The sequence below is a fragment of the Acinetobacter sp. DL27 genome (assembly GCF_055810995.1).
Window position 1 is genome coordinate 2,076,174 of record NZ_CM147947.1, and the last position, 115,343, is coordinate 2,191,516.

The 115,343-nt window shown below is 41.1% G+C and carries 108 protein-coding genes, 1 tRNA gene and 2 pseudogenes (2 of these 111 cut by a window edge); 49 read left to right on the forward strand and 62 right to left on the reverse strand.

Going from position 1 to position 115,343, the window contains the following annotated elements:
• The 7 genes from AC0KVP_RS10100 to efp form a co-directional block, all read right to left on the reverse strand.
• Window positions 1-1,861, reverse strand: partial view of a transglutaminase TgpA family protein gene (locus AC0KVP_RS10100; protein ID WP_473336434.1) — the 5' portion only. 131 nt of this gene lie to the left of the window's left edge; only the first 1,861 of its 1,992 coding nucleotides appear in the window; the start codon lies at window positions 1,859-1,861; the stop codon falls past the left edge of the window.
• A gap of 10 nt (window positions 1,862-1,871) precedes the next feature.
• On the reverse strand, window positions 1,872-2,771 hold the full coding sequence (locus tag AC0KVP_RS10105; protein WP_473336436.1) for a DUF58 domain-containing protein: 900 nt from the start codon (window positions 2,769-2,771) through the stop codon (window positions 1,872-1,874).
• A 15-nt stretch (window positions 2,772-2,786) separates the two neighbouring features.
• Window positions 2,787-3,698 carry an AAA family ATPase gene (locus AC0KVP_RS10110; protein WP_109439255.1) on the reverse strand — a complete coding sequence of 304 codons (912 nt, stop codon included), beginning with the start codon at window positions 3,696-3,698 and terminating at the stop codon, window positions 2,787-2,789.
• Window positions 3,699-3,863: 165 nt separating this feature from the next.
• Window positions 3,864-4,883 (reverse strand): 2-dehydropantoate 2-reductase, encoded by a 1,020-nt coding sequence (locus tag AC0KVP_RS10115; protein ID WP_473336438.1) that lies wholly within the window; start codon window positions 4,881-4,883, stop codon window positions 3,864-3,866.
• A 243-nt stretch (window positions 4,884-5,126) separates the two neighbouring features.
• Window positions 5,127-5,429, reverse strand: coding sequence for a YbdD/YjiX family protein (locus tag AC0KVP_RS10120; RefSeq protein ID WP_004693572.1), 303 nt, complete (start codon window positions 5,427-5,429; stop codon window positions 5,127-5,129).
• A gap of 10 nt (window positions 5,430-5,439) precedes the next feature.
• Window positions 5,440-7,542 carry a carbon starvation CstA family protein gene (locus tag AC0KVP_RS10125; protein ID WP_473336440.1) on the reverse strand — a complete coding sequence of 701 codons (2,103 nt, stop codon included), beginning with the start codon at window positions 7,540-7,542 and terminating at the stop codon, window positions 5,440-5,442.
• Window positions 7,543-7,710: 168 nt separating this feature from the next.
• The gene (gene efp / locus AC0KVP_RS10130; protein WP_004693574.1) at window positions 7,711-8,280 is read right to left on the reverse strand and encodes an elongation factor P; all 570 of its coding nucleotides are present in this window, start codon (window positions 8,278-8,280) and stop codon (window positions 7,711-7,713) included.
• Between the two features lie 310 nt (window positions 8,281-8,590).
• Between efp and epmB the strand changes: the two genes are divergently transcribed.
• Genes epmB through AC0KVP_RS10145 form a run of 3 tightly spaced genes read left to right on the forward strand, consistent with a single transcriptional unit; the run spans window position 8,591 to window position 13,478 of the window.
• Window positions 8,591-9,607, forward strand: a complete 1,017-nt coding sequence (epmB, locus tag AC0KVP_RS10135; RefSeq protein ID WP_473336442.1) for an EF-P beta-lysylation protein EpmB — start codon at window positions 8,591-8,593, stop codon at window positions 9,605-9,607.
• A 17-nt stretch (window positions 9,608-9,624) separates the two neighbouring features.
• Window positions 9,625-11,370 carry a GTPase gene (locus AC0KVP_RS10140; protein WP_473340488.1) on the forward strand — a complete coding sequence of 582 codons (1,746 nt, stop codon included), beginning with the start codon at window positions 9,625-9,627 and terminating at the stop codon, window positions 11,368-11,370.
• A complete protein-coding gene (locus tag AC0KVP_RS10145; RefSeq protein ID WP_473336444.1) occupies window positions 11,352-13,478 on the forward strand; it encodes a sensor domain-containing phosphodiesterase in 2,127 nt (708 codons plus the stop codon). Before AC0KVP_RS10140 ends, AC0KVP_RS10145 begins: the two co-directional genes overlap by 19 nt.
• Window positions 13,479-13,623: 145 nt before the next feature.
• Here AC0KVP_RS10145 and rpmE read toward each other — a convergent pair whose 3' ends face one another.
• From rpmE to AC0KVP_RS10170, 5 genes are all read right to left on the reverse strand, one after another.
• Window positions 13,624-13,851, reverse strand: coding sequence for a 50S ribosomal protein L31 (rpmE, locus tag AC0KVP_RS10150; protein ID WP_004693579.1), 228 nt, complete (start codon window positions 13,849-13,851; stop codon window positions 13,624-13,626).
• 418 nt (window positions 13,852-14,269) lie between these two features.
• The gene (locus AC0KVP_RS10155; RefSeq protein WP_473336447.1) at window positions 14,270-14,554 is read right to left on the reverse strand and encodes a hypothetical protein; all 285 of its coding nucleotides are present in this window, start codon (window positions 14,552-14,554) and stop codon (window positions 14,270-14,272) included.
• 97 nt (window positions 14,555-14,651) lie between these two features.
• Window positions 14,652-15,623 carry a bile acid:sodium symporter family protein gene (locus AC0KVP_RS10160; RefSeq protein ID WP_473336449.1) on the reverse strand — a complete coding sequence of 324 codons (972 nt, stop codon included), beginning with the start codon at window positions 15,621-15,623 and terminating at the stop codon, window positions 14,652-14,654.
• A 167-nt stretch (window positions 15,624-15,790) separates the two neighbouring features.
• Window positions 15,791-16,192: a lactoylglutathione lyase gene (gloA, locus tag AC0KVP_RS10165; protein ID WP_473336451.1), complete on the reverse strand. Its 402-nt coding sequence runs from the start codon at window positions 16,190-16,192 to the stop codon at window positions 15,791-15,793.
• Between the two features lie 124 nt (window positions 16,193-16,316).
• Entirely contained in the window at window positions 16,317-18,458 is a 2,142-nt protein-coding gene (locus AC0KVP_RS10170; RefSeq protein ID WP_473336453.1) for an AmpG family muropeptide MFS transporter, read from the reverse strand.
• A gap of 181 nt (window positions 18,459-18,639) precedes the next feature.
• Here AC0KVP_RS10170 and AC0KVP_RS10175 point away from each other — a divergent pair, with 181 nt between their 5' ends.
• The gene (locus AC0KVP_RS10175) at window positions 18,640-21,273 is read left to right on the forward strand and encodes a Lon protease family protein (protein WP_473336455.1); all 2,634 of its coding nucleotides are present in this window, start codon (window positions 18,640-18,642) and stop codon (window positions 21,271-21,273) included.
• Between the two features lie 55 nt (window positions 21,274-21,328).
• On the opposite strand, the gene grxD is transcribed toward AC0KVP_RS10175, so the two are convergent.
• Window positions 21,329-21,670 (reverse strand): Grx4 family monothiol glutaredoxin, encoded by a 342-nt coding sequence (grxD, locus tag AC0KVP_RS10180; protein WP_004693588.1) that lies wholly within the window; start codon window positions 21,668-21,670, stop codon window positions 21,329-21,331.
• A 162-nt stretch (window positions 21,671-21,832) separates the two neighbouring features.
• Here grxD and AC0KVP_RS10185 point away from each other — a divergent pair, with 162 nt between their 5' ends.
• Window positions 21,833-23,044, forward strand: a complete 1,212-nt coding sequence (locus AC0KVP_RS10185; RefSeq protein ID WP_473336458.1) for an acetylornithine/succinylornithine family transaminase — start codon at window positions 21,833-21,835, stop codon at window positions 23,042-23,044.
• A gap of 79 nt (window positions 23,045-23,123) precedes the next feature.
• Here the strand turns inward: AC0KVP_RS10185 and sohB are convergent, their stop codons facing one another.
• From sohB to AC0KVP_RS10210, 5 genes are all read right to left on the reverse strand, one after another.
• A complete protein-coding gene (gene sohB, locus AC0KVP_RS10190) occupies window positions 23,124-24,086 on the reverse strand; it encodes a protease SohB (RefSeq protein ID WP_005399665.1) in 963 nt (320 codons plus the stop codon).
• 289 nt (window positions 24,087-24,375) lie between these two features.
• On the reverse strand, window positions 24,376-25,290 hold the full coding sequence (gene pstB, locus AC0KVP_RS10195) for a phosphate ABC transporter ATP-binding protein PstB (protein ID WP_004693593.1): 915 nt from the start codon (window positions 25,288-25,290) through the stop codon (window positions 24,376-24,378).
• A 13-nt stretch (window positions 25,291-25,303) separates the two neighbouring features.
• Window positions 25,304-26,692 carry a phosphate ABC transporter permease PstA gene (gene pstA / locus AC0KVP_RS10200; protein ID WP_259234255.1) on the reverse strand — a complete coding sequence of 463 codons (1,389 nt, stop codon included), beginning with the start codon at window positions 26,690-26,692 and terminating at the stop codon, window positions 25,304-25,306.
• On the reverse strand, window positions 26,692-28,071 hold the full coding sequence (pstC, locus tag AC0KVP_RS10205) for a phosphate ABC transporter permease subunit PstC (protein ID WP_005399667.1): 1,380 nt from the start codon (window positions 28,069-28,071) through the stop codon (window positions 26,692-26,694). The genes pstA and pstC overlap by 1 nt, the downstream gene beginning before the upstream one ends.
• Before the next feature lie 104 nt (window positions 28,072-28,175).
• On the reverse strand, window positions 28,176-29,201 hold the full coding sequence (locus AC0KVP_RS10210; protein WP_004693599.1) for a substrate-binding domain-containing protein: 1,026 nt from the start codon (window positions 29,199-29,201) through the stop codon (window positions 28,176-28,178).
• A 523-nt stretch (window positions 29,202-29,724) separates the two neighbouring features.
• Here AC0KVP_RS10210 and AC0KVP_RS10215 point away from each other — a divergent pair.
• On the forward strand, window positions 29,725-30,624 hold the full coding sequence (locus AC0KVP_RS10215) for a SphA family protein (RefSeq protein WP_473336461.1): 900 nt from the start codon (window positions 29,725-29,727) through the stop codon (window positions 30,622-30,624).
• A gap of 670 nt (window positions 30,625-31,294) precedes the next feature.
• Here AC0KVP_RS10215 and AC0KVP_RS10220 read toward each other — a convergent pair.
• Both AC0KVP_RS10220 and AC0KVP_RS10225 read right to left on the reverse strand, forming a co-directional pair.
• Window positions 31,295-32,827 carry a pyridoxal phosphate-dependent decarboxylase family protein gene (locus AC0KVP_RS10220; protein WP_473336463.1) on the reverse strand — a complete coding sequence of 511 codons (1,533 nt, stop codon included), beginning with the start codon at window positions 32,825-32,827 and terminating at the stop codon, window positions 31,295-31,297.
• A gap of 2 nt (window positions 32,828-32,829) precedes the next feature.
• Window positions 32,830-34,203, reverse strand: coding sequence for a diaminobutyrate--2-oxoglutarate transaminase (locus tag AC0KVP_RS10225; RefSeq protein WP_004693606.1), 1,374 nt, complete (start codon window positions 34,201-34,203; stop codon window positions 32,830-32,832).
• A 471-nt stretch (window positions 34,204-34,674) separates the two neighbouring features.
• Here AC0KVP_RS10225 and AC0KVP_RS10230 point away from each other — a divergent pair, with 471 nt between their 5' ends.
• From AC0KVP_RS10230 to AC0KVP_RS10240, 3 genes and pseudogenes are all read left to right on the forward strand, one after another.
• Window positions 34,675-35,376: an SIMPL domain-containing protein gene (locus AC0KVP_RS10230; RefSeq protein ID WP_004693610.1), complete on the forward strand. Its 702-nt coding sequence runs from the start codon at window positions 34,675-34,677 to the stop codon at window positions 35,374-35,376.
• A 192-nt stretch (window positions 35,377-35,568) separates the two neighbouring features.
• A pseudogene (locus AC0KVP_RS10235) lies at window positions 35,569-37,789 on the forward strand (TonB-dependent receptor family protein).
• A gap of 128 nt (window positions 37,790-37,917) precedes the next feature.
• Entirely contained in the window at window positions 37,918-38,514 is a 597-nt protein-coding gene (locus tag AC0KVP_RS10240; RefSeq protein ID WP_473336469.1) for a phosphatase PAP2 family protein, read from the forward strand.
• A gap of 57 nt (window positions 38,515-38,571) precedes the next feature.
• Here the strand turns inward: AC0KVP_RS10240 and proB are convergent, their stop codons facing one another.
• The 3 genes from proB to AC0KVP_RS10255 form a co-directional block, all read right to left on the reverse strand.
• Window positions 38,572-39,705: a glutamate 5-kinase gene (gene proB / locus AC0KVP_RS10245; protein WP_348923797.1), complete on the reverse strand. Its 1,134-nt coding sequence runs from the start codon at window positions 39,703-39,705 to the stop codon at window positions 38,572-38,574.
• A 26-nt stretch (window positions 39,706-39,731) separates the two neighbouring features.
• Window positions 39,732-40,943: an Obg family GTPase CgtA gene (cgtA, locus tag AC0KVP_RS10250; RefSeq protein WP_473336472.1), complete on the reverse strand. Its 1,212-nt coding sequence runs from the start codon at window positions 40,941-40,943 to the stop codon at window positions 39,732-39,734.
• Window positions 40,944-41,345: 402 nt separating this feature from the next.
• Window positions 41,346-41,726, reverse strand: a complete 381-nt coding sequence (locus AC0KVP_RS10255; protein ID WP_473340490.1) for a winged helix-turn-helix transcriptional regulator — start codon at window positions 41,724-41,726, stop codon at window positions 41,346-41,348.
• 112 nt (window positions 41,727-41,838) lie between these two features.
• On the opposite strand from AC0KVP_RS10255, the gene AC0KVP_RS10260 reads away from it, so the two are divergent.
• Complete coding sequence (locus AC0KVP_RS10260) at window positions 41,839-42,690, forward strand: SDR family oxidoreductase (protein ID WP_473336474.1); 852 nt, start codon at window positions 41,839-41,841, stop codon at window positions 42,688-42,690.
• 52 nt (window positions 42,691-42,742) lie between these two features.
• On the opposite strand, the pseudogene AC0KVP_RS10265 reads toward AC0KVP_RS10260, so the two are convergent.
• From AC0KVP_RS10265 to uvrB, 6 genes and pseudogenes are all read right to left on the reverse strand, one after another.
• Window positions 42,743-43,422, reverse strand: a pseudogene (locus tag AC0KVP_RS10265) (hypothetical protein).
• Window positions 43,423-43,430: 8 nt separating this feature from the next.
• Window positions 43,431-44,147 (reverse strand): MFS transporter, encoded by a 717-nt coding sequence (locus tag AC0KVP_RS10270; RefSeq protein WP_473336476.1) that lies wholly within the window; start codon window positions 44,145-44,147, stop codon window positions 43,431-43,433.
• Window positions 44,148-44,435: 288 nt separating this feature from the next.
• Entirely contained in the window at window positions 44,436-45,893 is a 1,458-nt protein-coding gene (locus AC0KVP_RS10275) for a glyceraldehyde-3-phosphate dehydrogenase (protein WP_004980374.1), read from the reverse strand.
• 323 nt (window positions 45,894-46,216) lie between these two features.
• The gene (rarD, locus tag AC0KVP_RS10280) at window positions 46,217-47,152 is read right to left on the reverse strand and encodes an EamA family transporter RarD (RefSeq protein ID WP_473336478.1); all 936 of its coding nucleotides are present in this window, start codon (window positions 47,150-47,152) and stop codon (window positions 46,217-46,219) included.
• A gap of 149 nt (window positions 47,153-47,301) precedes the next feature.
• Window positions 47,302-47,886, reverse strand: coding sequence for a lipocalin family protein (locus tag AC0KVP_RS10285; RefSeq protein ID WP_332477026.1), 585 nt, complete (start codon window positions 47,884-47,886; stop codon window positions 47,302-47,304).
• 103 nt (window positions 47,887-47,989) lie between these two features.
• A complete protein-coding gene (gene uvrB / locus AC0KVP_RS10290; RefSeq protein WP_087011130.1) occupies window positions 47,990-50,011 on the reverse strand; it encodes an excinuclease ABC subunit UvrB in 2,022 nt (673 codons plus the stop codon).
• Window positions 50,012-50,186: 175 nt separating this feature from the next.
• Here uvrB and AC0KVP_RS10295 point away from each other — a divergent pair, with 175 nt between their 5' ends.
• The 4 genes from AC0KVP_RS10295 (at window position 50,187) to AC0KVP_RS10310 (ending at window position 55,025) form a co-directional block, all read left to right on the forward strand.
• A complete protein-coding gene (locus AC0KVP_RS10295; RefSeq protein ID WP_178895987.1) occupies window positions 50,187-50,978 on the forward strand; it encodes an A1S_2505 family phage non-structural protein in 792 nt (263 codons plus the stop codon).
• Window positions 50,979-51,419: 441 nt separating this feature from the next.
• Entirely contained in the window at window positions 51,420-51,953 is a 534-nt protein-coding gene (locus AC0KVP_RS10300) for a hypothetical protein (protein ID WP_473336481.1), read from the forward strand.
• Window positions 51,954-52,160: 207 nt separating this feature from the next.
• The gene (locus AC0KVP_RS10305; protein WP_473336483.1) at window positions 52,161-53,627 is read left to right on the forward strand and encodes a sensor domain-containing diguanylate cyclase; all 1,467 of its coding nucleotides are present in this window, start codon (window positions 52,161-52,163) and stop codon (window positions 53,625-53,627) included.
• A gap of 93 nt (window positions 53,628-53,720) precedes the next feature.
• A complete protein-coding gene (locus AC0KVP_RS10310; RefSeq protein WP_032048861.1) occupies window positions 53,721-55,025 on the forward strand; it encodes an IS4 family transposase in 1,305 nt (434 codons plus the stop codon).
• Between the two features lie 48 nt (window positions 55,026-55,073).
• Here AC0KVP_RS10310 and AC0KVP_RS10315 read toward each other — a convergent pair whose 3' ends face one another.
• The gene (locus tag AC0KVP_RS10315) at window positions 55,074-55,253 is read right to left on the reverse strand and encodes a hypothetical protein (RefSeq protein ID WP_004693646.1); all 180 of its coding nucleotides are present in this window, start codon (window positions 55,251-55,253) and stop codon (window positions 55,074-55,076) included.
• Between the two features lie 218 nt (window positions 55,254-55,471).
• Here AC0KVP_RS10315 and AC0KVP_RS10320 point away from each other — a divergent pair, with 218 nt between their 5' ends.
• Entirely contained in the window at window positions 55,472-56,698 is a 1,227-nt protein-coding gene (locus AC0KVP_RS10320) for a pyridoxal phosphate-dependent aminotransferase (protein ID WP_005399684.1), read from the forward strand.
• A gap of 58 nt (window positions 56,699-56,756) precedes the next feature.
• Here the strand turns inward: AC0KVP_RS10320 and AC0KVP_RS10325 are convergent, their stop codons facing one another.
• The 3 genes from AC0KVP_RS10325 to AC0KVP_RS10335 form a co-directional block, all read right to left on the reverse strand.
• A complete protein-coding gene (locus AC0KVP_RS10325; RefSeq protein ID WP_473336486.1) occupies window positions 56,757-57,449 on the reverse strand; it encodes a DUF2711 family protein in 693 nt (230 codons plus the stop codon).
• Window positions 57,450-57,461: 12 nt separating this feature from the next.
• Window positions 57,462-58,313: a DMT family transporter gene (locus AC0KVP_RS10330; RefSeq protein WP_473336488.1), complete on the reverse strand. Its 852-nt coding sequence runs from the start codon at window positions 58,311-58,313 to the stop codon at window positions 57,462-57,464.
• Window positions 58,314-58,441: 128 nt separating this feature from the next.
• A complete protein-coding gene (locus AC0KVP_RS10335; RefSeq protein ID WP_004693653.1) occupies window positions 58,442-58,864 on the reverse strand; it encodes a GFA family protein in 423 nt (140 codons plus the stop codon).
• Window positions 58,865-59,205: 341 nt separating this feature from the next.
• Here AC0KVP_RS10335 and AC0KVP_RS10340 point away from each other — a divergent pair, with 341 nt between their 5' ends.
• Complete coding sequence (locus AC0KVP_RS10340; RefSeq protein ID WP_473336491.1) at window positions 59,206-59,640, forward strand: PaaI family thioesterase; 435 nt, start codon at window positions 59,206-59,208, stop codon at window positions 59,638-59,640.
• A gap of 69 nt (window positions 59,641-59,709) precedes the next feature.
• Here AC0KVP_RS10340 and AC0KVP_RS10345 read toward each other — a convergent pair whose 3' ends face one another.
• Entirely contained in the window at window positions 59,710-60,168 is a 459-nt protein-coding gene (locus AC0KVP_RS10345) for a hypothetical protein (protein ID WP_473336493.1), read from the reverse strand.
• Window positions 60,169-60,420: 252 nt separating this feature from the next.
• On the opposite strand from AC0KVP_RS10345, the gene AC0KVP_RS10350 reads away from it, so the two are divergent.
• A tRNA-Asn gene (locus tag AC0KVP_RS10350) sits at window positions 60,421-60,496 on the forward strand.
• An 824-nt stretch (window positions 60,497-61,320) separates the two neighbouring features.
• On the opposite strand, the gene AC0KVP_RS10355 is transcribed toward AC0KVP_RS10350, so the two are convergent.
• From AC0KVP_RS10355 to AC0KVP_RS10405, 11 genes are all read right to left on the reverse strand, one after another.
• The gene (locus AC0KVP_RS10355) at window positions 61,321-61,974 is read right to left on the reverse strand and encodes a MiaE family protein (protein ID WP_473336495.1); all 654 of its coding nucleotides are present in this window, start codon (window positions 61,972-61,974) and stop codon (window positions 61,321-61,323) included.
• 24 nt (window positions 61,975-61,998) lie between these two features.
• Window positions 61,999-62,724, reverse strand: coding sequence for a pyridoxine 5'-phosphate synthase (pdxJ, locus tag AC0KVP_RS10360; protein ID WP_004980400.1), 726 nt, complete (start codon window positions 62,722-62,724; stop codon window positions 61,999-62,001).
• 13 nt (window positions 62,725-62,737) lie between these two features.
• Window positions 62,738-63,448, reverse strand: coding sequence for a DNA repair protein RecO (gene recO / locus AC0KVP_RS10365; protein WP_473336497.1), 711 nt, complete (start codon window positions 63,446-63,448; stop codon window positions 62,738-62,740).
• Between the two features lie 10 nt (window positions 63,449-63,458).
• Window positions 63,459-63,656 carry an NF038104 family lipoprotein gene (locus AC0KVP_RS10370; protein ID WP_004693662.1) on the reverse strand — a complete coding sequence of 66 codons (198 nt, stop codon included), beginning with the start codon at window positions 63,654-63,656 and terminating at the stop codon, window positions 63,459-63,461.
• A gap of 35 nt (window positions 63,657-63,691) precedes the next feature.
• Window positions 63,692-64,720, reverse strand: coding sequence for a GTPase Era (gene era / locus AC0KVP_RS10375; RefSeq protein ID WP_062032393.1), 1,029 nt, complete (start codon window positions 64,718-64,720; stop codon window positions 63,692-63,694).
• 6 nt (window positions 64,721-64,726) lie between these two features.
• Window positions 64,727-65,419: a ribonuclease III gene (gene rnc / locus AC0KVP_RS10380; protein WP_473336500.1), complete on the reverse strand. Its 693-nt coding sequence runs from the start codon at window positions 65,417-65,419 to the stop codon at window positions 64,727-64,729.
• Window positions 65,391-65,765 carry a DUF4845 domain-containing protein gene (locus AC0KVP_RS10385; protein ID WP_004693667.1) on the reverse strand — a complete coding sequence of 125 codons (375 nt, stop codon included), beginning with the start codon at window positions 65,763-65,765 and terminating at the stop codon, window positions 65,391-65,393. Before AC0KVP_RS10385 ends, rnc begins: the two co-directional genes overlap by 29 nt.
• 21 nt (window positions 65,766-65,786) lie before the next feature.
• The gene (lepB, locus tag AC0KVP_RS10390; RefSeq protein WP_004693669.1) at window positions 65,787-66,614 is read right to left on the reverse strand and encodes a signal peptidase I; all 828 of its coding nucleotides are present in this window, start codon (window positions 66,612-66,614) and stop codon (window positions 65,787-65,789) included.
• A gap of 20 nt (window positions 66,615-66,634) precedes the next feature.
• Entirely contained in the window at window positions 66,635-68,452 is a 1,818-nt protein-coding gene (lepA, locus tag AC0KVP_RS10395; RefSeq protein WP_168159046.1) for a translation elongation factor 4, read from the reverse strand.
• 145 nt (window positions 68,453-68,597) lie between these two features.
• Entirely contained in the window at window positions 68,598-69,074 is a 477-nt protein-coding gene (locus AC0KVP_RS10400; RefSeq protein WP_010326440.1) for an acyl-CoA thioesterase, read from the reverse strand.
• A gap of 111 nt (window positions 69,075-69,185) precedes the next feature.
• Entirely contained in the window at window positions 69,186-70,565 is a 1,380-nt protein-coding gene (locus AC0KVP_RS10405; protein WP_004980546.1) for a Do family serine endopeptidase, read from the reverse strand.
• Window positions 70,566-70,794: 229 nt separating this feature from the next.
• Here AC0KVP_RS10405 and nadB point away from each other — a divergent pair, with 229 nt between their 5' ends.
• Complete coding sequence (gene nadB, locus AC0KVP_RS10410) at window positions 70,795-72,429, forward strand: L-aspartate oxidase (RefSeq protein WP_234953568.1); 1,635 nt, start codon at window positions 70,795-70,797, stop codon at window positions 72,427-72,429.
• Between the two features lie 46 nt (window positions 72,430-72,475).
• Here the strand turns inward: nadB and AC0KVP_RS10415 are convergent, their stop codons facing one another.
• The 4 genes from AC0KVP_RS10415 to pabC form a co-directional block, all read right to left on the reverse strand.
• Window positions 72,476-72,892: a PaaI family thioesterase gene (locus AC0KVP_RS10415; RefSeq protein WP_010326437.1), complete on the reverse strand. Its 417-nt coding sequence runs from the start codon at window positions 72,890-72,892 to the stop codon at window positions 72,476-72,478.
• A gap of 88 nt (window positions 72,893-72,980) precedes the next feature.
• Window positions 72,981-73,580, reverse strand: coding sequence for a dTMP kinase (gene tmk, locus AC0KVP_RS10420; RefSeq protein ID WP_201703744.1), 600 nt, complete (start codon window positions 73,578-73,580; stop codon window positions 72,981-72,983).
• Complete coding sequence (gene mltG, locus AC0KVP_RS10425; protein ID WP_473340492.1) at window positions 73,581-74,582, reverse strand: endolytic transglycosylase MltG; 1,002 nt, start codon at window positions 74,580-74,582, stop codon at window positions 73,581-73,583.
• Window positions 74,583-74,637: 55 nt separating this feature from the next.
• Window positions 74,638-75,450, reverse strand: a complete 813-nt coding sequence (pabC, locus tag AC0KVP_RS10430; protein ID WP_148826338.1) for an aminodeoxychorismate lyase — start codon at window positions 75,448-75,450, stop codon at window positions 74,638-74,640.
• Between the two features lie 164 nt (window positions 75,451-75,614).
• On the opposite strand from pabC, the gene AC0KVP_RS10435 reads away from it, so the two are divergent.
• From AC0KVP_RS10435 to AC0KVP_RS10465, 7 genes are all read left to right on the forward strand, one after another.
• Window positions 75,615-76,625, forward strand: a complete 1,011-nt coding sequence (locus AC0KVP_RS10435; RefSeq protein ID WP_168159050.1) for a sulfate ABC transporter substrate-binding protein — start codon at window positions 75,615-75,617, stop codon at window positions 76,623-76,625.
• A 37-nt stretch (window positions 76,626-76,662) separates the two neighbouring features.
• Entirely contained in the window at window positions 76,663-77,268 is a 606-nt protein-coding gene (locus tag AC0KVP_RS10440) for an RBBP9/YdeN family alpha/beta hydrolase (RefSeq protein WP_473336505.1), read from the forward strand.
• A gap of 85 nt (window positions 77,269-77,353) precedes the next feature.
• On the forward strand, window positions 77,354-78,187 hold the full coding sequence (gene cysT / locus AC0KVP_RS10445) for a sulfate ABC transporter permease subunit CysT (RefSeq protein WP_004693816.1): 834 nt from the start codon (window positions 77,354-77,356) through the stop codon (window positions 78,185-78,187).
• The gene (gene cysW / locus AC0KVP_RS10450; protein WP_004980565.1) at window positions 78,184-79,065 is read left to right on the forward strand and encodes a sulfate ABC transporter permease subunit CysW; all 882 of its coding nucleotides are present in this window, start codon (window positions 78,184-78,186) and stop codon (window positions 79,063-79,065) included. Before cysT ends, cysW begins: the two co-directional genes overlap by 4 nt.
• Before the next feature lie 12 nt (window positions 79,066-79,077).
• The gene (locus AC0KVP_RS10455) at window positions 79,078-80,139 is read left to right on the forward strand and encodes a sulfate/molybdate ABC transporter ATP-binding protein (protein ID WP_473336507.1); all 1,062 of its coding nucleotides are present in this window, start codon (window positions 79,078-79,080) and stop codon (window positions 80,137-80,139) included.
• Between the two features lie 57 nt (window positions 80,140-80,196).
• Complete coding sequence (locus tag AC0KVP_RS10460) at window positions 80,197-81,120, forward strand: CysB family HTH-type transcriptional regulator (RefSeq protein WP_114837097.1); 924 nt, start codon at window positions 80,197-80,199, stop codon at window positions 81,118-81,120.
• Window positions 81,121-81,240: 120 nt separating this feature from the next.
• Window positions 81,241-82,449, forward strand: a complete 1,209-nt coding sequence (locus AC0KVP_RS10465; protein ID WP_473336510.1) for an OmpP1/FadL family transporter — start codon at window positions 81,241-81,243, stop codon at window positions 82,447-82,449.
• A 59-nt stretch (window positions 82,450-82,508) separates the two neighbouring features.
• On the opposite strand, the gene carO is transcribed toward AC0KVP_RS10465, so the two are convergent.
• Window positions 82,509-83,255: an ornithine uptake porin CarO gene (gene carO, locus AC0KVP_RS10470; RefSeq protein ID WP_473336512.1), complete on the reverse strand. Its 747-nt coding sequence runs from the start codon at window positions 83,253-83,255 to the stop codon at window positions 82,509-82,511.
• Between the two features lie 304 nt (window positions 83,256-83,559).
• On the opposite strand from carO, the gene dapD reads away from it, so the two are divergent.
• The 6 genes from dapD to AC0KVP_RS10500 all read left to right on the forward strand — a co-directional run bounded on the left by dapD (window position 83,560) and on the right by AC0KVP_RS10500 (window position 87,556).
• Window positions 83,560-84,381: a 2,3,4,5-tetrahydropyridine-2,6-dicarboxylate N-succinyltransferase gene (gene dapD, locus AC0KVP_RS10475; RefSeq protein ID WP_004693827.1), complete on the forward strand. Its 822-nt coding sequence runs from the start codon at window positions 83,560-83,562 to the stop codon at window positions 84,379-84,381.
• Between the two features lie 95 nt (window positions 84,382-84,476).
• Window positions 84,477-85,187, forward strand: coding sequence for a 7-carboxy-7-deazaguanine synthase QueE (gene queE, locus AC0KVP_RS10480; RefSeq protein WP_473336514.1), 711 nt, complete (start codon window positions 84,477-84,479; stop codon window positions 85,185-85,187).
• Window positions 85,188-85,230: 43 nt separating this feature from the next.
• Window positions 85,231-85,899, forward strand: coding sequence for a 7-cyano-7-deazaguanine synthase QueC (queC, locus tag AC0KVP_RS10485; RefSeq protein ID WP_004693831.1), 669 nt, complete (start codon window positions 85,231-85,233; stop codon window positions 85,897-85,899).
• A gap of 16 nt (window positions 85,900-85,915) precedes the next feature.
• On the forward strand, window positions 85,916-86,323 hold the full coding sequence (locus AC0KVP_RS10490; protein WP_004980581.1) for a hypothetical protein: 408 nt from the start codon (window positions 85,916-85,918) through the stop codon (window positions 86,321-86,323).
• Between the two features lie 72 nt (window positions 86,324-86,395).
• The gene (locus AC0KVP_RS10495; RefSeq protein ID WP_473336517.1) at window positions 86,396-87,088 is read left to right on the forward strand and encodes a Dph6-related ATP pyrophosphatase; all 693 of its coding nucleotides are present in this window, start codon (window positions 86,396-86,398) and stop codon (window positions 87,086-87,088) included.
• 9 nt (window positions 87,089-87,097) lie between these two features.
• Window positions 87,098-87,556, forward strand: coding sequence for a peroxiredoxin (locus tag AC0KVP_RS10500; RefSeq protein WP_183176171.1), 459 nt, complete (start codon window positions 87,098-87,100; stop codon window positions 87,554-87,556).
• A gap of 58 nt (window positions 87,557-87,614) precedes the next feature.
• Here AC0KVP_RS10500 and AC0KVP_RS10505 read toward each other — a convergent pair whose 3' ends face one another.
• The gene (locus AC0KVP_RS10505) at window positions 87,615-88,214 is read right to left on the reverse strand and encodes a LysE/ArgO family amino acid transporter (RefSeq protein WP_224466738.1); all 600 of its coding nucleotides are present in this window, start codon (window positions 88,212-88,214) and stop codon (window positions 87,615-87,617) included.
• 118 nt (window positions 88,215-88,332) lie between these two features.
• Between AC0KVP_RS10505 and AC0KVP_RS10510 the strand changes: the two genes are divergently transcribed.
• Entirely contained in the window at window positions 88,333-89,223 is an 891-nt protein-coding gene (locus AC0KVP_RS10510) for a LysR family transcriptional regulator ArgP (RefSeq protein WP_473336520.1), read from the forward strand.
• A gap of 37 nt (window positions 89,224-89,260) precedes the next feature.
• Here AC0KVP_RS10510 and AC0KVP_RS10515 read toward each other — a convergent pair whose 3' ends face one another.
• Both AC0KVP_RS10515 and AC0KVP_RS10520 read right to left on the reverse strand, forming a co-directional pair.
• Complete coding sequence (locus AC0KVP_RS10515) at window positions 89,261-89,857, reverse strand: YceI family protein (protein ID WP_473336522.1); 597 nt, start codon at window positions 89,855-89,857, stop codon at window positions 89,261-89,263.
• A 43-nt stretch (window positions 89,858-89,900) separates the two neighbouring features.
• Entirely contained in the window at window positions 89,901-90,470 is a 570-nt protein-coding gene (locus AC0KVP_RS10520; protein WP_114837106.1) for a nicotinate-nicotinamide nucleotide adenylyltransferase, read from the reverse strand.
• A gap of 104 nt (window positions 90,471-90,574) precedes the next feature.
• Here AC0KVP_RS10520 and AC0KVP_RS10525 point away from each other — a divergent pair, with 104 nt between their 5' ends.
• Window positions 90,575-91,375, forward strand: a complete 801-nt coding sequence (locus tag AC0KVP_RS10525; protein WP_473336525.1) for an enoyl-CoA hydratase-related protein — start codon at window positions 90,575-90,577, stop codon at window positions 91,373-91,375.
• Window positions 91,376-91,479: 104 nt separating this feature from the next.
• Window positions 91,480-92,235, forward strand: a complete 756-nt coding sequence (locus AC0KVP_RS10530) for a nitroreductase family protein (protein WP_473336528.1) — start codon at window positions 91,480-91,482, stop codon at window positions 92,233-92,235.
• Window positions 92,236-92,467: 232 nt separating this feature from the next.
• Here the strand turns inward: AC0KVP_RS10530 and AC0KVP_RS10535 are convergent, their stop codons facing one another.
• From AC0KVP_RS10535 to purL, 4 genes are all read right to left on the reverse strand, one after another.
• On the reverse strand, window positions 92,468-92,782 hold the full coding sequence (locus AC0KVP_RS10535; RefSeq protein ID WP_473336530.1) for an NGG1p interacting factor NIF3: 315 nt from the start codon (window positions 92,780-92,782) through the stop codon (window positions 92,468-92,470).
• Window positions 92,775-93,479 carry a hypothetical protein gene (locus tag AC0KVP_RS10540; protein ID WP_473336532.1) on the reverse strand — a complete coding sequence of 235 codons (705 nt, stop codon included), beginning with the start codon at window positions 93,477-93,479 and terminating at the stop codon, window positions 92,775-92,777. Before AC0KVP_RS10540 ends, AC0KVP_RS10535 begins: the two co-directional genes overlap by 8 nt.
• Window positions 93,480-93,701: 222 nt before the next feature.
• The gene (locus AC0KVP_RS10545; RefSeq protein ID WP_004693854.1) at window positions 93,702-93,830 is read right to left on the reverse strand and encodes a KGW motif small protein; all 129 of its coding nucleotides are present in this window, start codon (window positions 93,828-93,830) and stop codon (window positions 93,702-93,704) included.
• A 216-nt stretch (window positions 93,831-94,046) separates the two neighbouring features.
• Window positions 94,047-97,883: a phosphoribosylformylglycinamidine synthase gene (gene purL, locus AC0KVP_RS10550; protein ID WP_473336534.1), complete on the reverse strand. Its 3,837-nt coding sequence runs from the start codon at window positions 97,881-97,883 to the stop codon at window positions 94,047-94,049.
• 436 nt (window positions 97,884-98,319) lie between these two features.
• Between purL and AC0KVP_RS10555 the strand changes: the two genes are divergently transcribed.
• The 3 genes from AC0KVP_RS10555 (at window position 98,320) to ruvB (ending at window position 101,616) form a co-directional block, all read left to right on the forward strand.
• On the forward strand, window positions 98,320-99,660 hold the full coding sequence (locus tag AC0KVP_RS10555) for a deoxyguanosinetriphosphate triphosphohydrolase (RefSeq protein WP_473336536.1): 1,341 nt from the start codon (window positions 98,320-98,322) through the stop codon (window positions 99,658-99,660).
• A gap of 126 nt (window positions 99,661-99,786) precedes the next feature.
• Window positions 99,787-100,389, forward strand: coding sequence for a Holliday junction branch migration protein RuvA (gene ruvA / locus AC0KVP_RS10560; RefSeq protein ID WP_473336538.1), 603 nt, complete (start codon window positions 99,787-99,789; stop codon window positions 100,387-100,389).
• 219 nt (window positions 100,390-100,608) lie between these two features.
• On the forward strand, window positions 100,609-101,616 hold the full coding sequence (gene ruvB, locus AC0KVP_RS10565; RefSeq protein ID WP_419324656.1) for a Holliday junction branch migration DNA helicase RuvB: 1,008 nt from the start codon (window positions 100,609-100,611) through the stop codon (window positions 101,614-101,616).
• A gap of 67 nt (window positions 101,617-101,683) precedes the next feature.
• Here ruvB and AC0KVP_RS10570 read toward each other — a convergent pair whose 3' ends face one another.
• Window positions 101,684-102,547: a hypothetical protein gene (locus tag AC0KVP_RS10570; RefSeq protein ID WP_473336540.1), complete on the reverse strand. Its 864-nt coding sequence runs from the start codon at window positions 102,545-102,547 to the stop codon at window positions 101,684-101,686.
• Between the two features lie 133 nt (window positions 102,548-102,680).
• Complete coding sequence (locus tag AC0KVP_RS10575) at window positions 102,681-103,205, reverse strand: hypothetical protein (protein WP_473336542.1); 525 nt, start codon at window positions 103,203-103,205, stop codon at window positions 102,681-102,683.
• 221 nt (window positions 103,206-103,426) lie between these two features.
• On the opposite strand from AC0KVP_RS10575, the gene ybgC reads away from it, so the two are divergent.
• From ybgC to pal, 7 genes are all read left to right on the forward strand, one after another.
• Entirely contained in the window at window positions 103,427-103,834 is a 408-nt protein-coding gene (ybgC, locus tag AC0KVP_RS10580) for a tol-pal system-associated acyl-CoA thioesterase (protein WP_183173807.1), read from the forward strand.
• A 26-nt stretch (window positions 103,835-103,860) separates the two neighbouring features.
• Entirely contained in the window at window positions 103,861-104,559 is a 699-nt protein-coding gene (tolQ, locus tag AC0KVP_RS10585) for a protein TolQ (RefSeq protein ID WP_473336544.1), read from the forward strand.
• Complete coding sequence (gene tolR, locus AC0KVP_RS10590; RefSeq protein ID WP_473336546.1) at window positions 104,559-105,011, forward strand: protein TolR; 453 nt, start codon at window positions 104,559-104,561, stop codon at window positions 105,009-105,011. The genes tolQ and tolR overlap by 1 nt, the downstream gene beginning before the upstream one ends.
• A 3-nt stretch (window positions 105,012-105,014) precedes the next feature.
• Window positions 105,015-106,295, forward strand: coding sequence for a cell envelope integrity protein TolA (gene tolA, locus AC0KVP_RS10595; protein WP_473336548.1), 1,281 nt, complete (start codon window positions 105,015-105,017; stop codon window positions 106,293-106,295).
• 58 nt (window positions 106,296-106,353) lie between these two features.
• Window positions 106,354-106,863 (forward strand): TonB C-terminal domain-containing protein, encoded by a 510-nt coding sequence (locus AC0KVP_RS10600; RefSeq protein ID WP_473336550.1) that lies wholly within the window; start codon window positions 106,354-106,356, stop codon window positions 106,861-106,863.
• A 191-nt stretch (window positions 106,864-107,054) separates the two neighbouring features.
• A complete protein-coding gene (gene tolB / locus AC0KVP_RS10605; RefSeq protein WP_473340494.1) occupies window positions 107,055-108,338 on the forward strand; it encodes a Tol-Pal system beta propeller repeat protein TolB in 1,284 nt (427 codons plus the stop codon).
• 52 nt (window positions 108,339-108,390) lie between these two features.
• Complete coding sequence (gene pal / locus AC0KVP_RS10610; RefSeq protein WP_004693879.1) at window positions 108,391-108,960, forward strand: peptidoglycan-associated lipoprotein Pal; 570 nt, start codon at window positions 108,391-108,393, stop codon at window positions 108,958-108,960.
• A gap of 59 nt (window positions 108,961-109,019) precedes the next feature.
• Here pal and AC0KVP_RS10615 read toward each other — a convergent pair whose 3' ends face one another.
• Window positions 109,020-109,220 carry an NF038105 family protein gene (locus tag AC0KVP_RS10615; RefSeq protein ID WP_004980614.1) on the reverse strand — a complete coding sequence of 67 codons (201 nt, stop codon included), beginning with the start codon at window positions 109,218-109,220 and terminating at the stop codon, window positions 109,020-109,022.
• A 181-nt stretch (window positions 109,221-109,401) separates the two neighbouring features.
• Between AC0KVP_RS10615 and AC0KVP_RS10620 the strand changes: the two genes are divergently transcribed.
• The 5 genes from AC0KVP_RS10620 (at window position 109,402) to AC0KVP_RS10640 (ending at window position 112,689) form a co-directional block, all read left to right on the forward strand.
• Window positions 109,402-110,376, forward strand: a complete 975-nt coding sequence (locus AC0KVP_RS10620; protein ID WP_473336552.1) for a class 1 fructose-bisphosphatase — start codon at window positions 109,402-109,404, stop codon at window positions 110,374-110,376.
• Window positions 110,377-110,428: 52 nt separating this feature from the next.
• Window positions 110,429-111,205 (forward strand): TrmH family RNA methyltransferase, encoded by a 777-nt coding sequence (locus AC0KVP_RS10625; protein WP_125281482.1) that lies wholly within the window; start codon window positions 110,429-110,431, stop codon window positions 111,203-111,205.
• 161 nt (window positions 111,206-111,366) lie between these two features.
• On the forward strand, window positions 111,367-111,981 hold the full coding sequence (locus AC0KVP_RS10630; RefSeq protein ID WP_473340496.1) for an RNA polymerase sigma factor: 615 nt from the start codon (window positions 111,367-111,369) through the stop codon (window positions 111,979-111,981).
• The gene (locus tag AC0KVP_RS10635) at window positions 111,978-112,295 is read left to right on the forward strand and encodes a hypothetical protein (RefSeq protein WP_004693889.1); all 318 of its coding nucleotides are present in this window, start codon (window positions 111,978-111,980) and stop codon (window positions 112,293-112,295) included. The genes AC0KVP_RS10630 and AC0KVP_RS10635 overlap by 4 nt, the downstream gene beginning before the upstream one ends.
• Window positions 112,285-112,689, forward strand: coding sequence for a DUF3106 domain-containing protein (locus AC0KVP_RS10640; RefSeq protein WP_473336554.1), 405 nt, complete (start codon window positions 112,285-112,287; stop codon window positions 112,687-112,689). The genes AC0KVP_RS10635 and AC0KVP_RS10640 overlap by 11 nt, the downstream gene beginning before the upstream one ends.
• A gap of 77 nt (window positions 112,690-112,766) precedes the next feature.
• Here AC0KVP_RS10640 and AC0KVP_RS10645 read toward each other — a convergent pair whose 3' ends face one another.
• Complete coding sequence (locus tag AC0KVP_RS10645) at window positions 112,767-115,187, reverse strand: CSLREA domain-containing protein (protein WP_473336556.1); 2,421 nt, start codon at window positions 115,185-115,187, stop codon at window positions 112,767-112,769.
• A gap of 16 nt (window positions 115,188-115,203) precedes the next feature.
• Window positions 115,204-115,343 carry the final stretch of a rhombotarget A gene (gene rbtA, locus AC0KVP_RS10650; RefSeq protein WP_473336558.1) on the reverse strand. It continues 1,666 nt past the right edge of the window, so the window shows 140 of its 1,806 coding nt (coding positions 1,667-1,806); the start codon falls outside the window, past its right edge — the gene reads right to left on this strand; its stop codon occupies window positions 115,204-115,206.

Below are 115,343 nucleotides of genomic sequence, written 5' to 3' on the forward strand. Positions count from 1 at the left end.
GCTGTTCAGGGTTAACGTCTTGAGCTAAACGCAACAACCATTTGTTTACCGTTTCGCCATCTTGTTTACGCTGCTCAGTTGTTAAGCTACGAGAAAAAGACTGAATGACAATGTCGTATTCAGAAGTTTGAGCACGTTTACGCCAAAATATAACGCACCAGTACAGTAAAACTAATCCACCGATGCTAATCATAATCAGTAATACCAATGAATAACTGGATTGGAGTCCTAGCTTCTGTAACCAACCTCGTTGAGTCTCTGCATTATAGCCAACCACCTTACTTTGCCATTGGTAGCTTGCGTAATCGCTCCAAATGCGCATTTTGTTTAATACCGAATAGCGCTGTATATTCCATCGACTACTCTCACCCCAAACACTGGCATCTTGGCTTATTAAATCTTGCATACCTTGTTCAATACGCTGTGGTGCAATCATCGCTGTTGGGTCATATCGTTTCCAGCGCCCATCCACAAAGACTTCCGTCCATGCATGCGCATCTAACTGTCGAACTTCCCAGCTTTTTGCATCTGGTGAAGGCTGACCACCTTGATACCCAACCACAATACGCGCTGGAATTCCCGCATAACGCATCAGCATCACGAAGCTAGAAGCATAATGTTCACAAAAACCTTGTTTGGATTGAAACAAAAACTCATCAATGCGATGTTGCCCCAACAAGCCCGGTTGTAAGGTATAACTAAAACCATTATTACGATACCATTGCAAAACATTTTGGATATAACGTTTCGGGTTCTCGTCACTTTGCTTAAACAGCTGCTGTGCCAATTGCTGTGCTTTTAAGTCCATTTGCTCAGGTACTTTTAAATTTATGCTTTGTTGTACCTTAGATAATTCACTTTGGGAAAATTGAACATTTCCCATCCATTGCAACGCAATAGGTTCTACACGCTGCACTTGACGATAAGCCTGAATACTCCAATCCTGACGTAGCTGATAACGTCGCTCTAAAGGTTGTGAATATTCCAATGCCATAATCCACGGAATCGCAACATCAGCGGATAAATATTGATAGTTCCAATTTTTGGATGTAGAGATTTGCGTTAATGTCTCATCCGAAATGCCTTGTTGGTTAATAAAACTACTGGTCCACTTTTGCCCATCATATTGATCTAAGACCATCGCGCGCCAATAAAGCTCTGAACGATTTGGGAGCTGAGTGACATCACCGATAATACGAAAAGCCAAATGACTGGACTGGGATAATTGCACAATATCTCCAGGTGACATAGTGTCACTCATGCCTGTCACTGCTTTATTTTCCGGAATTGGAATATGCCAAAGTGGGGGTAAACGCGGAAAAAAGATAAACAACAGCACAAAAAAAGGCAGTGCGAGACCTACAAATTTAATGACGTGTTTTGCATCTTGCTTTAATGCCGTACGATTCGAGTTTTCAGATGCAAAAGAATAGGTTTGCACTCGATACAGCCCCAACAAACAACTCAATAAACAGAGTAAAACCATCACAGCCATCATAAATGACTGACTATGTAAAAACATACTTGCCGCAACGAATAATGCAAAGTTAAACAAAATGATCACATCACGCTGCGTTTTTGTTTCTAAGGCTTTCGCAAAGAGAAAGATACTTAAAACAGCTACGCCCGCTTCCACCCCTAAAAAGCTTTGATAGCTCCAAAAAGTGACCGCTAGAGCAGCAAGGGTCAAAATGTAAATTGCCCATTTCGGGAAATGGTTTCCCATGGATTTCATGAAATACCATAGACAGCCGATACAAATGGCGAAAATGACACTCAATAGCACAGGACTAAAACTTAGTTGTGTGATCCAAATCAAACTCAGTGTCAGTACAATTGCAATACGAATAGAAGAATGCATACTGCTCTCGCTATGCCTGCGCCAAAAGTAATTTGGCTTGAAGGTAGTGTTCTCGCCCTATCCCTTTGGCTAGTTCAGTATGAGGTAAATACAGAGCATAGACGTATTGCAACTGCTCACATTGTTCAACCAAGCCCATCATTAAGCTTAATTTTTCTTCATGTGAAGGACTCGGCATATGTGCATAGTGGATGTCTAAACTGTGCTGATCCTGATGTTGTTCAAAGACTTTAATAAATAAACCTTGTCCTTGTGCCGCTTGTTTCCATGAAACCGCTTGTAAAGAGTCACCCTCTTTAAAATTTCGCAATTCTCGAAATTCATCCATGTCCGGTTCAAAACTGTGCTGTTGCTGTTTATTTTCTGCCGCTAAAGACTTAGCTTTAGGCGCGATCCACAGGGCTTTCTGAATGAAAAAATAACTCCAAGCGCGAACAAGACCAAATGGATAAGTCGAATATATTCTAATCTCTGGGAAACTGAACTGTCCGCGCTCTTTTGGAAAGAAATTTAAATCGACCGCCTGATGGGTATCTTGAATAAACAACTGTTCTATATGATCAGCATAAGTAATCCAAAGGTATCGAGGTTGTGAATGCTGTTGTTTGAAATGCATTTGTAATTGCAATGCACTCTCAACTTGCCCTATTTCAGGCAATACAAGGTCAACACTTACCCCATGTAGCTGTTTAAAGGTCAAATAAAAACTCATACACAGCACGGCACTGATTAAAAAACAAAACGCTAAAATTAAATTATTGGCATAATTCACCCCAGCAATAAAGGTAATTAAAATCAGCACCACATACACATATCCTTGCTGATAAATAAACACCAGTACATCTTTTTGGGTCAGTTGTTTTTCAGCCTTAAATTGAAAGCGTTTATTTATCCAGTTTTGCCACAGCATGCGTCAGCTTTCCTATCAGTGAACTTTGACTTGCTTCATCAGTTGCTCAGTTTCAGCTTCACCCAGTCCTATTCGATGCGCGGTCACTGCGACAAATACAGCCTGTACATCATCCGGTGTAACAAATGCACGGGCTTTAACCAAAGCATAGGCTTGTGCTGCTTTCTTCAAAGCCAGCACGCCACGTGTAGATAAACCATGTCGACCTTTACGGGTCTCAGCCGCCAAATCTAAAATATAGTCCAAGACTTCCTCAGACAAATAAATCTGTGGCACCAAAGTTTGTAAGGCCAGAATGTCTTGTTCGGAAAATACGGTCATCAACTGCTGAATTAAGTCATGACGGGATTGCTGCTGCAATAAAGCCTTTTCTGCCTGACGGGATGGATAACCCAAAGATAGCCGCATAAGAAAACGGTCGAGCTGTGACTCTGGTAGTGCATAAGTTCCACTTTGAAAAAGTGGGTTTTGCGTTGCAATCACCCAAAAAGGCTGCGGTAGCACATAACGACTTGCATCGATCGTCACCACACCCTCTTCCATCGCCTCTAAAAGTGCACTCTGCGTTTTCGGACTACAGCGGTTAATTTCATCTGCGAGTAAAATTTGAGTAAAAATTGGCCCTTGCTTAAACTCAAACAGATGTTCTTTTTGGTTAAACATATTCACCCCAATCACATCGCTTGCCAGCATGTCATTGGTAAACTGAATCCGTTTGAATTGAAGACCAGCCAAATGGGCCAAGCTACTGGCCAATGTGGTTTTGCCTAAACCGGGCAAGTCTTCAAACAAGATATGCCCACCTGCTAACAGGCTGCATAAGGCCAATTGGGTTTGTTGATTTTTATCTAAAACGATTTGATTAACTTGATTGAGAAATTCTTGGATTTTTGGATAAAAAACACTTAACTGTGATTCATCGAGCATGTCATGTTGCTGTGTTTCTACCGTTCTTTCTTTTTCCCAAAACACCTTATTCTCCCCAATCAAAATATAAATCAAGGTTTAACATACAGGTTTTTCAGACATACTCAAAGGCGATCCTTATAAATCTTCAATGATTTGCGTATGAATGACCTACGTCACCGCAAGCTACTGTTTCGCTGCAGATTTCAACTGATCTTTTAAAGTATCTGCACTCATTGAAAATGAAGGCGATGATTTCTCTGCTTGCTTAATCAATTCTATGAGTCGTGCATTGATTGGAGCCTGTCTACCGCATTGTTCTGCGAGTTTTAAAACCTCACCATTAATCCAGTCGACCTCTGTGGGGCGACCTGCAATTAAATCATCTTGCATAGACGACCGAGCCAATGGATCGATTGCCAACATTTTACGACTTAATAATTTAAATAATGGATTGGGTAAACTCAGCAATTTGGGAATCAAATGCGTCGGAACTGCAGTTAATTTTGCAGGTGTAATTTGTGCATAATCAAGAAGTGCTAAAGCTTCCTGCTGCGCCATTGCCACACATTGGCGATATTTACGAATCGACAATTGTTCCTTTAGCGTTTTTTTTGACAATGCATTGATTGAATTATTTAAATTAAGTAAAAGCTTGGCCCACTGCACAGCCAGCATATCTTTTTCAAAAACAATCTCTAAACCTGCTTTTTGAAATGCATTTTCAAGCAAATTTTGATTCGGATATTGCTTAACACTTAATGCACCAGAGGTACCTTGATGATAATGCCCAGCGTCTTGAGTAGCGACGTTAAAAGGAACCATCCCCTCTAAAATCAGCTGCCCTTTCAAAACCCTTTTTAAAATAGGGACATTACTTAAGCCATTTTGAAAGCTGATGATCAGCGGTGTTTTAGCCCCTAAATATTCTTTGAGTTCATGTGCAACTTGTTCGGTTGCTGCCGATTTCACACAAATAAAAATAACATCGGCATCCACAACCTGAGTAGGATCGGTCGTTAGTTTGAGTTGATGGGGTGCAAGTTTGATATTTTCGCCTAAATAATCAGTTAAGACTAAACCCAATTGGGAAAGCTCTGCATGAATACGTGGACGCGTGATAAAAGTAACATCATTACCTGCCGCAACCAATCTTCCGCCCAAATAACATCCAATGCTTCCAGCACCATAAATATATATTTTCATTCAATTTCCCTTTGCAAACATTCCAGTATTTTAAGAGCTATCACAATCAAAAGCTGTCAAATATACGACATGAACCTTTTATGCCTCATACTCCGTGTTGCCTTATGACCTAAGCCATAATCTAACAACTTGCTTCATGCAAAAAAGTACACTGTCGAATCTAACACGAGCAACCGCATGTGATTGAATATTTTCACAAAAAAAGACGGCACCGAAGTGCCGTCTTTCAACTGATTAATTACATTAACAAGGGCACTTTTTCATACCATTCGTTGCAGATGGATAACGCGCATCCACACAATGACGATAAAAAGTTTTAGCATCCATCGCTTCTAAATCAGGATGGTGCTTTTTCATATGCTCCAAATAATTTGGATAATCAGGCACCCCCACCATCAAGCGAAAACTTTGCTGCAAACGTTGCCACAACGTCGCAATTCGAGACCAATTTTTAGGGTTCAGAATCAAATCTTTCTGCGACATCACGGTCATTTTGATGATTTTATAAATCATCGTCTTTCCACTTTTAGCAAATTTTAGATTCATCTGACTCTCCTTAATGTCCAGCTTTTGATGGCTGGATGTCTTCAGGATCACGGTAAATTGCTTCAGCTTCATTTACAGTTGGTACAGGGCTTGCCAATGCACGACGAATCACTTTAATTGCAGCAAGCAGCATTACAATCGCCACAATCATAAAGAATCCACACAGTGCAGCATTGATCTGATTCGACATCGCAACAGTCTGCATTTCAGCAACCGTTTTTGCTGGTGCTAAAATTTCATTGTTTGCAATTGCATTGTTAAAGCGTTCAGCTTGTGCCAAGAAACCAATTTTTGGATTTTCGTGGAAAATTTTCTGCCAGCCCGCGGTCATACAGGTTACCAACAAGAATATGGTCGGGATAATCGTGACCCATACATATTTCTCTTTCTTCATTTTGAAGAGGATAACCGTACCTAAGATCAATGCCATTGCCGCAAGCATTTGGTTACCCACTCCAAACAGTGGCCATAAGCTATTGATCCCCCCGAGCGGATCGACGACACCTTGGTAAACGAAGAAGCCCCAACCCGAAACCGCAACCGCTGTACCCAACAAGTTTCCGAAGAAGTTATGTGAGTTTTTCACCGCAGGAATCACAATACCCACTGTATCTTGCACCATGAAACGACATGCACGCGTACCCGCATCAACTGCCGTTAAAATAAATAGTGCTTCAAATAAAATGGCAAAGTGATACCAAAACGCCATCATTTCACGGCTATTGAAAATTTCCGTAATGATGTGGGCCATACCAATGGCAAAAGTTGGCGCACCGCCAGTACGTGAAAGAATGGTACTTTCACCCACTTCTTGAGCCAGTAAAGTTAATGTTTCTGGAGTAACAACAAAACCTAAATTACGAACAGCTTCAGCTGCGGTGTCGACACTTGTACCCAGTAAAGCGGCTGGTGAGTTAATCGCAAAATACACACCCGGATCAAGCACTGCGGCACAGATCAGAGCCATGATTGCAACAAATGACTCCATGAGCATACCGCCATATCCGATCATTCGAATATCACGTTCATTGTTCACAAGTTTCGGCGTGGTGCCTGACGACACTAAAGCGTGGAAACCTGAAATTGCGCCACAGGCAATGGTAATAAATAAGAATGGGAACATTGAACCTGCAAACACAGGACCAGTACCATCAATAAATTGCGTGAATGCTGGCAGCTTCATTTCTGGCATTGCGAAAATAATACCGACTGCCAAACCTGCAATAACACCAATCTTTAGGAAGGTTGATAAGTAATCGCGTGGTGCAAGCAATAACCACACAGGCAGTGCCGAAGCCACGAAACCATAAATAATCAGCGCCCAAGTCAACTGAGTGCCCGACAGTGTAAAGAACGCACCCCAATATGGATGCTGTGCAATATTTTCACCGTAGACAATACCGAGCATCATCAAAACGAAACCAATAATAGATACTTCTGCAATTTTACCCGGGCGGATAAAACGCATGTAAACCCCCATAAAGAGCGCAATTGGAATCGTTGCCGCAATACTAAATACGCCCCACGGGCTGTGTGCAAGTGCTTTGACCACGACCAGTGCCAAAACTGCAAGGATAATAATCATTACCCCCAATGCACCAAGCATGACCACAATACCTGCAAAAGTTCCAAGCTCTTGCTTTGCCATTTCACCGAGTGAACGTCCATCACGACGGGTAGAAATAAACAACACCAAAAAGTCTTGTACTGCACCTGCAAGCACTACACCGACAAGTAACCAAATCGTGCCAGGTAAATAGCCCATTTGCGCTGCTAAAATAGGCCCTACTAATGGACCTGCACCTGCAATCGCTGCAAAGTGATGTCCAAATAGAACACTTTTGTTGGTTGGAACATAGTCCAGACCATCATTCAAACGATGCGCGGGAGTTAAGCGACGTTCATCAAGCTCAAAAACTTTATTTGCAATAAATAAACTATAGAAGCGATAAGCAATACTATAAATACAGCCCGCAGCAAGTACGAGCCAGATGGCATTGACATGCTCACCACGACTTAGTGCCAATATCCCAAAAGAGACTGCACCGACGATGGCTACCAGTAGCCAGATGATTTTTGAAGTCAGGGTTGACTTCGGCTGAACAGATTCCATTTCAATCCCTCATATTTGTTGCATTCAATCAGCGTCTTTAATTATTCGAGGTACTGCTGTTTTCCTTTGCGACTTTACTCTGCATCTCCTTGTTTTGATCTAATACTTTGGCATAAAAAAAGGGATGATTTTCATCATCCCTTCCGATAATAGTCTATTTTTAAACCATTATGCACGTTCTAAATAATCGCCAGTACGAGTATCTACACGAACGCTTTCTTCTTGCTGTACAAATAATGGAACACGTACTACAGCACCTGTTTCCAATTTTGCAGGTTTACCACCACCGCCAGAAGTATCACCACGTACACCCGGATCAGTTTCAACAATTTTCAAAACTACGAAGTTTGGTGGGTTTACTGTTAAAGGCACGCCATTGAACAACATAATGGTACATTTTTCATTTGAATCATCTTTTAACCATTTTGCAGCATCGCCCATTGCTGTTTTGTCAGCAGCGATCTGTTCAAATGATACAGGATCCATGAAGTTCCACATTTCGCCGTCGTTGTACAAGTATTCCATTTCTACTTCTACAATGTCAGCCGCTTCTAAAGAATCACCAGACTTAAATGTTTTTTCTAAAACTTTACCAGAACGTAAATTACGTAGTTTTACGCGGTTAAATGCTTGACCTTTACCTGGCTTTACATATTCATTTTCCATGATTGAACATGGGTTACCATCAAGCATAACCTTAAGGCCTGACTTGAAATCATTCGTAGAATAATAGGCCATGACTGGCGCACTCCAAACTAACTAACTTAAATATTTATGTCTTTATCTTAGACACCATAGCTTTGAAAAAGCAGGGCCATAATGATAGGGCATCTTTTTTGATGCCTCGTATTGTAAATGAGCAAGGTGTTATGAAGCAATGAAAATCCACTGCCTATAAGCCGAAGATCTTGATAAAATAGCCCTGTTCCACGTGTTTTTGTGTATTGAAAAAGGCTTTTTAGACCGCACACATCCGAACAACTCGTTTCGACATCACCCGATTTGATGACCTAACTTTCTTTTGACCTAGTATTTGACCCCTTATTGCATGACTCATTATTTGTACCAAGAGCAAAATTGGCAAGCCCAACTCAGTGATTTAATTACTGACCCTTTAGAATTACTTAACATTCTAGAGCTTTCTCCTGAGCAACTGCTATCAGGTGCACTGCTTGCATCAACCCAATTTAAACTCCGTGTTCCCCGTGCTTTTGTGACAAGAATGCAAAAAGGTAATCCGCTTGATCCTTTACTCCTTCAAGTCCTGCCCCATCATCTTGAGCTTGAGGAACATCCCGACTTCGTGACCGACCCCTTGGGGGAGGAACAAGCCAACCAACAACCCGGTGTTTTGCACAAATATAAAACTCGTTTCTTACTTACACTGACTGGGGCATGTGCCGTTCATTGTCGTTACTGTTTTCGTCGACATTTTCCCTATCAAGAGAACCTGCCAAAGTCAGAAGATTGGATCAATATTCAACACTATATTCAGTCCCAACCTGACATTAATGAAGTCATTTTGAGTGGCGGAGACCCCTTAACGCTGTCTAATCGTAAAATAAAATTATGGATTGAACGCTTAGAAAGTATTCCCCAACTTAATTTTTTGAGAATTCACTCACGAGTTCCCATCGTAATGCCTAACCGTGTCGATGATGAGCTAATTTCCATCTTAAAAAACAGTAGGCTGCGCATTATTCTAGTGGTACACTCAAATCATGCATCGGAATTGGATGATTTTACCTGCCGTCAATTACAGCAATTAGTCGCAGAAAAAATCACCGTTTTCAATCAGGCGGTTTTGTTGAAAGGGGTCAATGATCACGTTCAAATTTTGACAGATTTGAGCTACCGTTTATTCGATGCAGGTGTATTGCCATACTATTTACATGTTTTAGATAAAGTAAAAGGGGCTCACCATTTTGATTTAAACCCGCAAGACATTGATGGTCTATATCAAGGATTATTGGCGAATCTACCCGGCTATCTGGTTCCCAAGCTGGTCAGGGAAATTGCGGGAGAAAAGAATAAGACACCACTTTTCGGGGTTTCAACTTTTTGAGTTAAATAATAACGATGATGACGACGAGTACTTCAGATATCTTCCAAAAACCAACCGAATTAAAGTTGGATAAGCTTAGTTTTTGCCCAAGCACAGTCAAAGGCTTACAAGAATGGTTGGCAAACTTATCCATTTTACAATTGGGTGACTCTTCTCGTTCCTTATTTCAAGCATTACTTGAAGTCTCCGAGCTTCAAGTCAGTGAAACACTTCGTTTTGATTTGGTTCAAGGACTGCATCCAAATTTGGAAAATGTACTTACCAGCTTAGAGAAACATTTTTTTAATCAGGGCCTCATCACCACTGATCGCAATGACCATATTATTGAGCTTGCCTTATTAATGCGTAGCCATTTTGCAAAAGTCTATATCGACATTGCAAAACGTGTTTCTCAGCAAATCACTCAAAACAAGTTTTCTTTATTTGCTTTTAACCAAAAAAAGAACCTACAAACGGCTCGAACCGTATCGAGTTATTACGCTTTACAACAACTGTCCCTGTTGTTGTACCAACAACACTTGCTCTATAGCTCACCGATTCCGGGGCAGTGGCTAGCGGCTCATCAGCTCTTGGATTCTGCTATTCAAAATAACTTCTATTTGACCAACATTAATCAAATACAAGGCACACAGCATCAACTGAACAATATTAGCCAAGCCTATGCGCAGCTCATTCTATTAGATATTTTCAACACCCATCAAATTCGTCCAGGTGAGATTCAAGGACTGTTTTTGTGTAGTTTTGATTGGGCGAAATTGATTCAAATTTTACCTAAAGAAACCACATTATCTCGCTATATTGTCGATGCATCAAAAGACTATCCGCCGACCTATAATTCTCAAAAAAACAGTCATATTCAACCCAATATTTTTATCTCGACGCAAGCCCTGCTTGATCATCTCTCAGAAATGCAAACCAAACGCGCTGAGCCACTGTCGCGCGATGAGAAGATTTTTCTTACCCCTGCTTTGCATTTTCACATTCATAACTTATTAACCAATAATATTGAACGTAAGCATGAACGGTATGAATACTCTGCCCAATTACAAATTTGTTTTGGCCTGTCGGTCGCACATTTCTATTTGTCTAAAGGCAAGAACTTTAATGAAACTTTAGAGCTAGAAGGTAACTATAACTTTCAGAATGAAAGTCACGTGATCAACTCCATGAACAGTAATATTCCTGTGGAGACGAGTTCTGCTCGTATGATTGATCGTGAGTCGAAACAAATCTACCCTGCCGAAGTTTTAGATATTAGCGTGAATGGTTACCGCATTCGTTGGACTGGACCAACACCTGCACATTTAAAAACAGGCGAGTTTATTTTGGTCCAAGAAAATGCGCATAGCCAATGGCGCGGTGGTGTGATTCGCTGGATTAAACAATCAAGTGAAAAAAGCTTGGAACTAGGGCTAGAAATCTTAGCGCAAGATCTTTTCCCATGTGCCGTTATGGTAAAAACAGACCGAACCACTCAGAACTATCAACCTGCATTATTGGTGCAAACGTCCCAGCTAGATGAAGTACAAACCAGCCTCATTGTGCCGGGTTCGAATATGTACCGAGAAAAACAAACCATTCACTTACGCCTCGGCGATGAAGATCTTAAAATTTATTTAGTAAAAGCACATTTAATTACACAAAGTTTTATTCGTTTTGATTATGAATTGTTGAATGACCAACAAGAACCATTGGTTCAAAGTTTTATTCAAAAGCAAATGAATGCTATTAAGAATCACGATTTATGGGAAGCATTGAAGTGAGAAATCCATTATTATCTAAAAAGTTAAAACGTACGGAAACACGTTTACTCATTATTGATGATAATCAGATCCGTTATAACCAAATTCGTGACCTTTTAACTTCTAGCGATCATCAAGTTCATGCCACCTTATTGGATGACTTACAAAACTTTGAAAAACAGCTTCATCTGCCTTGGGATGTCGTGATTTTTGGTCGCGCTTATGACCTAAAGTATGAACAAGCACTGACTTTGATTCGCAACTCTAACCAAGTCAATTTACCGCTGGTTTTATTAAAGCCAGATGAATATCAATCCACCCAATACGCAAGTTTTATTCGTAAAGGTGTCTATGATATTTTGGACTTAGAAGAAGCGGATAACTTTTACTTAGGTCTATTGCGTGCGCTGTCATTAAGTCGTTTATTGCAAAGCCAACAACAACTCATGAATGAGCTTGAAACGGCTCAAAGCCAAGCACAGGCTTTAGTTGAAGAAAGCAATAAAGCCATCGCTTTAATTCAAGAAGGGATTCATGTTTCAGCCAATGCTGAATACTTACAACTATTCGGCCTAAGCTCTGAAGATGATATTATTGGTCAACCTCTGCTCGATATTCTCCAGCCTAAAGATGTAAACGATTTCAAATCACGTTTTAAGAAAATTTCACAAGGTCAGTTTGATTTAGGCGCTTTTGAAGTTGCTACTCTCAATAGCAATGCCCAAACTAAAAATCCTTTAAAAGTTGAGTTTTTAGCTGCACCTGAAGATGATGCGCTCCAACTAACGATTGAAGTCGAATCTAAACGCCCTGCTGCTCCATCAGTCAACACTGAAAAGCATGCTATACAACCTAATACGTATCAACAAATTAACCGCGCTATGACCAAACAGCCTTCTGATCAGAATGCTTTGGTTAGCTTTGCACTCAGCTCTTGTCCAGATGAAATTTTTAAAACCGACTGGGCAACCACGCGTGATTATTTTAACAATATTTACAGCTTTTTAAATGAACAGACCCATATTCCTCTATTTAAGGCGGGTGGGCAAACCATCGTTGGCTTATTCCAAGCGGAATCACAGGCCAAACTCGAATCTAAGCTGATTGCGTTAAATGCGCTCACCAAACCACAGCTCATCACGGTAGAAAACAGTAGCTATCCAGTAAATTTGCGCATTGGCTACACTTTACTGAAAGGTGAAATTTCAAATCAAGATCAGTTTGAACACTTGTTATGCTCAGCCTTTAAAACCGCTTTACCGACCAATCAAGACGATTGCGAAATTGAGCAAAAAGCAAGTATTGACATGCCTGTGATTGAGTTGATTAATCCAACAGTCAGCGATACTTTAGACACTCAAAAAACAGCAAATGAACCTACAGTACTTAAAGCCTTACATCTTGCATTAGAGCGTGGCGAGATTCATCTTAAATATCAACAGCTTTACGACAAAGAAGACACTAATTTATACACATATGAGGTTACCAGTGGCTTTATTTATGGTAATACATGGAAAGATATATCGAGCCTCAAAGAGTTAAGTGAAGACCACGAACTATCTATTAAACTTGACCGCTGGATTTTAGTTGAGTCGTGTAAACAGCTACACAATTTTATCACACAGTATCCTGAAGCAAAGTTGATTGTAAACTTAAACAAAGCCGTACTGTTGAATGACCGCTCTTTCCCTGAATTTATCGCCAAACTGATTACCATTGTACGCAGTAAGTTAAGTCACCCAATTATCCTTCAGTTCTCTGAGGATGATATCAGCCAAAACATTGCTGAAGCGCAAAAATACATTGCCCAGCTTCGCCAATATGGTGCTGAAGTTTCAATTCGTGACTTTGGTAATAGCATTTATAGTGAATCTATTCTACGTCAGCTCGATATCAACAATCTCACTTTACATGAAAACTTAACTCGCATGCTCAGTAGCGACGCTAACACGGAAGAGCTGCAAGAAAAAGTTGCGATATATCATCAATTGAAAAACATTCAAATTATGTTGCGTGATCTGAATGATATGACTTCGTTTGCCAATGCGTGGAATGTCGATGCCCGCTTTATTCAAGGCGATTATTTCCAGAAGAAACTCGACCATCTGATTGACGTGCAGGATCAGTAAAAGCTTGACCTTAGATACTAGCCTCTAAATTTCAAGGCCCCTATATGGGGTCTTGAAATTTATGATCTAGCTATCGGTCCTATGACTCTTTATCAAAACCATAGGCATAAAAAAACGGGCAAATGCCCGTTTTTTTCTTTTGCTATTAGTCGCGTTTGATAGAACGTGACATGCCAGCAAAACGTTGTTTGAACTTGTCGATACGACCGCCAGTGTCAACGTTCTTTTGCTTACCAGTATAGAATGGGTGGCAAGCTGAACATACGTCTAGGTAAACAGTTTCTTTACCAAGTGCTGAACGAGTTTCGATTACGTTACCGCAAGAACATGTAGCAACTAAAGTTTGGTATTTTGGGTGAATATCGGCGCGCATCGTCGATTACTCCATAAAAATTAAAGAAGGTTTTGCTGTCATCGCAATTGATCACTCTCAAAATTGAGGAAAGGGCCGCTTAATTAAATTAAGTTGCAGATCAACACCATAACAGACCATTCTTTTGGCCCACCGAGACGGATACCGTCAGAGCTAAGCACAACAAGTGGGCACGATTATAACTGAAATAGATGCATTAATAAATACATCATTCTTGGCTTCGAGCTTTCTTCTGAGTTGCTCTATTCATATAATCGAAGTATTGCATTTCTACCATGCGTTGAAATTCAGCCTCATCAAAATGATTGAGTCGTTTAATCAAGAAAGGACAATATTTTTCAGCATTCACTGTTCGCATGGATGAAGACATCACTTCCAGCATGTTTTGTATTTCTTGTTTGAACGTAGGATCAATCGGTTAATCCATTTCAGTCTCTTGAAAAATGCTTACGCCATTATATTTGATATCCTTTCCCACTTTTGCAGTATTCAGCAGCTTCTGCTTCACAGCTGAATAAGCTTGCTCCAGTTCAACATTCAGCTGTGGTTGTTTTTCTCTACAAAAATTTAATATGGGTTGTAGCGATATTAATGGCATTTTCTCAAAAATATCTCGATTTGTTCTCATGTTTAAATCTTCATTTGCAAGGCTGATATTGCTATAACCAAGTAAACAAAAGATTAAAGATTTTATTATTTTCATAAGGTTATTCTTTAAAATATTTAGTATAAGGAAATTAATCAATTGTGTTTAGACATTTACAAAAGCTAAGTTCCGAACTTAGCTTTTGTAAATTTTATTACTCATCCGTACTTTTTTTCGCCCAATAATTAGCAATAATCCCACACACCATTAACTGGATTTGATGGAAAATCATAATCGGTAGAACAATCATCCCCAAAGGCTGACCAATAAAGAGAATCTGTGCCATTGGAACACCACTAGCCAAAGTCTTTTTTGAACCACAGAAAAAAATGGTTTTCTGATCGGCACGGTTAAAGCCCAACCAACGTGGTAAAAACAATCCAAGCAACATAATAATCGTCAATAAGACCGAACACACAATAATCAATAGAATTAAAGTACCGACACTCACCTCTTGCCACAGACCCGCTACCACAGCACCGCTGAAAGCACCATACACCACCATTAATATCGATCCCTGATCGAATGCTTTGACGATGCTTGGCATTTTTTGCATATACGGAAATACATATGGTCGAAGTAGCTGTCCAAGGACAAAGGGAACCAACAGCAATAAGGTGATTTGAAGAATAGACGAGGTTGGATCAAAACCATGCTCTGCCTGCCCCAAAATGAAAAAGGCCACCATCACAGGGGTAATAAACATCCCGATCAAATTCGAGAATGACGCACTACATACCGCCCCAGCCACATTGCCTTGTGCGACCGAAGTAAACGCAATTGAAGATTGTACTGTCGATGGCAAAAAGCACATAAACAAAAAGCCCCAATACAACTCCTGCCCAAGTAGTGGTACCAATACAGGTTTTGCAAGCAAACCTAAAATGGGAAAAAGGATGAAGGTAAATGCAAAAACCAACGCGTGGAGTTTCCAATGCATCATGCCCTGAATCACGGCTTCACGGGATAGTTTAGCCCCATGCAAAAAGAATAATATCGCAATCGCGACCGTCGTCAGTACACCAAATACACTGGCCGCTTGACCTGAAACAGGGACAAAGCTGGCTAAGAGCACCATAACAAATAGCAATAATGTAAACCGATCGAGTGCCAATAGTTTCAACATACCAACATCCTGTCATTCCTCTAAAAATGAAAAAGCCCAGTGACTCATTTACCTTTGGGTAAATTCATCTTACTGAGCTATATAAATAAAGCTAGCATTTACAGGATATGTTCAATATTTTTTTAATTAATACTGTGCATATATGCTGCATATGACCTAATAACGGCTTAGTTATTGCGTGCATTATTATCTTGTTGAATCAGTTCAATTTTATAACCATCTGGATCTTCTACAAAGGCAATAACCGTTACACCACCCTTCATTGGTCCAGCCTCACGCACGATATTGCCACCGCGCGCTTTAATTTCCTCACAAGCTTTATATGCATCGTCTACTGCAATGGCAATATGACCATAAGCATTGCCCAATTCATAACTGTCCGTGTCCCAGTTATGCGTCAGCTCTAAAACCGTATGATTTTCCTCATCGCCATAACCCACAAATGCCAAAGTAAAACGACCTTCTTCATAATCACGCTTACGAAGTAAAGTCATACCAAGCACTTCAGTATAGAACGCCAAAGATTGTTCTAAATTGCCTACACGTAGCATGGTATGTAGCATGCGCATTGAATTTTCCTCATTATTTATTCTCAGCCACCCAATATAGGCAAAGCCGTCCTATATTTCAAACCTCCACCATAAAAAAAGCAGCCACAAGGGCTACTTTTTTAATTCGAGACAAATCGATGCTTTAACTTTGCTCAGCGGCATGCTCTCGTAGAAGTTTCGCTACCCAGACCACTAAGATTAAAATTGGGATCCCAATGAGTGTGGTCAGCAAGAAGAAATTTGGATAGCCAATATTAGACACAATTGTCCCTGAATAACCACCTAGAATTTTGGGTGTTAAAGTCATCAATGAACTAAAAATCGCATACTGAACCGCAGTAAAAGATACGCTGGTCAAACTTGATAGAAATGCAATAAATGCAGCACCAGCTAAACCTGATGCCAAGTTATCGACAATAATAGCAAAATACAGCCAGTTTGAACTATATTCTTTAATCACCTTCCCTTTAACTTCTAACTGTCCATCAACTGCTTTATTCAAATTAATCGGTTGAAGATCAACATCTAAAGTTACAGATTTTGCAGCTGCAGGATCCACCTGATAATTCAGCGCAGTGTGTTGTTGCGCACGCTCATTTTGCATCAATATGGCATTCAGCTTTTTAGAGTTTGAATCAAGAAGCAGTTGAGCAGGGATTGCTGCGCTAAACACACCTTCTTTGTCTAACTTTGCATCAAAGCTTTGACCATCTAAGCTCAATTGAATCCTTTGGTTTTCAGCCAGTGTAGCAAGGTATTGACCTCGTACCACGATACTTCCTTCAGACTCTCGTTGATCAATCACATTATCAGCCGTGATCGGAAGCAAGAGCAATGCCGTAGATGCACCCGGTTGACTAATATAAGGCAATGTGACCGAGACAGGCTGTGAAGTATCATTTTGAAAACTAGCCGTTGCAGTTAGACTTTCATTTGCCTGAAGCTGCTCGACAAGAACCTTAATTGTCCATGCACCTGTCTCATCCGCTTGCGCTTTGAAACTTTGCTCACCAACATTGATCACAACATCATTTAGAGGTTGTCCTGATTTGACCAAACCAATAAAAATAAGATTAGTTGAACTAGCTAAAATTGCACCGACAAACATCAACTTCATGATGTTCATGCGCTGTGCCAGTAGCCCTCCTAAAAAGCCACCAACCAAACTAAAAATCACCCCATAAACTTTCACTGCTTCAGCAATCTGCTCTTTGGTAAAGTTTAAGTCTTGATAAAACACATTGGAGATCACACCTGCAATAATGTCGGAAATACGATAAAACCCAATCAACAATAGCAATACCAACGCCAATTTCACGCCATAACGCTTAAAGAAGTCTGCAACAGGATTCACCCATGTTTCATAGGCCATTTGTTTGTTCACAGCACCCATTTTAACAAGGCTTGAACCTACCACAAATGCAACCGCACCAGAGCCAATAAAACGTAAAGCCTCAAAACAAAACAGTGCAAAACTATCTTTGATCGACCAGAGCTGAATCAGCATTTCAGTTAACTTGCCTGAATAAATATAGCTCAGTACAAAACTCACCACAGACACAAAGAAAACTGCCACTAAACGATAATAATCTACTCGTTTATATTCTTTACGTACCCGATCAACTTGTGGCTCACGTATACATAATGTGGTTGCAATCCCGACCAACATGACCGCCGCCATTGCCAAATACGTCCACTTCCATGCCTCATAAATATAGTTGCCCTTGGCTGTACCCAAATAAGCCGCTAAAAATAACGCGCCTGCACCCGCAACGATCATGCCGATGCGGTAGCCTGCGTTATAAGTTGAAGCCAACACTGTTTGCATTTGCGTTTCTGCAAGCTCAATACGATAGGCATCAATCACAATATCTTGTGTCGCAGCAGAAAAACCTAAAAGCACAGCACCCGCAGCCATTTGGTAAAGATAGCTCTGACCAAGAGACGGATCTGAAAAAGCCATGATAGAAATGGCACAGATAATTAAGAGTTGTGCGATCAATAACCACGCACGGCGACGACCCAATAATTTGGTCAGCACTGGTACAGGCAATTCATCGACCAAAGGAGCCCAAACAAATTTGAATGAATAACCCAGAGCTGCCCAACTAAAAAAAGTCACCGCGCTCTTATCAATACCTGCTTCCCCTAGCCATAAAGATAAGCTCGAGAAAATTAACAGGATTGGGATACCTGCTGAGAAACCCAAAAACAGCATGATCAACGCACGGCGATCTAAAAATGCAGTAAAGGCGGATTTCCATCCTGAAGATTGTGTTGTCATTACGTTTTTGTTGTCTTAAAACCAATGCTGCTATTCAAACCCTTAATACAATTTGTTTCAACCTGATTTATAAAATCAATGTTCTATTTTTGTCGACAAACACTGCTACTTTGCTTGATCTTTTTCATTAAACCTGTATACCTTTAAGTTTCTAACGCAATCTTTAGTTTCGGATTTCAAAGTGACCCAAAAACACGATCAAATGAGCTCTTCTTTATCTGTACCGCCCGCATTAAATAGTCAAGAAAATCCAGAAAACAACCTTAGTTCAGCATTTGACCAACCCGAAATTCAAACGACCTTAGCAAAGACACAACTTCAAGCAGAGCAACTGACGCACACCCCTGCTCTGGATAAGATTCCAGCCTCAACGCGTCGTATTAAACCGCTCAATAATTTTTTAGGGCAAGACCGCGCACGTGCTTCAGTTGAAGCAGGAATTTCCTTACCTTATTCTGGCTATAACATATTTGCCGTAGGGACAGCTGGCTTGGGCAAACGCACCATGGTCAAGCGTTTACTACAGCAACACGCCAAAAATATGCCGACACCGAACGATTGGGTTTACGTTTATAATTTTAAAAGCCCTCGTCAACCGATTGCTTTAGAGTTGCCTGCGGGTCAAGCAGTAAAATTTCAAACCATGTTACATCAAACATGGCAAACCACTTTAAAGCAGCTCGAGCGCCGCTTTACTGCTGAAACCTACCACAACCGTATAGAAGCCATTCGCCAACAAACGGGTGACGTTCAGCAACAAGCCTTGATTGAATTGACCCAAGAAGGCGAAGAACTCGACCTCAAACTGGTCTCTCGGAATGATGAGCACTGCTTTATCCCTGTCCAGTATGTAGACGATAAAGTATTGGAAATGACGCAGGCCGACATCAATGCTTTAAGCTCTAAAGAGCGTTCTGAAATTAATGCCAATATACGCCACATGGATAAAAAACTTGAACGTTTAGGCATGCATTTAGGCGACTTGGAAGAAGATGCCCGCGATAAAGTTCAAGTGTTGAACCGCGATATTGCCAAGCAAGTTTTATTGCCTAAAGTCGAACAGTTACTGACTAAGTTTGCTGAGGTTGAAGGCTTAAAAGACTACTTAAAATATTATGCTGAAGACATTATTAACAATGTCGAGGTGGTACTCGAACAAGAAGAAGATGACTTTACCCCAGGCCTGTTTAGTCGTATCCCTTCGCGCTACCAAGCCAATGTGATTGTGTCGCATAAACCCAATGCTGGTGCACCGGTTATTTTTGAAGACTTCCCCACTCACTACAATTTACTTGGCCATGTAGAGCAACTGACTCAACATGGCACTATCACTACAGATTTTACCTTAATCCGCCCGGGGACATTGCATAAAGCCAATGGTGGTTTTTTAATGTTAGAAGCAGAACAACTGCTTGAACAGCCTTATGCATGGCAAGGTCTAAAACGTGCTTTAAAATCAGGCCAGTTAAAACTTTCTTCACTTGAGCATATGTTGACACTGACAGGAAGTATCTCAATTGAACCTGAAGCAATCCCACTGAATTTGAAAGTGGTTTTACTGGCTGAACCTGAAATTTATTATGAAATACTTGAAGTAGAACCTGAGCTTGGCAGTGTCTTTAAAATCCGTGCCGACTTTACTGATACGTTGCAGCGTAATGAAGTAAATGAACAAGCCTATATGCAACTGATTGCAGACTATGTACAGGCCGATAAACTACTTCCTTTTGATCGATCTGCCCTTTCTGCACTTTTGACTGACTCTAGTCGTCAAGCCGAAGACCAAAGCTCCTTATCTCTACATGCCCTCACTTTGGGTGATTTGATTCGTGAGGCGCATCATCACGCCTTCCAATCAGGTGATAAAATGGTCTCGGATCAACACATTAATATGGCATTAGATCATCGTAAATATCGCTTAGGCTATTTACGTGAGCTCTATTGGCAGGATTTATCTCGTGGTACACAGCTCATCGAAACGCGTGGACACCGCCTCGGCCAAATTAACGCACTTTCTGTCATTCACTATGCGGATGTCGAGTTTGGCTTACCATCACGTTTAACAGCCTCTGTGTATCAAGGCGGTGGTGATATTCTAGATATTGAGCGTAGCGTCGAACTCGGTGGCTCTTTGCATGCGAAAGGTGTGCTATTAATGTCCTCGTTCTTAAAAGCACATTTCGGGCGTGAGCAAACGCTACACTTCTCTGCCGCACTTGCCTTTGAACAAAGCTATGGTCAAGTCGATGGTGACAGTGCTACGGTTGCTGAACTCTCCGCTTTAATCTCAGCGATTAGCCAACTCCCGATTGATCAGTCTTGGGCGATTACTGGCTCAATGAACCAATTGGGTCAAGTTCAACCGATTGGTGGTGTCAACGCGAAAATTGAAGGTTTCTTTGATGCATGTAAACTTCAAGGTTTAACTGGTAAGCAAGGTGTGATTATTCCACGTCAAAACATGCAACATTTAATGTTACGTAAAGACGTGATTGAAGCGGTTTCAAATGGCCAGTTCCACATTCATGCTATAGATACAATTGATCAAGCGCTTGAACTACTTATGGCTCGACCAGTCGGCACTTTAGACAAGAAAGGACGCTATACCAAGAAGTCTATTTATGCGGCTGTGATGGATCAGCTAGATTATTGGCAAGCCATTGAAGATGGTGCTGAGTTTGAAGAAGAGCCAAAGAAAAAGAAAAAAAAGAAGAAGGACAAAAAAAAGGCAAAGTCTGAAAAGAAGATAGTTGCAACTGAAAATGCAGCAGAACACACTCCTGAAGCCATAAGCACAGCAACTACAGCGGATTAACCCTTTCCCTCAAACAAAAAAAGCGCCTCAATGGCGCTTTTTTTACAACTGAAGATTAAGCTTCAGGTGCTGGACTATGCTGTTCAACTAAAGGTTGTAATTCACCTTTTTGGAACATATCTAGAATAATGTCACTGCCACCAATCAACTCACCGTTGATCCATAACTGTGGGAATGTAGGCCAGTTTGCAATTTGTGGTAACAAAGCACGAATATCTGGATTTTCAAGAATATTCACATAAGCAAACGGACGACCAATTTGACTAAGCGCTTCTACAGCACGTGCAGAGAAACCACATTGTGGAAACTGTGGGGTGCCTTTCATATAAAGAAGTACAGCGTGTTTTGCAATTTGGTCACGAATTAACGCTTCGGTATCGCGTGCTTGTTCAGTCATTGATCAATCCTCAACTAATCTAACCCGCATTATACCCAAAACGTAGAAAAACAGTATGCCTAAAGCAATATTTCGACTTTTATTTAGATTTAGGCTTTAAAACTACAAGCATAATTGCTTAATATTGGATTTCACTTACCCTCTAACAGATAAGAGTTAGTCATGAATAACATTACCCTTGCTCCTGTACAAACTGATCAACCCACTCATTTGATGCCAGTATTTGGCCGTCAGCCGATCAGCTTTGTCCGAGGTCGAGGCTCTTATCTGTACACTGAGGATGGTACTGAATACTTCGATGCACTGACGGGGATCGCAGTTTGTGGTTTAGGCCACGCACATCCTGTCATTGCAGAAGCGATTGCAGAACAAGCTTCAACGCTCATTCATACCAGTAACTTGTTTGAAGTGCCTTGGCAAACGGCTGCAGCACAAAAACTTGCTGAAGTTGCTGGCATGGAAGAAGTATTCTTTTCAAACAGTGGTGCAGAATCCAATGAAGGTGCAATCAAAATTGCTCGTAAATTTGGCTACATGCAAGGCATTGCCAATCCAAAAATCATTGTTGCAGAACACTCTTTCCATGGTCGTACCATGGCAACTTTATCGGCAACAGGCAACAAAAAAGTCCAAGAAGGCTTTGGCCCATTGGTTGAAGGTTTTATTCGTGTCCCATTCGGCGACATTGAAGCCATTGAAGAAGCTGCAATTCACCATCCAGACATTGTCGCAATCTTTGTCGAGCCAATTCAGGGCGAAGGTGGTGTCAACACTGCTCCGCAAGGCTTTAGCTATTTGGAAGAGATTCGTCAAATCTGCAATCAACACAACTGGCTGATGATGTTGGACGAAGTTCAAACAGGTAATGGTCGTACGGGCGAATACTTTGCCTACCAACACACCAACATCATTCCTGATGTACTTACCACTGCCAAAGGTTTAGGCAATGGCTTCCCCATTGGTGCGGTGATGACTCAAGGCCGTGGTGTAGGTGTGCTGACCGCAGGTAACCACGGTTCTACGTACAGTGGTTCAGCATTGGGTTCGCGTGTGGTGTATACCATCATCGACATTATGCAAAAAGAAAACATTGTACAAAATGCAGCTGAACAAGGCGCTTACATCGTAGAACAACTGCGTAACCAACTTGCCGATCAAAATGTGGTTGTACGTGGCTTTGGTTTGATGATTGGTGTGGAGCTACCAAAAGCATGTGGTGACTTGGTCAACATCGCTCGTGATGAATACCACACCATTATTAACGTTACTGCGGGTTCTGTAGTACGTTTACTGCCGACCTTGAATATTACCAAAGATCAGGCGGATCAACTGATTGAACGTCTAGTGAAAATGATTAAAGCGTACTTGGCTTAAGACAAAAAAGTCTGGTTCTAAAATTGCTTTTTGCATATTTCGGAACCAGACTTTTTGAAATGAATCGGCCAACTAAATATTAAAGTTTTGGATCACGCATTTGAACCAAACTTGCATTGGTTTTAGTTAAGGTTTCTATCACTTTATTCATGACTGCTGGTACCAAGGCATCTGCCATTTGCGCAGCTTGTAAGCCTAACTTCTCACCTAAAGTCGGTTTCTTACGCGTTGAGATGACATAAACATCATGATCGGTCAGCAAATTAAGCAAATAAGCATCTGAAGTTTGTAACTGATCGACCAAATTCAAATCTAAAGCATCTTGTCCATACCAGTGCTCACCTGTCGCCACTTTCTCAACATTGAGCTGTGGACGATATTTTTCAACAAAGTGTTTAAACAGCACATGCGTCTGTTGTAACTCTTCTTCAAACTTCGCCTTACCTTCTGCTGTATTTTCACCAAACATCGTCACTGTACGTTTATATTGGCCTGCTGTGTACAGTTCAAAATCGATATTGTGTTCTTTTAGCAGACGATTAAAATTAGGGACTTGCGCAACCACACCAATTGAACCGACAACCGCAAAAGGTGCAGCAATAATCTGATTGGCGATACATGCCATCATATAACCGCCACTCGCTGCAACTTTATCGACGCAGATAGTGAGATTGAAACCTGCATCACGTAAACGTACCAATTGTGCAGCAGCCAAACCATAACCATGCACCATACCGCCTGGGCTTTCTAAACGCACCACAACACGATCACGCCCTGCTTTGGCTGTCGCTAAAATCAAAGTAATTTCTTCACGTAAGCTTTCTACCGCTGTTGCCGCAGTATCACCTTTAAAATCTAGAATATAAACTTTTTGATTGGCTTTTTTACGGTGACGAGACTCTTTCGCTAACTGCTGAGTCAGTTGCAGTAACTCCAATTTAGAGGCTGTAGTTTGCGCAATTTTTTTACGTTGTTCATTAATACGCGCATTTAAATGTGTAATTCGAATTTCAGCGGGAAGTTTCGGTAAATGAAATAACATAGAAATTATATTCTCTAAAATAATACGTCGGTATATGACCTAGATTAGGTCAATGGCATTTTTTTTCAATAGCCATTTTTTGTTTTATTCTGTAATGCGTTATCTTTCACATTTAATCATTTATAAGCTGAGTCAATCCCACAGACAGCACATCTTCGCATTTATTGTCCAATATAACTGCAATACACAATGCCCATTATCGTGGCTATTTCATCACCAAACCAAATGCTCGCGTATAAAAAACAGAGCACTTAGGCTCTGTTTTTTCAAATATTTCAAGTTGTGCGTATTAACCGAAACGACCTGTAATATAGGCTTCAGTTAACTGATGATCTGGCTGAGTGAAGACTTTCTCGGTTGAGTTCACTTCAATCAAGTCACCTAAATGGAAGTAAGCGGTACGGTCTGATACACGTGCAGCCTGCTGCATCGAGTGCGTCACAATTGCAATCGTATACTGCGTTGAAAGCTCAGAAATAAGCTCTTCCACTTTCGCTGTTGCAATCGGGTCAAGCGCTGAACATGGCTCATCCATCAGAATCACTTCTGGACTTACCGCAATGGTACGTGCAATACATAAACGCTGCTGCTGACCACCCGACAAGCCCGTGCCCGGTTGGTTTAAACGGTCTTTGACTTCGTCCCAAAGGCCCGCTTTACGTAAGCTGTTTTCTACAATTTCTTCTAAGTCATACTTATCACGCGCCAAACCATGCAGTTTAGGGCCATAAGCCACGTTATCAAAAATTGACTTTGGGAATGGGTTTGGTTTCTGAAATACCATACCTACTTGAGCGCGAAGCAGTACCACATCTAGGTTTGGGTCATAAATATCTTGATTATCCAACATCACTTTACCCGTCACACGACAGCTATCAATGGTGTCGTTCATACGGTTCAAAGTACGTAAGAAGGTCGATTTACCGCAGCCCGATGGCCCAATAAATGCAATCACTTCATTTTCGTAGATATTCAGATCAATCCCTTTAATCGCTTCAGCTTCGCCATAGTAAACATGTACATCTGAAGTGCTGAGTTTGACTTGTCCTTGTGCCTGATCTTTCTTAGCAGAAGTCTGTGTATCAAACTGCGACACAAAAGAAGTACCCTGCTGACCTGAGGTCGTATTCGGGTTTGTAAATTGAGTGTGTTCTTGATTCACTGTTTGATCCTGATCTAAGGAATTTTTAACAACGGTATTCATATTTTGCCCTCACTTACCAACGGACTTCAAATTTCTTACGTAACCAAATTGCAATACTGTTGAGTCCAATCATCATTGCAAGCAGAACAATAATCGCAGCCGCTGTACGTCCTTCGAAGAAGTTACGCAGCTCATTACCTTGCCACAAGAAAATCTGTACAGGTAAAGCACTCGATTGATCAAATGGAGTTGTAGGTACACTTGCAACAAATGCACTCATACCAATTAATAACAGCGGTGCAGTCTCACCTAATGCTTGTGCTACACCAATAATTGCACCCGTTAGAATCCCCGGTAGTGCAAGTGGTAAAACGTGATGGAATACGGTTTGTACACGTGAAGCACCTAGCCCTAAAGCGGCCTGACGAATTGATGGTGGTACAGCTTTCAACGATGCACGTGTCGTAATAATCACCGTTGGTAAAGTCATTAAGCTCAGCACTAAACCACCGACCAATGGCGCAGAAAGCGGTAAATGCATCCAGCCAATAAAGATCGCAGCACCGAGCAAACCAAAGACAATCGATGGTACAGCGGCAAGGTTGTTAATGTTGACTTCAATGACGTCAGTGATCCAGTTTTTAGGCGCAAATTCTTCAAGATAAATTGCAGATGCCACACCAATTGGAATCGAAATAATGATCACGATCAGCATCATGAACAGCGACCCCATGAATGCCCCTGCTAAACCTGAAGTTGCAGGAGAACTACGCGAGTCTGGACTGACGAAGATGTTGGTATTGAAAGTATTTTCCATGACCCCTGAAGCTTTCATTTCATCGGCAAGTTGACGAACTTCTGGGCTCAACTGTTGCTGTTCATCAGGCAAGCTACGGTCAATATTTCCTGCGAGCCACACATCAACGTTTGCATCGGCAAGCACTTTAATGTCTTCTTTCTTACCGACCAATGATGGATCTTTCATCACCATATCACGTAAGCGATATGCTTCAGAACTGGTGTACAAAGAAGCCAAATCATCTCGTTTAGAACCAAGTGCTGGATCTTTTGCAATCATGGCATTCACGATTAAAGCATCCCAATCCACCATCCCCATTTCAGTTTGCCAAGCAATAAAACGCTCTTCAAACTGTGCTGGAGATTCACCTGCACGTTGTACAGGTTTTGCACCTGTCGTAATAATGGCAGGGTCAAAGTACACGGGTAAACTCATGCTACTTTGCCAAAAAGCAGGTAAGCCTTTCGATAAAATACTGCCAAAAAGTAGCGCGACAAAGAATAAACCTGCAATCACTGCTGAGAAACCAAAGAAACGAAAAGTTTTTTCTTTACGGTGACGTTTTGCCAATGAATTACTGATCGTTTGCTTACGCTTTTCTCGTAATTCTGCCGCATGTTGTGGATCAAATACTTGATCTGCTGTGCTATTAGAAGTCGTCATTAGTCGTATTGCTCACGATATTTACGCACGATGTACAGTGCAACAATGTTCAAACCAAGCGTAATTACAAAGAGTGTCAGACCTAGTGCAAATGCCACCAAAGCTTGCGGGCTTGCAAAGTCAGTATCACCTGTCAATTGGTTTACGATGGTAATGGTCACAGTTGAAATGGCTTCAAGTGGATTGGCATGCAATAAAGGACTGTTCCCTGCTGCAAGCACCACAATCATGGTCTCACCGATGGCACGTGACGCTGCAAGCAAGAACGCGCCGATAATGCCCGGAAGTGCTGCTGGTATCACCACCTGACGAATGGTTTCAGACTTTGTCGCGCCCAAACCTAATGAGCCATCACGTAATGCACGTGGTACCTGCGTGATAATGTCGTCAGACAGCGATGAAACGAAAGGAATAATCATGATACCCATGACGAAACCAGCAGTGAGTGCGCTAGTTGCGTTGATGTGTAAACCAACGGATTCACCAAGCATTTTAAAGAATGGGCCAATGATCATCAGTGCAAATACACCGTAAACAATGGTTGGAATCCCTGCGAGCACTTCAATGGTTGGTTTTGCCCATGAGCGGAAACCAGAAGATGCATATTCAGCAAGATAGATCGCGATCATTAAACCCACAGGGACTGCAACCAAGAGCGCAATACCACTGACCATTAAGGTGCCCCAAAGTAGCGGAAGCAAACCATAGCTGCCGTCTGCACTACCTGAAGTACTAAAGCCCGGGTTCCATTCTGTGCCAAAGAAAAAGTCGAGTGGGCTCACGAAGTGGAAGAATCGCATCGCTTCGCTGAACATCGACATCACGATACCAATCGTGGTTAGAATCGCGACACCAGAACAGAGCGCAAGTGCAACATTAATGGTTTTCTCAACTTGGTTACGCGCGCGGAACTGAGTTGCAATGCGCTTTTTCGCAGCGACTAAACCTGCCAGTGCCGCACAAATCACCACTGCAATTTTTGCAAATGTACCAATGCTTTGAAACTTCGCCAGTTGCTCCGCTGCAGCAAGCTCATACGCGGCTGGTGTGTCTGTGACACCAAAACCTGAGGCAATCGCTTCTACACGGTTAATCAACACATCCGTACTAGCAGCATCTAAAGTTGCAGCGACTTGTGCTGGCACGTGATTTAGTACCACATGGTTCAAAACATTTGGTTCAACAATATTCCAAACAATCAAAATTAAAAAAGCAGGGATACCGCACCACAAAGCCACTAACGCACCGTAATACCCCGGACGTGAGTGTAATTTTGCAGAATTATTTCCCTTACCTGCTAAGTTACGGCTCTGACTTAAGCCCATTTGATAGGCTATGGCGATCAGTGCCAATAACACACCTATAAGTAGCAGATTCATGTATTCTCCACGGTTCTTTCAATTTTCATTATTTGAAAAAACTTAATCCTAGTAAAAAACGTCAAAGGTAGGACTTGCCTACCGTTGACTGTTTCTACGCTTAATTACTTAACCGCTTTGCCTGCTTTGAAGTTCGCAAGAACTGCTGCACGCTCTTTGTCTGACATTGAGATCAAACCAGCTCGCTCAAGCTTAGAACCTTTACCCGATACTTTCTTGCTGATGAAGTATTCAGTGTATTCTTTTAAGCCTTTGATTGATTTCAAATGCTCACCCTTCACATAGAAGAATAGTGGGCGAGAAACTGGGTATGAACCATTCAAAATCGTCTTTTCAGATGGTGCAACATTGTTCACTGTAGCTACGCGTAACTTGTCACGGTTTTGGTCATAGAAACCTAAACCAAACACACCCACTGCACTAGGCGACGTTTTTAAACGCGCTAAAGTTTCAGTGTAGTCACCCGCAATCTCAATCACTTTGCCGTCTTTACGGAAAGTTGAACATGCTTTCTTTTGTGCATCTTTATCCATTGCTTTGATTGCTGCATAAGTTTCGCAGCCTGCATCAACCATTTTTTCTTGGAACACTTCACGTGTACCGTGGTTTGATGCTGGAATCACTAAAGTGATTGGTTCATTTGGAAGGCTTTTGTCAATTTGGTTCCAACGTGTATATGGGTTTGCAACCATTTTACCGTTAGAGGGTAACTGCGCTGCTAAAGCTGCATAGACGTGCTGTGGACGTAATTTGTAGGCTGCTTTGCTTGCATTTGAAGCGAACACAATACCGTCATAACCAATTTTGATTTCAATCACTTGGTTCACACCAGCTTTTTTACAAGCTGCTAATTCTGTATCTTTAATTTTACGAGATGCGTTTGCGATATCGATGGTGTTGTCGCCCACACCATTACAGAACTGTTTCAAGCCACCTGAAGAACCGCCAGAACCAACAACTGGTGCTTTAAATTGTGGGAAAGTATTGCCAAACTCTTCAGCAACAATACTTGCATACGGTAAAACTGTTGAAGAACCCGCAATTTGGATTGTGTCACGAGCTGCGTTTGCCGTGGTTGCTACAGCTGCCCCAGAAACTACTACTGCAAGTGCGATATGGTTTAAGCGCATATTTGTTATCTCACATATTAAACATTTTGGAGTACGCCACTTTTTATTCAGTCTTGTACTTTTTTGGATAACTGCATTTTGATTTCAGAATATGACAAGCAAGTTACAGCATTGTGACACTTTCATGATGTTTATTTTTATTTGTCCATGATTCGTTACACTTTGTTGTGTGACATTTTCTATAAACATACCGATAAATATCACACTACAGCACATGATTTAATAATTCATTTTTTTAAAGACCACTTTATTACAACACCACTTAAAAAACCAAAAAAAACCAAAAAACTGTTTAAAATCAACTATCAATAAATGAGGCATCAATATTCCCATCTTACTGATTTTAATATTTAATTTCATATAAAAACCCATCAAAAGGCGTTGCTGACAAACCAGACAGTGTGTATATATATTATACAGATACAAAAAAAAGATACCGTACAGCACCATCATTCTCATTATTACAATTAGAGGGTTCATCATGATTTATAGATTATCTTTTGCTCTACTCTTAACCACTAGCATGGTCCAAAATGCCCTCGCCGTTGAGGGTGGTATTGGGCGGCCCATTACAGGCATGCAAGTGCAGCCTTACAATGCCATCCTTCCCGCTGAAAATGGCGGTGTACTTACTCTCTCTAGTATTTATTATGATGGGGGGATTTCAAAATCTAAAGAGGTACCGATTATTGGTCAACTTAGTGCGGGTTTAGACTACAAGGTTTCTTATAACTTGATTAATGGTATCTTCGTATGGAACAGTACAGATAAATGGTCTGTCGCTACCACTGTTGGAATTCCCGTCCAATATACCGATATCCGTGGCTCAATCAATAATTTAGATGCGGAACAGTCAACCACCAAAATTGGAGATGCGGTCTTTTCTCCAGTTTCCTTCAACTACCACTTCAGCCCAGTAATGCATGGTTTATTTGGAGTTTCTATCTACGCACCGACTGGAAGTTATGATAAAAATATCGTGAGCAACGCAGGACAAAATACATGGACCTTTGTCCCTAATGTTGCATTTACTAAAATTTTCCCAACTGGAAATGCTGAAATCAGCACCAACATTGCCTACGAGATTTATACTAAAAACGATGCCACAGACTATGAAAATGGTGATCTTTTCCGAATGGACATTCTCGGTCTAAAACGTTTTGGTGACGTAGGTAGTGATGGATTAGGCGCTGGAGCAGTTTTTGGATGGATTCAACAGACTACGGATGACAAAAGTAACTTAGGTGATCGTTTTGACGGTTTTAAAGGTAAAGCCCTTGGTCTTGGACCTATCCTTACTTATGAGAAGAAATTAAGTGAAACCACCGCACTTTCTGCATCGTTTCGTGGCGTTTACGAGTTTGATGTTAAAAACCGCCCTGAAGGTGAAGCATACCAACTCACTGTAAATTATCAGTTCTAACCAAGCTACTATCACCTCAAATCAATCAAGCTGTGATCTATTATGGTCTGAGCATCCAATTCCACGAGGGAGAAAGTTCATAAAGGCTTTCTCTCTATATTCTTTAGAAAATCACGTCCGAATAATTGAAGTTTCTAGCAGTTTAAGAAACCAAAGTGTAAACAGATCGCATCTTTTGACCCAAATCTTCTCATCTATGCAAGATTTTAAAAATATGATTGCATCTTTCAGTAGACTATTGATATCTGATTATCACTGAGTGCGGAATTATAGTAAGCCCTTCTCTTTCTGCTCTTATTGTCAGAAATGCATTTGGTTATTAAGTAAACCATGCCATGAGTTAATTGTTTCAAAAGATGCACATACATCATCAATGATGAGAAAGATTTGCTTATACTTAAGGTTATTTTTTGATATTAAAACCATTAATGAAAATTATTTGCCTGTTGAAAATCAAAAGCCTGAATATTTAGCTTTAGTCTTAACTATTGAAGTTCATTTTCCTGAAAATCATAGTTCAAGCAGATATCGAAAACCACCTCACAGAAAAGCAAAGCATCTCCAACATAATTAAAATTAGATGCTTAGCTAGTAGTTATTATGCATTTTAATATTTGCAACACATAAAAAAGGAGCTGATATCAGCTCCTTTTTTAACACAAACAATCGATTAAGCAATTGCAGGTGTATAGGTTCCATCTGCGATTGGACCTTTGATACGATCCGCTTCTGCAAGGACAAGACCAAGCAGGTTCTTCACGTTATCTAAAGTCGCAACTGGACTTAAAGTCGTCATTTTCAATGATTGATTTTGACCTACTTTAGTTACGCCAATATTCGCTTCACCACGTGCAAACAATTCATCTGCAACGTTTTGGTTTAAGGTATCAAGTAATTCTACTGGGTAGCCTTCTGGAACCACACGGAACAATACAGATGCAAATTGTGGATCAACCAACATCTCTAAACCGGCAGTTGCATTGATATAATCAGCAACGTCACGAGTTAAAGTAACGCCGTGGTCAATCATAGAACCATACAGTTCTTCACCAAGCGCTTCAACAGTCATCCAAAGCTTCAACGCATCGAAACGACGTGTTGTTTGAAGTGACTTAGACACGAGGTTAGGCACGCCATGCTCTTCGTCATAAGCAGAGTTTAAATACTCAGCTTCATAGTGCATGAAACGATAGTTCGCTTCGTCTTTTAACAAGAACGCACCACAAGAGATGGTTTGGAAGTAATGCTTATGGAAATCCAGCGTAATGGAGTCAGAAAGCTCAATACCATCCAACATATCGCGATGATTGTTCGATAGGATTAAAGCACCGCCCCACGCCGCATCGATGTGCATCCACGCGCCATATTTTTTGGTGATTTCACGAATTTGCTTCAGTGGATCAATCGCACCTGCATCGGTTGTACCTGCAGTTGCAACTACACATGCCACGATTTTACCTTCAGCTTGAAGGTGTGCCATGGTTTTTTCAAGTGCATCCACATCCATCTGCGCGTTCTCGTTCACAGGAACGGTCACGACTGATTGGAAGCCCATGCCCATCATCGCCATGTTCTTTTGCACAGAGAAGTGTGCATTTTCAGAACAAATGACTTTGACGTTACGCATCGCATCGCCCGGCACGCCATCACGCTGTACAGACCACGGATTACCGTTTTCGTCTTTCCAGTTTTTCGCAATACATGCATCACGTGCAAGCAGTACACCCATCAAGTTTGACTGTGTACCACCAGAAGTGAACACACCAGCTTGACCTGCACCATAACCCACTTTTTGACGAAGCCAATCAATCAACTGAACTTCCATCAATGAACCTGCAGGACTTTGGTCCCACGAATCCATCGATTGGTTCGTTGCATTAATCAGCACTTCAGCAATTTGACTGGTCACCATAGTTGGGCAGTGCAAGTGCGCGAGCGAGTGCGGGTGATGGACTTTTAAGCTTTTGTTTAAGAAAAGCTCAACCATACGTTCAAGTGACTTTTGTACACCCAAACCTTCTTTAGAAGGATTAAATGCAATCGCACTGCGGAGCTCTTTAATGCTACCGCCTGTGTACATTTTGTCGTTTTGCAACCATGCTGCAACTGCTTTAGTCGCTTGATCCATTGCTGACGAGTAGTCAGCAATAGATGCAGCATCATTGCAGAGTAACGCCTTACGGTGTTCTGCAAAATCAACCATGATTACGCGCCTCGAGTTGCAACAAGTGCTTCAGCAATTGCTTTCTTGAAGCGAGAAACCGCTTCAACACATTCATCATGAGTGATGATAAGTGGGCAAAGTAAACGAATGACTGTACCATTACGGCCACCTTTTTCTAACAACAATTTGTTGTTAAAGCATGCCGCTTGAATCGCTGCTGCCAATTGACCATCTGCAGGTAAAGACCCCATATGATCTGCTGGTTTACGCTCATCAACAATTTCAACACCAATCATCAAACCACGGCCACGCACGTTACCGATACATGGGAACTCTTGAGCAAGCTTTTTAAATTCAGCTTGTAAGAAATCACCACGTTCTTGTGCATTTTGCGCAAGGTTTTGTTCTTTGATGGTTTTGATCGTTGCAAGACCAGTACCCATTGCCAATTGGTTACCACGGAAAGTACCCGTGTGACCTGCTGGCTGCCAAGCATCAAACTTACGTTTAATACCCAACACAGCAAGCGGTAAGCTACCACCAACGGCTTTAGACATCACCACTACGTCAGGTTCAATACCCGCATGTTCAAATGCGAACATTTTGCCTGAACGTGCAAAGCCTGCTTGAACTTCGTCAAGAATCAACACAATGTTGTGTTTTTCAGTCACTTCGCGGATTTTTTTCAACCATTTGGTTGGCGCTGTTACCACACCGCCTTCACCTTGAATTGCTTCAAGAATGACAGCAGCTGGCTTGGTTACACCACTTTCAACATCTTCAATGAAGTTTTCAAAGAAATATGTCAAAGCATCCACACCCGCTTCACCACCTAAACCAAGTGGGCAACGGTATTCATGCGGATACGGCATAAATTGAACGCCTGGCATTAAACCATTTACAGCATTTTTCGCAGACAGGTTACCTGTCATTGCAAGAGCGCCGTGCGTCATACCATGGTAACCACCAGAGAAACTAATCACTGTGCTACGACCGGTATACGTCTTCGCTAATTTAATTGCTGCTTCCGTGCCATCTGCACCAGATGGACCACAGAACTGTAAACAATACTCTTCCTTACCGCCTGGTAATTGTTCAAGTAATGCTTCAGTAAATGCATCTTTTAAAGGTGTCGTTAAATCCAAAGTATGTAAAGGAAGACCACTTGCAAGTGTATCTTGAATACTTTGAATTACCGCAGGATGATTATGGCCCAAAGCCAATGTTCCTGCCCCAGCTAAACAATCGAGGTACTCTGTACCTTCAACATCAGTAACCCAGCAGCCTAATGCTTTGGCTATCGCTAACGGTAATTTCCGTGGATAGCTACGAACATTGGATTCCATCTGACTTTGGCGAGTCAAATAGTATTCGTTAGTAGTATTAGTGGCAGGGTTTACAGAAGAAACGCTCATATCGAATTACCATCTCTGATATGGGTTGAAAGAAATAAGTCGGGTGACTTTTGGTCCTTTGACTCGGCGCTTTATAAATCTAGTCAGATGAGTTTGGATACTTCATAACTAGGAGGCGGATGATACAGAAATTTTCAATAAAATAAACAGCTTTTGGACATTATCTGCCAGAAATTTACTAAAAAAATATATCATGCCAAACCATAGCTTAAATTATCCTCTTATAGTGTGACAACGTAAAGAAAAGACGATGAATTTATTTATTTTTCAACTTCGGCACAAAATTTCAAAATACTCACCTTGGTTAAAAAATAAGTTTTTGAAATAAATCACTTTATCTAGGTTTTTATGAAAAATATTTTGTACCTTTTTTTACAATCGAACCACAATATTTTCGCAAATTCACCACAAATTAGCTTTAAGCTTTTTACAAATGTTGCAAAACTCCTCCTAAATAAAAAAGGAATAAAAATGCGTCAATTCTTCATCCCAGCAATCGCTCTTAGTGCTTTATTTAGCTCAGCAGTTTTTGCTCAGTCTGAGAACCAATTAAACTACAATATTGTCAATGTTCAGGCCGAGGCAACACGCCAAGTATCCAATGATTTAATGAATGCAACACTTTACATTGAACGTAGTAACAAACAACCTGCCGAACTCGCAACACAAATTACGCAGCTCATGAATCAAGCCACAGCTTTAGCACGTAAATATCCAAGCGTAAAAGTCGAAACAGGTTCTCAAACCACCTACCCAATTTACAACGATGACAACCAAAAGTTAAAAGAATGGCGTGGTCGTGCTGAAATTAATTTAGAAAGTACCGATTTTAAAGCAGCGAGCCAATTGATTGGTGAGCTACAGCAAAACTTCCAAACGCAGTCAATTGGCTTTAGTGTGTCCGACACACAACGTAAGAAAGTGGAAAATGAGCTGATTGTAGAAGCATCGAAAAACTTTCAACAGCGTGCGCAATCATTAGCACAAGCATGGAGTAAGTCAGGTTATAACTTGGTTAACTTAAACATTAATACCAGCAACTACTACCCTCGCCCAGTCATGATGCGTGCAGAAAGTGCAAAATTTGCAGCAGCTGATGCGCCAATGCAAGATGTAGCTGGCGGTGAATCTAAAATCACTGTGAATGCAAATGGTACTGTTCAACTTAAATAACAGATTTCATTCAAATTCATCTAAAAAGCCACGTTAAACGTGGCTTTTTTATTGTGTGTCCATCAAGAAAACTTTAATTCGCCTATTAATTTTAGTGTTTTAATTGCAATAAGTGATAATGGTTATTATTTGATTTCAACAAAGTTCAGCATATGATAGCCGCGCTCTTTATTATGGATTGCGCGCAAAAGAATGATTTCATCACGTCTTCATCTGCAGGATCGCAGATTATTCAAAGCCAAACAACTCAGTATTGCGATTGGACTTTCTATGAGCTGCTTGACCTATGCACAAGCGGAGGAACTCACTGAAGCAACGAGCAACAATGTGCTTCCGACCATCAAACTTGAAGCACAAGGCAACTGGTTAGAAGATGCCAATGCAGAGAAAGTGCAAAAGCATGCAGGCGCTCGTACGATTATTAATCGCAATCGCTTAGATGAAGTTGCTGCGACTTCAATTAAAGATGCCCTGAAGCAAGTGCCTGGTGTTCAAGTCCAAGAAAATAATGGTACTGGTGGCAGTGATGTTTCACTCAATATTGGGGTCCGTGGTTTAGCCTCTCGTTTATCTCCTCGCTCTACAGTACTGCTTGATTGGTATCCCGCTATCATTTGCGCCTTATGGACAGCCTCAGCTTTCTCTAGCACCAGTATCATTAGGCAATATTGAATCTGTAGATGTGGTTCGTGGTGCAGGCTCTGTACGTTTTGGGCCGCAGAACGTTGGCGGTATCATTAACTTTGCAACTCGTGCGATTCCTCAAGAGTTTGCAGGTAATGTCAGCCTAACGACCGAATATGCTTCGGGTACAGATCAAGTTAAATACAGCCCGAACCTATTTGTAGGCGGAACCTTAGATAATGGTTTAGGCCTTGCTCTGCTTTATTCAGGCACAAAGGGTGATGGCTACCGTGAAGCCAATAATAAAACTGACATTGACGATGTCATGTTAAAAACGGCCTATCAAATTACAGATGCTGATGCGATTGCCTTAAACCTACATCACTATGAAGGTTATGGTGAAATGCCTGAAGGCTTAACTGCCGAAAAATATGTACAAAACCCTTATCAGTCAAATAAGTCACGTAATTATTTCTCTGGTCGCCGCTCAGATGTGTCATTCCGCTATACACATCAAGATGAAAAAAACAACTTTGAATTGCCGACCTATTATATTGACTCATTTCGCACGAGCGACTTAGAGACAGATGTTAGTGCGACCACTTCGCGTATGGATACCTCTCCACGCGACTATAAAGTTTTTGCCATTGAACCGCGCTGGTCTCGTGCATACCAATTAGGTAACTCAAATAGCGAATTTACTATCGGCTATCGTTATTTAGATGAAGATAGTTCTGAGTTCTCAGGTCGCTCATCTACATATGCATTGAATGCACCTGTGACCGAAATTAAAGCACGTACCACGAGTGAAGGTGGCACTAAAGCACATGCGATTTATGCAGATAACCGCTTCGATTTAGGGAACTGGGTCATCACACCGGGACTACGTTTTGAATCTATTGAAACGCATAACAATTTTACTGCCTATAACCAAGGCGTAGCAGTTAATACCGTTTCACCAAAAATTGATTCAGATGAGTTTTTACCCAGCCTATCGGTCATGTATAAAGCGACAGACAATTGGAACATTTTTGCCAATGCGGGCGTTTCATTCGGCCCACAGCAATATAACCAGTTAGCGACTACAAATTCTACTACAGGTTTAGCAATTTCCACATTAGACGGTCTTGCACCAGAAAAATCCAATAACTATGAGATCGGCACCAAATATCTAGGCAATGGCTTAAATGCTGAATTAACCGCATTCTATTTAGACTTTGAGAAAGAACTCACTTTAGAACGTGATGCACTACAAAATGGTTATTGGACGAATTTAGGCGCAACCAGTCACAAAGGTGTTGAACTCGGTCTAGCTTATGACTTTGCTTATTTGAGCGATGCACTTGAGGGCTTAAAACTCTATAGCAACTACACCTTCACCAAAGCTGTGGCTGAAGCAGGTGAATTCGAAGGTAAGGATCTTCCTTTCTATTCGCGTCACACAGCAAATGTGGGGTTAGGCTATAAAGTGAATCAATGGACTGTCAATGCAGATATGTTTGCGCAATCTAAGCAGCATTCTCCGAATGATCCAGATAAAAATCTGCCTGCAGGATATTACCAAACTCATGAAACAGCTGATGGTAAATATGGAAATATTCCAGGTTATTCCACTTTTGCCATGCGTACAGCCTATGATTTTGGTGAGCAATTTTACGGTTTAAAAATTGCGGGTGGCGTTAAAAACGTGTTTGATAAACAATATTTCACACGTTCTACTGACTCAACAGGCGGAAAATATGTAGGGCAACCACGTACCTTCTACCTTCAAACGTCATTTGATTTCTAAAACTGAAAGCTAATTAGTTCAACTACATTGAACTGTTAAAAAAGACTACATTTTTGTGGTCTTTTTTATTTTAACAATATGACAAAATTATGACTCTCTTCCGTACTTGATAAACACAATCCACTTTCATGACTCTTTCAGAACTTAATTTATCGCTTTTTTCATGGATTAATGCTTCTCCTGAAGCCAGTAATACCAGCATTAATTTTGGCATATTCATCGCCAATGACCTGCTCTATTGTATGATTTTACTGTTTGCTTGGTTTTGGCTACGTGGTAACTATGACACTAAAAAACAGATATTGAAGGCGTTTATTTTTACCAGTATCGCCATTTTGATCAGCCAATGTATTTCTCATGTGTATTATCACCCACGGCCTTTCGTCATGGAGGTCGGACGCACTCTCATTTACCATGCACCCAATGGCTCTTTCCCAAGTGACCATATGTTGATTTTTAGCAGTATCGCCTTTTCTTATCTATTCTCTGCACAGCGTAAACTGGGAGTCTTTCTCTTGATCATGGCTTGGCTGGTTGCATGGTCGCGTGTCTATCTTGGTGTGCACTTCCCTTTAGATATGCTCGGCGCTTTTCTATTGGCTTTTGCCTTAAACTTCTTTGGATTAAAGCTTTGGAATCTCTATAAAGAGAAAATCATGCAATGGGCACTCACCATTCACTTTTACTTATTTAAGCCCCTCATTCAAAAAGGCTATATCAAATAACTTTTGCTTTAAAACAAAAAATCCCGCTCGAAAGCGGGATTTTTTAATGCGTTTAAATTAGTAGATTGCCATGTGGTTGCGATGGATCATCTCAAGTGAACGTGCTTCACCTAGAACTTGGTGAACTTTATCCGACGCCAAGCCCTTTACCAGCTCCGCTGAGCGCGAACTAAAGTTGACACGCCCGACCGCAACACGGCCACCTTGAATATCAACACATTCAACCACGTCACCGCGTTCAAAATGCCCTTCCACAGCTTTCACACCAACTGGAAGTAAACTACGATGATTGTCTTTAATGGCTTTAATAGCACCATCATCCAACACTAAACGACCTGCAGTTTGTAAGTGAGCCGCTAACCACTGTTGATGAGCGGTAATGCGGTCATTGTCAGTAATAAACAATGTCCCCAGCATTTCACCATCCATCAAACGTGCAAGCACATTGTCACTTTCACCACTGGCAATCAGCGTTGGACAGCCAGACTTTGCAGCTAAGCGTGCGGCACGGACTTTGGTCAACATACCACCACGACCAAACTTACCGCCACCGCCAGCCATATCAAATAAACTCTCATCTAGAGCACGCACGGTATGGAACAGTTTTGCATCTGGATTTGAACGTGGGTCTGAGTCGAACATACCCTGCTGGTCTGTCAAAATAATTAACAAATCAGCATGGACTTGACCTGCAACCATTGCGGCCAGCGTATCATTGTCACCAAAGCGAATTTCATCGGTCGAAACAGTGTCATTCTCGTTGATTACAGGAATGACATGCCATTCAATCAAGTTCTGTAAAGCATCACATGAGTTCAAATAACGACGACGGTCTGCCAAGTCATCATGGGTTAATAACACTTGCGCAGTCTGAATGTGATGTTTTTCAAGCACACTTGACCATGTATGAATAAGGCCCATCTGACCAATGGCGGCACACGCCTGAAGACTGGGTAGATCGGTGGGTCGGCTGTCTAGCTTCATACGAACCATACCTTCAGCCACAGCTCCTGACGACACCAGAATAATCTCATGTCCTGCATTGTGTAGATCTGCAATTTGTTTCGCCCAATGCGAAATTGCATCTATATCTAAACCTTGCCCATTTGCTGTGAGTAAAGATGATCCGATTTTAACAACGATTCGTTTACAAGCTTCGAGCTTACGTTGCCCATCTACCACTTCTATCATCTTGTCCTCAGTTACTCATTATGAGCTTAACGTACGTAAAACACTTGCATTTCGCCGTCATCTTCATCATCGTCTTCATCATCAGCCAACAGACCTGCAAGACGTTGTTGGCGACGCATTTCACGATATGCTTCTTTAGCGGCAATCGTTTGTTCGCGTGTTTCAGCTTCAAGCTGCTCACGGAATGCTTTCACTTCTGCTGCATAGTCAGGATCTTCAAGCTCACGTTCACGTTGTTGCTCAATTTGATCCATCAGGTAATACACAACTGGTTTTGTCCCTTCAGACATCAAACCTGAAGTTTTAAATACAGGACCATCCCACTGCATTTCATCTAAGATATGCTGACACCATTCATCACGCGTATCTTCTGAAAGTTGGTCAACTTTGTTTAACACTAGAACGATAGGTAACTTTGAAAGAGTCGGAGAGAATTTCTCTAACTCAGCCAAGATTGCTTTTGCATTGTATGCAGGATCAGAACCATCAATCGGCTGAACATCCACAATGTGAAGTAAAATACGCGTACGCGCCAAGTGCTTTAAGAAACGAATACCAAGACCTGCACCCTCAGAAGCCCCTTCGATCAAGCCAGGAATATCCGCCATTACAAATGAACGGTGACTGTCTGCATCAACCACACCAAGGTTTGGAACCATCGTAGTAAACGGATAGTCTGCAACCTTAGGTTTTGCTGCTGATACGGCACGAATAAACGTCGATTTACCTGCGTTTGGCATACCCAGTAAGCCAACATCGGCCAGTACTTTTAGCTCTAAGCGAATTTCACGGAATTCGCCTTTAAAACCGTGGGTACACTTACGTGGCGAACGGTTCGTCGATGATTTGAAGTGAGTATTACCCAAACCGCCATCACCACCCGCTGCAACAAGCACACGCTGACCACTTTCAACCAAGTCGCCAATAATATCACCTGAGTCAGTATCAACAATGGTTGTACCTACAGGAACCTTTAATACGGTGTCTTCACCACCACGGCCTGCGCAGTTCGCGCCACGACCATTTTTAGCTCGTTCCGCACGGAAACGGCGAGTATAACGGAAGTCTACAAGGGTACTGGTATTATCATCAGCTTCGATAAATACGCTACCACCACGACCACCATCACCACCGTCTGGACCACCAAAAGGTACGAATTTTTCACGGCGAAAACTGGCTACGCCATTGCCACCGTCGCCAGCCTCTACGGTAATGACTGCTTCATCAACAAAGCGCATGCTGCCAATCCTCTAAATACTTTAAAACCGCATATTCTGCCATATTTTACAAAATTTCTCGAATAGAATTATTCAGCGAAACATGAAATTTAGTCACAAAAATACCAAAATCTAACTTTTCGACACTTTTCACCTGATTTTATTCATTTTTTAATTTAAATGTGCTGACCATTTAGTCGCTAGATCGCTCTTCGACTCATTTTATTCAATCCTACTCAACTTTTACTTTCAAAAAGGATTTTCACATCAAAATAGCGCACTAAAAGAATAGCTTGTTTGATAACAAGACTTTTCACACCCTGAAATTTGAATAAGCTCTAAATCACTTCAGCACGCATGAGGAATTCACTCTTAAAATGCAATTAGGAATTATCACAACCAATCCACAATACTTGTCATCTTTTATTTTAAAGCTGCCACTCGTTCTTTGCTTTCTATAATTTCAGGCAAACTTTTTTCAATCCAACCAATCAAATACATGGTTTTCTCAGCAGCTTGTGAACCCAAAATCGTCAATTGGTACTCTACTTTAGGCGGCACCACAGGATAAACCGTCCGTAGAATAAAGCCATCATGTTCAAGAGTTTTGAGCGTCTGAGAAAGCATTTTCTCACTCACTCCCTCTATACGCTGCTTAAGCTCACTAAAACGATGTACGCCATCAGTTAAACAGCGCAACACCAGTACCGACCATTTACTCGTAAGATGCTCCAAAATTTCACGAGATGGACACTCCGTGGATAAAACTTGACCTAACAATTTGCTTGTCGCATAGGTGTGCATCATTTCTCTCCATTTCGTTTATTACTTACTTTTTAGTATGTACTTACATTTAGTAAGTTAACAGATTAAGATTCAACCATCAAGTATAGAAAACAACCAACTTAGGTAAATTATGAAAATTGCAACCACAGGCGCAACAGGACAACTCGGCAACCTCGTTATAGAGCAACTTTTGCAGTTAACTGCTGCCCAGAATATTGTTGCGCTGGTTCGTAATATAGATAAAGCTGAACATTTCAAAGCACAAGGTATTGAGTTGCGTGAGTTTGATTATGACCGCCCTGAAACATTAGTTCCTGCTCTATTAGGAGTAGATAAGTTATTACTGATTTCAGCCAATGAAATTGGTCGCCGTACACTTCAACACAAAGCAGTGATTGATGCTGCGAAAGTGGCAGGCGTACCTTATCTTGCTTATACCAGCTTACTTCGTGCAGATACTTCTCGACTCGGCTTAGCCCAAGAACACCGTGAAACAGAAAAACTGATTCAAGACAGTGGAATCACTTATACCTTCTTAAGAAATAACTGGTATAGCGAAAACCACCTTGCAGGTATTGCTCATACCATTCAAATTGGGATGCTTTTTGGCGCAGCTCAGGATGGCCGAATTAGCTCAGCATCGCGTATAGATTATGTTGAAACTGCAGCAAAAGTCTTAACCTCAACAGGTCATGAGAATAAGACCTATGAACTAGCAGGTTCAGAAAGTTTTACTAGAGCTGATTTGGCTCAATTCATCAGTCAGGCAACTCATAAGCCAGTTATCTATCAAAATTTGTCTGCCGATGACCTGCGTCAATGCTTAATTCAAGCCAGCCTCCCATCACACTTGATTGATGTGATTGTGGATGCAGATGTGCAGACCCCCAAAGGCGCGATGTACAGCAACAGTAAAGACCTAGAACAATTGATTGGACACAAGACCACCAGCATTCAAGATTCGATCAAAGCCGCACTTTAAGCCACTCACTTAATCTTCACATTCAAACACCACCAATGATTGGTGGTGTTTTTTATGGATGAATGTTCTTCACGGGTAGTGTCATATTCATCTTCAAATTCGCAGTCGTAGTCCGTTCCGTGTTATACATGGTCGCATTGAAGCTTGCTATTTTGCGCATAGTCATTGGGTCATTCAAATTTAACTGTGGTGCAAACTGATACAATACATGCAGTCGCACTTGCCCATCAAACTCAAAATAGGCCAAGCCATTAAACATAATTTTGATCGGGAGCTGATAGTCTTGCTTTAAGTGAAATGGCACAGCCAGCTCAATTGGAATATCTAAAGTGAGTGGAAACTTAGGCAACAGTTTATTCTGATAAATTAGATCTGTAGTTGTCTCCAACGGCATGTTCTCATCAATAAGTACCTCGGTTTGATAATCAACAGATACTGAAACGGGTACTTCTACTTCAAACTCTAAATTTGCCAAATATTTCCCAGTCAAAGGTAGGTCGATTTTCTGATCGATTTTCAGTTGCGTATCCAAAATCCCAACGGATTGGGTTTCTAAATAATTACCCACTTGGATTTTTGTCGGTAAGGAGTCTGATAGTTGAATTTGGGCTTCACTCGCAGACACTTGCATACTGCTTGAATATTCAGGTACAACCAAAACAGCGCACCCACTAAAATTACAACGCACACAAAACTCAATACAAGCCGCTTCGCAGACTGGAATATCCACATACTCCCTCCTATGGCTTCACGTGTTCTTGAGGTAGAGGTTTTTCACGCAGTAATTGCAAGCTATTCAGTGGAATTTTCAACTCACCCTGCTTGATTTCAATTGGTAATGTATTTTGTACATCCACCGACGCTTCCAATGTCGTTTTAATTGGAACGTTTAAATGTCCCTGTATGGGAATATTGGTTTTAACCACTGTATTGACTGGAATATGCAGGTTTTCTTTCAGTACAGTTTTCACAGGCGCATCAAATTTGAGGTGTACTTGCTGTTCAAGTGGCACATCGATATGAATCGGCACATCCAGTTGAATGGGAATATTTCCTTTTAAAGGCAAAGTCACATCTCGCCCCATGACTTTCACCTGTACCTTGGTATCCACAGGCATGCTCTGATTAATTTTTAAGGTTTCACGCACTGGAATGGTGGTTTTAATCGGAACCTGATTATCAAAATACACTCGTGGAGTCAGAGTTTGGGTCAGGGGAATATTCAGGTTTTCACGAATCGGAATTTCTGCATTGACCCGCCCTGTCACATCCACCTCTAAGGCATCATGAATTTTAACCTCGGCTTGTAAAGGCTCTTGCAGATCAATACTAACTTTTTGATTTTCTAAGGGAATATAAATATTAAAGTGTTTAAACGTCCAAATAGCGATAAATACACCACATACAGATGCCAACACAATGAATGCCAATCCACTTAGCACATGCTTAACTTGCAAATTCAAATTCCTTTTGTTTTATTTTCTTTTATCTGACAAATATCATCCTTTTGTCAGCTTAGAAAGTCATTGGGGACGGTATACCAACCAGACTCTTTAATTTTTATCGTCCTATTTTACACAGTACATTTTGATTATTCTAAGTAAATTAGTAGGGATTAAACATTGGCAACTCTTAGCACTCAAGCGAATACTTATGTCACCCCAATGCCCCTAATCAGCTTTAACACATACAACAGCGTAAAAAAAAGAGCCTCAATTGAGGCTCTTTTTAGTCGCTATTACAAATTATGCATTTGTTTCAGCTGGAATTTTTGGATAGCTTACGCCGCCCATTTGCTCTGCAATACGTAACACTTGGCAGCTATAACCTACTTCATTATCGTACCAAACATAAGCAGTTAAACGGTTACCCGAAGTGATTGTTGCTTGCGCATCAAATACACCTGCTGTACGCGAACCAATAAAGTCAGATGATACAACTTCAGTCGAGTTGGTATAACCGATCTGACCTTGAAGGCTAGAGCTGATTGAGATTTTACGAATGTATTCGTTCACTTCATCACGATCAACTTCTTTATCTAAAGTTAAGTTCAAAATCGCAAGTGAAACGTTTGGTGTTGGAACACGTACAGAGTTACCTGTCAGTTTACCTTGAAGTGCTGGAAGTGCTTTAGCAACCGCTTTAGCCGCACCTGTTTCAGTAATCACCATGTTCAACGTTGCAGCTCGACCACGACGGTCTGCTTTATGGTAGTTGTCGATTAAGTTCTGGTCGTTTGTAAACGAGTGAACTGTTTCAACATGACCATTCAACACTGTGTATTTGTCATGCAAAACTTTAAGTGTTGGTGTAATTGCGTTGGTTGTACAGCTTGCAGCAGAGATAATGGTATCTTCATCAAGAATGTCAGCTTGGTTCACACCAAACACTACGTTCTTCATGTCGCCTTTACCTGGTGCAGTCAAGATCACACGTGCAGCGCCTGGGCACTTCAGGTGTTGAGCAAGACCTTCCGCATCACGCCATTTACCCGTGTTGTCGATCACTAATGCATTGCTAATACCATAATCGGTATAATCAACTTCAGTTGGGTTCGACGCATAAATCACTTTGATGAATTGACCGTTTGCAATGATTGCTTCGTTTTCTTCATCAACAGAAATCGTACCAGAGAATGGACCATGGATTGAGTCACGGCGTAATAAAGACGCACGTTTTTCCAAATCACCATCAGATGATTTACGAACCACAATCGCTTTTAGGTTCAAGCCACGGCCAAGACCAGACTGACCAATCATTAAACGTGCAAGAATACGACCGATACGACCAAAACCGTAAAGGACAACGTCACGACCTTCTACTGAAGTCGCACGACCTTCTACAGATTTAACAGCGGCTGCAACAAATGCATCAACATCGCCACCTTGCTCTTTAAATGCAACGGCTAATTTGCCTAGATCAATTTCAGCAGTACCTATATTTTCAATTTTAGCCAACGCTTCAAGAATTGGGAACGTGTGTACAACTGAAAGCTCAACGTCCATCATACGAGTGAAACGGTGCGCTTTTAAAATTTGGATAACTGAACGGTTAACTAAAGAACGTCCAAACACTGAAACCACAATATTTTTTTCACGGTAAAGCTGACCGATCAAAGCGATCATTTGTTCCGCGATTTCTTCACGGTTTTTCCAGCGACCTTGGTGTTCTGCGTGTAGGGCGATGATAGTCTCTTTGCTCACAGATACGTCCTCTAATTAATTTAATCTAAGCGTAAATTTTAAAACCCAACAATTGTAAAGGATTTAGCGCCAAGTTTGAATCGAAAGCTGTAAATGCATGATGTTTTTTGTCGTATATCCATTATTAATTTAAGAAATGATTGCATTAAGTCTTATGATTTTGCAGTATAAAAATTAAAAAAATATTTTTTTAGATAAAAAATAAACAGTTACACAAATGATGTTTTATCAAACAGTCAACTATTCTAAAAGGGCAAGAAACAAATCAGAAACTTGCTTATCGCCCAAATTCCAGCGCAATGACAGCTCCGAATATCATCAAATTAGTCTGAATGTTGCTGTTTTTCAAAATTCTTAATATTTCGTTCGAGCTGTTTTTTATTTTGTTGCTGCTTATATAAATGCAACACACCTTCAATAATAAGCAATAAGACTGCGAACCAAATTGGAATATAGGTAAACCACTCACCTGCCTCTATACGCTCCCCCATGGCAACTGATGCTCCTGCTAATAAAACAGGCTCCAAATAACTCAGCAAACCAAAGATCACAAAAGGTAAATAACGACTCGCAAGTATATAACTTCCAAGTCCCATCGCACTTAAGAATCCCAACCCAATGACCGCCAAAATCAGATGTGGAAACTGTTGTATCAAAGCCAAACTATCGCTATGCACAAAGCCTAAATAAAACGCGACAGGTAAAATTAAAAACAGATCCCACCAGAAGCCACCCAAATGATCCGTCTTACAAACACGACGCAGGAAGAAATACAAAGGATAAGCCAAAGCGATATAAACCGTTTCCCATGCCATGCTACCAATACGCCAAATTTCATGTCCTACCCCAAGCACAGCAAGGGCTACCGCAGCCATTTGCCAGCGGGATAGTTTTTCCTTGTAAAGGATGCAACCAACCAACACCATGACCAAAGGCAGTAAAAAATAGCCGAGCGACACCTGTAGGCCGCGACCATTCATGGGCCCCCATAAAAATAGCCACAACTGCGTGGTACATAAAACCGAACTAAACAATAACCAAGCAAACATCCAAGGTTGCTTAAAGATACGCTTAAACAACTCCGAAATGAGTTTTAAATCGCCACTCCACCACATGAATGCGGTTAAAAAGGGTAAAGTCGAGAGCATACGCCAAGCAAAAGTTTGTTCACTATCCAAAGGCTTTAAAAAAAAGGTATAAAAATACAAAACCCCAAAAGTGACGGATGCTAAAACCGATAGTGCAACACCTTTATACATCCTTCACTCCACATTGATTTACGCAATTTTTTACCAGGTTCCGATTATAAAGCGTTCGACTGTATAAAGCTTTATTATTCAAGTTTTAAAATACGTATATGAAACTAAAAAAGCCATGCTTCAGCATGGCTTTCAAGGCTTAATAGATTTTATTTTTGCAATTGTTTGGTATGAATCAAATCATTCAAGTCATAACCCACTGACTTTGCATATTCTAAGTATTCATTAATGACCTTTTGGTCTGGTTGTGGCGAACGAGAAAGCACCCACATATATTTACGTCGTGGCTCCCCCACTAAAACCGTTTGATAGTCATCATCAATTTTTAAAATCCAATAATCTCCGCGTGCCACAGGTAACCAACGCACCGCCTCAGGTAAAAAACTCACTTTCAACTTACTATTAAAAGGTGGGTTTTGTACAAATGCTTCACCTATAGACTGCATCAGCTTACCATCTTGAGCATAACAGCGGTTATCTACTATCACATTGCCATTTTCATTCAGGGTATAAGTAGCCGAGACATTACTTCCGCATTTATTTTGGAAGTACATGGGCTTACGTGCAATTTCGTACCAAACACCCAAATAACGGTCTAATTCAACCTTATCCACCACGGCTAAGGGTTTGCTCTGGGCATAAGCCATGGTTGCCATGCCTAACCCGACTAAAACAGCACCACCTACAGCAATTTTGGCAAGCGTAAAACCCGCCTTTGGAAGATTTGCAGACATAAACTGTACCTTTAATATTTCAGAATTTATGATCTAAAAATAAACATCTCTTTAAAAAATAATGCTTTCTGCCCAAATTACTGTAGCGTTATGTAAATGCAACTTAGGTTAGAAGTTGTGCTTTTAAGCGCAAAATTTCATCTCGCAGACGTGCAGCTTGCTCAAACTGTAGCTCTTTAGAAGCTTTTAACATTTCTTTTTCCAGCTTGCTTAAGTGCTTGGCAAGAAGTTTCGGATCGGACAGCAAGTGCTGCTCATCTGCACTGAGCGTTTGGTGTTGGTCTGTGATACCACTTTCAACTTGATCATCTGTCAGCACTTCGCCTGTATCAATATCCTTTTTATTTTGTCTGATGGTGCTGCGCGGAATAATGCCATGCAGCTCATTAAAGGCCATTTGTTTTTCACGACGACGGGCTGTTTCATCGATGGCTTTTTGCATCGAATCGGTAATCCGATCACCATATAAAATCGCTTTGCCTTTTACATTACGTGCTGCACGACCAATGGTTTGAATCAAAGAGCGCTCAGAACGCAAGAAACCCTCTTTGTCCGCATCCAAGATAGCCACCAAAGATACTTCAGGCATGTCCAAGCCTTCACGTAGTAAGTTGATCCCGACGAGAACATCGTAGACACCTGAACGTAAGTCATGAATAATTTTCACACGTTCAACGGTATCAATATCTGAGTGCAGATAGGCAACCTTGACGCCATATTCTTTTAAGTACGAACTTAAATCTTCTGCCATACGTTTGGTTAAGGTGGTAACTAAAACGCGCTCATCGAGATCTTTACGGATATTGATCTCAGACAAGACATCATCAACTTGAGTCAATACCGGACGTACTTCAATTTCGGGGTCAATCAACCCTGTAGGACGAACCACCTGCTCAGCTATTTGCTCGGCTTTTTCAAGCTCGTATTTGGCTGGTGTAGCACTGACATAAATCGTTGCTGGCGTAATCCGTTCCCATTCTTCAAACTGCATTGGGCGGTTATCTAAAGCACTAGGAAGACGGAAACCATAATTCACCAAATTTTCTTTACGCGAACGGTCTCCTTTATACATCGCGCCAATTTGCGGCACAGTGACGTGTGACTCATCAATAATCAGTAAGGCGTCGTCAGGAACATAATCAAACAAGGTCGGTGGCGCTTCGCCCGCAGGACGACCGGATAAATGACGTGAATAGTTTTCAATACCGTTGGTGTAGCCCAACTGCTGCATCATTTCCAAATCATATCGAGTGCGTTGCTCAATTCGCTGAGCTTCAAGCAATTTGTCATGTGCACGAAAGAAACCTAAACGCTCTTTTAACTCTTCACGAATCGTGCCGATGGCGCGCTCTAAATTATCTTTCGGTGTTACATAGTGACTTTTTGGATAAATGGTCACACGCGGAACTTTACGGACCAGTTTACCTGTCAGTGGATCGAACCAACGAATCGAATCGACCTCATCATCAAATAACTCGATTCGAATCGCATGCTGATCCGATTCGGCAGGGAAAATATCAATAATTTCACCGCGGATACGATAGGTACCACGTAAAAACTCAAGCTCATTACGGCTATATTGCATTTCCACCAAACGACGAATGATGTCATCACGTGCGATACGATCGCCCTGTACAATATGTAGCAACATGCTCATATAAGCATTGGGATCACCCAAACCATAAATAGCAGAAACTGAAGCAACAATAATTGCATCGCGACGTTCTAAGAGAGAACGCGTCGCAGATAAACGCATTTGGTCAATGTGGTCATTGATCGCTGAATCTTTTTCAATGAAGGTGTCGGAAGATGGCACATAGGCTTCAGGTTGGTAATAATCATAATAACTGACAAAATATTCGACGGCATTGTTCGGAAAGAAAGATTTGAACTCACCATAAAGCTGTGCGGCTAAGGTTTTATTATGTGCCATGACAATGGTCGGACGTTGCGTCCGCGCAATCACGTTGGCCATGGTATAGGTTTTACCTGAACCCGTAACCCCAAGTAACAACTGGTCGTGATAGCCCTTTTCTATTCCAGCAACAAGCTTTTCGATGGCTTGCGGCTGATCACCTGCGGGTTGGTAATTGGTGACTAAATCAAAAGGTTGTTTCTCACTCACAGACATATCCCAAGATTTGCTTCTTCAACCGACTATTTTAACAGATTCAATCCCGAGCAATTCTTGCTTTTAGATTTTTAATGTAATTTACTGAAAATATTACAAAGATTTTTCACTTGACCCCCCCGTATTTCAAGGGCAACATGAAGTGAAGAAGAGCGAAAAATCAGAGCCTATGACATACCAATATCATGACGAAAGCATCGTCAAAAACCTAGATGAACATACCGTATTTGTGTTTGGTAGTAACATGGCAGGTCAACATGCGGATGGTGCTGCCCGAACTGCACTTGAACACTTTGGCGCAATAAAAGGCGTCGGACGTGGTTGGTCAGGGCAAAGTTATGCCATTCCCACCATGAACGAACACTTACAGCAAATGCCGCTCTCGCAAATTCAACACTATATTGATGACTTTAAAATCTATACCAAAAATCACCCTAAAATGACTTACTTTCTAACCTCTATCGGCTGTGGTATTGCAGGTTATAAAGTTGAAGAAATTGCTCCTATGTTTAAAGGCATTTCTCATAATGTTATTTTCCCCGCATCATTTCGCCCATTTGTGGAAAGAACACTACCACGTCTAAATAAAAAGTTTTTGCATACCATTTTTAATGATGCCGTGATTTTCAGCACTCAAAATGATGACATGCTGATTCAGCATTTGGCCTTAACCGATAATGAAAAAAGCTTAGCCAAAATTATTCTCAACACGCGTATGTATCCAACCGACAGTAATGGCCGTGATCGTGTGTTTGAAATTGAAGATATTTTACATGCGCTGTCTGGGAAGATATTTGATTTTGAGACCAACGCTGAGGGGCGCATGCTTTTTGGTGGTGCCATTCTAGCGCTGTTGGAACTTTATAATATCAATGAACAAGACTTCATTGAGGTTTGGCAAGGCACACGAGAAATCGCACCACCGAAGCCTGAACATCGTGCGCGGAAAGCCTCACGTTAAATCCAGTCTTCTCAAAAAAGCCAATCCATCAGATTGGCTTTTTTCGTTAAAAATAATAGAGTTATTAGAATCTCCCCTATTCCCCAATCGCCAACTAATACAAAAAAAATGTGACGGTACTGTTTCTGCTTTTTTCTTTTCGACTGATGTAAATAGACTTACACTGCAAATCATAATTATATTTTTCATAAACTTAAATACATTATACGAACCAATCGACACATCGAGGTATTAAAATCTAAAAGAAATAAGCATGCCGTTTTTAGTATGGTGGTTGCCGTTGTCATGCTGATTGCATTTTATCAACTGCCTCAATTTCAGGATTTCAGTTTTATAAATCTATCCCCAGTCTACTTTATCTTCATTGTATGCTTATCCTTCCTCAAAAAGACAAATAACGAACAACCGAAAAAGAATAACCTCCTGTTAAATATTTTATTCATGACGGCGCCCTTCTTCATCATTAATGTTTTTGCACTTTCCAGTCTCAGCAAATTTACTGACTATTCGGCTGTGCGTATTGCAAACCATATATCCAACCCAAAACACATCGAGGGCCAAATTCTCTTAAATAGCTACACTGTGGGCTCTGGGCGCAATAAATCACATTATGAAGATGTTGTGTTAAATAAACCTTCTCAGCAGCAACCACTAAAACTGGTTTGTAATTTTATGGATCGCTTTAAGAGCTGCCCGCTCTTAGAAAACTTTCAACAACAAAAAGTCAGTATTCGTTATTACTCAGACAGCCGTCAGTTTATCTACCCAGAAGTTTTGGTGTTATCGATCACAGCGGACAATACAACCATCAGCAGCCAAGACTTCATGCAGATTTACCAACAACAACGAAGCAATTTTTTGATGTATTTATTCTTCATGGTATTGATTCCAAACCTATTGGTGATCAATTTATTTTGGCGCGACCATCAATATCAACAATCACAAACTTTTCGCTATCGACCTCAAAGCATTTAGCGCTTATCAATATCAGCATATACACTCTTTAAGCTTCAAAACCATTGGGGCTTATGCACTTTCCATGAGCAATAAATATGCATTTTTTGACTAAATCACCCCATAAACTCACATAAATTTTAAAAATAACTTTTTTTATCACATTATTTTAAAAAGTTTTTTTAGCGCTTATACTGCTTTCAATTCCAACATAAAAACGAGATATAAATGCAATTATTGGACTCTCCTATTTTTGAATTATCTCCCATTGCCATGTGGTTAGAAGACTTTAGCGAAGTACAAAAACAATTCGATCTTTGGCGGAGTCAAGGTGTTGAAGATATTGCGTCTTTTCTGTTGGAAGACAAATCACGTATTTTAAGTTGTGCGCATAAAATTAAAGTCCTGCATGTCAACCCGCAAACCTTAAAACAATTTGAAGCCCAAAGTTTTGAAGACTTAACCGCGAACCTTGCGCAAATTTTTAAAGCAGATATGTCAAGCACTCATTTAAATGAGCTGGTCGCACTTTGGAATGGTGAGACCTTATTTGAAAATACTGCTGTAAATTATACGCTTACAGGTCATCGCCTTGACATTCGCCTGCGAGGGACAGTGCTCCCCGGTCATGAACACGATCTTTCATTGGTTTTGATCACCACGGAAGACATCACGCCTTATGCCAATGCACAACGTTTAGAAGAAAAAAGTCGTTTAATTGCTGAAGCACGTTTTCAATACTCGCCTACTTCGCTCTGGGTTGAAGACTTTAGCCGAGTCAAAGCACGTTTAGATCATTTACGTCGTTTGGGGATCAGTGACTTTAAAACTTTCCTTGATGTCCACAATGACTTTATTAATGAGTGTCTCAGAGACATCATGGTTACCGATGTCAACCAAGCTACGCTCGATTTGTTTGCTGCACGCGACAAAGACCATTTACTTAAAAATTTGCATAAAGTCTTTCAGAACGAAACCCAACAGACCTTTCGACATCAGTTGCTCGAACTATGGGATGGCAATATTCAACATAACTGCGAAGCGGTCAACTACGCGCTTGATGGCAGTATTCGCCATGTGCTGTTACATTTTGCCGTGTTTCCAGGCTTCGAAGACGATTGGGGTATGGTTCAACTGGCGCTCACCGATATTACTGCACGTAAAAAAGCCGAGAATTATCTTGAGTACTTAGGCAAACATGATGTCTTAACCAAACTTTATAACCGCTCTTTCTACAGCACCGAAATTAATCGACTTGAGCGCAATAACCTACGCCCTGTGTCTTGTATTTTCCTAGATATGAATGGCTTAAAAGCTATCAATGACAACCTTGGTCATGATCAAGGCGATAGCTTATTACGCCGTATGGGGAATACCCTGAATCAGTTAATTGAAAATACCCAATACTCTGCTTCAAGGATCGGTGGTGATGAATTTGTGGTGCTATTACCTGCCGCCGATGAAGCCGCATTGAACCATTGTATTGAAAGTCTGCATGAGCTTTTAATGGTAGATAACCAATTTAATAATCATCAACCGATTAGTGTGTCAGTTGGCACTGCCACCAGCCAGCCAAATGAGCGGGTTGAAGATATGCTTAAACGTGCCGACACTGCGATGTATGAACACAAAAAAACCTACTATGCAGAAAATGATCGACGGGTTAGCAATTACAACTCAGCGAATGATCAATAAAAAAGCGCCCTAAACAGGGTAATGCCAGTCAGTTAAGCAAATATTAGAAAAATGTAGTAAAAATGAGTGTATGTAAATACGCTCATTTTTTTTATGTCTTTATCTGAACATTTAGAATCCACTCTTGAACATGCTCTCCCATCACTTAGCCATTTTTGTGAACTTATTGACTTAAATTGGATTGAAACATCTCTGCATCAAACAGGTAAGGCATCGATCAGAAGGAGAAAATTACCTGCTGAGCACGTGGTTTGGCTTGTTCTTGGGCTTGCCTTGTTTCGCAATCAACCCATCAGCTATGTGGTAGAACAATTAAAACTCGTGTTTGGTACAACAGATTATTGTGTTCCTAGTGCAGCTGTCCAAGCTCGACAACGTTTAGGTCGAGAACCCTTAGCTGCCTTATTCTCCTTAATCAGCCAAGCATGGTTTGATGAATCACAACAACAATATTCAACCTTTCAAGGTCTTAGTGTATGTGCTGTTGACGGGGTGGTTTGGTCTATGCCACTGACCAAGGAGAATTTTAATCATTTTGGCTCATCTAAAGGTAAAACTGCTGTAGCACCTTACCCACAAGTTAGAGCCACGTGTCTAGTGAATACCAATACTCATGAAATCATAGATGCCCAAATAGGCAGTATGGATCAAGGTGAACTCACATTAGCAAATCAATTATCTCCTCCAGCACAAAGTATTACTTTGTTTGATCGAGCTTATTTCTCTGCTGATTTTTTAATAGGCTGGCAAACACGTGGAGAATCAAGCCATTGGCTTATGCGAGCTAAAGATAATTTACGTTATGACATAATTAAACGGAATTCCCCACATGATTTTCATATCAGGATGCCAATATCAGCAAGAGCCAAAAAACTTAATCCAGCATTAGGAGATTACTGGGAAGCACGTTTAATTGAAGTTGAGCAGGCAGGAAAAATCAGACGTTACATTACTTCATTATTAGATTCAAAGACATACCCACTTATAGCCTTGGCAAAGTTATATGCTCAGCGTTGGGAAATTGAAATGTGTTACCGAGAAATTAAAAGCAATTTACAGGAAGGTAAGCACTTAAGGAGCAAACAGCCAGACTTAATTTATCAAGAATTATGGGGTGTCTTGATTGCTTATAATGTTCTAAGAAGACAAATGAAATATATGGCTCAACGTGCCAAAGTAAGCCCGTTGAGGATCAGTTTTCATATTGCATCTATTGCCCTTCTTAATTTACTCAGATTCGACTCTTTGGCTTCTGCAGGTAATCTACCCAAACATCTGGAAAGTTTAATGGAGAAATCTGATAGATATGTTTTACCTGAGAGACGGATGAGGAGTTACCCAAGAGTTGTAAAAGGAAAACCTCAAAAATACCCAAGAAAAAGCCAGTCAATCTCTTAACTGACTGGCATTACCCTAAACAGGGCGCTTTTTTATCTCAATGGCGAATCAACGTTTACCCATTGAACGACGGGTACCACGTGGTGGCATCCAAGTACGATCTGCATATTGTTCAGGTTTTGGACGAACCTGATTATGTGCAACATCGTCAGCACTTTGTTCTGCATTTGGCATTGGGAATGGGAGATTCACCAAAGGTTTTTTTGAAGTAGGCTGTTGCTTACTCATGACCATCACTCTCATCAAATTGCGCTTATTTTAAAGTTTTTTTCATAAAGATGCGAGAAACTTCCTAATTCTGTACATTTTTGAAATCATTAATTCAAAATTGAATTTTTTTTATGTTTTTTTGCAGAAAATCTGTGTTTTTAAACGCCTTGCTTGAGTTTTTTAAGCTAAGATAGTGTGCTTTTTATTTTTTAAACCCTATAAGAAGGAATACTGCCGTGGACGTACGTCTCTCTGATCGTGTGAATGCCATCAAACCGTCCCCAACTCTTGCTGTTACCAACAAAGCTGCTGAATTAAAAGCGGCTGGCAAGAACGTTATTGGTTTGGGCGCAGGTGAACCTGACTTCGACACCCCACAACACATCAAAGATGCAGCAATTGCAGCGATTAACAACGGTTTCACAAAGTACACCGCTGTAGATGGTACGCCTGGCCTTAAAAAAGCGATTATTGCAAAATTCAAGCGTGACAATAACCTTGATTATGCTGCAAACCAAATTTTGGTTTCTTGCGGCGGCAAGCAGTCATTCTTTAACTTAGCATTAGCTTTGTTAAACAAAGGTGATGAAGTGATCATCCCTGCACCATTTTGGGTAAGCTACCCAGATATGGTGATTATCGCTGAAGGTGTTCCTGTTATTGTAAAATGTGGTGAAGAACAACGTTTCAAAATCACACCTGCTCAACTTGAAGCTGCGATCACAGACAAAACTCGTTTAGTGGTTTTAAACAGCCCATCAAACCCAACAGGTATGATCTACACTAAAGCTGAATTAGAAGCTTTGGCTGATGTTCTTCGTAAATACCCAGAAGTTTACATCGCTTCTGATGATATGTACGAACCAATCCGTTGGGATGACGAATTCTACAATATCGCAACAGTTGCACCAGACCTTTATGACCGCACAATCGTGTTAAACGGTGTGTCTAAAGCTTATGCAATGACTGGCTGGCGTATTGGCTATGCAGCGGGCCCTGCAAAGCTTATTGGCGCAATGAAAAAAATCCAATCGCAATCAACTTCAAACCCAACTTCTATTTCACAAGTTGCTGCTGAAGCTGCGTTGAATGGTCCTCAAGACGTTCTTGAGCCAATGATTGAAGCATTCAAACGTCGTCATGACTTAGTTGTTAGCGGTTTGAACGACATCAACGGTATTTCTTGCTTACCTGCTGATGGCGCATTCTATGCTTATGCAAACATCCGTCCATTAATCCGTGCCAAAGGCTTAAAATCTTGCACAGAATTCTCGGAATGGTTATTGGAAGAAACTGGCGTTGCCGTAGTTCCTGGTGATGCATTCGGCTTAGGCGGTTTCATGCGTATTTCTTATGCAACTGCTGACGAAGTACTTGTAGATGCGCTTGCACGTATCAAGAAAGCGGCTGATTCAATCGAAGGCGTAGATGCCGCGATTGCTTCAATTGCTGCTGAAAAATAATTTGACCTTTAAAGTTAGATTAGAGAAACCCGCGAATTTCGCGGGTTTTTTTTATGGCTTAAATTTGGTGAAGCCCCCAATATACTTCCGTATTCGGTGTACAGAAAAATCCTTCAAATGGATGAATTTTTAAAATTTGATCAATGATTTTTTTGGAAGAACATAAAAAGGTACAGTGACTGTCCCAATGTGTAGCAAATAAGAGTTGATGATCTTCAGTGTAATTGCATACATCAAGAAGATCATTTACGATCAAATCATTAATATGCATTTTTTTCGGTTGATTTATTCCATGTTCATCAACAGTCAACAAAAACTCATAACCCAGCTTTTTTATTGCATCTAAAAGAGGATTCTCTAAAAATGGAGAAATATGCCCATCATCACATGGATTAATAATTTCACTCTGCTTGTATAAATCAAGGACCAGCTTTTCCCAAGTTATATTTTCATCTTGTTGTTTAATACCGCCGATCATCGTTCTTAATGCAACATCTATTTGAGAGATATTATCCAGCCCAACTAAATTTAAAATTTCATGCCATGAAATTGGATAACAGCCTTCGATAAACTCATTTTTTTCAGGCCACGTTTCAACATTATAACGTTCCAGTTCCAATGTGACCGCTTTATAAAATGGATGCAAAACTATATACACCGATTCAAAAACGCCCTGATAATATTCTAAAATCTTTCCATCATAAGGATAAGAGGCGTAAATTTCAGGAATCAATACACTATTCTCTTTCATTATTTACATCTTCTAATTTTCAATTTTATTAGGAATTTCCTTTTTATTCGACACCCAAATCACTAAACCTATACCAGCCAGCACAATAACTGCAGACAAAATAATCCGCCAGCTCAAAGGCTCACTAATAAACAATGCCCCACCAAGAATCGCCAAACATGGCACGGACAATTGCACGCTGCTGGCTGTGACTCGGTCAATTTTTTTCACTATGGTATACCAAAGTACATATGCCCCACTCGATGCTAAACCACCAGATAAGAGTGCCAACAGCATACCTTTTGGCTGGATAAAACTCTGTGTATAAAAAAACAAATAGACCAAGACAACAAAAGGAATCGCCACTACAAAATTTGCCAAGCTACTGGCCAGTGGATTATGCATATTTTTACCTGCGATGCTATACATCGCCCAACCTATGCCTGAAAGCACCATCAATGCAGCATAACCCAAAGGAGGTGCCGAAGCCCCTGGTAGCAATAAAATCAAGAGACCTAAAATAGCAGTCGATAACCCCAACCCGCGTCGCAAATTGATTTTTTCACCATGACACAGGCCATAACCGACCATACTTAACTGAACTGTCCCAAACAGGAGTAATGCACCTACACCCGCATCGATATGCAAATAGGCCAGTGAAAAAGCCACAATATATAAGGCAAGAAAAAACCCGTTTTTTATACTCCACTCTATTTTGGCCTTATGAGTAGTGAGCACATACAGTAGAAATAACACCATTGCACCACTACAGACCCGAAGTAAGCTAAAACTCATCGGATCAATCTGCTGCTCAGCCAATGCTAAACGACATAGCACCGAATTGGCTGCAAAGGCCAACATTGCAATGGAAATTTTAAGCAGCATGTTTGAGCATCCTTATTCAACAGCCTGCTTTAGATATATCGAATATATCTTATTAAATCTATAGAGTTTTTCTCATGCAATTTATCAATAATCTCGATGTGTAACTCAGATGATTCAACCTGAATACCTTATTTTTTAGCATCATCTGGTGAAAATAAGGCAATCACATCCGCTTCTGTGAGCTGCTCTGTAGAATACTTAAATTGGTAAAAATCAGGCTTATTATCAATATAAATTTCTGTTGTAAGCTTTAAATCTTTTGGCTGTTCTTCCATCGCAAATACATTGATATTGCAATAGCTGCCGTCCTGAGTTCGCCAAAAAAGTGACGTGCCACATTCGCTACAAAAACCACGCTCCCCCCAATCCGACGACTTGAATAATTTTAAATATTCTTGATTGTCAAACTTTAAACTACTGGGTTCGACATCAATACTCATGAGTACCCCGCTCGACTGCTGGCGGCACATAGAACAATGACAAGCATGCACATCATGATTTTTGAGTGCGGCTTGGAACTTAGTTTTACCGCATAAACAGGACACGTTCATTGTGAGTTCCTTCTTCATGTGAAGACTGTATAAAATTACTAAAACATTGTTTATCTTATATATAAATAAAAAACAAAAGAGTGTATAAATTTTGTGCACCACATTAAAACAATGATCACGTCTAGGCTGCTCCGTTCTATCAACAGTCAAATTATCAAAATGAATAATCCTAAATCTTTTCCCTACAATATGTTCATAGCATGAGCTCAATCCATGATTACGATTTCGTTGATTTTGTACTGATCAATCCAATGCTGAATATTGACGAAAAGACTGAATTTTGTTTAATTGGATAATAAGTTCCAAAAAGGAACTCATAGATAAATATAGGAATGAACAAGATGAATCCCAAAGAAATGACAGGACTACAACTCTTAGAAGCCATGTGTACAGGAAAAATTCCACCTGCAAGTATCAGTGAAACCATTCCCATGCAGCCTTTTGAAGTTTCTGAAGGGAAGATTAGCTTTAAAGCAAAAGCAGATCATCGCCATTTAAACCCACTTGGTGGCGTGCATGGTGGCTTTGCAGCAACAGTACTCGACTCAGTGACGGGTTGTGCCGTACATACTATGCTTGAAGCTGGTGTTGGCTATGGCACCATTGATCTGAATATTAAAATGTGCCGACCGATTCCAAGAGACAAAGAACTACTTGCCATCGGCAGCGTGATCAACATCAGTAAGAACTTAGGTATTTCTGAAGGTAAAATTGTAGATGAAGATGGTAAAGTCTACGCCCATGCCACAGCCACCTGTATGATTATTCGCCCCTAAAAACGAAAGGCACTGATAAATTTCAGTGCCTTTTTCACGTCAAAGAAAACTTTAATGCAGCACGACAGATCAAATTGCTGTTTTAAAAGTTTTCAACTTCTGCAAGTTTGAGGCATCGGGACGTTCAGCCCCTTTATAAATACAATAGTATTTAAACGCACTGTCTAAAATCACGTCTAAGCTTTTGCCTTCAGCAGCAGACCAGACTTTTGAATGATTACTGCCTAATAAAGCACTGCCTGACAACTGATACAAATACAGATCATGCTCTCGCTTCACAGTCTTTTTAAGAGTACTCGTCGACTGTGCGGAAAGCAGTTGACAAGGACTGTTGACCAGCCAACGCTCACTAAACCAAAGTTGTAATAAATCACCCAAATACAAGTCTGTACAACCGACAGGCCAAACATCAATATAGGCTGACTCTACAGGGGTATAGTATTGTTCAGGGTTTGAAATAATAGAAAGATACTGATCTTGATAATCAGCTAGGTTTGCAAAAATATCGGAAATGGTAAGCGTATTCATTCGCTTTCTCCTGTTTAGCCATTTTAGTGCTGGCAAGTTGGTTATAAATCCACACTGTTTAAGTTTTCACTTAAACGCTCTGTTGTTGAAATCAGACTATCAACGACTTTTCAACATTGCAAGCACTTCAATACGATTTTTTTTGAAAATGATTTTTTTTGTTCAAATAAAAAGCATCCAATATAAAAATGACAGCAACATGACATTTTAGACTTGACCCACTATGAAATGTCCTTATAATCGCATGCAGATTCTCCAATAGCTCAGTCGGTAGAGCGACGGACTGTTAATCCGCAGGTCCCTGGTTCGAGCCCAGGTTGGAGAGCCAAATTCAGGAAAGCCCACACAATACGTCGTGGGCTTTCTTCTTTTCTACATCTTAAAAGTTTCGCTGCTTAAGATGTAAATCTTCCAGCTAAGCTCAACAGAAAGCCAGAACTAGACGACTCTCGAAAAAATAACTTATCTTAAAAACACTAAAAAATGATTCACAAGAAAAATCATGGGCACATTTAAAACACACGCAGATATTCGTTCAGATCACTTCTCGATCACAGCAATTGAAATGAAAAAATGGGAATGACAAATTATCGGTGAACTATTAGTCCAACATCTTGCTGAACAATTCAATCAACAACCACTCGCAATCGCTGCAATTCACAATGAAGATTGGGAATACCAGCTTAGTTTTAGTGATCCTGCTTATAAAGATATTTCTACTGCATGTAACCGTTATGAGTAAAATGACAACTTATTTTTAATTTTTATTCACCCACCACAGCCAATCATTAAAAAATATTTTTTAAGAAAATAGATCTTTCAACCCAATTAAGTCATGTCTCTGAGACTTTGCAAAATACTCTTTCTGATGCAACACTTTTTCATGAGGTGCAATGGTGGAACCTAGAAGATATGAAAAAAGTACAATAAATCTTCGTCAAAATCTAAGCATCCCTACTCAAACAACTCATTCCGCTGATTCATATTTCGCGATTTTATTGAAAGAAATTACAGCTCTCAATACATCATATCCACCCTTCTTTAATAAAAAAGCCCAATCGATAAAATTGGGCTTTTTAATGAGTCAGGGCTATCTACACTTAGAATCTGCAACGTCGAACAGCGTAAAGACGGTACCGTTCGTGCACCTCCCTAAGCCGCTTCCGCAGGCACACCACTATGGAAACGGAACACATCATCAGGTGTACTAATTAGTTCTTTTTCGACGTTACGGATATGTTCAATACGGGCTTGAATATCTTCTTTCGGATTCTTCAATTTACCCGTTTGTGCAACCTCTAAGGCCAAAGCCAAGTAGTCTTCAAAATGGCGTGATTCCGACTTCAGCAAGTAACGATAGTAACGACCTAATTCATCATCGACCAAAGGTGCTAATGCGTAAAAACGCTCACATGAACGCGCTTCTACAAAGGCACCAATGATTAAAATATCAATTAAAGCCTCAGGCTCATAAGTCCGCACTTCTTTACGTAAACCACCCGCATAACGCCCAGCACTCAAATTGCTCCACGCTAGCCCACGCTTTTTCATAAATTCAAGCACTTGCTCATAATGCAGCATTTCTTCACGAACCAATTGTGCAAGCTTGACCTGCAAATCGGTAAAAAAGCTATAACGAAACATCAGGTTCATCGCTGTACCTGCAGCTTTCTTCTCACAATTCGCGTGGTCTTGCATCAGCACATCAAGATTATTCAGTGCTTCAGTCAACCAAGCTTTAGGTGTTTCACAACCCAAGAAGTCCATGACGGGCTTCATGAGTTCATCATAATTGATATTCGACATATTCAAATCTTAAAAACTTTAAAATTAACGTGCAGCTTTAATCACTGCTTTCATTTCTCGTACAGCTTGTTCCAAGCCCACAAAAATAGCATCAGCAATCAGTGAATGCCCGATGTTTAATTCATGAATCTGTGGAATTTGCGCAATTGGCGTCACATTTTCAAGGTTGAGTCCATGCCCAGCATTCACCACTAAACCTTTAGATGCTGCATATTCAGCACCTTTTACAATACGTTCAAGCTCATGTTGCTGAGCTTCAGGTGTTTCTGCATCAGCATAAGCGCCTGTATGAATTTCAATGGTTGGTGCACCACAAGCAACTGCTGCATCAATTTGTGCAAAGTCAGCATCAATAAACAAGGACACATCACAGCCAATCTCAGACAAGGCTTGAGTTGCCGCTTTGACATCGTCAAAATGTCCAACCACATCTAAACCACCTTCAGTCGTCACTTCTTGGCGCTTTTCAGGAACAAAACACACATGATGCGGTTTAATTTCTTTGGCAAACGCAATCATTTCATCCGTAACTGCAAGTTCTAAATTCATACGCGTTTTAAGCGCTGGACGCATACGACGCACATCATCGTCCTGAATATGACGACGGTCCTCACGTAAATGCAAGGTAATCCCTTCCGCCCCTGCTTGCTCACAGATCAGTGCTGCATTGACTGGATCTGGATAAGACGTTCCACGCGCTTGTCGTAAAGTTGCCACGTGGTCAATATTTACACCAAGTAATGCAGCCATATTCATTTCCTAATTACGATTGAGTTTGAGTGTTCTGAATCCACAACTGACGACTTTTTAACGGGCGATCGCCCAACAATGAACTGATCATTTGTCGATACAGCTTGGTCAGTAATTGTAACTGTTCCAAACCAAAATCCCTACCCTTTTCATATTGGCACATACTTAAAATTTGCTGTCCATTCAAGGTCGCTCGCGAAGCTTGTGCAGTAGGAATAAAGCCTTCATTCAACTGAAATATATAGTTGAGTGATGTTTGGATTTCAAATTGATTGGCATCGGTCGAAAAATCTAAGGCATAACCCAAATCTTCCAGCAGTTCGTGCTCAAACTGTCTTAGAATTTGTTTTAAAAACTGATTAGGATCGGCTTGTTGTGCCAGTTGTTGTAATTGCGTTAGCGTATGCGCATATTGAGCAAAACTCTGCTCCATTTGTACTTCGAGTGGACATAGTCTGAGTAAAATCTCATTGAGATAGAAACCTGAAAAAAAGGCATCTCCAAAGAAAAAAATCGGCTGATTGACAATTTCAAGTTTTGTAAAATTTTTGAGTTCAGATTTACCCGAAGCTTGTAAACAGATCGGCTGATATTGTGGTGGCGGAGTTTGTCTTAAAATACCATCAACTCGCCCATGCTCTTGGGTAAATAAATGCACAATATGACTACGTTCACGGTATTTTCTATGGTGAATTAAATAACCATGCAGTACTTCATTGCGCATGAGGAATTAACTAATCTTTTTTATCTTTATCATTCTGTTCGCTGTCTTCATCATCCCCATCTGGGATAACAGCACCAACCACCGCTGCGGTTCCTTTCACCACGCCTTTTGTGGTTTTATACGCAATTTTTACAGGAACGGTGACGATCTTGTGTATACAACCTTGCAAAAACAACATACAAGCCATTACTGCGAACACTTTGACCATAACACCATCCCTATAAAAATTTGTTTTCTTAAAACTTAGATATCGCTATAACCTAAGCTTTTCAATGCACGTTCATCATCAGACCAACCACCTTTCACTTTAACCCAAAGCGTCAGCATGATCTTTTGTTCAAACATTTTTTCCATATCGATACGGGCATCCATACCGATTTTCTTAAGCTTAGCGCCTTTTTCACCAATCACAATTGCTTTCTGGCCTGGGCGGTCTACAAAAATCGTTGCATCAATGTATGTACACGCTGGTTTTGGACGACCTGTTTTTTCATTCACGGTTGCTTCTTCAGTCTTAAACGACTCAATTTGCACGGTTAAATCATAAGGTAGCTCTTCACCCAACTGACGCATAATCTTTTCACGGATAATTTCTGATGCCAAGAAACGCTCAGAACGATCTGTCAGTTGATCCAATGAATACATCGGTGGCTGGAAAGGTAAATATTTTTCAATGGTATCGCGCAGATGGTCTAAGTTTGCACCACGTAGTGCAGAAACAGGAACAATCTCAGCAAAATTCATTAATTTTGCACGCTGTTGAATCAAAGGTAATGCATGGTTTTTATTTTCAAGTGTATCAATTTTATTTATCACAAGAATCACTGGCATCTCTGCATTTTTGAGTTTTTCCAAAACGAGCTCATCGTTTTGAGTCCACTTGTCTGCATCTAGAACAAACAATACCAAGTTGACATCACGCAATGCAGAAGACGCAGCACGGTTCATCATTTTGTTGATGGCGCGTACTTCTTTTTTATGCATCCCTGGTGTATCAACAAATACCGCTTGAGATTTTGCACGTGAATCAATTCCCACAATTTTATGACGTGTGGTTTGTGGTTTACGTGAAGTAATCGATAATTTTTGACCCAACAAATGATTCATCAACGTAGATTTGCCTACGTTTGGACGACCGACAATTGCCACAAAGCCGCTACGAAAATCCGTTGGGATTTCTGTGCCTTGTTCGCTAAAAAATTGGCTAATTAAATCATTACTGTCGCTTTGCGACTCGTGATCAGCATCGATGTGATCGGAAGAATTTGACATGGCAGATTACTGCTCCAAAAGTTTTAAAATATCCGCCGCAGCAGCTTGTTCAGCAAAACGGCGACTGGTACCCTCACCCATTACAACAGACAATCCATCCACTTTACACTCCACTTTGAAATGCTGATTGGGTGCATCGCCTTGAATATCGACCACATCATAAACTGGGAGAGCTTTTTTTCGTGCCTGAAGATATTCTTGTAAACGAGATTTAGGATCTTTAAGTTGATCGGTTGGCTCGATATGGTCTAAATATGGCTCGTACCATTTTAACACAATCGGCTCCAACACCGTTAAATCACTACAATCCACATAGATTGCACCAATAATAGATTCAACCGTATCCGCAAGGATGGACTCGCGATGATGTCCACCTGATTTTAACTCACCTGTACTTAAAATGAGTGACTGGCTCAGTTTTAAATTATTTGCAATCTTACCTAAAGCTTCCTGACGAACCAAGGTTGCACGCATACGCGTCAAACGGCCTTCGTTCTCAGTTGGATAAGCTTTGTAGAGATAATTTGCAATAATCATCCCTAACAAAGAATCGCCTAGAAACTCTAGGCGCTCATAGTTGTATTTGTGGCTCACCGATCGGTGGGTCAGTGCAAGCTGAAGTAATTCAGGTTGTTTAAACTGATAACCGATACGGCTCGCTAAGCGGGCTTCACTTAGCTTGGACTGAGCTTTGATCAAAACTTTTCTCGAACTTTAATACTAAATCTATATTCAGCAAGAATGGTTTTCTTACCTCATACTCCTTTTTCACCTGCAACCCTTCGGTATTGGTGACTTGCATAATTTCTTTAATCTTCACATCACGAATGCCATTCATATCCAAACGCTTTGAAAGCTGACTCTCAAACTCCGCGGGCTGAATATTTTTCGGGCTGCTTTGAAATACTTCCTCAATTTGGCTATTGATCATCCGATCATCAAAATAGGGAGCCCAAACTGCAATTGCCACTTTCGCCATAAATGCAAACCCCATGATTGCAAATAAAATGGCGATATAAGATGCCCCTTGTTGATTCTTGCGCATTTTTTATTTTCCGAATCGATATTAGTCAATGCTACCGTTACGGTTAAATGACGGCAACTTAAAGCCAGGTTCTTTATGCATCCAAATATAAAATGCACGACCTGTTAGGTTCTGTTCAGGAACCATTCCCCAGAAACGACTGTCAGCACTTTGGTCGCGATTATCCCCCATCGCAAAGTACTCACCTTCTTTTACTTTCACTTCCCAATATAAACCATTTTCAGCAGAGTATTTACCATTTTCTACAAAGTTAATATAGGGTGCTTGGCGTGCAACATTAACACCTTCTAACTCACGCATGGTAAAGGTATGCTTGCCAATGGTTTCTTTATGATATATCGAAGTAGGCGTATCTAAACGGTCTTTTTCACGACTAAATTCAACAGGAACCTTAGCAACTTTTTGACCATTAATGGTTAATTGGCCATGATCAAAAACAATGTGATCGCCAGGAATACCAACCACACGTTTGATATAGCTGATCGTCGGTTGCGGTGGATAACGGAAGACGATCACATCACCACGCTCAGGCTCACCCACATCAATCACTTTTTTATTCACAATCGGCAGGCGCACACCATAGTCAAACTTATTAACCAAGATGAAGTCACCCGTTTCTAAAGTCGGCACCATCGAGTCTGAAGGAATATTAAAAGGTTCATAAAAGAATGAACGTAAGCATAGAACAATCGCAAGGACTGGCCAAAAATCATAAGCCCACGTAATGACAAAATTTTCATTTCCCTTGCCTTTCGTCGCTCGTTGTTTAAATACAAATTTATCGAGCAACCACACCAAAAAGAAAATTAGTGTGACAGGAACAAGTATCAAATTAAAATCAAAATCCATGGGCTTATATTCCTACCTTTTTATCTTTCTACTTTCAACACAGCCAAGAACGCTTCTTGTGGGATTTCTACACTTCCCACTTGCTTCATGCGTTTCTTACCTTCTTTTTGCTTAGATAGCAGTTTCTTCTTACGAGAAACGTCACCACCATAACATTTCGCCAATACGTTTTTACGCATTGCCTTTACGGTTGAACGAGCAATAATTTGTGCGCCAATGGCCGCTTGAATTGCCACATCAAACATTTGACGTGGAATCAAATCTTTCATTTTTTCAACTAATGCAATACCACGATGACGCGCATCTTGACGGTGACAAATCATTGCCAAGGCATCGACTTTATCGCCATTGATCAGAACATCGACTTTTACCAATGATGAACTTTCAAAGCGTACAAAGTTATAATCGAGCGACGCAAAACCACGTGAACACGACTTCAATTTATCAAAGAAGTCCATCACCACTTCCGCCATTGGAATTTCAAAGGTAATTGAAACTTGGTTCGCCATAAACTTCATGTCTTTTTGAACACCACGGCGTTCCACACATAAAGTCATGACATTACCTAAATACTCTTGCGGTACAAGGATATGGCACTCAGCAATCGGCTCACGTAAGTCTTCGACTGTTGAACCATCTGGCATTTTAGATGGGCTATCGATATAAATCGTTTGACCATTCTTCATCACCGCTTCATAAATCACGGTCGGTGCAGATGAAATGAGGTCTAAATCATACTCACGCTCTAAACGCTCTTGCACGATTTCCATGTGTAGCATGCCTAAGAAACCACAACGGAAGCCAAATCCTAAAGCATCCGAGCTTTCAGGTTCAAAGAATAACGCCGAGTCATTGATCTGAAGCTTATGCAAAGCTTCACGGAACGGTTCAAATTCACTTGAATCAATTGGGAACAAACCTGCATACACCTGCGGCTTCACTTTTTTAAAGCCTGGTAAGGTTTTGACTTCTGGTGTGCTTGCAAGGGTAATCGTATCACCCACTGGTGCACCAAAAATGTCTTTAATCCCTGCAATAACGAAACCAACTTCACCCGCTTCAAGGATGTCTGTTTCGGTATGCTTAGGATTGAAAATACCCACAGAAGTAATGATGTGCGTTTGGCCTGTTGATTTCATCAACATCTTGTCGCCCTTACGAACACGACCTTCTTTCACGCGCACCAAAGAAACAACGCCTAAGTAGTTATCAAACCAAGAGTCGATAATTAAAGCTTGTAATGGCGCATTACGATCACCAGTAGGTGCAGGAATGACATTAACAAGGGTTTCTAAAACGCTATCAATCCCAAGACCTGTTTTTGCCGAACAGGTTGGCGCTTCAGTTGCTTCAATACCAATGATGTCTTCAATTTCTTGAATCACACGTTCAGGTTCAGCTTGTGGTAAATCAATTTTGTTGAGCACTGGTAGGACTTCGAGACCTTGCTCAATTGCGGTATAGCAGTTCGCAACCGACTGTGCTTCCACGCCTTGCGCCGCATCTACAACCAATAATGCACCTTCACAGGCAGCCAATGAACGTGACACTTCATATGAAAAGTCAACGTGACCTGGTGTATCAATAAAGTTCAATTGATACTCTTGACCATTTGGATGGGTGTAATACAAAGTAACCGACGCAGCTTTAATGGTAATACCACGCTCACGTTCAAGTTCCATGGAGTCAAGTACTTGAGCTTGCATTTCACGATCTTGCAAACCACCACAGGTTTGAATAAAGCGGTCAGCGAGCGTTGACTTCCCGTGGTCAATGTGAGCAATAATACTGAAATTACGGATATTTTTAATATCAACAGATTTTTTAGCTTGCGCCATGGGCTACCTTGAACAAAATGAAGCGTTATGCAGACAAATTTCGATGCACAACAAAAGCCGAATAGAAATTGCGAAGGATTATAACAGATGGTTTTTTTAAAGTATCCATATTAATACGCTTCCTTTTCACAACTCTGACGCTTTTTTACGTGTTTTCGCTTTTCACTGGGCTTTTTGAATAATCCATTGAAAAATCTAGGGCATTCACATCTTTTGCAAGCGGTTGGTAAGCTTGGGTAAAACTGGGTGACATACGTTTCGCGCGTCCTGTTTCAATCTCTACGCAAGCCCACTTGGTTTGAGCAACAAATAAAATACTATTGTCTTTGGGCCTATAAAACACATATTGGCGTGATGAATATAATGCGTTTATATCGTCAAACCATGTACGTAAGATTATTTCATCCTCTTTAAATGCAGCTTTTCGGTACTGCACATGATGCTCAACCGCAACCATGGCATGTTTTAATTCAATATATTCTTTTAAGCCTAAACCCAGTGCATCAATATGTGCTGTTGCAACATCCTGCATCCAATGCATATAAACTACGTTATTCACATGGCCTAACTGGTCGATATGTTCTGCTTGTACCTGAAGTCTTAAGTCAAAAATACTACTCATAAACACTCTATTGAATCTAAATATCCTTATGAAGATGGCAGTGTACGCAAATAACAGACATCATCAAATTGCAAAAAATAAAAAACCACTCCGAAGAGTGGTTTTTTTCGCTTATTGGATGCGCATCCCTAAAATGGCCGGTGTGCCTTGTCGGATGATTCCAACGCGGGCAACCTGACCTTTTTTCAACTCAGATGCCGCTTGGACAAAATCATTGGTGTCTTTTACGACTTTATTATTAATGTGAGTGACCACATCACCAGCCGCCATGCCTGACTGTGCTGCTGCGCCGCCACGTTTCACTTCTTGAATTAACACACCACCTTTCACATTGAGCTGTGACAATTCAGCAGGTGCTAAATTTCGGATAGCAATACCTAAGACAGGCCCTTTACTTTGTGTGACCGTGTCTGATTTTGCAGGTGTATCATCCGGTGCAGTAGTTAATGTTGCCGATATATTACGCTTTTTATCATCACGCAGTACTTCAAGCTGTACCGTTTGATTTGGCATAGTACGATTTAAATAGTTCAATAACTCAGAGGTACGTGAAATCGGCGTTCCATTGAATTTTAAAATAATATCGCCTGCTTTTAATCCCGCTTTCTGCGCAGGTGAATTCGGCTGAACATTGGTAATCAGTGAACCTTCAGGTTTTGGCAAATTATAAGACTCTGCCAAATTTCGGTCTAGATCTTGTAGATTGAAGCCTAAATAAGAGCGCGTAACTTTACCTGTTTTCTTAAGTTGGTCAGCAATATCCATTGCGACATCAATGGGAATCGAGAAAGACAGCCCCATATAGCCACCCGTCCCACTGAAGATACGCGAGTTCACCCCAACCACTTCACCCTGTTGGTTGAATAGCGGACCACCTGAGTTTCCTGGGTTGAGAGCCACATCGGTTTGAATGAAGGGTACCGATGTCTCCCCCATCATATTGCGCATTTTCGCACTCACGATTCCCGCTGAAGCAGAATAGTCGAAACCAAAGGGCGAACCAATCGCAAGCACAGGTTCACCTACACGCAGTTGATCAACATTGCCTGCACGAAGTGACGGAAAATTCGTACCATTCACCTTAAGCAAGGCCACATCAGTTCGTTCATCACTACCTACTACAGTTGCATCCAGTTCACGACGGTCATTAAACATAATCGTGACTTTCGATGCATCTTCTACGACGTGGTGATTTGTCAGTAAATAACCATCTTTACTAATAAAAAATGCGCTGCCATAAGCCGTTTTTTCTTGCGGCGCTTGCTGCTGCGGAATAATGACTTGATTACCAAAAAAACGCTTCAAAATCTCAGGTATTTGCTGCTGCAGTAACTCTTCTTGAGTCATCTTTTTAACCACATTGACACTAACTACAGCAGGGCTGACTTGCTCAACCAAGTTTGAGAAATCAACAGGTGCTGCTTGTGTTTGTACCGCAGCCATTGTACATGCAACAGCAAAAAAACCAGTTTGTATCGCGCGACTTTTCATATCAAGTATTGACCTATATGTTTGTTATCAATTTATGTATTAGCGTTTTTAGCATAATCTTTGTCTATCTTGGGTAATAATATGTTCTATTATGTTTGTATAAACAAGAGCTTAAAATTTGCTTAAAAAATACGTTCTTTATTTATATTTCCCATCAATTGTAGAGATTTTACCCTTGCCTTTTCGTGAAAAAAGCGCTGTCATTAGCGAACTTTTTCCAAATTAGCTGATGGACATGTCTAATTTAAACACAACACATCATTTTGATGTGATTATTGTGGGAAGTGGCGGTGCAGGTCTGAGCTTAGCCTTATCGTTGCCTCAACATTTCAATATTGCTGTTCTTGCAAAATCAAACCTGACCGATGCAAGTACTTTCTATGCACAAGGTGGCGTTGCTGCTGTTTTAGATGAAACGGATTCCATCGAACAGCACATTGATGACACCATGATTGCGGGCGCTCACTTGTGTGAGACCGAGGCCGTAAAGCAAACCGTTGAAGGCGGTAAACCCTCTGTTGATTTTCTACTGAAACACGGCGTGCAGTTTACCCTTGATGATCAAGAGCAATTACATCTAACACGTGAAGGTGGACATTCTCAACGCCGTATTATTCATGCCGCAGATGCTACAGGTCGTGCTATTTCAACCACTTTAGTTGAACGTGCGATTGAAAAAGACAACATCACCATTTTTGAAAATTACATCGCCATTGATTTAATCACCTCTCAAAAACTCGGCTTAGAAGAACAAAATCGTGCATTAGGCCTCTATGCACTCGACGAAAAGACAGAAAAGGTACATACCTTTTTAGCGCCTTTCACCGCACTGGCGTGTGGCGGTGCAATGAAAGCCTACCTGTATACCTCGAACCCTGACATTGCAACGGGCGATGGTATTGCCATGGCGTTTCGTGCAGGTTGCCGCGTGGCGAATATGGAATTTAACCAATTTCACCCAACCTGTTTATACCACCCGCAAGCACGCTCTTTCCTTATTACTGAAGCAATGCGTGGTGAAGGTGCTTATTTACGTTTACCCGATGGCGAACGCTTTATGTTGCGCTTTGATGAGCGTGCAGAACTTGCTCCACGTGACATTGTAGCGCGAGCGATTGACTATGAAATTAAACGTTTAGGTATTCGTCACGTATGGCTCGACATCAGCCATAAGCCCGAAAGTTTCATTAAAGAACATTTCCCAACCTTGTACGCACGCTTACTTGAACTCGGCATCGACATTACCAAGGAAATGATTCCTGTTGTTCCTGCTGCACACTATACCTGTGGTGGTGTGGTGGTTGATGAACATAGTCAAACTGACATTGCAGGTCTCTATGCGATTGGGGAAACCTCCTACACAGGTTTGCATGGCGCCAACCGTATGGCCAGTAACTCCCTGTTAGAGTGTTTTGTGTATGGCATGAGTGCAGCAGAGCATATCGAAAAAAGTTTTGATTCAAGTTACCAATCTCCTACTGCCCCGTCTTGGGATGACTCACAAGTGACGAATCCTGATGAAGATGTGGTGATTTTGCAAAACTGGGATGAACTCCGTCAAACCATGTGGAACTACGTCGGCATTGTGCGTACTACAAAACGTCTTGAACGTGCGCTACACCGTATTGAAATGCTGAAGCGGGAAATTACCGAGTATTACCAAGACTACCAAGTCAGCAAAAATCTGATTGAGCTACGTAATTTAGTTTTAGTCTCTGAAATGATCGTGCGCTGTGCCATGGAGCGTAAAGAATCACGCGGTCTACATTACACTTTAGACTACCCTGAACTGTCGAATGAACTGCGTAAAACCGTACTCACCCCTTTAAATTTTAAAGTTGAAACCCCTTTAGTGAATAACTAAGTTAAAAAAGCCTGATTCGTCAGGCTTTTTTTATGCGATCATTATTTTAGGATTTGGGTGGAATAGAATAAGTTCCCACCACATGTGCAATGGGTTCATCCTTACCCACTGAATACAACCACACATCCCCAACCACCAATGCTTTGCCAACTTTCATTAACTTACATTCACCGCGGATATTTGTTGAAGCTGCAGGTTTACTTAGAAAGTTGACCGATAAATTGGTGGTCACGGTTAAACCGACCAGCCCAATTTCCCCTAAAATGGCGATATACAATGCATAGTCTGCAAGAGTCATCATGGTTGGGCCTGATACCGTTCCACCCGGTCTCAAATCGCGCTCATCGACCTGATACACGACTGTTGCTGCGCGCTCAGTGACAGATTCGATACGACATTTTTCTAAACTTTGCGGAAATTCCTTTTCTAAAAAAGCCACAATCTCAGTTAAGTTACTTTTCATTTTTCCTTCAACATTCAGTCCTTTGTCACTGACTATAAAAGAAAAATGCATTTCACTACAGCATGAAATAACATTTCTGGCTTATTTTTTAGTTTAAATATTGCAACGCTTGTGCAAAAACCTGTTCTGGTGACTGTGTTGCATCCAAGCGTTTGACTCGCTCAGGATACTGCTCCCATAACTGCTGATAACCCGCTCTGACTTTTTCAAAAAAAGTGACTTTTTCTTGTTCAAAACGATCCAAAGCCCCCCGTTCCCGCGCACGAGACATGCCTGTCTCAATCGGGGCATCGAGCCAAAATGTAATATCAGGCATATGGCTGACAAAGTTCTCATTCAGTAGTTGCAGCTTCGACTGGCTTAAACCACGTCCTGCACATTGATAAGCAAAGCTGGCATCGGTAAAACGGTCACACAATACGGTTTTATGTTCCGTTAAAGCAGGCACGATCACTTGTTGCAAATGCTGTGCGCGAGCCGCGTACATCAGTAGCAGTTCAGTATCATTCGACATCGACTCTTCATGATTGACTGACAATAATAGCGAGCGAATTTGCTCAGCCATCGGTGTACCACCTGGCTCACGCGTTAAAACAACCTGCTGACCTTGTTGTTCTAGATGCTCATAAATTTTGCGAATCAGTGTGGTTTTACCGACACCTTCTGTGCCCTCAAAACTAATAAACATCTATTCATCCTTCTTGGTTTTTAAAACGCTGAGATATTCTTTTACAGCTTGGTTGTGCTGTTCTAAAGTCTCACTAAATGTGTGCCCACCATTGCCCGTTGCAACAAAGTAGATGTTTTTGCTGTTATCTGGGTGCATGGTAGCTTCAATGGCTTTTTTACTTGGTAAAGCAATTGGCGTAGGAGGTAAACCATTGATGGTATAAGTATTATAGGCTGTTGGAGTACGCAAGTCTTGGCGGGTAATATTGCCTGTATATTTATCGCCCATGCCATAAATCACGGTCGGATCCGTTTGCAAACGCATGCCAAGTTGAAGGCGACGCGCAAACACACCCGAAACTTGCTCCAGTTCACGGTCAACATTGGTTTCTTTTTCAATGATAGAGGCCATGATCAAGGCTTCGTATTTGTCTTTATACGGCAAATTTGCCGCACGGTTTGCCCACGCTTCATCTAAAGCTTTCATTTGGCGTTTGTATAAATCCGTTAAGATTTTTTTGTCTGACTCCCCTTTGGCGAAGAAATAAGTATCGGGGGCAAAAAGTCCTTCAGCATGCGTATACGGAATATCTAATGCTTTTAAAAGCTGATCCATGGGTAAATTGGAGACTTCCTTTTTAACCAATGCATCCTTTTTCAACGCCTCGATCAGCTGTTTAAAGGTCGTACCCTCAATCACCAATATACGGTTCATCTCGGCATTATCGACATTGGAAATCATATCCAAAACTTGGCGAATGCTCATACCTTCACGAACTTCATAAACGCCGGCTTTCAAGGTGTCATGAATAAATACTTTTTGGTAAAGCTTTAAAATAATGGGAAAACTAGCCATGTCTTCTTTGGCTAAGCGGTCAATAAAACCGGAATAGGTATCGCCAGAGTTAATTGCCAATAACTGCTTTTTACCCTCAACAGGATAGGACTTAAATAAACTCGACCACAGTACAATCATCAATAAAACAATGATGCTCACAACAATCAATAACAACCCTTTCATTTTACGTTGGGGTGGTTGCGTTTTCTTTTTCGATTTGGTTTTGGCTGCGGACATACTACTGCATCTGATTAAGTTGAAGACGATGGAACAAATCTATACACGGCTGAACATCTAAGTGCTGATGATTCAAACTTTTGGCTATTTTCATAGGACTCAAGGCATTGCAGAAAAATAAACTTTGAAAGCGTGGAATTTCTTCCATATCAATCATTCTCAGCTCACAGCTCATCCCTTGTTGCTGCATCCGTGCCAATATTTCGGCACGCATGACACCATGCACGCCATTATAACGAAGTTCGGGACTAATCCATCGATCATTTAGCAGAATGAAACAATTACTGCTCACACCTTCAACGACAGAACCTTGCACATCTGTGACCAAAGCTTCCAACCAACCATGTTGTTCTGCCTCATGCTTGAGTAGGACTTGTTCTAAACGGTTTAAACTTTTCACACCCACCATTTGTGGCATATTCAACCCAATTGCATGTTGCAACACCCCTGAATCAATTTCGCTGTATGTCAAAGCCTCTGATACTTGCGGATAGAAAAATACCCAAACGTCAGCAGGATGTGTTGGCAAACTATAACCGCGCTGCCCTTCACCCCGACTAATAATAATTTTCAGAGTGCCGTTTAAGTGTGCATGGGTTTGTTTTAATTGCACGATGCTGTGCTGAATAAAGGCTAAATCTGCTGACAACAACAGTCTTTCACAGGCCAATTTCAAGCGTGCTATGTGTAGAGACTCTAGCTCAATCACACCCTCACGGATACGCGCTGTACTAAAACAACCATCTCCATAGTGAAATGCACGATCTAATAATTCTATTTGTTTGATTTCTTGTGCATTTTTATAGCAATGCATGCCAATCTACCCTGAAACAATTTTCTGCTTTAGTTTAATGAATTCTAAGCAGAACTCTTTTTCTTTTTTATTCATATAAAATTCATTTTTTATTATTTTTTTTGCAATAAGACTCACAGTATTCTTGCCTCATGTTTAAGAACGTTTAAAATTTGAGGTCTCACATGAGCTTATCTAAGTTAAAAATTGGGGTACTAGCAGCGCTAGTTTCAGTCACATCTTTTGGTGTTGCAGCAAAAGATTTCCTTAACGTGTCGTATGATCCAACACGCGAACTCTATGAAGACGTCAACAAACAGTTTGGCGCTTATTGGAAACAACGCACAGGACAAGACATCAACTTCAAACAGTCTCACGGCGGCTCGGGCAAACAAGCCCGTTCAGTCATTGATGGTTTAGGTGCCGATGTGGTGACCCTTGCTCTTGCAGCAGATATTGATGTAATTGCTGAAAAAGCAAAACTTTTACCGACCAACTGGCAAAAGAAACTACCTAATAACTCGACACCATATACTTCGACTATTGTATTCCTTGTTCGTAAAGGCAACCCACAAGGCATTAAAGACTGGGGCGACCTCGTGAAGCCGGGTGTTGGCATTATTACACCAAATCCCAAAACATCAGGTGGTGCACGCTGGAACTACTTAGCAGCTTGGGCTTGGGCAAAGCATCAACCTGCAGGTAACGATGCAAAAGCACAAGAATTCGTGCGTAAAATTTATAAAAATACTAAAGTGCTGGATTCAGGTGCACGTGGTGCAACCACAACCTTTGCTGAACGTGGTATCGGTGATGTTCTCTTAGCATGGGAAAACGAAGCACATTTAGCGATTCGTGAACAACCAGGTAAGTTTGAGATCGTGACGCCTTCGCTATCTATTTTGGCAGAACCACCCGTTGCCATTGTTGAAAAGAATGCGGAAAAAGACGGCAATCTGAATTTGGCGAAAGCATATCTCAACTATTTGTATTCACCTGCTGGACAGGAAATTGCGGCGAAAAACTTCTATCGCCCACGTAATGCAACTGTCTTGAAAAAATATGCAACCACATTCAAACCGTTAAAGTTGGTAACCATTGATAAAGAATTTGGCGGTTGGACCAAGGTACAAAAACAGCACTTTGAAAATGGTGGTGTATTTGACCAAATTGTGAAAGCCAATACGACGAAATAAAACCGAGTCCAGTAAATAGCTGTAAGGGAGCATCGACATGATTCATACTGTAATTGTACCGGGCGTAGGTGGAAGTGAACATGACCACTGGCAATCGTGGTTACAACGTCAGCTCAAGTCGTGCTCTCGTGTACAGCAGCAGGATTGGAATAAACCCGTACTCCATGAGTGGATTGAGCAATTTGTCAAAACAGTTCAATCCATTCAGGAACCGATTCAAATTGTGTCGCATAGCTTTGGTTGTTTAACGACAGTCGCTGCTTTAACACAGCATCCTGAACTAAATCAAAAAATCAAAAATTTAGTTCTAGTTGCACCGGCCAACCCTGCTCGCTTTGGTGATGCTGGTTTTGCTCGTGATAGCCAAAATGACTATCAACAATATTTCCACCAACTCAAGCTACAAGTTCCCACCCAAATGATCATCAGTGAAAATGATCCTTGGCTCAATTTTCAAGATGCGCTGCAACTGGCAAAAGCATGGAAAATTAAGCCTAAGAACTTGGGGCAAGTCGGACATATTAATGTTGCGTCAGGTTTTGGGCCATTCCCTGAAATTTATGATTTTTTGATTTCAGAAAATGTGCTAAAAAACATTAGTTTTTACAATGAAAGCAAGTATTTATTTAAATTTGCAATTTAAACGCTGCAAATGATACTTGTGCCGAAATTCAGTTTTATTTGAGCTGACTCTTTTTAGGTCAGCTTTCTCTCTTTGAGGAGTAATCATGTCGCAGCGATCCCGAGTGCTGCCAGGATTTGGTCTTTCTCTAGGCTTTACCCTAGCATATTTGTCATTAATCGTTCTCATTCCGTTGTCCGCTGTTTTTATTAAATCTTTAGGCATTGGTTGGGATGGTTTATGGGAAATTTTAAGTTCAGAACGTATTTTAAAATCTTTGCAGCTCAGTTTTAGTACAGCCCTGATCGCCGCGTTTATTAATGTGGTTTTTGGTCTACTTCTAGCATGGTGTTTAGTTCGTTACCGTTTTCCGGGTAAACGCATTGTAGATGCCTTGGTCGACTTGCCGTTTGCCTTACCCACCGCGGTTGCAGGTATTGCACTCACCTCGCTTTATGCGCCTACAGGTTGGATCGGTCAGTATCTTGAGCCTTTAGGGATTCAAGTGGCCTATACCCCAATTGGTATTACATTGGCACTGATTTTTATTGGTATTCCTTTTGTGGTACGGACTGTGCAACCTGTTCTCAGTGACTTGGAAACAGAGTTAGAAGAAGCAGCATCAGCATTAGGTGCCAACCGTCTACAGATTGTGACCAAAGTGATTTTGCCGATTTTATTTCCAGCACTCATTACTGGTTTTGCACTTGCCTTTGCACGTGGCGTCGGTGAATACGGTTCAGTGATCTTTATTGCTGGGAACCAACCGTTTAAAACAGAAATTGCACCACTGATGATTATTTCGCGCTTAGAAGAATATGACTATGCAGGTGCAACCACGATTGCAGTCGTCATGTTGGTGCTGTCTTTCGCCATTTTATTCCTGATTAACTTGTTACAAGCATGGGCAAGCCGTCGTACAGGGAGAACAGCACGATGAATATCAACAGTAATGCGCTTGCTGAAAAGCTACAATCGCGTGATGCAACACGTGAGCCAACTTGGGTACGCTATACACTGATTACGATTGCTCTACTGTTCTTTTTGAGCTGTTTGATCTTACCGCTGATTTTGGTGTTCGTTGAGGCATTTAAACAAGGGGTCGGTGTCTATGCACAAGCCTTGGTTCATCCAGACACGCTCTCCGCAGTCAAACTCACTTTATTAACCGCAGTGATTGCAGTTCCGCTGAATGTGGTATTTGGTGTTGCAGCAGCTTGGTGTGTGGCCAAATTTAACTTCCGTGGTAAATCCATCTTAACGACGATTATTGATATGCCTTTTTCAGTATCACCTGTTATCGCAGGCTTAATGCTGGTGCTGATTTTTGGTACGCAAGGTTGGTTCGGTAGTTGGCTTATGGATAATGACATCAAAATTCTGTATGCCGTTCCTGCGATTGTATTAGCAACAATCTTTATCACCGTTCCTTTTGTTGCACGTGAACTTATTCCGCTCATGGAAGCTCAAGGTACGGAAGAAGAAGAAGCTGCGATTGTACTCGGTGCATCAGGCTGGCAAACCTTCTGGAAAGTAACCCTACCCAACATTAAATGGGGTCTGATTTACGGAGTCATTCTGTGTAATGCACGTGCCATGGGTGAATTTGGTGCAGTATCGGTAGTTTCAGGTCATATTCGTGGTGAAACCAATACCTTGCCTCTACACGTCGAGATTCTCTATAACGAATATACCTTCAGTGCGGCTTTTGCTGTGTCTTCACTCTTGGCGCTTTTAGCGATTGTGACTCTTGTTTTAAAAACATGGGTTGAGCTTCGCCAAGAAAAGCAAAACAAACATAATGATTCAACAGTTTAAAGGAATGACCTCATGAGTATTCAAGTTAAAAATATTGAAAAACACTTTGGTGCGTTCCATGCGCTGAATAACATTTCTCTCGATTTTCCTGATGGTCAATTGGTTGCATTACTTGGCCCATCAGGCTGTGGTAAAACCACCCTGCTTCGTATTATTGCAGGGCTTGAGTCCGCAGATGGCGGCCAAGTCATCTTGGAAGGTGAAGATGCAACTAATGTACACGTACGTGAGCGCGAAGTTGGCTTTGTATTTCAGCACTATGCCTTGTTCCGCCATATGACCGTGTTTGACAATATCGCTTTTGGTCTCCGCGTTCGCCCACGTGCAACTCGCCCATCTGAAGCTGAAATTAAAAAACGTGTCACGCGTTTACTGGACTTAGTCCAATTGGGGTTCTTGGCAGATCGTTACCCAGCACAACTCTCAGGCGGTCAGCGTCAACGTATTGCACTGGCACGTGCTTTGGCAGTTGAACCACGCGTACTATTACTGGATGAACCTTTTGGTGCTTTGGATGCAAAAGTACGTAAAGAGCTCCGTCGTTGGTTACGTACTTTGCATGATGAACTTCATATCACCTCAATCTTTGTAACGCATGACCAAGAAGAAGCTTTAGAGGTCGCGGATCAAATCATTGTGATGAATAAAGGGAATGTCGAGCAAATTGGATCACCCCGTGAAGTTTATGAAAAGCCAGCAACGCCGTTTGTGTTCGACTTCTTAGGTCAAGCAAACCGTTTCGAAGGTCTAAATAACGCAGGGACGATCCAAATTGGTGAAGACCGTATTCAATTAGATTCTTTACGTAATGCACCTTCGGGCGACGTGATTGCCTTTGCCCGTCCAGATGAATTAAGGATCCATGCACAGCCGCAAGACAACACTATCCAAGCAACATTCGTTCGAGAATTATGGATCGCGGGCAAAGTGGTTGCAGAACTCCACGATCGCCAAGGCAAACTGATTGAAATCTCACTGACTTCTGAAGAAGCAAAATTACACCAATTTAGACCTAATCAAACGGTATGGTTAAGCCCATCAAACTTGCATTTATTTGCAAAACCTGCGGCTTAAGACCAATTGAATGGGGCATGTTGAATGCCTCATTCATCATAAAAGAGATCCAAAACTATGAACTTTCAACAACTCAGAATTATTCGAGAAACGGTGAGACAAAACTTCAACCTCACCGAAGCCTCTGCTGCACTATATACCTCTCAGTCAGGCGTCAGTAAGCACATCAAAGATCTAGAAGATGAATTAGGCGTACAGCTTTTTATTCGTAAAGGTAAGCGCTTACTAGGTTTAACTGAACCAGGCCAAGCACTACTGGGTATTGTTGAACGTATGTTGGTCGACGCAGACAATATTAAACGTCTTGCAGATGATTTTAACCGTGTCGATGAAGGCACTTTGACGATTGCGACTACACATACGCAAGCGCGTTATGTACTACCGCCGATTGTCAACCAATTCAAAAAAGAGTTTCCAAAAGTTCATCTTATTTTGCAACAAGCCAGCCCAGTTGAAATTACCGAAATGCTTCTCCAAGGTGAAGCTGATATTGGTATTGCAACTGAATCACTGACCACAGAAGATAATCTGGCTAGCGTGCCGTTCTATAATTGGCAGCACAGTATTATTACCCCACAAAATCACCCACTGGCAAGCAAACAAAATATTAGTATTGCAGACTTGGCGGAATATCCACTGATTACCTATCACGGCGGTTTCACAGGCCGTTCAAAAATTGACAAAGCTTTTGAAGATGCAGGTGTGGATGTTGACATCGTAATGTCTGCTTTAGATGCCGATGTCATCAAAACCTATGTTGAACTGAATATGGGCGTTGGTATTGTCAATAATGTGGCTTATGACGTTGAACGTGACTATCGTTTAAAACAAATTCCAACCGATATTTTTGGGCTTAATACTACATGGATTGCAGTGCGTAAAGGTCACCTCCTGCGTGGCTATGGCTATGAATTTATCTCACTCTGCTCGCCAGATGCAGACATTAAAGCACTAAAAAGAGTGGCTTATCCAGAAGACTAAACCATTCTTATTTTCAAAAAGAGGCCTCCAAGCCTCTTTTTTTATTTTTAAATCCATATACTTTAAATGGGTATAGTGTATTATTTAATCAACTGATAAAAACAATAGTGAGCAATAACAGTGAGTAAAAATCTGTTGGGCTCTCCATTACTTTGTTTATGTTTCTATTCGTCGGGATCATGTTTTGCTGCTGCTTTTGAACTGTCAGGTCAAACAATACAACCCTTTTTTGAACGTGGAAATTATGCAGAAATTTCTCTGGCTTATATTGATCCAGATGTTTCTGGCCAAGTTCAACATACAGAGATACTGCAACAGTTTGGCATCACTGACTTTTCAACAGGCAATTTAAGCAATGAACAAGTAATGCTGGGAGCTGCGTTAAAACTCCAACTAAATCCTCAATTCAACTTTGCTGTCATTTATGACCAGCCTTTTGCTGTAGACATCGATTATCGCTATCGCCCAAATATTTATGGTGAAAGTCATGAAGTTGAATCTGCCGATATCGACTTTGAAAGTCATAATCTCAGCTCGCTTTTAGGCTACCAATTCAGCCCACAATGGGAAGTCTATGGTGGCTTAAGCTATCAAAGCTTTGCAGGCTCTTTAAAAGCGAATGGTCAGGCCTATTCTGTGTTTGATGGCTATGATGCCGAGTTTAAACAAGATGAAAGTTTGGGCTGGTTAGCAGGTATTAGTTATCAAATCCCTGAATATTATTTTAGAACATCTTTGACTTATCGCTCAGCGATTAAGCATGAAATGACCACAACAGAGTCTATCAAGATCGGCGTAGACACACCCAATGTGATGGAGGTGAAAACACCACAATCGGTAAACCTTGATTTCATGACAGGACTTCCCTATCAAAATATCTTGTATGGAACGCTACGCTGGGTGAATTGGCAAGACTTTGTCATTCAACCACCCAAATTTCAAGCCGTGATCGATTTTGCAGCGATACTTTACCCTGAAGCCAAAGACGTCAAACTCATTCAGTACAATGAAGATCAATGGTCTGCAAAACTTGGTCTAGCACACGTATGGAACAAAAAGTGGCTGAGTACTATGGAACTGCTCTGGGACTCTGGGATTAATAATCCTGCATCTACCCTTAACCCAAGTGATGGTTATCAAGGCATTGGGCTAGGCAGCATGTACACATATAACACTCAGTTCGATGTTGCAGCAGGTCTTTATTATTTGCGTTTTAATAAATCCAAAACATCTTCAGACTCAAATCCACTTGCGAACATTACAGGACTTTCAGCGCTAAATGACAATGATGCATGGATCTTTGGACTCAAACTTGCCCATCATTTTTAAAGACTTTAGCTAAAATCAGACATAAAAAAACGAGCCGAAGCTCGTTTTTTTATGTCTGATTACCAGTAGTAACTTACACCCAATTTTGCAACTGGCATCCACTCGTATTTATCGTCATTCGCAATTTTACGCGCTTCATTATCAGCAGCAGTTTGACCTGAAGTTGAACCACCGACTTCTTGTAATCCTGTCGCTGTTAAATTTACAGAAGGGTTACCTGTGTAGTAAGCACCTACTTCACCAAATACACCCCAGTTTTGATTAATCTTAGGCGCTAAACCAAAACCTACATATGGAGCAATATCATTTTTATATGCTAAAGAACCATCGACAGAACCACTACCTGATGGAGCATAGAAATTCTTACCATCAATTTTGATTGTGTCATTTGAATTATTCAAACGTTTGCTTAATGCATAGTCGTTATCAATGTAACCTACACCAGCTGCAACGTATAAACCTTGAGCCCATCGATTTGTACTTGTACCCCATGGACGAATCTCAGCATTTAAATAAGCCAATTTGTTATCCATATCCATGTCATATTTAGTGCCATTAATAGACAAATCATCTGACCATGAAATGTCACCACCGTTGTAACCTAACGCTAAACCTACATATGGGTTAGCTGTCCACAACAAAGCACCACCATAACCTGTTGTACCGACTTCAGCACGAACACCAGTAGGAATGAGTTTATTTTGGTCAAAAGCATAACCATCTTTTACGACTGCATCATCAGCAAAAGCTGTACCTGCGACTGCTGACATTGCTGCTGCAATTGCAACTAAACGTAATGATTTCATGTTTTTTTCTCCTCCAATTAAAAGATTTTTTTACATCATTTACAATTTTTTGATGAGCCCATCATAAAACACCTCTTGACTGTTTTTTATTCTAGATTTAGGTTGTTTTTGTTATTTTTTGATACATTTTATACTTTCTTGTTGTTTTAAATCACAATTCTTTACTTAATTTTCCAGTTAAACCGGCTCTAAAAGCCTTATATCCAATCATTCATTATTATTTCCGATCCTATGCTGTTTTTTCATCTATTCTCTGCACAATATAGTGTAAAATCAGGAAAATTTTTTTTCTGGAAGGAAGATCATGTCTCAGCTTTCAACAATTATTGAACAAGCGTTTGAAGACCGTGCGAATTTTACAGCAGCGGACTGTCCTGCTGAAGTTCGTGCAGCAGTTGAGGAAGTCATTGCTGGTTTAGATAACGGGACATTACGTGTTGCTGAAAAAATTGATGGTGAGTGGGTTGTTCATCAATGGGTGAAAAAAGCTGTGCTTTTATCATTCAAACTAAATGACAACAAACCAATTGAGTCATGTGACCTTCAATTCTACGACAAAGTAGATACCAAATTTACAGGTTGGACTGAAGAACAGTTTAAAGCGGCTGGCGTACGTGTTGTTCCTCCTGCGGTTGCACGTAAAGGTTCTTTCCAAGCGAAAAACGTGGTGTTAATGCCTTCTTATGTCAACATTGGTGCATATGTTGACGAAGGCACCATGGTTGACACATGGGCAACTGTTGGTTCATGTGCTCAAATTGGTAAAAACGTTCACTTATCTGGTGGTGTAGGAATTGGTGGTGTTCTTGAGCCACTTCAAGCAAACCCAACGATTATTGAAGACAACTGCTTCATCGGTGCACGTTCTGAAATCGTAGAAGGCGTGATCGTAGAAGAAGGTTCTGTGATTTCGATGGGCGTGTTCATTGGTCAATCGACTAAGATTTTTGACCGTGCAACTGGCGAAATTCACTATGGTCGTGTACCAGCAGGTTCTGTTGTAGTTGCAGGTAGCTTACCTTCTAAATGCGGTACTTACAGCCTGTATGCTGCAATCATCGTGAAAAAAGTAGATGCACAAACACGTTCTAAAACGAGCTTGAACGATTTACTACGCGACGAATAATTTTTCGTTGTCGTGCGGAACTCAAGTTCCTCATCTCTACGGTTAAGACTAGCCGTAGAGATTTTTGTTTTTCTAACCTGTGGTTTAATTTTGCTATGAATACGCTTCGATCTTCTGCTATCCCTGTTTCTGATCCTTCTGCGGGTCTACGTATCACGGAGATCTTTTATTCTTTGCAAGGAGAAGCCAACACCTCAGGACTGCCAACAGTTTTTATTCGTTTAACGGGTTGTCCACTACGTTGTACCTACTGCGATACGACCTACTCGTTTGAAGGTGGCGAACGTCAATCTTTAGATCAGATTATTCAAACCACGCTTGATTTTAAAACCCCTTATGTCTGCGTGACAGGTGGTGAACCCCTTGCACAGCCCAATGCATTACCTCTAATGCAACGTCTTGCAGATCTTGGCTGTGCAGTCTCTTTAGAAACCAGTGGCGCTTTAGATGTGTATAAGGTTGACCCACGTGTTTCAAAAGTATTAGATTTGAAAACCCCAACTTCAGGTGAAGTTGCACGAAATTTGCTTTCGAATCTCGACCATTTAACCCAGCACGACCAAATCAAATTTGTAATTTGTAACCGTGAGGATTATGAGTGGTCAAAACAGCAAGTTGAAGACTATAAACTCAATGAAAAAGTCAGCACAGTATGGTTCTCTCCTGCTTTTGCCGTTGAGAAAGGTGCTGCTCGTTTACCTCAACTTGCACGTGACTTAGCGCAATGGATATTAGAAGACCATCTCCCTGTTTGCTTCCAACTCCAACTCCACAAGTTACTTTGGAATGACGAAACTGGTCGTTAATACATTGCCTATTCATCTTTAATTTATATTTGGAGAAATTTGTATGCGCCCTCGTGCCATAGTTTTGTTATCTGGCGGTTTAGACTCAACAACTTGTTTAGCATGGGCGCAAGCACAGTATGACTGTACAGCGCTCAGCTTTATGTATGGTCAACGCTCAACCACTGAGCTCGATGCCGCACGCGAACTGACAAAAAAAGCAGGCGTAGAACATCGTGTCATTAATATCGACTTAGGTAATTTGGGCGGTTCTGCGTTAACAGACCATAGCATTGATGTTCCAGATCATGAACAAGTCGGTATTCCTGTAACTTATGTTCCAGCACGTAACACGATTTTCTTATCTTATGCCCTCGCAGCAGCCGAAGTTTTAGATGCTGAAGCCATTGTGATTGGTATTAATGCTGTTGATTATTCAGGGTATCCTGACTGTCGACCTGAATTTATTGAGGCATTTGCCAACATGGCTCGCCTTGCCACCAAGGTTGGCGTTGAAGGAAAACCTCTTAAATTTGAAACACCTCTGTTACATTTATCCAAAGCAAATATTATTCGCTTAGGTATAGAACATGGCGTAGACTATAGTCAAACGGTGTCTTGCTACCAAGCAGATGACCAAGGACGTGCTTGTGGGAAATGCGACAGCTGCCGTCTTCGTAAAGAAGGTTTTGCAGATGCTGGCGTAACAGACCCAACGCGTTATATACCGTAACGACAAGGTACAGTTTATGAAAAATTTAAAATCAAACATTTTGCTTTCTACATTGGTGTCTGCAGCTGCATTGTTCGCTACAGCTTCAAATGCTGCTGAATCGAACAAATTACAAGAAGCGTATAAAAGCAGCAATGTAAAATCGGCATTAATTAATGTTTGTAAAGAAGAAACTGCAAAAAGCAAAAAGCTTAGCGCAGCAGAAGTAAGCAAATACTGTACTTGTGCAGTTGAAGCTGATGGCAAGTTGACGAATGCACAAAAATGGGAAATCCAAAGTGCGATCAACCAAAAGAAAAGCCCGTCTACTTTAGCTTTTGTACAAAAGCAAAATAACGACTTACAAACATGTTTCGGTCCACAGTTAACAGGTAAATTAAAATCTTTAACTGAAGAAGCAATGAAAGCTGCTCCGAAAAAATAATTCACTGAATGTGAATGAAGCCTGCTCTATGCAGGCTTTTTTATATGTTCAAAATAGATAGAACCTGAAAATATGCTCACCGAATGGAATACACGCGCCCAAAATCGCAAATTTGTTGCGTCATATAGTGGTGGAAAAGACAGCAGCCTTGCTTTATACCAAGCGATGCAAATGGGTGAACCTGTTGCATTAATTGTCATGTTAGAAGAGCAAGGTCTGAAATCACGCTCACATGGAATGTCTCTCGATATTATTCATGCACAGGCAGAAGCAATTGGGCTTCCCATCTACAGTGCCTCTGCAACGTGGCAAGACTATGAAAGCCAGTTCATTCAACTGTTACGAAAAGCTCAAGCTCTTGGAGCAGAAACATTAGTCACAGGTGATATTGATTTAATGGCACATGCCGAATGGAATCAATCCGTGTGCGATAAAAGTGAGCTCAGTTTATGTATGCCCCTGTGGCAACGTCCACGTTTAGACATTGTGCATGAGTTTATTCAACTTGGATTTCAAAGCATCATCGTTACTGTCAACTTAAACTTAGGCATGAAGGTTGAAGACTTAGGTCAAGTGCTTAGCCTTGAATATGTCAATGAACTGGTTGCAAGAGGTATTGACCCTTGTGGTGAAGCAGGTGAATTCCACACTACGGTGATTGATGGCCCAATTTTCAAACATCCACTTTCAGTTGTTAAAGGTGATATTCTGTATCACGAGAATTATGCCTTTTTACCACTTGAATTAGAACAGCGTGACATTTAAGGATAGAACATGACTGATACCATCCAACTTCCAAATCAGAACTTTCCAGCCACAACGGGTGAAGTGAACTTAACTGAAGTGCCGACTGAGTGGCTGATTGTGTATTTTTACCCTAAAGATTCAACGCCTGGATGCACAACTCAAGCCGTTGGTTTTTCATGTTTAAAAGATCAGTTTGATGCCTTACAAACCACGATCATTGGTGTTTCACGTGACTCGGTTAAAGCGCACCAGAATTTTACAGAAAAGCAGGCTTTAACCATTAATTTAATTAGCGACAAAGAAGAAGTACTGTGTAAACACTTTGATGTGATTAAAGAAAAAAATATGTATGGTAAAAAAGTGATGGGCATTGAGCGCTCAACTTTTATTTTCCATAACGGTAAGCTGGTTAAAGCGTATCGTAAAGTAAAAGCTGCGGGACATGCTGAACAAGTTTTAGAAGACTTAAAAGCATTACAGGCTTAATGTACATCAGCCCGCAAATGCGGGCTTTGTTTTTTGTGATTTTTTAATTTATTGTTTTTTATTTCACAAGCAGTGAAATGGCGATCCCCCACATCACTAAAGCAATAATCGCATCTAGTACATTCCACGCTTTCGGATTTGCAAAAATGGGGATAAGCACACGAGCCCCATAGCCCAAAGCAAAGAAAAACAACCAAGACGCACACACTGCTCCTAGAGCAAAGTACGCAGGTTGCTCAAACTGTGTTGAAATTGAACCCAGTAAAATAACCGTATCTAAATACACATGCGGATTAAGCCAAGTCAGCGCCAAACACAGCAAAACAACATTCACTAGATGATGCTTTTCAATGGAACTTGCCTCCAAGCCCTGCTGTGATTTGAATGCCCGCAGCGCATGTTGGAATCCATAACAAAATAGGAAAAGCGCCCCTGCCCATTTGGCAAACTGAATAATTTCAGGATAGTGCTGAAGCACTTTTGAAAAACCAGAAACGCCCAAGACAATTAAAATCGAATCCGACAGTGCACAGACAAAACATACCCAAAAAACGAACTGCTTTTTGAGCCCCTGTTTTAGTACGAATGCATTTTGAGCCCCAATGGCAATAATGAGGCTCATCCCGACTGCAAGCCCTTGTACATATGTACTTAACATTTTGACTTTTCAACTTAATTGATGATGTCAGGATTATCTTTCATTTTTAGTTAAATCAAGTATTATTTAGAAAATATCAATATAACTAAAATATTTTTAGTTTAAAGTGAGTCTTGATATGCTGAATCATAAACAGTGCGACGCATTTTTAGCTGTGGCAGAAACAGGAAGTTTTGACCTTGCTGCTGAACAGCTATGCATTACTGCTTCTGCAGTCACTTTACGCGTACAAAGCCTAGAAAAAAGTTTGGGGCATTTATTAATTGTGCGGGAGAGACCTTGCCGTCCGACACAAGCAGGTCAATCTCTGCTACATTATTTGCAACATAGCCGACTGTTAGAACAAAGTTTCATTCAGAACCTCACGGGTCATATGAACACCTCTGCTTTTTATCAAATCAACATTGCAACCAATGCCGACTCCTTAGCGACATGGCTGTTGCCGTTGCTACAGTCAACATTAATTGAACAAAAGATCGTGGTGCATTTTCAGGTCGATGACCAATCACAAACCCATCACTTACTTGAAGCCGGTTTGGTGAATGCCTGCGTGACAGATGAATCACAAGCCATGAAAGGCTGTGTAGCCAAATACATTGGCGATATGAACTATCGTTTTGTCGCCACGCCAAATTTTGCACTGCAATGGTTTAGACAAGGCGTTAACCGAGAGTCTCTACGTGCAACTCCTGCACTCATCTTTAACGCAAAAGATCAACTCCACACCGCGTATATCCAACAAAAGTTCGGGCTCAATCCGACCCAATATCCACATCACTTTATTCCGTCTTCCAGTGCATTTTTTGATGCGGTTACGATGGGACTCGGCTACGGTTGGTTGCCCTATTATCAAGCCAAACCGCGTTTGCAGGATGGCTCATTGGTTGAGGTAGATCCTCAACTCAATATCGATTTGCCTTTGTATTGGCATCATTGGAAACAGCAGTCGATGCAGTTAAATCTGCTAACAGATCTCTTGATTGAACAGGCTCACGCAGCGATGAATTAATAAAGCCCTGAATATAGGTCTTAAAGATATGAAGCCTCTATTGCACTTTCCACTGCCCTGACAGTTGAATATTCACTTTTTCGCCTACACCAGCAATGGCTTTTTTCATGCCAAAATCACTTCGGTTAATTACGGCTGAGGACTGGACATCCAGTAGATTGGCATTATTGGCACTTGGTTTTAGGGTCGTGCTAAAGCTAACAGGCTTGGTGATGCCGCGAAGTGTTAGGTTCCCAACAATATTATATCGACCACCACCCAAATCTTTAAAACTGGTACTTTTAAAGTTAGCGCTTTTGTACTTGGATGCATAAAACAAATCTTCACCCAAAATCATATTTTTCAGTGAAGGCTTGCTCAAGCTTAGGCTATTTACATCCATGACAAAATGCGTCGAAGCATGCTGTGGTGCTTTGGCATCAAACTGCATACTAGATTGCACCCGATTAAACTTAGCTCTTACAACAGTTACACCCAAGGATTTAATTTCAAAGCCTACATTACTCTGAGGTGTCAATGTCCATGACTGGGCCTGCACTTGAGTGCTGAATGCAAATGTAACGCCTGCAATCAGCAAAGCATTTTTAATGACCGCATAACGTGCAATATGTTTCGTCTGTTGTTTTCTATCCATTGAACTCGATCCTCGTCGAAATATTTTTATTCGACTGAGAACCTTAGTCTAAATTGGATGGGTCCTGAGTTAAAAATTTGTGTTGTAACTGTTTATATATTTCACTTTGTTGGAATTTATGTAAAAACTCACTGGTTCCCAATGGAAACGCCTGCTCTAAGATATCACCTCGATAATAAGCCTCACGAACGGGGGTTGCAGACATCGCATCTTGTAGGCTATCGAGCTCAACCATTTGCCACTCAGGAAAAAGCTGTAAATAATATGAGGAATCATCTTTAAAATGGCCAATCAGTCCAACCTTCGCCTCAGGTGTGACTACATGATTCACTAATTTTTTTACCAATTGCACCCATTTAACATCATTATAAACATCAATTACATGTACAAAGTGAATCCGTTTTTGATGTGCTTCTGAAAAGTTCGATAAAATCATTTCTTCACGTTCAGATGCTAAAAATGGATTTTTCGTATTTCGTTCATTTTGCGCAGAGCCTAAAGCCAAAATGACATTTTCACTTTGCTCTAAAGCAATCTTAATGGTTTGCATATGTGCCAAGTGAAATGGCTGGAAGCGACCAATGAATACGAGATAATCAAATGTATATGGCATAAATCTTTTACTTTTTTATGAACTGGTCAGTTGTGTCGATCATAAAATTATGCGACATAATGAGCCCATAAAATTAAACCAAACTTTCTAGCAAGGATAGTACGATGACACTGAGCTGTATTCAACAACCTCATCAACATTTGAATGCAAAATTAGACAATGGCGTACTGACATTAGCCATTCACCGTCCTGAAGCAAAGAATGCGTTGTATGGCGAACTTTATTTATGGATCGCAAAAGCTTTAGATGAAGCAAATCTAGACAATAGCGTTCGTGCTGTCATTCTACGTGGTGAAGACGCGGACTTTACCGCAGGCAACGACATGCAAGATTTTATGAAATCTGCAGCGCAAAAAGGTCAAGCACCTGCGGCTGAAGGCCCTCCATTTATTTTACTTAAATCTGCGGCAAAATTTTCTAAACCGTTGATTGCGGCTGTACGTGGTGTGGCGATTGGTATTGGGGTAACGATCCTATTACATTGTGACTTGGTTTATAGCGATAACACTGCCCTATTCCAAATTCCATTTGTAAGCCTTGGTTTATCTCCAGAAGGTGCTTCAAGCAAATTATTGGTAGAACAAGCGGGTTATCACAAAGCTGCTGAATTACTGCTGACCGCTCAGAAGTTTGATAGTGCAACTGCAGTTGCTGCAAACCTTGTCAACAGTATTGAAGATGATGTCTATGCAGCAGCAGCTAAAAAAGCGGCACAATTATCTGCTTTACCGTTAGCCTCTTTAGTGCAGTCTAAGGCATTGATGAAGCACAATGTAAATGAAATTGTGGCTTGGATTGATCATGAAGCTGAAATTTTCATGGATCGTGTCGGCTCTCCAGAAATGATGGAAGCCGTATCAGCATTTATGCAAAAGCGTAAACCTGATTTCACCCAGTTCAACTAATCCTTCATCGTTGAATGACTAAAAACCACTGTGTTGCATATTACACAGTGGTTTTTTTATTTTCCGTCCCAACATATTTAAGAACCCATTCGGAAAAACTACTTATGTCGAACACTACAGAAAAAAAGCGTTACTTTGAGCCTGCACCACAAGGTATCGATGTTGAAAATTTTAAGAAAGTCATCCAAAGCCGCCGTTCGGTTCGCAAATTTACCAAGAAAGAAATTCCAACTGAAGTACTTGATGACTGTTTAGATTTGGCCCTACTTGCACCAAACTCATCTAACTTACAGCCTTGGACTTTTTACGTGGTGCAGAATCCCACTAAGAAAAAACAGCTGGTCAAAGCTTGCCTAAATCAGCTTGCGGCAAAAACTGCGTCAGAACTGATCGTGTGTGTCGCGCGTACAGACCGTAATGATGAAATGGCAAAACGCAACATTACCGAGTTCCCTTTTCCTGAAGCGCCTGCGGCTGTACAGAAATATTATAAGTTCATTCCTTATAACTATAAGACAGGTTACTTAAATTCACTTGGTAACTTTAAGAAAGTGGCTTTCAAAATTGCACGTAGCTTAGACAAACAACTGCCTGTAACTGCATTTAATCAAGCCGATGCTAAGCTTTGGGCAAGTAAAACCACAGCTTTAGCTTGTGAGAACCTAGTGCTAGCTTTACGTGCCTATGGTTTCGATAGTTGTATGATGGAAGGTTTTGATGAACCTTTGGTGCGTAAACTGTTAAATCTAAATGATCAGCAATACCCTGTGATGGTGATTGGTGCAGGTGAGCGTGCAGAAGACGGTGTATTTTTCCCGCAGTATCGTTTTAATCGTGAGTTATTTATTCAGAAGGTTTAATATTAGTTTTCTCAATGGAATCCTTTCATTAAAGTTTTAATTTCAGGATTAACCTTCGGTTCGACCTACTTTTCTTTCGGGAAAAGTAGGCAAAACCATTGTCATTCGCAAAACTCGTTCTATTCCGCCGTTTATCTATTTAGTCGCAGAAACTTTATCTGATAAATTAAGTCCTGCCTCAAACAGTTGCGAATGCCGTTAACGTTTCTCAAATATATTTTTAGATTCACCATTAAAATACATCGATCATCTGAATAAACTCAAAAGCGGGTTCTTCATAGGGATGACTTAATTTTAAAGCCTTTGTCACAGCAGAAGCTTTTTCCTCTGGAACAATGGTTTCCACCCGCCACTCTGGAATTTTCTCCAAAGTGTCCAATTCACCTATAAACGGATTTGCTCCTTTTACAGGTTTAAACTGGCCTGTGCCTAAGACCTGCCAAGCACAGTGTTCATAGTTTCCTATACCACCGGCCCCTGCTTCAAAAATTGCAAGTTTGGTAGATTCAAGGTGAGATTCTGGAACATAGTAGATGAGTTTAAGCATTGATATTATCTAATTTATCGAGTTTAACTTTTATAGCATATAACTTTGAATATGCTTCAACCCCATCATTTAATTCAGATCGACCTTGTTCAATTGTAGGTTTGGGATTTTTTCGAGAAAGGTAGCTTTGTATTACTTCATCCCTCATTTTTTCTCTGAATTCTCTTGGTGAATCATAACTTTCGAGTGGATCTGTATGCTTCTTATTTGGTTCATGGATTGCGGACAAATTATTGTATTGACGACTTAAGATTAATTTTAATGACTTCTCCACATCTAGTCTTAAATCATCTAAACAATCAAATTTTTCTATCTGTTCAATCAATTCACAAAACGATTCAATGCATTCATCTACTATAAAATCGCTACCAAACCCGCCTGATCCATGAATACTTTTTTGGACTAATACTCTGAACAATTCCGTTCTAGCCTCTTTTAATTCTTCTATTGTTTTTTCGGCTTCAGACCTTAATTCTTTTAATTTAACTCCATTTCCTGCAATCGAAAACTCCTGCACCTCTGCAGCGAAAGCGATAATCAGTCCAATTACAGCAAATCCAAAGCTAAAAGCAACAAATTCAGCACCCGATATTTTCTCTAGAGAAATTAAAAGCCATAAGCCGCAAGCTATTCCGAGCGAACCTACAACAACTCCAAAAACTGTATTACCTTTTAATCTGTTCTTTTTTGTTTTCAACGTTTAGCTCATAAATTTTACATTTAATACATGATAACAAAAGAAAAAAAATAATTACTAATATTAGATCACATGAGTAGTGACAGGGATGTCGCACGTTAGACTGTGGGACAGGACGTCCCATCAGTCTAACAAAAGGGTTTTGTTACTTTTGCCCAATCAAAAGTAAAAATAAAATTCTTATAATTAAAAAACCGCCTCTCGGCGGTTTCATTCACAAATTTACATTTGCAATGCATAACCCAAAATCAAAAAGATCAATTGCAAGCTCAAAATCACAGCAAACAACTTCCATCCTTTTTTACGCAACGCAGACTTATCGACTGCTTCGTATGTAACTGTTTTAATCATGTCATCACCTCATACATGAGTGTTGATACTGAAATTGTTTAGTGATCCATCTTTCTTCTATTTTGCATGATATTTGTGCATTTATTACACAATATCACTTTCACACAAATATAAAAGCAAAATCTAAACCAACTTCAACGGGAGAAATAAAAATTTAAAAAGATGATTCAATAAAAAAGCCACCCGAAGGTGGCTTTTCAAAACACAGGCTTCAAATTAACCAATGAACTTACGTGCATTACGGAACATACGTAACCATGCACCGTCTTCTGTCCAATCTTCAGGCTTCCAAGAATGCTGTACAGCACGGAAGTTACGTTCAGGGTGCGGCATCATAATTGTTGCACGACCATCTTTCGATGTGACACCTGAAATCGCTTCTGGTGAACCATTCGGGTTCATTGGATAGTGTTGAGTTGGGTTCCCCTGGCTATCGACATAACGCAAGATCACTTGATTGCCTGCATTTAATGCAGCCAAGTTATCCGCGCTTGTTACCACACGACCTTCACCATGTGCAACTGCGATCGGTAGGATTGAACCTTCCATACCTTCTAACAATACAGAGTTCGATTTTTCAACACGAACGTTTACCGCACGCGCTTCAAACATCTCAGAAGTATTACGGTGGAAACGCGGCCAAGCTTCAGCACCCGGAATCAGTGGCGCCAATTGCGACAACATTTGACAGCCATTACAAATACCCAGAGAGAACGTTTCGTCACGATTGAAGAATTTTTCAAATTGGTCACGAAGTTTTGGATTGAACAAAACTGATTTCGCCCAGCCACCACCAGCACCCATGACGTCACCGTAAGAGAAACCACCACATGCCACAAGACCTTCAAAGTCATCTAGGCTGATACGACCTGCAAATAAGTCGCTCATGTGCACGTCTACAGTGTTGAAACCAACTTTGTCGAATGCCGCAGCCATTTCAACATGACCATTTACGCCTTGTTCACGTAAGATCACCATGTTTGGACGACGTTCGTTGATGTACGGCGCTTCGATTGGCTCATTCAAATCAAATGTAGGTTTTGCAATAATACCTGCATGTGATTTATCCGTGATCAATGCAAATTCTTGATCCGCTGTTTCTACGTTGTCACGTAGACGTTGGATTTGATGTGATACTTCAGTCCACGCCACTTGCAGGTCTGCACGTTCAAGCACTAAGCCATTTACAGTCAATTGATCAGTGTTGTTTACCGTACCAATGACCGCAATTGCATCGCGTAATGTAGATGCCGCAACTTCTTCTGCAAGTGTTGCCCAATCAGACGCACTGATTTGAAGCACTGCACCAATTTCTTCTGCAAATAGACTTTCAGTTGATTGATCTTCTAAAGCCACACCAAGACGTGCTGCAAACATCATTTCCGCAACAGTTGCAAGCAAACCACCATCACCAATGTCGTGATACGCTTTGATTAAACCGCGGTTGTTCCAGTCTTGAACCAAGGCAAAGAATGCTTTGAAGTCGTCAAAACTATCCACATCAGGTGTCACTGAACCAATCGCTTTATAAACCTGAGCAAGGATCGAACCACCTAGGCGGAACTGACCTTTAGAGAGATCAATACGGACAAGTACTGATTCTTCATTTTTCAATTCAGGCGTTAAGGTTTTACGTACATCAGTCACAGGAGCAAAAGCTGTGATTACACCTGACATCGGTGAAGTCACCGATTTATCTTCGCCTTCATCATTCCAAGTCGTACGCATTGACAAGGAGTCTTTACCCACTGGAATTGCAATACCGAGTGCAGGACACATTTCCATACCGATGGCTTTTACACCTTCAAATAAAGCTTGGTCTTCACCTTTTTGCCCTGCCGCCGCCATCCAGTTTGCAGACAATTTAATGTCACTGATCTGGTCGATTTTTGCAGACATAATATTTGAAATCGACTCTGCAACCGATAAACGTGCAGATGCCGCAGGATTTAACAAGGCAACAGGTGGACGTTCACCCATCGCCATGGCTTCACCTGTATAGCCTTGTAAGCTTGTTGTGGTTACTGCTGCATCTGCAACAGGAACCTGCCAACGACCTACAAACTGATCACGTGCAACCATACCAGTAATTGAACGGTCACCAATGGTGATCAAGAATGATTTCGATGCAACCGTTGGATTTTTAAGTACACGGTAAATTGCATCTTTCAAATCTATGACTTTAGATGCATCAAAGTCGTCGCCTTGACGTTCAATCGTTTCATACGAACGGCTCATACGAGGTGTGCCACCTAGCATGACTTGCATTGGCATATCCACGGCTTTGTTATCAAACAATGGATCGTTCACCGTCAATTGACGCGCTTCTGTTGCCTCACCTAAAACAGCAAACGGACAACGTTCACGTGCACATAATGATTCAAATAATTCTAAAGAACTTGGACGAATCGCCAACACATAACGCTCTTGCGCTTCATTTGACCAGATCTCCATTGGAGACATGCCCGGCTCAAGTGATGGAATCTTACGCAAATCAAGAATCGCACCCAGTTCGTGGTCATTCACCAATTCAGGCATTGCGTTCGAAACACCACCTGCACCCACGTCATGCACAGACACGATTGGGTTGAAGTCTTCCATACGCCAGCATGCATCAATCACTTCTTGGCAACGACGTTCCATTTCAGGGTTTTCACGTTGTACAGAAGCGAAATCTAGGTTTTCACCGAGTTTACCGCTGTCTACAGAAGATGCTGCACCGCCACCTAAACCAATAAGCATCGCAGGACCACCGAGAACAATCAGCAAATCACCCGGTTGAATCGCATCTTTTTCCACGTGGTCAGGACGAATATTGCCATAACCACCTGCGATCATGATTGGCTTATGGAAACCTTTCACATCGCCATTCACGTTTTGCTCAAAAGTTCGGAAATAACCATTTAACGCAGGACGACCAAATTCGTTGTTAAATGCAGCACCACCCAATGGGCCTTCAATCATAATTTGAAGCGGAGATGCCATACGAGATGGTTTACCGTAGTTTTCTTCCCAAGGCTGTTCAAAGCCCGGAATATTTAAGTTTGAAACTGTAAAGCCTGTTAAGCCTGCTTTTGGTTTACCACCACGACCTGTTGCACCTTCATCACGGATTTCACCGCCGGAACCAGTCGCAGCACCCGCAAATGGCGCAATCGCTGTTGGGTGGTTATGTGTTTCCACTTTCATCAGGATGTGAGCAGCTTGGCTCTTGTATTTATAAACGTGGTGACCCGTCGCTTCATCTTTCTTTGGATAGAAACGCTGAGTATCAAAACCAACGATCACCGAAGCATTGTCTTTATATGCTGACAATACATCTGTTGGTGATTCTTTATAGGTGTTTTTAATCATTTGGAACAATGACAATGGCTGTTTTTCACCGTCAATTGTCCATTCAGAACCAAAGATTTTATGACGACAGTGCTCTGAGTTTGCCTGAGCAAACATCATCAGTTCAATATCGTGCGGATTACGACCGAGCTTGTTAAAAGCAGCAACTAAATAATCAATTTCTTCATCAGAGAGTGCAAAACCAAACTCAGAGTTCGCTTTTACTAAAGCATCTTTACCCTGACCTAAAATGTCGATTGCATTTAAAGGTTTTGGAGCCGTTTCAGAAAACAATGCCGCAGCGTCTTCAATTTGATTGAACACACTTTCAGTCATACGGTCATGTAAAACTTGTTTTACTGCATCCGATACTTCAGAAATACCCTTTAAAGTAAACAAAACACCGCGTTCTAAGCGGTGTATCGGGGTATTACAGTTGGCAAAAATATCCGTTGCCTTTGATGACCACGGCGAGATTGTACCTACACGTGGCGTCACAAGGACTTGAACTTCATCACTTGTCGCTTCGCGAACTTGGAAGGTTGCGCCATCATTTAATAGCTGCAAAGCAGATTGCTGTTGTTGCTCGTCGAGCGCTTGGTCGAAAAGGTAAACCCATTGGCTTTCTATTGATTGAACAGAACTGATAGACGATAGACGTGTTAAAAGTTGTGTTTGCTTAAAAGAAGAGTGTGCAGGTGCACCGGCAACGATAAACATGCTGTTTTTGGCTCCACGGGCAGGTCTAGACAACCTACCTCAATGTGACTTGAAGAGAGCGCATATTCTACTGTGTATTGCCAAAATCAGCTAGTCGTCTACGACTTAAAAAAGTGAGATTTCTTTGTTTTAAAAGATCAATTTACTTTGACTTTAAAAATCAAACATGATTAGTAACAAATGTTTTAAGGGATAAATTTCAAAGATGCCCGACTTTTGGGCTTTTGTTGGGTTCTAAAAACCCTTTTCAATTGATTTTTAAGCTGCAAATAACGAAGTCGATAGCCTCCTTGAGAACAAACATGACTGCTTTAAGATGTTCTATTTCTGAAAACTTAATACTGCATAAATTAAAAGACAACTTATGTCGCAGCCCTCTAGAGCTCGTCACACTTTTTTGGCATGATGAAGCCAATGACTTACTGAATAACGATAAATGATGCAAATGCGTTGGTTGGAACTGCTCTCAACAGTTCGTATTGGAAGTAAAAAACAAAATACCGAATTGGCACGTAGCCCATTTCACAAAGATTATGACCGAATTATTTTTTCTCAAAGTTTTCGCCAACTGAACCGAAAAACCCAAGTCCATCCTCTGACTCAACACGATGGCATTCATACTCGTTTAACTCATTCGCTTGAAGTGTCCTGTATTGGCCGCTCTCTTGGCATGCTCGCAGCGGAAAAAATCAAAGATGAACTACCAATGTGGATTTCCCCTGCCGATGTTGGAGCCATTATTCAAGCGGCTTGTTTAGCACATGATATTGGGAACCCACCGTTTGGTCATGCGGGTGAATATGCCATTCGTGAATGGTTCGACGATGCATCACATGGAAACTTTTTAGAGAAGCTTTCCGCAGAAGAACAAGCCGATGTGCGTCAGTTTGAAGGAAATGCCCAAGGTCTACGCTTACTGACTAAAATTGACTATCACCCTAATGATGGTGGCATGCGTCTGACCTATGCAACACTGGGCGCTTATTTAAAATATCCGTGGCTATCGAAAACCATCGAATCACAAGGCAATACTCCTGCCAGTAAACGTGCCAAATTTGGCTGCTATCAGGCAGAAAAAGAAATCCTGCAACAAATCGCAGAGCAACTCGGACTGATTCAACTGGGTGAATACCATTATTGTCGTCATCCACTGACTTATTTACTTGAAGCAGCAGATGATATTTGCTACGCCCTGATTGACCTTGAAGATGGCATCATTTTAAACATGTTGTCTTATGAAGAAGTTGAACCGATTTTTTTAAGCTTGCTTGGTGAATACAGCGTACCAACTGAACTGTCTATGCCAGATACCACGTGGCAGCAAAAAATTGCAGCCCTGCGCGGGCGCGTGATGAAACGTCTGGTTGAAGAAGTCACATCGGCTTTTGCGAAGCATCATTTTGAGATTTTAAGCGGACAACTGGCTGGCAGCTTACTACAATACTGCGCTGCTGACATTGAGTTAGGCATTAACCGTGCAAAGGATTTAGCACGCGATAAAATATTTGAACACCCGCAAAAAGCTGGTTTGGAAATTATTGCCCATCAAAGTTTGCAAAATATTTTAGATGCTTTTATTCCGCTCACTACACCGCATAAAACATTGAGCTTTAAAGAACAACGCTTAATGGCTATTTTATGTCGTTCTGGTGCGCACTTTGGCAGTAACCATTATGAAAACATTATGCAGGTCTTAGATATTATTTCTAAATTTTCAGACCACCAAGCGTATAACTTGTCTCAAGAGTTACAAGGCAATAAGGCAGGATTGATTTAAATAAGTCATCAACATCCAGTTTGATGATAAAGCCATCAATCCGAACTCAATTTTCCGTGAGCCTTTTGCCTTTCTGCGCAATGCTCACTACTATGCAACCATTGATAAAAAAGTGAATCACACAACATGATCGGATGTCTTATTGGTGAAGTCTTCGCACTAGAAGCACCCACCGTACTTTTAAATGTAAATGGTGTTGGTTATGAAATTGATACACCTCTCACCACATTTTGCCAGTTACAAAAAGGCCAGAAAATCACCTTATGGACGCACCTTGCCGTACGTGAGGATGCTCAACTGCTTTATGGCTTCCTGCATCAACAAGAAAAAATCATTTTTCGTACCCTGTTAAAGGTCAACGGTGTCGGCCCTAAAATGGCTTTAGGTATTCTTTCCACGCTCAGTGTCGACATGTTGATTAATACTGTCGAACATGAAGATATCAATACACTGGTTAAAGTACCGGGCGTGGGTAAAAAAACTGCTGAACGCCTCATGATCGAACTACGCGATCGCTTTAAAGCGATGTCTTCAGGCACAGTACCAAGCAACTCAACCGTTGAACAAATCCAGTTCACAGGCAACTCTGCCGTGGCAGAAGCTGAAGCGGCCTTACAATCTTTAGGATACAAACCTTTAGAAGCACAGAAATTGGTCAATGCTGCAAAAGGTGATTTTACTGAAGCAAGTGACATCATCCGTGCTGCTCTCAAATCCATGAATAAATAATTCAAATAGACACACCAATACACCTAAATTGGATACACGAAGGCGACATGGATGTCGCCATGTTAGATTGGGATATAAGGACATATCCTCAATCCAACATAAGATTTTTGTTACTTTTGATCTTTCAAAAGTAAGGCAATGCCTACACAATGATACCTAAACACAAATCATAATTTGAGGCTGTGCCTCGAAACTTCAGCCAGAGATTGATTTAACTATATGCAAGACCGTCTCATCGGTGGTTCCGAAAAACCCGAAGATCATACCGACCGTGCTATCCGCCCGACCTCACTCGATGACTACATCGGTCAGCCCGTGGTTCGTGAACAAATGGAAATCTTTATTGGCGCAGCACGTGGTCGTGGTGAATCCCTCGATCACACCTTAATTTTTGGTCCACCAGGACTGGGTAAAACTACACTTGCCAATATTATTGCGCGTGAAATGGGTGGAAACCTCAAGTCGACTTCAGGCCCCGTACTAGAACGGGCTGGGGATTTGGCAGCCATGCTGACCAACCTTGAAGAAGGTGATGTGCTATTCATCGATGAAATTCACCGTCTTTCCCCCGTGATTGAAGAAATTCTTTACCCAGCCATGGAAGACTATCAACTCGACATTATGATTGGCGAAGGTCCTGCGGCTCGTTCAATTAAGCTCGACTTACCCCCTTTTACTTTAGTTGCCGCAACCACACGTGCTGGACTCCTCACCTCTCCTTTACGTGACCGTTTTGGTATTGTGCAACGCCTTGAATTCTATTCAGTCACCGACTTAACGCATATTGTGACTCGTTCTGCCAATTTGATGGATGTACCTATTACACGTGAAGGTTCAGCAGAAATTGCACGTCGTTCACGTGGTACACCACGTATTGCAAACCGCTTACTACGTCGAGTCCGTGACTATGCACAAGTCAAAGGTACTGGTGAAGTGACACAAGACATGGCTCAGCGTGCCCTCGATATGCTGAATGTCGATAAAGATGGTTTAGACACTTTAGACCGTCGTTATTTGAGTATTTTACTTGAACGTTTTGATGGCGGACCTGGTGGTGTAGAAGCTTTGGCAGCAGCGATGGCTGAAGACTCGGGCACATTAGAAGATGTGATTGAACCGTATTTAATTCAACAAGGTTATGTCATGCGGACAGCCCGTGGTCGTATTGCCACCAATATGGCGTATTTGCAGTTTGGTATGACACCGCCGGAACAGAAAGACAAATAAATAATTTTAGAGGGAGAGTTACTCTCCCTTATTTTCTACGGACTAGTAGTACTTTATATTAAATCAATTAAAGAGCGCTACTGCTTAATTTTTGCATTTCCGACGACATCAATTTATTTACAGCAATTTTTAATGTTTTTGTGTCTTGTTCGAAAATTTCTATAAATTCTATAAAATTTTGCTCAGGTCTTTGACCGTCAAACACAGCATTTGAAATTTTATCATACCCTTCGAAAATGTTTACCAATCTATTAGAAATATCTACTTGGTTTGGATCATCTTGATCTAACATGATATTAATTCTTTCCATTGTATTTCTAAGAGTAAATCTTTTATTTTTCAGTTCCATATACTGATTGTAAATTTCAGAATACTTTTCAAATTGAGCTATTGCATCTCGTATATGCAAACCACCTCTAAACTTTTGATTAAAGCGATCTCTGAAATTAAATATTTTTAAAATTTCGTCATCTAATAAGCTAAAGAATGTTGAAAATTCATTTTGTAAACTTTCAAAAATATTTAAAGTCCTTTTTAGATGCAAATCTTTAAACATTATTTCCAATTGGTTTTTTGATGTTTCTTTATTAGACTCAATATTTGCATAAATTTGTTCCATTGTTATTTTATGAAGACGTTCCGCTTCTTGCCTACTCGAAATTATTTGTTCCAATACGACATCAAAAGACTGCTTCGTTAAATCAAAACTTTTTCGTCCATACCAATATGCCAACCAAGTAGCTAAGCCACCTAAAGCTAATGCAATCACAACAGAAAGTGCAAAAGACGAAATAGCCGTTTTGTCTGTAGAAGCATTTAATTCCATATGTGTTTTAGCAGGCTGCTGTAATACTATCGTTTGCACACTCGGTTGTTGAGGCACTATCCAAGGAAGTTGAATTCCAATGCTATTAGAATCTTGCTCTGCCATACACTACACTTATTTTTAACTTATCAAGTGACTTTATCATACTGAACTTTAAAGAGACTAGAAAACTAGCTAATGCTTATAAAGAAGAAATTTCTCTCACCTCCTCCACCAACATTAACTCACACGCCCCATTTCATGTGTCTGTCCGACTCAGTGAACTGCGCCATGTCCAACCATCAGCCGATTTGACTTCAACCAGTTGCCCTTTTAAATAAACCATGTCATCCACATCAATATCTGCAAGCTTTTTTGCAACAACTTTATTGGCTGGGATCAAATGCGTATTGGCACTACTCGAAGCAATTTCATTTAGAGGAATGGGTGGATTGTTCTCATAACGCCAATAATACCAACGATTACTTTGTGTAATAGATAGTTGCTTATAGACCTCTGGCTTCGCCATCTCATTCCAACCCAAAGCAAAATCCACAGGACTTAGATCTGCTTCACGGCCCATCCTATAGTTTTCACGCGACAACACACGAAACTCTCCTGCATATGGTTCTAAGGGGCTAATGCTGTAGCCTTCAACTTGCTGTACATTTTCAGTCGTTGAATATAACTCTAAACTTCTGCTTCCTTGCTCAGGTTTAAGCCAATATGTCCACAACGCAAATGCCACAGCCAAAAAAAGCAGCAGCTTAAAATAACCATTCATTCCCTTATCCTTATATTTTTATAGCCATACAGCGCTTAACTCCCGCAACAGTCATGAATCACAATATTTGACATCTTGTGCCATTGGAGTGAAATCTCATAATGCTAAACTGCGACGCATTAGTGCTTTGACGTGCATCAATTTTAAGACCCTGTCCTTAAATATAAAAGCGCCAAGTCAATCTAAATCGACTCGTACAACTGGAAAAACGGAATACTCTCATGGCGAATAAATTTGAATTCAACATTCGTGTCTATATTGAAGATACTGATGCAGGTGGCATTGTTTACCACGCCAATCATATTCGCTTTATGGAGCGTACCCGTACCGAGTGGTTACGTGCTTCTGGTGTAGATCATTACTGGCATCAAAAAGACTATAACTTCGTTGTACACAAAATTAATGTGAAATATTCACGTCCAATTTTAATGGATGATTTAATTACTGTTACAGCAAGTGTTGTTTCGTGTAAGGCTACGTCATTTGTGTTGCAACAAAATATTTATCGTGGTGAAATCATGCTTGCATCTGGCGAAGTCGAATTGGCATGTATCAGTTCAGAAATGAAACCACGTCGCCTGCCAGATGAAATTCGTAACCTGATTCTGAAGGAATTAGGACAAGACTAAAAAAATTATTGGCACATGTAGTAACTATGGCAACTCAACTCGAATCATCTCTTCAAGTTTCAGATCTAATTTTACAAGCAAGCCCTGTCGTACAACTGATAATGCTGGCTTTACTTTTGGCCTCGCTGTTTAGCTGGTATCTGATTGCCAAGTTACACATGAGTTATAAAAAAGCACAGGCAGACGATGAGCATTTCCAAAAAATTTTTTGGTCGGGTGCTGAGCTGAATACGCTATATAACAATGCGCAACTTAACTCCAAACGTGTCGGCCTTGAAGACATTTTCTATCAAGGTTTGGGAGAGTTTTTAAAACTAAAAAAACGCAATGCTGCACCAGCACAAACCATTGAAGGTACAGAACGTATTTTACGTGTAGGACTAAGTCGTGACCAAAGCCAACTTGAACAAGGCTTAGGTGCTTTGGCCAGCATTGGTTCTGTTGCCCCGTATGTTGGTTTATTTGGTACCGTGTGGGGCATCATGAATGCTTTCATTGGTTTAGCTGACGTAGATCAAGTCACCCTTGCAACGGTTGCACCTGGTATTGCTGAAGCCCTCATTGCTACAGCGATTGGTTTATTTGCAGCGATTCCTGCGGTATTGGCATTTAACCACTACACCGGAAAGGGCGAAAAGGTTTACTCCGATCGTGCTTTATTTGCAGAAGAAATGGTTGCGTTATTACAACGTCAGTCTTTGGGTGAAACTAAGGAACATGACTAATGGCAATTCAACGTTCAGGGCGCTTCGAGCGCATTAAAAAACCACTAAAAAGTGAGATGAACGTCGTCCCATATATTGACGTCATGCTCGTATTATTAGTGATTTTTATGGTCACCGCACCCATGATTACCAGCGGCATCAATGTCGATCTGCCACAAGCCAATGGCAACCCCATTGAATCAAAAGATGCACCTGCAATGGTCAGCTTAGATAAAGAAGGTCGCTATTTCCTTAAATATAAAACGCATAGTTCAGCTGAACCTTTGGCTTTATCTCAATTGACATCTATTTTAAGTGAAGCACAGCAACAAGCTCAGGCTGAAAATAAAACTTTAACCGTTGTTGTGGAAGGTGAACAGTCACGCTCTTATGGCGAAGTCATGTCGCTCATGAATAGCCTACAAGAAGCGGGTCTCAGCCAAGTTGGATTACTCACAGAGCCATTAAAGTAATTTATGAAAGATTTTAAAAAGCCACCATTTAAACAAAAAGCCATCGCGCTTGGATTTACCTTTGGTGTCCATGTGATTGCTGTTGTTGGCTTACTTTATCTTGGTATGAGTAAACCACCAGAGCCACCGAAGCAAATTAGAACTGTGCTCATCAAACCTGAGGACTTAAAGCCTGTTACGCTTGAAGAAACAGAGTTTACGGAAACAGCACATGAAAATGTCACCAAAGAAATCACACAAACTGCCCCGCCCGCTGTAGAGCCTGCACCTGTTATCCCAACAGCACCACCTATAACACCCGTTGTGCCAAAAGTCGAAGCTCAAAAAGCAGCAGCGGATGCCAAAGCCGCTGAAGCGGCAGCGCGTAAAGCTGAATTACAGCAGCAGATTGAGGCACGTGCAAAGGCTGAAGCTGAAAAACTACAAGCTCAGCAAGAACGTGCTGCAGCCCGTGCAGCGGAGCAAGCTAAAAATGCTGAGAAAACCAAAGCAGATGCAGCGGCGAAAGCCGAAGCAGACGCCAAACGCCGAGCAAACTTAGAAGTATTGAAAAAAGCAGAGGCAGTGCAAAAAGCGAAGCTAGAGGCACAAAAGAAAGCAGATCTCGCTAAAAAGCAGAAGCAAGACACCGATACAAAGGCCAAAGCAGATGCAGATAAAACCAAGGCTGTCGCTGATGCAAAACGTAAAGCCGATGCGGACAAAGCGAAAGCCGCCGCTGATGCGAAAGCTAAAGCAGATGCCGATAAAGCCAAGGCAAATGCCGATGCTAAAGCTAAAGCAGATGCAGCGAAGGCCAAAGCTGACGCTGATGCGAAACGTAAGGCTGATGCGGATAAAGCTAAGGCAAATGCTGAGGCAAAAGCCAAAGCAGATGCAGAAAAAGCCAAGGCTGCCGCTGATGCAAAACGTAAAGCTGATGCTGAAGCGAAAGAACGTGCGGCTGAAGAAGCACGTGCTTCATCTGCAAAACAAGCTGCCGAAGAAGCCGCACAAAAGAAAGCAGAAGCAAAGCAAATTGCTTCAACGGCTAAGCGAGACTTTGAAAATAAAATTAAGCGTGCTTGGGATACTCCAGCAGGTTCAACGGGTAAAACCGCGACTGCACGTGTGACGCTTTCGGATAGTGGCGCTATACGATCTGTGATCGTAAGCTCCAGTGACCCTGACATGAAAGCCAGCGTCGAAGCAGCTGTTCGTTCTGCGGCACCCTATCCAATGCCTTCAGATCCAGAAGCACGCCGGCAAGCACAAAGCTTTACCTCATCCTTTACTGCGAAATAACCCAAATCCCTCTGAACAATCAGACAGAGGGGATTTTTTATTGGACTAAGCCCAAATAATGCATATCTTTAAATTCTTGCTTCCATTTCCTGTACTACTGGTTTCATCGTTTGCATATACCAATAATGCACTTCCTCAAAATACTGCGCGATTACAAGATCAAATACCAGCTGCAGAAAATACTTCAGCACAAGCAAAATCAAAGTCTAGTGAATACAGAATTAAACAAGACCAGCAAGTCGCGACAGCAAAACGTGCAGCAGAAGCGGATATATTCCGCAAATCCGAAGCCAAAAAAATTGCGTCCAATACAAATCGAAAAATACAGCAAGCCATCCTCAACAATTGGCAGCCACCAACAAATTCTACTGAGCAAAAAGCCCGCGCTAGAATTACATTGACTTCATCAGGTTCAATTCAATCTATTTTAATTCTTGATCCGACAAATCCAGTATTTAAAGACAGCATTGAAAAAGCAATCCTCAGTTCTGCACCTTTTGAATTACCTGAAAATCCAGATGCTCGGCGTCAATCTCGACTCATTACCATTACCTTCCTATCTAAATAACAGCATCAGTTAAGCGGAAAATTTGATTTTTTAAAGAAGGCATCATCATAAACTGTAAATATTTAGACACGAATTCACAGACGAATAACAGTTTAGTCATATTGTTGTGCTTTTAATATTAGAAAATCATGCCATTATGTAGAACAATTAAACCCACAATAAAAGCCGTTTGTTTGAGTAAATAACGAATGATGGAAATGACGCGTAAACACCTTCTTAGCCTAGCCATTTTAACTGCTTTCAGCCCAGTCGTAGTGACTCAAGCGCATGCTCAGCTTCATTTAGAAATTGCAAAAGCACCTGAAGAAGCGCCTAAAATTGCAATCGTACCTTTTAGCAATGACAGTAGCCTCTATCCTATTATTGAAACGGATTTAAACCGCTCAGGGAAATTTACCAGCGCTTCAAAAAATTTACCTGCAACGGCTAGCATAAATAATCCGAACGCAGCCAACTGGCAAGCAGCAGGTGTTCCATATGTTGTTACAGGAACAGTAAAAACCACTGAAAATGGTAGCTACGAGGTTCATTACCAACTGTATGATGTCCAAAAACAACAATATCTTTTAAATGAATTATTAACTGTTCCAGCATCACGCGTTCGTTCTGCTGCACACATGATAAGTGATGCTATTTATCAAGCATTAACTGGTATTCCTGGGGACTTCAGTGGTCGTATTGCTTATGTGCTACGTAATCCTGCTATACCAGAGCAACGCTATACACTACAAATAGCGGATACTGATGGTGAGCAACCACGTACAATTTTAACCTCACGTGACCCCATTTTATCACCTGCTTGGACGCCAGATGCCAAGAAAATCGCTTATGTGTCGTTTGAAACCAAACGCCCTGCAATTTATGTCCAAGACCTTTCCACAGGTGCGCGTGAAAAGCTTGCTAGCTTCCGTGGTCTAAATGGCGCGCCAAGCTTTTCTCCAGACGGGAAAAGTATGTTGTTCACCGCTTCTATGCATGGCAACCCAGAAATTTACCAAATGAACTTGGAAACCCGTCAACTGCAACGTATGACCAACGACAGTGCTATTGATACTGAAGCGCGTTATGCACCAGATGGTAAGTCATTTATCTTTACTTCTGACCGTGGTGGTTCTGCACAAATTTACCGTTATGACTTGGCAAATAGCAGTTATAACCGTCTGACCTTCCGTGGAGCGTTCAATGCACGTGGTACGCTCAGTGCCGATGGCAAAAAGCTAGCACTGGTACACCGTCCAAGTGGTAGTAACTATAAAGTCGCTATTCAAGATTTAAACTCAAGTGTCACCAATATTTTAACGCCAACCAGTTTGGATGAATCACCAAGTTTTTCCCCAAATGGGCAGATGGTGGTCTATGCAACGCGTGAAGGTTCACGTGGTTTGTTATCGATCATGTCACTGGATGGCCGTTTCCGTATGAATTTACCAAGTGAACAAGGTGAAGTCCGTGAACCCGCTTGGGCACCTAAATAACCTTTTTAATGACTAGTCATTTAATAATCATCAATTTTCATGGAGATGAAGAATGAAATCTATCAAACTTTTAGCCCTTCCAATCTTAGCGACTGCTCTTGTAGTTACAGGATGTGCGAGCCGTAAACCTGCTGCAACAATTGAAGCGGGTCAAAACCCAAATGGCTCAACCACAGTCAATACTCAAGGTCTAAGTGAAGATGCTGCTTTAAATGCACAAAATCTTGCAGGTGCATCAGCAAAAGGCGTAACTGAAGCCAACAAAGCATTTTTAGCAAAACGCGTTGTGCATTTTGACTATGACAGTAGCGACCTCAGCAATGATGATTACCAAACGCTACAAGCACATGCGCAGTTCTTAATGGCAAATGCAAATTCGCGTGTGGCGTTAACAGGCCATACTGATGAGCGCGGTACACGTGAATACAATATGGCATTGGGTGAACGTCGTGCCAAAGCGGTTGAAAGTTTCTTAATCACCACAGGTGTGAGTCCGAACCAACTTGAAGCTGTTAGTTATGGTAAAGAAATGCCAATCAATGCAGGCCATGACGAAAATGCATGGAAAGAAAACCGTCGCGTAGAAATTAACTACGAAGCAGTTCCACCACTTTTAAAATAATGCTGGTATCACAACTGAAATAAAAAAAGCGCTCATTTCGATGAGCGCTTTTTTATAATTTAAACTTGTTCAGGCTTGGGATTTTCATCAGACTCTTCAGCATGTTGCATAGATTCAATCATGTCATGTTTATTGAACTTTTTATACTCAGCTTTTGCTTCGTAGTCTTGCCACGCTTTTTTCACGCTATCGTCTGAAATATCATCTAAGTTAATCCCTTCGCTCGGCGTTGGAGTCGCATCAAATTTTTGCGTTGTCATTGTTGTGCTCCTATTTTTACCTGATATTCCTTCCATCAACATAGCACTTTCCACAAGACTTGCAAGGGTAAAATCGCAGCAAATAGTCGAGTTTAATTGTTCTTTTGTCTCGTTCTCGACTAAAATATAGCGCAATGTTGATTTTGTTACGTATTCAAGTTTTAGTGGAGTCCTCCCCCTTATGTCATATCTCAATCTGTCCCAATTTTTAGAACAACAAACGGGAAATCTTACGCCTGAATTGGCACAAGTGATTAGCACCATTGCCTCTACTTGCCAAACCATCGATCAAGCTTTACAAAAAGGTGCTTTAGCTGGTGTCTTAGGTAGCGCGCAGCATGAAAACGTGCAAGGTGAAGAACAGAAAAAACTGGATGTGATTTCAAATAATTATTTGATTGATGCTCTAAAAATCCACCCACAAGTTGGTGGTTTAGCGTCTGAGGAATTGGATGAATTCACTCTAGCTCAAGAAAATGGCAAATATTTAGTTTTATTTGACCCACTTGATGGTTCAAGCAACATCGACATCAATATGTGTGTGGGTACTATTTTCTCAATCTTGCCTGCAAAAAATGCAGTGACACAAGCTGAAGACTTTATGCAAGCAGGCAACCAGCAAGTTGCTGCGGGTTATGTACTTTATGGCCCATCAACCATGTTGGCACTAACAGTCGGCGCAGGTACGGTGTTCTTTACCTTTGACCCAGAAACTCAACAATTCTTGCTCACCTCTGAAAATATTCAAGTGGCAGCAGATACCAAAGAATATGCCATTAACGCATCAAACCAACGCCACTGGGAAAACCCAGTAAAACGTTATATTGAAGAACTTCTCGCAGGTAAAACAGGTCCACGTGACAAAGACTTCAACATGCGTTGGGTTGCATGTATGGTGGGTGACATTCACCGTATTCTTTGCCGTAGCGGTATTTTCATGTATCCATACGACCTCAAAGATCCGAAAAAAGCAGGTCGCCTGCGTTTAATGTATGAAGCAAACCCAATGAGTATGCTAATTGAACAAGCTGGTGGTGCATCAACAACAGGTCGTGTTCGTATTTTAGACATCCAACCAACTGACCTACACCAACGTGTCCCTGTGATTATTGGCTCTAAAAACGAAGTCAATTTAGTGACCAGCTACCACAACTAATTTTTTTAAATGCGCATAGCCATCTGAAGCGTTATGCGCATGAGTCTCTCCCATGTCAATCGTTTTTCTTGAATCAAAAGACAACCCAAAGATTAAACATCTGCGCGGTTTAATAGAGCAAAGTAGCTACCGTAAAAAGCAAGGTCAAACTGTGCTTGAAGGGACACACTTAGGCTTAGCTTGGGTTGAAAAAAAGAAGAAACTCAATTCTATTTTCACCACTGAAAATGCACTCGAACACCCTGATATTTGCGATATTCTAGACGAATATGAGGGTGCTGTTTTTGTCATTGCTGAAAGCCTATATCGTGACTTAAGCACACTAGGAACCACTTTGCCCTTCTTGGCAGTTGTAGACTTACCAAGTTCAAGCCAAAGTGTAGACTTTAGCTTGGATACCTTGATTTTGGAAAACATTCAAGATCCAGGCAATGTAGGTACACTACTCCGCTCTGCAGCAGCAGCAGGTATCAAGCAAGTTATTTGTACCAAAGGTTCTGCAGCACTCTGGTCACCACGTGTATTACGCGCAGGCATGGGTGCACACTTCTCACTTAATACCTATGAAAACATTGCCATCGAAGATGTACTCGAACGCTTTGAAATTCCAGTGTATGTGACTAGCTCGCATCAGGCTGAAAGTTTATATCAAAAAGATTTAACACAAGCTTGTGTCTGGATCTTAGGCAATGAAGGCCAAGGGGTTTCTGACTTTGCTTTAGCACATGCTCAAGCACTGAGCATCCCACAGCCCGGTGGCCAAGAATCTCTCAATGTCGCTATTGCGGGTTCAATCTGCTTTTTTGAAATGGTGCGTCAACGACTTTAAAATCGTTAAGTTATATTAACTAAAGTCGGCTCAGCAGAAAAAATAGATTACACTAGAAAAAATAATTACTTGTGTTGTCAACCAAACCATTATTTCCAACGTTATAAGCACATGATCGAGGAAATAATGGTGGGTATCCGATGACAGGATTTTCCATCTCTATGGATTTAGCACCCAAACAGTCTAAAACGCAGGATTCTAGTACTCTCAAGAGTACAGCTGAGTCTCGCCTAAAAAACTTCATGCAAGAAGTGACTGGTCGTGCGTTAGTAATGATGGAAAGTGCCACCCAAAACCAGCAGGGTATCGCCATGGATTTGGTGCAAGAAGCCTTTATTTCATTACATAAATCTTATTCTGATCGATCTACGGAAGAATGGTATCCCCTGTTCTATACCATTCTAACCAACAAATTACAGGATTGGCGTCGTAAAGAAGCACGTCGAGCACAACCGTTTTCTTTCTTTAAAAAAGTCAGTCTTGATGATGACGATTTTGAAGTCAATGAGGTGGTCGATGAAAGAGCGCTGAATCCTTCAGACTTTTTAAGTCAAGCTGTCACTGCGGATGAAATTCAAGAAGCCATTGCTGGTCTTCCTATTCGTCAACAGCAAGCATTTATGTTACGTGCATGGGAAGGTTTTGATACTGCAACCACTGCGCAAATCATGAATTGCTCTGAAGGCAGCGTTAAAACTCATTACCACCGTGCGATTCAAGGCTTACGCAATGCTCTCGCACATTTGAATCCACATCTAGGAGGATCATCCGAATGAAAGATGATTTCTTAAAGCAAGTAACCTCCAAACTTGATGGGCTCGCGCAACACCACAAAAACAAACCTGTGGTGATGCAACATGTTCTTGATGACATTCAAGATCAAAAGTCCTCACGTTATGGCCTTTGGAAAATGTCAGGTTTTGCTTTAGCTGCGGCTATTGCTGGCTTTGTCGTACTTCCAAACTCTGTAACCCTTGATGAAAAACCACATAACCAAGTGGTTTCGACTCCTAAACTTTCACCTCAAATGGTTGAAGATTTAGAAATGTTATTGGTTTTAGGTGAGGACACTGTTCCACATGGCAGCTAAACGTGTCGCTTTCGCACTTTGCACGCTAGGTTTTTTACAAACCAGTTTTGCAGGTTTTGATCGTTTTTGGATTTTTTCCAAAGATGCAGATACCCACGTGTCTGAAACCTGGGAATCGTTGTCTGAAGAAGAACAGCGTGCGTTGATTCAACGTTACCAGTCACTAAAAGAACTGCCCGATGCGCAGAGTGCAGCCCTGCAACAACGTATGGACTGGTTTACTCAGTTACCTGAGCAAGAAAAGCAAAAAATGCGTGACACTTGGCAACAGATGAGCACCCAAGAACGACGTGATTTACGTGTACGCATGCAAAAAGCAGATGCAGATGAACGTGTGAATATTCGAAATGAATATATCAATAAATACATCCATAGCAACACTGCTACACATTAAGACGCCTAACCGAATATAAATACTATAGAAACGCTCATAAAAAAATGCCTCATGTGAGGCATTTTTTATGCTTACATTTATATTTTTCGTCGTTGTCTAAACCACGCTAATGACAACAATCCAAGCACCCCAAGGCCACCCATTGAGCCACCACCACCGCCACTCGCTTCCGTATTGGTATTTTTAGCGGTGTTCGTAAAATACATCATCGCAGATTTAGACTCTTCAGCCTCTGCATCATAGATCACATATTCAATTTCATAAGGGAATGGACTGAAATTATTGCGGACTTCAACTTCAATATTGCCGCCATAACATACATATTTTTCATATTCTCCCGGACAAGAACCTGTACGTTCTGGCTTAATATTAATGCCTGCATCCTGACGTACAATACGAATAGCAAGATCCTTTCCATTCGCATCACGGTGAAATGCTGGACGCTGATGTTCTGCCGCAACTGTACTAATCGGACCATCGCCATCATCACTATCATTTACCAGTGGATTTACATTGAGTTTTAAAGTGCCACCATAATTCAGGGTGTATTCATCCGTTTTGGCAATCGGTTGTATATTGCTAAACTCCGCTTTTAAAATCCCCGAAGATGTTGCCTGCGTAGCCTTACTCTTCACGCTATATTGGCAATAGACATATTCCGTGCTGGTTGTAGGCTTACCATCGGTGCGGTAAATCATGATTTGTTTTAAATCATCCTTCCACTCACAGCGTAAAGTTGGATCCGCTCTGAGTTTTGAGGTATCCAGCACACCATCTTTGGCGCTGAGAACACCTACACCTAAGACCTGAGTTTCAGTAATGGCATAATTCTCAGTGTTCATTTCTTTTAAAGCCGACGTTCCATCAGCAGTGTTGACCACAGCCTCATCTTGTAAGATAAACTGGAAGGGATCGACATAAATCGCCCGGTATTTTTGATGTAGTTTGGTTGCCGCTAAAAGCTCTTTATAATGTTTTAACTCTTCATTAAACTCGATCAAAAAGTCTGGATTGGTGTTTTTATTGGCGATTAATTCTTCCAATTCCTTAATAGTATTTTCATACACTTGCAAACGCTCTGCCTGCGAGGTATTTTTCAAATCAGCAATATCCGCTGCTGCTAAACGACGCAACTCAACCGATCCAATATCACAGCTGTTAGCTTCCGCAGGTGCTAACATCAATGTTCCGTCGACAATACGGTCTAGACCACGCTGGTCACTATCATTACAGCTCAATTTACTATTGGTATCGAGTAAATCAACTCCTCCACTATTCACTTTCGGGAAATACATTGGGCGGAATAAATTATATTTCGATGGCGAGGTTAAGGAACTGAGTAGACTTCCTATAGCCACATTTTTCACATCAATATTAGTATCTGTCGTACCATCGAGTATTCGTGCACTTGCTGCCAGTTCACACTGACTGGTCACCGTATCAAACGCATTGTAACCTGCTGTCACACCTGCATCATATTTGTCGGATAATGTCTGAGAACCGACATAGCGGCATGATGTGTTTCCATTATATGCAAGCACATTGTAATACAATGACTTCATACCGAAATCGTCATAATCCAAAACGCTCGCTGCACTGTTTTCTACAATAGTGTTATTTGACAATAAGAAATTACTTTCAAGACTCAGATTATGATCTCGAGTATTGACGGCATAAATAATACTTCCATTTGTCGAATTTACTGTATTTTTTGCGATCGTATTATTCGCCATAGCAACTTTTGGGTTACCACAAAAATCGAATGTATTTAGATTCGATATCTGACCATTTGAAATAATACTATTCGCTCTAAACTCTATATTGGTTTTTACATCCAAGAGCCCTGCATAACATTGCATTGCAAGGACACTACCCACAGTCGCTTGATTGCCTTGTAATACACTATTATTTACAGATACCTGATGCTCACCAGGACCAACGAGATAGAGTGCTCCGCCTTTTTTATCCGACTTTGAGTTCAAAACTTGTACATTATTTAAGGTTAATGCTCCACCAACCAATAAAGCCCCCCCTTCATCTACTGAATAACCATTTTCTAAAATGACATTCTCAAGTGTCAAACTGGTCTTGGTAATGGTATTAAATAAACGTGACTTTCCACCCGCATCAATCCGTGAAGTCAACTCACCTAGCGCTGGATACTTAAAAGTGATGGGATTTTTTTCACGATCTAAATAAGGGCTTTTCCCAAAAACCACCACTTTAGACTCGGGAACAATTTCCTTATTCAGTTTGTAGGTCCCGGCTGCTAACTGAATATAATCGGTTTGATCTGAACCCGTATTCCCAGCACTACAGCCCCCATAAGCCTTATTTAAGCTAGCTGTTTTGATTGCCTCACGGAGTGAACATTGATTCATGTTCACATTATCTTCATCTTCAAATGTGTTGACATGAATTGTTCTATCTTCTGCAGCCATTAATGTCATAGCAGCTACCACCATGACACCCAATAGTCCTTTTTTAAAGTGTTTCATGTTCGCCCTTTTCTTTTTATTTTCGACGCAGCAAAATTAAAGCAAATAACCCCAGTAAGCTCAGAATACCCGTGCTGCCCCCAGAAGTCTTAATTTTGTCACTTTCCATATGATTTTGCGGTTCTTGTACAATTTGTACATTCACTTCAACGAACG

Bases quoted from the DNA above. Each gene is read 5' to 3' on its own strand.
- AC0KVP_RS10220 (WP_473336463.1), bottom strand. From the start codon at position 32,827: ATGGTTGATTTTGCAGAACACCGTAAGGCGTTACTCTGCAATGATGCT.
- nadB (WP_234953568.1), top strand. From the start codon at position 70,795: ATGGACATGTCTAATTTAAACACAACACATCATTTTGATGTGATTATT.
- AC0KVP_RS10340 (WP_473336491.1), top strand. From the start codon at position 59,206: ATGAATCCCAAAGAAATGACAGGACTACAACTCTTAGAAGCCATGTGT.
- gloA (WP_473336451.1), bottom strand. From the start codon at position 16,192: ATGCGCATGCTACATACCATGCTACGTGTAGGCAATTTAGAACAATCT.
- AC0KVP_RS10105 (WP_473336436.1), bottom strand. From the start codon at position 2,771: ATGCTGTGGCAAAACTGGATAAATAAACGCTTTCAATTTAAGGCTGAA.
- AC0KVP_RS10325 (WP_473336486.1), bottom strand. From the start codon at position 57,449: ATGAAAGAGAATAGTGTATTGATTCCTGAAATTTACGCCTCTTATCCT.
- pal (WP_004693879.1), top strand. From the start codon at position 108,391: ATGAAATCTATCAAACTTTTAGCCCTTCCAATCTTAGCGACTGCTCTT.
- AC0KVP_RS10495 (WP_473336517.1), top strand. From the start codon at position 86,396: ATGCTCACCGAATGGAATACACGCGCCCAAAATCGCAAATTTGTTGCG.
- cysW (WP_004980565.1), top strand. From the start codon at position 78,184: ATGAATATCAACAGTAATGCGCTTGCTGAAAAGCTACAATCGCGTGAT.
- proB (WP_348923797.1), bottom strand. From the start codon at position 39,705: ATGATAGAAGTGGTAGATGGGCAACGTAAGCTCGAAGCTTGTAAACGA.
- AC0KVP_RS10510 (WP_473336520.1), top strand. From the start codon at position 88,333: ATGCTGAATCATAAACAGTGCGACGCATTTTTAGCTGTGGCAGAAACA.
- rarD (WP_473336478.1), bottom strand. From the start codon at position 47,152: ATGTATAAAGGTGTTGCACTATCGGTTTTAGCATCCGTCACTTTTGGG.
- pdxJ (WP_004980400.1), bottom strand. From the start codon at position 62,724: ATGGCTGCATTACTTGGTGTAAATATTGACCACGTGGCAACTTTACGA.
- AC0KVP_RS10545 (WP_004693854.1), bottom strand. From the start codon at position 93,830: ATGATTAAAACAGTTACATACGAAGCAGTCGATAAGTCTGCGTTGCGT.
- AC0KVP_RS10125 (WP_473336440.1), bottom strand. From the start codon at position 7,542: ATGGAATCTGTTCAGCCGAAGTCAACCCTGACTTCAAAAATCATCTGG.
- AC0KVP_RS10500 (WP_183176171.1), top strand. From the start codon at position 87,098: ATGACTGATACCATCCAACTTCCAAATCAGAACTTTCCAGCCACAACG.
- AC0KVP_RS10240 (WP_473336469.1), top strand. From the start codon at position 37,918: ATGACTCTTTCAGAACTTAATTTATCGCTTTTTTCATGGATTAATGCT.
- AC0KVP_RS10400 (WP_010326440.1), bottom strand. From the start codon at position 69,074: ATGAGTAGTATTTTTGACTTAAGACTTCAGGTACAAGCAGAACATATC.
- AC0KVP_RS10455 (WP_473336507.1), top strand. From the start codon at position 79,078: ATGAGTATTCAAGTTAAAAATATTGAAAAACACTTTGGTGCGTTCCAT.
- AC0KVP_RS10185 (WP_473336458.1), top strand. From the start codon at position 21,833: ATGAATAACATTACCCTTGCTCCTGTACAAACTGATCAACCCACTCAT.
- recO (WP_473336497.1), bottom strand. From the start codon at position 63,448: ATGCGCAATGAAGTACTGCATGGTTATTTAATTCACCATAGAAAATAC.
- AC0KVP_RS10345 (WP_473336493.1), bottom strand. From the start codon at position 60,168: ATGAATACGCTTACCATTTCCGATATTTTTGCAAACCTAGCTGATTAT.
- AC0KVP_RS10215 (WP_473336461.1), top strand. From the start codon at position 29,725: ATGGTCCAAAATGCCCTCGCCGTTGAGGGTGGTATTGGGCGGCCCATT.
- AC0KVP_RS10530 (WP_473336528.1), top strand. From the start codon at position 91,480: ATGTCGAACACTACAGAAAAAAAGCGTTACTTTGAGCCTGCACCACAA.
- AC0KVP_RS10505 (WP_224466738.1), bottom strand. From the start codon at position 88,214: ATGTTAAGTACATATGTACAAGGGCTTGCAGTCGGGATGAGCCTCATT.
- AC0KVP_RS10385 (WP_004693667.1), bottom strand. From the start codon at position 65,765: ATGCGCAAGAATCAACAAGGGGCATCTTATATCGCCATTTTATTTGCA.
- AC0KVP_RS10645 (WP_473336556.1), bottom strand. From the start codon at position 115,187: ATGAAACACTTTAAAAAAGGACTATTGGGTGTCATGGTGGTAGCTGCT.
- AC0KVP_RS10115 (WP_473336438.1), bottom strand. From the start codon at position 4,883: ATGAAAATATATATTTATGGTGCTGGAAGCATTGGATGTTATTTGGGC.
- AC0KVP_RS10255 (WP_473340490.1), bottom strand. From the start codon at position 41,726: ATGCACACCTATGCGACAAGCAAATTGTTAGGTCAAGTTTTATCCACG.
- era (WP_062032393.1), bottom strand. From the start codon at position 64,720: ATGTCAAATTCTTCCGATCACATCGATGCTGATCACGAGTCGCAAAGC.
- AC0KVP_RS10230 (WP_004693610.1), top strand. From the start codon at position 34,675: ATGCGTCAATTCTTCATCCCAGCAATCGCTCTTAGTGCTTTATTTAGC.
- AC0KVP_RS10535 (WP_473336530.1), bottom strand. From the start codon at position 92,782: ATGCTTAAACTCATCTACTATGTTCCAGAATCTCACCTTGAATCTACC.
- AC0KVP_RS10110 (WP_109439255.1), bottom strand. From the start codon at position 3,698: ATGCTCGATGAATCACAGTTAAGTGTTTTTTATCCAAAAATCCAAGAA.
- AC0KVP_RS10355 (WP_473336495.1), bottom strand. From the start codon at position 61,974: ATGTCGAATATCAATTATGATGAACTCATGAAGCCCGTCATGGACTTC.
- cgtA (WP_473336472.1), bottom strand. From the start codon at position 40,943: ATGCGCTTTGTTGATGAAGCAGTCATTACCGTAGAGGCTGGCGACGGT.
- AC0KVP_RS10625 (WP_125281482.1), top strand. From the start codon at position 110,429: ATGTCAATCGTTTTTCTTGAATCAAAAGACAACCCAAAGATTAAACAT.
- pstB (WP_004693593.1), bottom strand. From the start codon at position 25,290: ATGAATACCGTTGTTAAAAATTCCTTAGATCAGGATCAAACAGTGAAT.
- AC0KVP_RS10305 (WP_473336483.1), top strand. From the start codon at position 52,161: ATGCAATTATTGGACTCTCCTATTTTTGAATTATCTCCCATTGCCATG.
- AC0KVP_RS10120 (WP_004693572.1), bottom strand. From the start codon at position 5,429: ATGAATCTAAAATTTGCTAAAAGTGGAAAGACGATGATTTATAAAATC.
- AC0KVP_RS10490 (WP_004980581.1), top strand. From the start codon at position 85,916: ATGAAAAATTTAAAATCAAACATTTTGCTTTCTACATTGGTGTCTGCA.
- dapD (WP_004693827.1), top strand. From the start codon at position 83,560: ATGTCTCAGCTTTCAACAATTATTGAACAAGCGTTTGAAGACCGTGCG.
- AC0KVP_RS10635 (WP_004693889.1), top strand. From the start codon at position 111,978: ATGAAAGATGATTTCTTAAAGCAAGTAACCTCCAAACTTGATGGGCTC.
- ybgC (WP_183173807.1), top strand. From the start codon at position 103,427: ATGGCGAATAAATTTGAATTCAACATTCGTGTCTATATTGAAGATACT.
- AC0KVP_RS10440 (WP_473336505.1), top strand. From the start codon at position 76,663: ATGATTCATACTGTAATTGTACCGGGCGTAGGTGGAAGTGAACATGAC.
- pabC (WP_148826338.1), bottom strand. From the start codon at position 75,450: ATGCATTGCTATAAAAATGCACAAGAAATCAAACAAATAGAATTATTA.
- mltG (WP_473340492.1), bottom strand. From the start codon at position 74,582: ATGAAAGGGTTGTTATTGATTGTTGTGAGCATCATTGTTTTATTGATG.
- AC0KVP_RS10460 (WP_114837097.1), top strand. From the start codon at position 80,197: ATGAACTTTCAACAACTCAGAATTATTCGAGAAACGGTGAGACAAAAC.
- lepA (WP_168159046.1), bottom strand. From the start codon at position 68,452: ATGGCGCAAGCTAAAAAATCTGTTGATATTAAAAATATCCGTAATTTC.
- rpmE (WP_004693579.1), bottom strand. From the start codon at position 13,851: ATGCGCGCCGATATTCACCCAAAATACCAAACTTTAGTTGCTACATGT.
- grxD (WP_004693588.1), bottom strand. From the start codon at position 21,670: ATGACTGAACAAGCACGCGATACCGAAGCGTTAATTCGTGACCAAATT.
- queE (WP_473336514.1), top strand. From the start codon at position 84,477: ATGAATACGCTTCGATCTTCTGCTATCCCTGTTTCTGATCCTTCTGCG.
- tmk (WP_201703744.1), bottom strand. From the start codon at position 73,580: ATGTTTATTAGTTTTGAGGGCACAGAAGGTGTCGGTAAAACCACACTG.
- tolR (WP_473336546.1), top strand. From the start codon at position 104,559: ATGGCAATTCAACGTTCAGGGCGCTTCGAGCGCATTAAAAAACCACTA.
- ruvA (WP_473336538.1), top strand. From the start codon at position 99,787: ATGATCGGATGTCTTATTGGTGAAGTCTTCGCACTAGAAGCACCCACC.
- AC0KVP_RS10525 (WP_473336525.1), top strand. From the start codon at position 90,575: ATGACACTGAGCTGTATTCAACAACCTCATCAACATTTGAATGCAAAA.
- ruvB (WP_419324656.1), top strand. From the start codon at position 100,609: ATGCAAGACCGTCTCATCGGTGGTTCCGAAAAACCCGAAGATCATACC.
- AC0KVP_RS10620 (WP_473336552.1), top strand. From the start codon at position 109,402: ATGTCATATCTCAATCTGTCCCAATTTTTAGAACAACAAACGGGAAAT.
- AC0KVP_RS10575 (WP_473336542.1), bottom strand. From the start codon at position 103,205: ATGAATGGTTATTTTAAGCTGCTGCTTTTTTTGGCTGTGGCATTTGCG.
- AC0KVP_RS10405 (WP_004980546.1), bottom strand. From the start codon at position 70,565: ATGAAAAGTCGCGCGATACAAACTGGTTTTTTTGCTGTTGCATGTACA.
- AC0KVP_RS10555 (WP_473336536.1), top strand. From the start codon at position 98,320: ATGATGCAAATGCGTTGGTTGGAACTGCTCTCAACAGTTCGTATTGGA.
- AC0KVP_RS10300 (WP_473336481.1), top strand. From the start codon at position 51,420: ATGACGGCGCCCTTCTTCATCATTAATGTTTTTGCACTTTCCAGTCTC.
- AC0KVP_RS10600 (WP_473336550.1), top strand. From the start codon at position 106,354: ATGCATATCTTTAAATTCTTGCTTCCATTTCCTGTACTACTGGTTTCA.
- AC0KVP_RS10260 (WP_473336474.1), top strand. From the start codon at position 41,839: ATGAAAATTGCAACCACAGGCGCAACAGGACAACTCGGCAACCTCGTT.
- pstC (WP_005399667.1), bottom strand. From the start codon at position 28,071: ATGAATCTGCTACTTATAGGTGTGTTATTGGCACTGATCGCCATAGCC.
- AC0KVP_RS10145 (WP_473336444.1), top strand. From the start codon at position 11,352: ATGGGAAGCATTGAAGTGAGAAATCCATTATTATCTAAAAAGTTAAAA.
- AC0KVP_RS10330 (WP_473336488.1), bottom strand. From the start codon at position 58,313: ATGCTGCTTAAAATTTCCATTGCAATGTTGGCCTTTGCAGCCAATTCG.
- AC0KVP_RS10140 (WP_473340488.1), top strand. From the start codon at position 9,625: ATGACGACGAGTACTTCAGATATCTTCCAAAAACCAACCGAATTAAAG.
- cysT (WP_004693816.1), top strand. From the start codon at position 77,354: ATGTCGCAGCGATCCCGAGTGCTGCCAGGATTTGGTCTTTCTCTAGGC.
- lepB (WP_004693669.1), bottom strand. From the start codon at position 66,614: ATGGATTTTGATTTTAATTTGATACTTGTTCCTGTCACACTAATTTTC.
- AC0KVP_RS10295 (WP_178895987.1), top strand. From the start codon at position 50,187: ATGACATACCAATATCATGACGAAAGCATCGTCAAAAACCTAGATGAA.
- AC0KVP_RS10435 (WP_168159050.1), top strand. From the start codon at position 75,615: ATGAGCTTATCTAAGTTAAAAATTGGGGTACTAGCAGCGCTAGTTTCA.
- queC (WP_004693831.1), top strand. From the start codon at position 85,231: ATGCGCCCTCGTGCCATAGTTTTGTTATCTGGCGGTTTAGACTCAACA.
- sohB (WP_005399665.1), bottom strand. From the start codon at position 24,086: ATGTTATTTCATTTACCGAAACTTCCCGCTGAAATTCGAATTACACAT.
- AC0KVP_RS10415 (WP_010326437.1), bottom strand. From the start codon at position 72,892: ATGAAAAGTAACTTAACTGAGATTGTGGCTTTTTTAGAAAAGGAATTT.
- AC0KVP_RS10210 (WP_004693599.1), bottom strand. From the start codon at position 29,201: ATGCGCTTAAACCATATCGCACTTGCAGTAGTAGTTTCTGGGGCAGCT.
- AC0KVP_RS10315 (WP_004693646.1), bottom strand. From the start codon at position 55,253: ATGAGTAAGCAACAGCCTACTTCAAAAAAACCTTTGGTGAATCTCCCA.
- AC0KVP_RS10160 (WP_473336449.1), bottom strand. From the start codon at position 15,623: ATGTTGAAACTATTGGCACTCGATCGGTTTACATTATTGCTATTTGTT.
- AC0KVP_RS10170 (WP_473336453.1), bottom strand. From the start codon at position 18,458: ATGACAACACAATCTTCAGGATGGAAATCCGCCTTTACTGCATTTTTA.
- AC0KVP_RS10335 (WP_004693653.1), bottom strand. From the start codon at position 58,864: ATGAACGTGTCCTGTTTATGCGGTAAAACTAAGTTCCAAGCCGCACTC.
- AC0KVP_RS10570 (WP_473336540.1), bottom strand. From the start codon at position 102,547: ATGGCAGAGCAAGATTCTAATAGCATTGGAATTCAACTTCCTTGGATA.
- efp (WP_004693574.1), bottom strand. From the start codon at position 8,280: ATGGCCTATTATTCTACGAATGATTTCAAGTCAGGCCTTAAGGTTATG.
- epmB (WP_473336442.1), top strand. From the start codon at position 8,591: ATGACTCATTATTTGTACCAAGAGCAAAATTGGCAAGCCCAACTCAGT.
- AC0KVP_RS10155 (WP_473336447.1), bottom strand. From the start codon at position 14,554: ATGAAAATAATAAAATCTTTAATCTTTTGTTTACTTGGTTATAGCAAT.
- AC0KVP_RS10285 (WP_332477026.1), bottom strand. From the start codon at position 47,886: ATGTCTGCAAATCTTCCAAAGGCGGGTTTTACGCTTGCCAAAATTGCT.
- AC0KVP_RS10615 (WP_004980614.1), bottom strand. From the start codon at position 109,220: ATGACAACGCAAAAATTTGATGCGACTCCAACGCCGAGCGAAGGGATT.
- tolQ (WP_473336544.1), top strand. From the start codon at position 103,861: ATGGCAACTCAACTCGAATCATCTCTTCAAGTTTCAGATCTAATTTTA.
- AC0KVP_RS10310 (WP_032048861.1), top strand. From the start codon at position 53,721: ATGTCTTTATCTGAACATTTAGAATCCACTCTTGAACATGCTCTCCCA.
- AC0KVP_RS10515 (WP_473336522.1), bottom strand. From the start codon at position 89,857: ATGGATAGAAAACAACAGACGAAACATATTGCACGTTATGCGGTCATT.
- tolA (WP_473336548.1), top strand. From the start codon at position 105,015: ATGAAAGATTTTAAAAAGCCACCATTTAAACAAAAAGCCATCGCGCTT.
- AC0KVP_RS10520 (WP_114837106.1), bottom strand. From the start codon at position 90,470: ATGCCATATACATTTGATTATCTCGTATTCATTGGTCGCTTCCAGCCA.
- AC0KVP_RS10225 (WP_004693606.1), bottom strand. From the start codon at position 34,203: ATGAGCGTTTCTTCTGTAAACCCTGCCACTAATACTACTAACGAATAC.
- AC0KVP_RS10370 (WP_004693662.1), bottom strand. From the start codon at position 63,656: ATGGTCAAAGTGTTCGCAGTAATGGCTTGTATGTTGTTTTTGCAAGGT.
- purL (WP_473336534.1), bottom strand. From the start codon at position 97,883: ATGTTTATCGTTGCCGGTGCACCTGCACACTCTTCTTTTAAGCAAACA.
- carO (WP_473336512.1), bottom strand. From the start codon at position 83,255: ATGAAATCATTACGTTTAGTTGCAATTGCAGCAGCAATGTCAGCAGTC.
- AC0KVP_RS10640 (WP_473336554.1), top strand. From the start codon at position 112,285: ATGGCAGCTAAACGTGTCGCTTTCGCACTTTGCACGCTAGGTTTTTTA.
- pstA (WP_259234255.1), bottom strand. From the start codon at position 26,692: ATGACGACTTCTAATAGCACAGCAGATCAAGTATTTGATCCACAACAT.
- tolB (WP_473340494.1), top strand. From the start codon at position 107,055: ATGGAAATGACGCGTAAACACCTTCTTAGCCTAGCCATTTTAACTGCT.
- AC0KVP_RS10630 (WP_473340496.1), top strand. From the start codon at position 111,367: ATGGATTTAGCACCCAAACAGTCTAAAACGCAGGATTCTAGTACTCTC.